Below are 110,958 nucleotides of genomic sequence, written 5' to 3' on the forward strand. Positions count from 1 at the left end.
AGGCCTTCGATATGCGGGGCGCGGTCGCGGTTTTGATCCAGTAGGTGCAGGTAGGCACTGGCGCTGCCATCGATGAACAGCGGCTCGAACTGCGGGCTCGGCTTATAGCCTTTCAGATGGCGGTCATATGTAAGATTTTCCGGCGCATGTTCGTTCAGGTAGGTGTTGATGTCCTTCGACGCTTGCTGCCGGCTGATGCCAAAACTCTGCATCAGGTGACCCGTAGTCAGGCGGCCTTCCCACCACGCAATCGTCTCGATCAGGCGGTACCGCAGTGCCAGATCCCAGCGAACCTGACTGATCGATTGCTTGCGTTTCATGCGCGCCCCATCTGTTGGAAATGTTTACGTGCGACTATCGGGTGACTCGACGTGTCGTGCGACGCTACATATATTCAGGGCGTACTTCAAGCAAGCAGATAAAGGAACGCCCCATGAGCCTGTTACTGAATGCGCTTATTTTTTCGTTGACTGCCTTTGCCGGAATGGGCGTTCTGGCGTGGCTGGCTTACGGTGCCAGCGAACGGAAGTGAAGGGTGTTTACAATTTCGTTGCCGATGAATAGTCGCCCGATGAGTGGTTGGAATCTCCGAGTGTAAAGCAGGGTCTTTGTTTCAGACCCAGCGCACGAGGCCCCCATGAAAACCCTGTCCCGTCACCTTGCCGAAAATTTTCCGGCTGATTACAAGACCCGCGTTGAACCGCAAGAAGACGGTTGTTTGGTGGTCCGTGTCGGGTATCCGCTCAACGGCACCGAAGCCACTCGGGTGATGTCGGGCCGGCATGTTCAGAACGGTCTGCTGGTTGAAACCATTCTGGAAGACATGCGCAACGAGTTGGCGCGCGTCCAGTAACTCCCTCGTGTCATCCGCTACGGTCTTTGGCTCTGCTTCGCAAGCCGGACGCGTACGCAGAGCCCTCCAAGCTCGCTCTCCTCAAGTAATAGCTCACCCCGCCAGGCAACCAGAATATCGCGTACGATACCAAGCCCCAGCCCGTGCCCTTCGGCATGTTCATCGAGGCGAGTACCGCGTTCCAGCACTGCGTCGCGACGCGCTTCAGGGATGCCCGGCCCATCATCATCGACTGAGATGAGGTAGCCGTCGGTGATCGGGGCGATTGTCAGCCGCACCTCAGATCGGGCGAACTTGCAGGCGTTGTCCAGCAGGTTGCCGAGCAGCTCAAGCATGTCCTCGCGGTCCCAAGGCAAGCGGCATCCTTCATGGCTGTGCCAATGTAGATGGAGATCCCGACGGTGGATCATCCGCAACGTTTCGAACAGCGGGGCGAGTTCTGCGGCGCAATCGAAATAGCTGCCGGGCAGCACTTCGCCAGCCAGGCGTGCGCGACCCAGTTCCCGCGTGACCCGTTGTTGAATCTGCTCGAGCTGTTCCGCAAGGCTGGCCTGCAACTCTGGATACGCGGCGAGTTCCTCGCGTCGGACCAGGCTGCCGAGCACCGCCAGCGGTGTTTTCAATGCGTGACCGAGATTGCCCAGCGCATGGCGTGAGCGTTTCAGGGTGTCGTCGGTGTGTGCCAGCAGATGGTTGATCTGTTCCACGAGTGGTTGCAGTTCGACCGGCGCCTGGACGTCCAATTGCTGACGCTGGCCCTGCTGCAGCTGCGCAATCTGCTGGCGTGCTCGCTCCAGCGGGCGCATGGCGAGTTTGACCGCGTAGCGCTGCAGCAGCAGCAACACCAGCAGCGCCAGACCGACCAGTCCCAAGCCACTGAGCCTGACCTGGGTAAAGCTTTTGAGGATGGGCGTGTAATCTTGCGCCACGTTGATGGTGATGGTTTGCCCGTCGCGCCGATAGGTGGCTCGATAAGCCAACAGACGCTGATCCTGCGGACCGTCCAGCAGATCCTCGGCCATGCCGTTGCCAGCCGGCCAGGTCGGTTCGGCGTCCCACAGAGAGCGGGATCGCCAGCTACGGGCCGGCAAGTCGATGCGGAAATAGTGGCCGGAAAACGCGCGTTGATAACGCGGATTCAACCGGCTCGAATCGAGCACAAACCCCTCCGGACCCTGAACCACGGCCGTCAACAGGCCTTCCGTTTCTTCCCTTAGATCGGTGGCCAGGTTGCGCCGCAGGCCTGACTCGAACAACCAGAGACTGCTTTGGACCAGCAACAGTCCGACCAGCAGCAGCACCGCGATCAGTCCGACGCTGAGGCTGCGCTGGATCGACTTCAAGCGGCGCCGCCGAAGCGGTAACCCTGGCCGCGGCGGGTTTCGATCAGCTCGCGACCGAGCTTGCCGCGCAACCGATTGACGTGCACCTCGATGACGTTGGAGTCACGCTCGGTTTCGCCGTCGTAAAGGTGTTCGGCCAGCTGGGTTTTCGACATGAGCTGGCCGGGATGCAGCATGAAATAGCGCAGCAGACGAAATTCGCCAGTGGTCAGTTCGATGTCCTGACCATCCTTGTGGCAGCGCTGGCGTGCTTCGTCCAGGGCTATTCCTCCTGCCTGCAGCAACGGCTGATTGGCTACGCCGTGGGCGCGCCGCAGCAGTGCCTGGATACGCAGTAGCAGCTCTTCGGGATGGAAGGGTTTGGTCAAGTAGTCGTCGGCCCCGGCTTTCAACCCTTCGATGCGCTCGGCCCAGGAGTCGCGGGCCGTCAGGATCAGCACCGGCGTCGCCAGGCCACGGCTACGCCAAGCGCGCAACACCTCGAGCCCCGGTTTGCCAGGCAGGCCGAGGTCCAGAACCATCAGGTCATAGGGTTCGCTGCTGCCCTGATAGTCGGCGTCGCGACCATCCGCCAGCCAGTCGGTGGCATAGCCTTGGCGCGTGAGGCTGGCGACCAGCTCATCGGCCAGCGGAATATTGTCTTCGACCAGTAAAAGGCGCATCAGTCTTCTTCATCCTTGAGCAGACGGCCGTCGCGCGCGTCCAGTTCCAGCTCGCGGGCGACGCCGTCGGCGGTCAGTAATTCGATTTCGTAAACGTAAACGCCATCCTCTTCTTCCAGCTCTGCCTCAAGCAATCGGGCGCCTGGGTGGCGAGCCATGGCCTGCTGCAACAGACTTTCCAAGGGCTGAATCAGCCCCTCACGCCGCAGCCGCAGGGCTTCGTCCTGATCGAGGTCGCGGCTCGCCACCGGAGTGGCGGCGAGCAGCAGGGCCAGCGGAAAGGTGAAAAGAATGGCGGGTCGCATTAGTCGTCCTGATGGTCCTTGAGTACTTCGCCGGTCTTGGCGTCAAGCTCTAGGTCCCATTGCACACCTTTGTCGTCGCGCAATTCAACCTGATAGATGTGGCGACCGTATTCTTCTTCCAATTCGGTCTCTTCGACGGTGGCCCCGGGGTGCTTGGCCAATGCAGCTTCGTTGAGCTTCTCGAACGATTGAATGGTGCCTGCATCGCGCAACTTCAAAGCCTCATCCGGTCCCAGATCGCGGGCCATGGCCAGGTTGGCGCCGAGGGCGAGGGCGGCGGCAGTGATCAGCGTAGTCAGTGTTTTCATGGTTTCGTTTTCCTGTGTGGGTTTCGACGATTCACAGGTTACGAGGTGCGGCTTACGCGAAACTGAACGCGACGATGTGCGGAAAAGCCGGCTGGCAGAGCAATAGGGGCGACCGCATTGTCCAATACGGCGTACGTCCACCTGATCCAGGAGGTCCGTCATGAAAGCGTTCTATTGCGTCACGCTCAGTCTTGTACTGCTCGCCCCGGCTGCGCTCGCTCAGGATCTACTCAAGCCTGCGGCCCCTTCAGATTCTCCGGATATCGATGCCGGCCCGGCCACCGAAATGGTCTCCGAACCCGTTATGCGCGCCACCGGCACGATCGAGGCAATCGATCGTGAACGAGGCGTGGTGACCATCGCCCATGGCCCGGTGCCGGCGTTGAAATGGCCCGCTTCGACCATGGAATTTCAGGCCCGTCGCGAGCAGCTGGAAGGGTTGGCCAAGGGCGATGCGGTGCAGATCGGTTTCCAAAGCGAAGGGGATGAGGCTGCGTTGGTCTCCATCGACAAGCGTTGATACAGACAGGTCGCCGGCGCGGACGGTTGCAGTGAACCAATCACCCGCCGTTGAGCTCGTATTTTCAAGGGCCACCGTGTGGCTCGTCCCGATAACACGAGGAATTCAATCATGTACCACAAGAAATTGACCGCTGCCCTTGCCGTTGCTGTTTTGGGAACTACTAGTGGCGTTGCACTGGCTGACCAGCCGGGCGCCGACTGGATCACCCTCGAGCAAGCCGTGGAAAAAGCCAAGGCTGCCGGCTACACCACGCTGCACTCCATCGATGCCGATGGTGACTCCTGGGAAGGCGAAGGCATGAAGGCTGACGGCAAGGTCTGGGAATTCAAGATTGACGGTAAATCCGGTGAAGTGACCCGCGATAAAGAAGACTGATCGTGTGCTGACCCCGCGCGGCAAAACCCTATTTGCCGCTTGGCGGGCCGGCTCATTCCTGATCCGGCCCGCCCGCCCAAGGTTCGCAGGTTTTGACTATTGCGAGTCCTTGTCCTTGTTACGATTCGGCATCACCTTGGCGAAAATCTGCTTGGCTGACTGCACCAGAATACCGGCCTGATCGGGGTCACCTTGCAGCAGTGTCGTGGCGTACTTCTTGATCTGATCGATCTTCAGATGCGGCGGCAAAGGCGGCACGTTGGGGTCGGTCTTGAATTCGATCAGGACCGGCCGGTCCGCGGCGAAGGCCTGCTCCCAGGCGGCAACGACCTGATCTTCACGGTCGACATAGATGCCAACCAGCCCAATGGATTCGGCAAAACGGTGGTAGGGCACGTTGGGTATGTTCTGCGACGCCTCGAACTTCGGATCGCCCTCCATGACCCGTTGCTCCCAGGTCACCTGATTCAGATCCTCATTGTTGAATACGCAGCAGATCCATTGCGGGTTCTCCCATTCCTGCCAGTACTTGGCCACGGTGATCAGTTCGGCCATGTTGTTCATCTGCATCGCACCGTCGCCCACCATCGCCACCACCGTGCGCTCCGGATGGCAGAACTTGGCTGCTATGGCGTAGGGCACTGCCGCGCCCATTGATGCCAGCCCACCGGACAGCGAGCCCATCATGCCGCGACGCAGGTGAATGTCGCGCGCATACCAGTTGGCGCAGGAGCCTGAATCGCTGGTGACGATGCTCATGTCCGGCAACCGTGGCGAGAGTTCGAGTGCAACGCGCTGCGGATTGATCGGTTCCGCCGAAACCATGGCGCGCTCGACCAGCGTGTCGTCCCAGTCGTCTCGCCAGTTCTCGATGCGATCCCGCCACTCGCGATCTGCCTTGTGCAGTAACAGTGGCAGGAGGGCGCGCAAGGTCTCCGCCGAGTCCCCTTGCAGGTTCACTTCCATCGGGTAACGGATGCTGAGCATGTCCGCCTTGAGGTCGATCTGTACGCCGCGGGCCTGGCCTTCCTCGGGCAGAAATTCGGAGTAAGGGAAGCCCGACCCAACCATCAGCAGCGTGTCGCATTCATTCATCATCTTGTAGCTCGGTTCGGTGCCGAGCAGGCCGATCGAACCGGTTACCCACGGCAGGTCATCCGGCACCGCGGCCTTGCCCAGCAGCGCCTTGGCCACGCCCGCCCCGAGTTTCTGCGCCACCGCGATGATTTCATCGGTGGCGTCCAGCGCGCCGGCACCCACCAGAATCGCGACCTTCTTGCCGGCGTTGAGCACCTCGGCCGCACGGATCAGGTCTGTGTTGTAGGGCACGATCTTCGGTCGGTTGTACCCGATGCCGGAAAACACCGCGCCGTGGCTACGCGGAGGGTCGCTGTATTCCATTTCCTGTAAATCGTTGGGCAGGATGATCGCAGTGACCGTGCGCTGTCCCAGCGCCGTGCGTATCGCTCGGTCCACCAGATGGCGTACTTGCCCCGGTGTGCTGGCTTGCTGGACGAACGCACCGGCGACATCCTTGAACATAGAGGCCAGGTCGACTTCCTGCTGATAGTGCGCGCCCATGGCGGTACGGGCCTGCTGGCCAGCGATCGCCAGCACCGGCATGTGGTCCATGCGGGCGTCGTACAACCCTGTTAGCAGATGCGTTGCGCCTGGGCCGGAGGTGGCGATGCACACGCCCAGCCCGCCGTTGAACTTGGCATCGGCCGAGGCCATGAACGCCGCCATTTCCTCATGCCGCGCCTGGATGAAGCGGATCTTCTCATTGGCGCGATTCAGCGCGCCGAACACGCCGTTGATGCCATCGCCCGGATAGCCGTAAATGCGCCGAACGCCCCATTGATAGAGGCGTTCGATCAGGAAGTCACCAACTGTTATCGCCATGAGATTTCGCCTGGTCTGGACTGGAAGCAGCCCAGGCGACGATTGCCGTACGCCTGGTGTATTAGTCTGGACCGGGCGTTGCCGCCAGGGTTCGCGGGTTTCAGCCGGATGACAGGGTCTCTGCCTGATGACAGCAGCCTTGGCTGGTAGCCGAATCATTGCGATTGGCGCGGCCGGTTGCATCTACGGTGTCCGCACTGCCGTAGCGATCATGGTGACGCACCCAGTCGGTCAGGTTGTACCGCGGCCCGTTTTCGTTGCGCCCGTTAGGGGTCATGTCCAGCAGTACATAGCTGCCCAGCAACTCCTCGGCGCCACGCCCATAGGCGGAAAAGGTGTGATAGATACGCCCGTCCTCGTCGCGATAGAACACGCTAAAGCCCGATAGCTCTTCGCAGACGAAAGGCTCCCAGGCGAAGTTGTGGAAGACCTTGCCATCGACGATGTCCTCGCGGTCGAAAGACACGTGGAAGTCACGGTTGAAATCGCTACCGGCCGAAGACACCCAGCGAATGCTCCAGCCCATGCGCTGGCGAAAAGCATCGATCGCCGCGAAGGGGCCGCGCGACACGGCAACGACACTGACATCGTGGTTGGCCAGATGCACCAGCGTTCCTTGCAGATGGTCCATCTCGAACGAGCAGCCGACACAGCCTTCCTCCCAGTCCGGGCCGAACATGAAGTGCTTGATGATCAGCTGGCTACGGCCGCCAAAGAGGTCGTCCAGGCTCACCGAGCCCTGTGCGTCCTGAAAGCGGTAATCCTTATCCACAAGGGTCCAGGGCAATTCGCGACGGGCGGCGGCCAGGGCCTCGCGTTGATGGGTGACCTGTTTTTCCTTGATCAAATGTTCGGCATGTGCGGCCAGCCATTGCTGGGGGGAAACGATCGAGTGGTTCTTCACTGTGGGCCTCCGGTAGCGCGGCGCGCATCGGGATTCCGATGCATTCAAGCAATGGTCGATTGGCTTTTGCGCAAATCGACAGCGAGGTGCGGGCCGTTCAGTCGGGTATCATCAACGGCCGTTTCCTCCAGTATCGCCGCCATGCCCGCTCCCGCCGCCCGCAGCACCCTGCATCTGCCCCAAGGTCACTGGGCCACTGTGCTTGACTGCCTATGTGCGCATTTTCAGGCAATCGACCGGGCGACCTGGCTCGATCGTTTCGCCCGCGGCCGCGTGCTGGGTGCGGACGGGCAGCCACTGGCGCTCGACCACCCTTATCAGGTGGGTTTAAAGGTTTATTACTTCCGTGAGGTGCCGGACGAGAAGCCGATCCCGTTCGAGGAAGCCGTGCTGCATCTGGACGACCACCTGCTGGTGGCCGACAAACCGCACTTTCTGCCGGTGATGCCGGCTGGCGAATACGTCAACGAGACGCTGCTGGCGCGCCTGAGCAAGCGTGTGGGCAATCCCGATCTGGTGCCGATCCATCGCATCGACCGACTGACGGCTGGGCTGGTGCTGTTCTCGACCAATCCCGAGAGTCGCGGTCGCTACCAGGCACTGTTCCGCGAGCGCCGTATCGACAAGCGTTATGAGGCGATCTGCCCGGCGCTACCTGACCTTGAATTTCCGCGTGTGGAGCGGCTGCACATGATCGACGGTGAGCCGTTCTTCCTGATGAAGCGCGGCGAAGGCGAACCCAATAGCGAGACGCGCATCAAGGTGCTCGAACGCCGCGGCGGGCTTTGGCGTTACGCGCTCTATCCGGTTACCGGACGCAAACATCAACTGCGCTTGCAGATGGCCACGCTGGGTGCCGGTATTTGCAATGACCCCTTCTACCCCGAGTTGATCGAGCGGGCGAGGCGTGACCAGGACGACTATGACCTGCCGCTCAAGCTGCTGGCGCGCGGGCTGCAATTCGACGACCCGTTGACTGGCGAGCGGCGGTGTTTCGAGAGTCGTTTACAGCTCGACTGGTAAGGCGTTGGCACGCCCTCGCGGTCAAGACCGCTCCCACAGGCGGCGTGTGCTTCATATCGTTTTATTCACTCACCTTGGCAGTCTCTCCTGCCGTTATCCCGACGCCACGACTGCTTGATGAAGCTCCAACTGTGACTGGAGCGGTTTTTCCCGCGAAATGATCAAGCACGGACTGTGGGGCGGTACTGGCCCGCGTACGAGGGTGGGAGCGGTCTTGACCGCGAATAACGCTTAGCCGCTCCGCGAGCGGCGGTGTATCGAAAGCTGTCCGCGGCTCGACTGGTAAGGCATTGACACGCCCTCGCGGTCAAGACCGCTCCCACAGGCGGCGTGTGCTTCATATCGTTTTTGTTCACGCACCTTGACAGTATCTTCTGCCGTTATCGCGACGCCACGACTGCTTTAGATGAAACTCCAACTGTGACTGGAGCGGGTTTTCCCCGCGAAATGATCAAGCGCGAACTGTGGGTCGGGTACTGGCCCGCGTACGAGGGTGGGAGCGGTCTTGACCGCGAATAACGCTTAGCCGCTCCGCGAGTGGCGGTGTTTCGAGAGGTGTTTACAGCTCGACTGGAACGGCGTTGGCATGCCCTCGCGGTCAAGGCTGCTCCCACAGGCGGCGTGTGCTTCATATCGTTTTATTCACTCACCTTGGCAGTCTCTCCTGCCGTTATCCCGACGCCACGACTGCTTTAGATGAAGCTCCAACTGTGACTGGAGCGGTTTTGCCCGCGAAATGATTGAGCATGGACTGAGGGGGCGGTCTTGACCCGCGTACGAGGGTGGGAGCGGTCTTGACCGCGAATAGCTCTCGGCCCTTGCCCCAATCGCACAAACCACTAGGGGCTCTGTCATCGATCCGCACCTTCTTAGCCGCTCTCAGTCGATATCGTTAACGCCCAAGCCGAAGCGCTATCGCCATGCCTGAAGGTCCATCCATCGTCATCCTTCGCGAAGAAGTTGCCGCATTTACAGGCAAGACCGTCGAGCGTGCGGAGGGCAATAGCAAGCTCGATACATCACGGTTGGTCGGCCAGACGGTGCGTTCGTTTCGCAGTTGGGGCAAACACTTCCTGATCGAGCTGGACGACGTATCCCTGCGTATCCATCTGCTGCTGTTCGGCAGCTATCGCATCAACGAGCGCAAGGAGTCCGCGCCGCGCCTGAGCCTGGGCTTTGCCAACGGCGAGCTGAATTTCTACGGCTGCTCGGTGCAATTCATCGAAGGCCCGTTGGATGAGGCCTACGACTGGAGCGCCGATGTGATGAGCGACGCTTGGGACAGCCGTGCCGCACTGAAGAAGCTGCGCGCACGGCCCCGGCTGCTGGCCTGCGATGCACTGTTGGACCAAACGCTGTTTTCCGGCTCCGGCAACATCATCAAGAACGAAGTGCTGTTTCGCACGCGCATCCATCCACTGTCACTGGTCGGCGAGCTGCCGGCGACCAAGTTGCGGGCGCTGGTTAACGAAGCACGGACCTACAGCTTCGATTTCCTTCAGTGGAAGCGCGAGGGCACGCTCAAGGCGCACTGGTTGGCGCATACCAAAACGACCTGCCCGCGCTGCAAGATTCCCTTCGTCAAAGCCAAGTCACTGGGCCGTAGCCAGCGCCGCAGTTTTTATTGCGAGCGTTGTCAGAAGCGCTACGGCGATAGCGATCAGGTGGCAGCTGAACAACCCGCCACCGATGCCTAGCAAGGCAGTCGATGTATGCTTCGTCGGCTGTGCAGCCGCCTGCATTCTCCGCTCCGAGGTCGACCGTTCCATGCGTACCGCTTTGCTGTCATCGCTCGTTGCCCTGGCCGGGTTCGCCACTGCTCACGCCAGTGAGCCGCTGCTCGACCTGCAGCTTGGCGCAACGCCACTCAAGGCTGAATACGCCCGCTCTCCCGACGAGCGCGCGCGCGGCCTGATGGAGCGCACCGAGCTCGCGGCGGATCGCGGCATGCTGTTTCGCTTCGGCGATTTCCGCCGTCACTGCCTGTGGATGAAAGACACGCCGCTGCCGCTCTCGGCGGCCTTCATGGACGAGCAGGGGCGCATCGTCGATATCCTCGATCTGCAGCCGCTGGACACCACGATCCGCTGTTCGCGCGAGCCCGCGCGTTACGCGTTGGAAGTGAACCAGGGCTGGTTTCGTCAACACCGACTCGAGGTTGGCGATCAGGTGACCGGCATCCCGGACTAGTCCCGATACGACGGGCCGACACCGGTCGGCGAGCGAGACGGCACGCGCCTGCTTGTCCGTTGCGCCTGTTTAGACAAGTCATCGAACGGTCACAGTCCTTTCACCGAAACGACATGGGTCGTGCCTAAGGTCATGCCTCATCAGACGGCCGCCAACGGTTGCCGTCGTTCTCGATGAGGGAGTCGGTCCATGAGTGCGGTGATCCGTGTCGACAGTCTGAACAAGACCTTCGCAGGCAAACGTGCCCTGCATGACCTGGCGCTGTCCGTTCAGCCAGGTGAGATGGTGGCGCTGATCGGCGCATCCGGTTCCGGCAAGTCCACGCTGCTGCGGCACATCGCGGGGCTGGCCTGCGGTGATCGCGCGGGTGGCCATATTCAGGTGCTGGGGCGCGAGGTGCAGTCGGCGGGACGTCTGAACGCGGACGTGCGGCGGTTGCGTGCCGACATCGGCTACATCTTCCAGCAGTTCAACCTGGTCAATCGCCTCAGCGTACTGGACAACGTGCTGCTGGGCTTTCTCGGGCGTATGCCGCGCTGGCGCGGTTCGCTGGGCATGTTCAGCGCCGAGCAGAAGCAACAGGCACTGGCGGCGCTGGACCGCGTGGGACTGGCGCATCGTGCCGAACAGCGTGCTTCGACGCTCTCCGGTGGCCAGCAGCAGCGCGTGGCCATCGCCCGGGCGCTGACGCAGCAGGCCGAAGTGATTCTCGCCGATGAGCCGATCGCCTCGCTCGACCCCGAGTCCGCACGCAAGGTCATGGACATCCTCGCGGACATCAATCGCCTCGACGGGAAGACCGTTGTCGTCACGCTGCATCAGGTTGACTACGCCTTGCGTTATTGCCAGCGAGCGGTGGCCTTGAAGGACGGCCGTATTCATTACGACGGTGCTTGTGCCGACCTCGATTCGCGGCTTCTCAACGATCTTTACGGCGCTGATCTCGACGCCAGCCTGCTGTTCTCCGATCAGACCCGCACACCTGCCGTTCCAGTGCCCGAGCAGGTGCGGACGCTGAGCCTGGCGCGGGCCTGATTTCTTGATTTTCTGATGCCACGCATGCCAACCCCACCGTCATCCAATGACAGGAGCTTTTCCATGTTCAATCGTATTGGCCGCGTACTGGCCGCCTCTGCCTTGTTGACCGGCTCGCTGCTGGGCAGCGCGTACGCGGAAGACAAGGAACTCAATTTCGGCATCATCTCCACCGAATCCTCGCAGAACCTGCGGGCCGTCTGGGATCCCTTCCTCGCGGCCATGAGCGAGCGCACCGGGATGAAGATCAACGCGTTCTTTGCGCCCGATTACGCCGGCATCATTCAGGGCATGCGCTTCGATAAGGTCGACCTGGCCTGGTATGGCAACAAGTCGGCGATGGAAGCCGTGGACCGCGCCGGCGGCGAAATCTTCGCCCAGACCGTCGCGTCCAACGGTGCGCAGGGTTACTACAGCCTGCTGGTGGCGCACAAGGACAGCCCCATCAACTCCGTCGAAGACATGCTCAAGGATGCCGGCAAGCTGACCTTCGCCAACGGTGATCCGAACTCCACCTCCGGCTATCTGGTGCCGGGCTACTACGTGTTCGCCAAAAACAAGGTAGACGCCAACAAGATCTTCAAGCGCTCGCTCAACGGCAGCCATGAAGTCAATGCCCTGTCGGTCGCCAACAAACAGGTCGATGTCGGCACGTTCAACAATGAGGGCATGGAGCGCCTGGAACTGACCGCACCGGAGAAGGCCGCGCAGCTCAAGGTCATCTGGACCTCGCCGCTGATCCCAGCCGATCCGATGGTCTGGCGCAAAAACCTGCCGGATGCGACCAAAGCCGACATTCGTGAGTTCTTCATGACCTACGGCGACAAGCCCGGCGAAATGGAGGTGCTGGCTGACCTGCAGTGGGGCAAGTTCCGCGCCTCGGATGATGACCAGCTGCTGCCGATCCGTCAGTTGGAGCTGTTCAAGAAGCGTAGTGAAGTCGCCAACAACGCCAAGCTGGACGACAGCGACAAGCAGGCTCAATTGAAGGAACTGGACGCCCAGCTCGCCGCCCTCGAGCAGCGCATGGCCGAGATCGAGCAGAAAACCGCCGCCGCCACGGCTGGCTGATCCGCTGGCCGCCGCGTAAGCGGCGGCCGACTTCTGTTTGCCGGAGCATCCGATGACTTCACTGACCGCGCATACCCCAGTTGCCGAGCCGCAGAAACACTCGTGGTTCAAGCTGGTTGGCTGGGGACTGTTTCTCGCACTGCTGGGCTGGTCCTGGCAGGGCGCCGAGATGAACCCGCTTACGCTGATCCGAGACGCCGGCAACATGGCGACCTTCGCCGCCGACTTCTTTCCCCCGGATTTCAGCAACTGGGAGCTGTATCTGACGGAGATGATCGTCACCGTGCAGATCGCCCTTTGGGGCACGGTACTGGCCATCCTCTGCGCGATTCCGCTGGGCATTCTCTGTGCCGATAACATCGTGCCCTGGTGGGTCTACCAACCGGTCCGGCGCTTGATGGACGCGTGCCGTTCGATCAACGAGATGGTGTTCGCCATGCTCTTCGTCGTCGCGGTCGGCCTCGGCCCTTTTGCCGGCGTACTGGCGCTGTTCGTGGGCACCACCGGCGTGCTCGCCAAACTCTTTGCTGAAGCGGTGGAGGCCATCGAACCGGGCCCGGTAGAAGGCGTGCGTGCCACCGGCGCCAGCGCACTGCAGGAAGTCATCTTCGGGGTCATTCCGCAAGTGCTGCCGCTATGGATTTCCTACGCGCTGTATCGCTTCGAATCCAACGTGCGCTCGGCGACGGTGGTGGGCATGGTCGGCGCCGGCGGTATCGGCGTGATCCTGTGGGAAGCCATTCGCGGTTTCCAGTTCGGCCAGACCTGCGCGCTGCTGATCGTCATCGTGGCGGTGGTCAGCGTGATCGACATCATCTCCCAGCGCTTGCGCAAACTCTTCATCTGACGGAGACGGGCGCCGTGTGCGTCCTTTTTTAGCCATGCACCTGTCTAGACAACCTCAACCGCGCTACCTGCAGCTGGCCGCTCAGTTGCGTGAGGAGTTGCGCCACTTGCAGCCCGGCGATCAGTTGCCCGGTGAGGTCCAATTGGCGACCCGGTTTGCGGTCAATCGGCACACGCTACGCCGCGCCATCGATGAGCTGGTCAGCGAGGGTCGGGTGTTGCGCCAACAGGGCCGCAGTACCCGCGTGCTGGCGCGTCCGCTGATCTATCCGCTGGCGGCCGGCAGTGCCTACAGCGAGTCACTCTCGGCCCAGGGGCACGGTGTCCAGGCGCGGCTGCTGCAGCGCCAGTTGCGTTCGGCCACTCCGGAAGAAGCCGATCACCTGAAGCTGGGCGAGGGTGCGACCCTGCTGGAGTTGCATACCTTGCGGCTGCTCGACCAGCAACCGGTCAGCCTGATCCGGCATCGCTTCTGTGCCAGCCGCCAGGTGTTGCTGGAGGACTACAACGGCGGGTCGCTGCGCCAGTACCTGGCCGAACGTCAACTGCCGCTGCACCGCGCCTTCAGCCTGATCGGCGCCCGGCTGCCCACGTCGGACGAGGCTGACCAGTTGCTGATGCCGCGCCACGCGCCACTGCTGACCGTACTCACCCTTTCACATGACCTGGCCGGGCGGCCGGTGGAGCTGTCGCTGTCGACCAGCCGCGCCGATCGCTTCCAGTACCAGGTCGCCACCTGATGGAGACGCGCATGACCCCAGAAATTGCCACTCGCCAACGCTGGATGGGCGTGCTCGCCCGTGCCGGCGATGAGCTGGCGCGCTACGAGGCCGAGCTGAAGGACATCAACTACCAGCTGGTCCGCGCCCCGGAAATCGGCATGACGTTGGTTCGCGGCCGCATGGGCGGTACGGGTGCGGCGTTCAACCTCGGCGAAATGACCGTTACCCGTTGCGTGGTGCGGCTTGGCGATGGGCGGACCGGCTACAGCTACGTTGCCGGGCGCGACAAGCGCCACGCTGAACTGGCCGCGCTGGCCGATGCGCACTTGCAAGGTCGCGATCAGGCGCATTGGCAGGCGCAAGTCATCTCGCCGCTTGCCTCCATCCAGGCGGCACGTCGGGCGGCGCAGGACGCCGAGACGGCCAGCAGCAAAGTGGAATTTTTCACCCTGGTCAGAGGAGAAGACTGATGAGCGCAGATCTTTTGCACCCGGCGTTCGACGATCAGGTGCTCGACAGCCAACGAGTATTCCGCGCAGCACTGAAAGCACTAGCCGAGCCTGGCCTGACGCAGCCGCTGATTCCCGTACAGGCGCTTGAACCTCTGGCCCCGGCGAGCTACGCGCTGTGCCTGAGCCTGCTCGACGGCGACACGCGGTTGTGGCTGGCACCTGCGTTCGATACGCCGATGGTGCGCGCCAACCTGGCGTTTCATTGCGGCTGCCCGATCGTAGCCGAACGCGAATCAGCCGATTTCGCGCTGCTCGGCGTTCAGGAGCTCGTCGACCTGTCCGGTTTCTGCACCGGCAGCGAACGCTTCCCTGATCAGTCCTGCACGCTGCTGGTCCAGCTCGATGCCCTCGAGGGTGGCGCAGCGTTGAGCTGGAGCGGCCCGGGCATCCTCGGCCAGCGCGAGGTGAGCCTGCCGGTACCGGCTGCGTTCTGGCAGCAGCGCGCCGCTCGCAACGATTTTCCGCGCGGGCTGGACCTGTTTTTTGCCGCTGATCTATCACTGATCGGCTTGCCCCGCAGCACCCGCATAGCCGCATCGATAGAGGAGGTCGCCTGATGTACGTAGCCGTCAAAGGTGGCGAACAGGCCATCGACAATGCTCACCGGCTGCTGGCAAAGAAGCGCCGCGGCGACACCGCCTTGCCCGAATTGAGCGTCAGCCAGATCCGTCAGCAACTGCCGCTGGCGGTGGCGCGGGTGATGGCCGAAGGGTCGCTGTTCGACGAAGAGCTGGCGGCGCTGGCGATCAAGCAGGCGGCCGGTGATTTGCTCGAAGCGATCTTCCTGCTGCGTGCCTATCGCACCACCCTGCCGCGTTTCGGCGCCAGCGTCCCGTTGGAAACCGCGCAGATGCGCCCGAACCGGCGCATCTCGGCCACCTTCAAGGATTTGCCCGGCGGCCAGCTGCTCGGCCCGACCTTCGATTACAGCCATCGCCTGCTGGACTTCAGCCTGCTGGCCGAAGGCGAGCATCCCGGTCCGGAGCTTGATCCTCAAGCCGAGCTTGCGGCCTGTCCGCGCGTGCTCGACCTGCTTGCCCAGGAAGGTCTGATGAAGCCCGAGCGCGGCGACGATCAGGCCGTGCCGGACATCACCCGCGAACCCTTGGAATTCCCCAGCGGCCGCGCGCAGCGGCTACAAGCGCTGGCCCGTGGCGATGAAGGTTTTCTGCTGGCGCTGGGTTATTCGACCCAGCGTGGCTATGGCCGCAATCACCCCTTTGCTGGGGAAATCCGCATTGGCGAGGTGGAGGTCTGGATGGAACCGCCAGAGCTGGGCTTTGCCGTACCGCTGGGCGATATCGAAGTTACCGAGTGCGAGATGGTCAACCAGTTCGTCGGCGGGCAGGGCATCGACCCGCAGTTCACCCGCGGCTACGGGCTGGCCTTCGGTTACGCCGAGCGCAAGGCCATGGGCATGGCCCTGGTCGATCGTGCGCTGCGCGGCGCCGAGTACGGCGAGACCGTACAGGGCCCGGCGCAGCAGGAAGAGTTCGTGCTGATGCACTGCGACAACGTCGAAGCCGGTGGCTTCGTCTCGCACCTCAAGCTGCCGCACTACGTCGACTTCCAGTCCGAGCTGGAGTTGATTCGCAAGCTGCGCCGCGCGCCGGTCGAGGAGACCACCACGGCCGAGTCCGAGCCCGATGCCAAGGAGCGCCGCGCATGAATATGACCGTTATTGACCGTCAGCCCGGCGCGACGGAGCAGGGTTACAACTTCGCCTACCTCGACGAACAGACCAAACGCATGATCCGCCGCGGGCTGCTCAAGGCTGTGGCAATTCCCGGTTATCAGGTGCCCTTCGGCGGGCGCGAAATGCCGCTGCCCTATGGCTGGGGCACCGGCGGCATGCAGCTGACCGCCGCCATTCTGGGCGCCGAGGACATGCTCAAGGTGATCGATCAGGGCGCCGATGACACCACCAACGCCGTGTCGATCCGCCGCTTCTTCGCCCGCACCGCGGGGGTCGCCACCACCACCCGCACGCCCGAGGCGACGGTGATCCAGACTCGCCATCGGATTCCCGAAACGCCGCTGCGCAACGACCAGATCATGGTCTATCAGGTGCCGATTCCCGAGCCGTTGCGCTTCATCGAACCCTCGGAAAGCGAGACCCGGACCATTCACGCGCTGGCCGATTATGGGGTCATGCACGTCAAGCTCTACGAAGACATCGCCACCTTCGGCCATATCGCCACCAGCTATGCCTACCCGGTGACGGTGGACGGCCGCTACGTGATGGATCCTTCGCCGATTCCCAAATTCGATAACCCGAAATTGAACATGAGCCCGGCGCTGATGCTGTTCGGCGCCGGCCGCGAAAAGCGCCTCTATGCCTTGCCGCCCTACACGGACGTGCGCAGCCTGGATTTTGAGGATCACCCTTTCGCCATCCAGGCGTGGGACCAGTGCTGCGCCTTCTGCGGCAGCGACAGCTCATACCTCGACGAACTCATCGTCGACGACGCCGGCACCAAGCGCTTCGTCTGCTCGGATACCGATTACTGCACCCAGCGCCGAGACGCCCAGGAGGCCGCCGAATGAACGCCGCGCTCGATTTGCAACAACCCGTCAGCCGCGTGGATCAGCCCTTGCTGTCGGTCCGCGGGCTGACGCGCCTGTACGGGCCGGATACTGGCTGCCAGGGCGTCGACTTTGATCTCTATCCCGGTGAGGTGCTGGGCATCGTCGGTGAGTCCGGCTCCGGCAAGTCCACGCTGCTCAGCCTGCTCTCCGGACGCTGCCCGCCCGACCGGGGCTCGGTGAGCTACCGCGGACGCGACGGTGCCTGGCTCGATCTCTACGCCGCCAGCGAGGCGGAGCGTCGCAACTTGCTGCGCACCGAGTGGGGGTTCGTCGAACAGAACCCGCGCGACGGGCTGCGCATGGGTGTATCCGCTGGCGCCAATATCGGCGAGCGGCTGATGGCTCAGGGGCAGCGCCATTACGGCCAGCTGCGCCAGGCCGGGTTGGATTGGCTGAGCCAGGTGGAGATCGACCCGGCGCGTATCGACGATCTGCCACGCACCTTCTCCGGTGGCATGCAACAGCGCCTGCAGATCGCCCGCAACCTGGTGTCCGGACCTCGCCTGGTGTTCATGGACGAGCCCACCGGCGGTCTCGATGTATCCGTGCAGGCGCGCCTGCTCGACCTGTTGCGTGGGTTGGTGCACGAGCTGGATCTGGCCGTGGTGATCGTCACCCACGACCTGGCCGTGGCACGGCTGCTGGCGGATCGGCTGATGGTCATGCGCCGCTCCCGCGTGGTGGAAACCGGCCTCACCGATCAGATTCTTGATGATCCGCAGCATCCGTATTCGCAGCTGTTGGTGTCCTCGGTGTTGCAGCCATGAGGAGGCTTACAAGCAAGCCGGGTATGGCGGTCGGTTCGTCGCGAAAAGCTTCGCCAGCAAGCTGGCTCCTACAGGAGGGCGATGTCGGCCGCGAGCGCTGGGAGGTTTCCGCTTTCGTAGGAGCGAGCTTGCTCGCGAACCAGGTACGCAGGCCCGACTTCAGGCCGTTTTCTATGTTGCGAGGTTACCCATGAGCAGCCCGATCGAGGTCCGCGACCTCCGCAAATCCTTCACCCTTCATCAGCAGCACGGGGTGACCCTCGATGTGCTGCGAGCGGTCAGCTTTACCGTCAACTCGGGCGAATGCCTGGTACTGCACGGCCGCTCTGGCGCGGGCAAGTCCACCCTGTTGCGCTGCCTGTACGGCAACTACCTGGCCACGGGCAGCATCCGCCTGTGCCATCGCGGCGAACCGCTGGAGCTGGTCGGCGCCGAGCCGCGACAGCTGCTGGCAGTGCGCCGCGAAAGCCTCGGCTATGTAAGCCAGTTTCTGCGGGTAATTCCGCGGGTGCCGTGTTTGGAGGTAGTCATGGCGCCGGCGCTGGCGCGTGGCTGGGATCGGGAGCAAGCGCGTCTGCGTGCCGAAAGCCTGTTGACCCGGCTGAACATTCCCGAGCGGCTCTGGCAGTTGGCGCCTGGCACCTTTTCCGGCGGCGAGCAACAGCGTGTGAACCTGGCGCGAGGCTTCATGGTGCAGTGGCCGGTGCTGCTGCTGGACGAGCCCACCGCCTCGCTGGATGAGGCCAACTGTCGGGTGGTACTGGAGCTGATCAGTGAGGCCAAGGCCGCCGGGGCCGCGCTGATCGGCATTTTCCATGACCGCGCGATCCGCGAAGCGGTCGCCGACCGCTACCTGGACATGACTGCCGAGGAGCACCGCCATGCCTGCTGAACTGATTCTGACCAACGCCCGCGTCGTTACCGCTGGGCGGGTGATCGACGGCACGCTGGTGATCCGTGACGGGCTGATTGCCGAACTCAACGAAGGCAACAGCCAGCTGCCCCAGGCACAGGATCTGGGTGGCGACTACCTGATGCCCGGTCTGGTCGAGTTGCACACCGACAATCTGGAAAAACACATGACGCCGCGCCCCGGCGTCGACTGGCCCTCGGCCTCGGCGGTGCTGACCCACGATGCGCAGATTGTCGCCGCAGGCATCACCACGGTGTTCGACGCCTTGTCTATCGGCGACATCAACCCGCGCGGCAAGCGCATGCAGCAGTTGCCGGCCATGCTTGACGCCATCGCGCATGCCGAAGCGGCGGGTGACACCCGTGCCGAGCACCGGCTGCATTTGCGCTGCGAGGTGTGCCATCCGGACGCGCTGAGCCTGTTCCGCGATCTGGTAGAGCAGCCACTGGTGCAACTGGTATCGGTGATGGACCATTCGCCAGGCCAGCGCCAGTTTGCCCACGCGCAGAAATACCGCGAGTACTACATGGGCAAGTACCACCTCAGCGAGGCGGAGATGGATGCGTTCAGTGACCAGCAGATCGCCAACTCCCGGCAGCACAGCGACCGCCAGCGCCGCGCCGTCGTCGACATTTGCCAGGCTCGTGGCTTGGCGCTGGCCAGTCACGATGACGCGACACTCGCGCATGTCGAGGAATCGGCCGGCTTCGGCATGGCCATCGCTGAATTTCCGACCACCTTCGAGGCGGCCGAGGCCAGCCATGCGCGCGGGCTCAAGGTGCTGATGGGCGCCCCGAACATCGTTCGCGGTGGCTCGCATTCGGGCAACATTGCTGCGGCGGATCTCGCCCGTCGCGGAGCGCTGGATATCCTTTCCAGCGATTACTACCCGGCGAGCTTGCTACAGGCTGCTTTCATGCTCTCGGCGCTGGGCAACGGCTATGACTTGCCCAAAGCCATCGCCACGGTCAGTCTGGCACCGGCTCGGGCCGCGGGGCTCGATGATCGCGGCGAGATCCGCCCCGGTCTGCGCGCCGATCTGCTGCAGGCGAGCGACAGGCATGGCCTGCCGGTGGTCAGACAGGTATGGAGACAAGGCAGAAGGGTGTTTTGATGAAGGGACGATTGATCTATCTGATGGGCCCCTCCGGCGCCGGCAAGGACAGCCTGCTGCTGGCTGCCCGCGAGCCGCTGCAGGCGCGCGGGTGTCGGATCGCGCGGCGCGTCATTACCCGCTCCGCCGAAGCCGCGGGGGAGGATGCCCTGGCGGTGACCGAGGCCGAATTCGAGCAGCTGCGCCGCAACGGTGCGTTCGCGCTGAACTGGCACGCCAACGGCCTGCACTACGGCATACCCCAGCAGATCGACGAGTGGCTGGCGGCGGGTGAGGATGTGCTGGTCAACGGGTCGCGCGGCTATCTGAGCGAGGCGCGTGCGCGGTACCCGCAGCTGCAGGCGGTACTGCTTACCGTGGCGCTCCCTGTGCTGCGTCAGCGCCTGCTGGCACGCGGGCGTGAGTCGATTGAAGAGATCGAGGCACGGCTTGCCCGCAACGAACAGTTTCGCTCGGCGGCGGAGCAGGGCGAGGCGCTGATACTGGACAATTCCGGTCCGCTGGAGCAGACCGTGCAGCGTTTGCTTCGGTTGATCGACCAGGCCCGCGCATGCGCCTGACCATCCTCGGCAGCGGCAACGCCCGCCAGGTGCCGGTATACAACTGTGACTGCGCGGCTTGCGGGCGCGCGCGGCTCGATCCGGCCTGGCGCCGCGGGCCATGCTGCGCCTTGATCGAATGCGGCTCGCAGCGCTGGCTGATCGACAGCGGCATTACCGATCTCACCGAGCGTTTCACGCCCGGCAGCCTCAGCGGGATCCTGCAGACTCATTACCACGCCGACCATGCGCAAGGGCTGTTGCACCTGCGCTGGGGATTGGGAATGCGTATTCCGGTGCATGGCCCGAGCGATCCTGAGGGCCTGGCCGATCTCTATAAGCATCCGGGCATTCTGGATTTCTCAGAGCCCTTCGGGGCGCTTGAGCATCGTGCACTGGGCGAGCTGGGTGTCACCGCATTACCGCTCAATCACTCCAAGCCGACCCTGGGCTATCTGTTCGAAGGAGAGGGACGCCGCATCGCCTATCTCACGGACACGCTGGGGGTGCCGGATGCCAGCGTGAGCGTACTGCATCAGCAGCCGCTGGACCTGCTGGTGCTGGACTGCTCGAGCCCGCCCCAAGCCGCACCGCAGAACCACAACGACCTGACCCAGGCGCTGGCGGTGATTGCCGAGCTGCAACCGAAACAGGCGCTGCTGACCCATATCGGCCACAATTTGGATACTTGGCTGCTGGACAACCCTGACGCGTTGCCGGCTGGCGTCAGCATGGCCTGCGACGGCCAGTCCCTGAGTTTCGCCGCGATGGTGGATGCCAAATGAGCCCTAACGAGGCTTCACCGCCTGATTCCAACGCAAGCCCCGCTGCTCGCCGCCTCACCCTGGTCATGTGCCTCGCCGAAACCCTGGGTATGGCCGGCTTTGCACTCTTTGCTGCTTTGCTGCCTGAGTTTCAGGTGCTCTGGCAGCTGGATAACACCGAAGCAGGCTGGATCGGTGGCGGATTCTTTCTGGGTTACATGCTCGCGGTGCCGGTGCTGACCGGGCTGACCGATCGCCACGATGCGCGGCTGATCTACCTCTGGGCGATGCTGTTGACCGCCTTCGCCAGCGCTGGCTTCGTGTTGGCTGATGACTTCTGGTCGGCGCTGCTCTGGCGCGTGCTGGCCGGCGTTGGCCTGGCCGGTACCTACATGCCCGGGCTCAAAGCCCTGTCCGAACGGATCGAGGGCCCGGCGCAGTCGCGTGCGATCGCGTTCTACACCGCGAGCTTCGGGCTGGGCACGGCGCTGTCCTTCCTGCTTGCCGGCGAACTGGCGAAGCTTGGCGGCTGGGAACTCCCCGCGCTGCTCAGCGGGGGCTGTGCGCTTCTTGCGTGGGTGATGGTGTGGCGCGGGTTGCCGCCCAAGCCGGTCGCCCTGCATGAGCCGCGGCACTGGCTGGATTTGGCCCCGTTGATGGAACGCCCTGTTATCGCCTATTGCCTGGCCTATGCCATGCACAACCTTGAGCTGTTCGCCTTTCGCGCCTGGCTGGTCGCCTTCATCGTGTTCGCCGGTGACTGGCAGGGCCAGCCGACCTGGCTGAGCGGAACCTGGGTGGCGATGCTGGCGACCCTGATCGGGATGCCGGCCAGCATTCTTGGCAACGAGATGGCGATTCGCTTCGGCCGGCAGCGCTGGCTGATGACCGTAATGCTGCTGTCCGCCGTGCTGGCTGGCCTCGTCGGGCTTGGCGCGGCGTTGCCATTCTGGGCGCTGTTGATCCTGATCCTCTGCTATAGCGTCACGGTGACCGCGGACTCGGCGGCGCTGACCTCCGGGCTGGTGGCGGTGGCGCCGGCCAGCCACCGGGGCGCGGCCATGGCGCTGTATTCCTGTACCGGCTTTACCGGTGCGTTCCTCGGGCCGCTGCTGTTCGGCATGGTGCTCGACGCGCTGGGCGACGATCAGCTGTCGGGTTGGTGGGCCGCCTTCGCCCTGATGGGGCTGCTGCTGTTGCTCGGTCCGCTGGCCCTGCGTTGGGCGAATCGCCGCGTCGACATACGACCGCAGCCCCAGCGAGTCTGACGCTCGCTGCGCTAATCCAACGGCAACTCGGTCGTCCGTTTCACTTCGCTCATGGCGATATGGGAATGCGCTTCCTGCACGTGCGGCCGCTGCAACAGCTGATCGCGCAGAAAACGCTCGTAGCTGTCGATGTCCTTGGCCACCACCTTGAGCAGGTAGTCCGACTCGCCGGCCATGGTGTGGCATTCCAGCACCTCGGGATAACCCACGACGGCGCGCTCGAACTCGTCGAGGTTGCTGCGGCCATGCGCTGACAGCTTGATGTTGACGAACACCGTCATGTTCAGCCCGAGCTTTTTAGGATTGAGCAGCGCGACCTTGCGTTCGATCAGCCCTTCTTCCTGCATGCGGTTGATGCGGCGCCAGCACGGCGATTGCGACAGCTCGACCTTTTCGGCGATCTCCGCAGCGGACAGGTCGGCGTTGTGTTGCAGCAGCAGCAAAATCTTGCGGTCGATGCTGCTGAGTGGGGTCTGCATGGTTGTGCTCTTTTTGTTGTTGTTAGTGGATGGATCATGCACGCGAGTGCGCTTACACAGCAAAAGTAGAAAGAAAATCGCTCGGCGTCACGGCCAAACTCTTATCCAACGCGCAACGGTGAGGTGATCCCTTGCTGTGTGCTGGCGTGGGAAAGCTTTCCGTGCAGCTCCCACAGCCTTGTTAGGCGGATGGCTTAAGAAGCCGTCCAGACTCCGATAAAAACAAACAGGAGCGCCACATGTCATTGGCCGAGATCCGCCTGGATGACAAGTACCGGCTCGCAACCGGACATCTGTACCTCACCGGCACCCAGGCGCTGACCCGCCTGCCCATGCTGCAGCATCAACGCGACCAAGCCCAAAACCTGAACACCGGTTGCTTTATCTCCGGCTACCGCGGCTCGCCGCTGGGCATGCTGGACAAAAGCCTCTGGGAAGCGCGCGATTACCTGAAGCAGCACGCCATCCATTTCCAGCCGGGCCTCAACGAGGAACTGGCGGCGACGGCGGTCTGGGGCAGTCAGCAGACCAACCTGTTTCCGGGCGCCAAGTACGACGGCGTGTTCGCCATGTGGTACGGCAAGGGGCCGGGTGTCGACCGCTCCGGTGACGTCTTCAAGCACGGCAACGCGGCTGGCGTCTCGCCCCATGGCGGCGTGCTGCTGCTGGCCGGCGACGACCACGGCTGCAAATCCTCGACATTGCCGCACCAGAGTGAACACGCATTCATTGCCGCCTCGATCCCGGTGCTCAACCCGTCCAACGTCCAGGAAATCCTCGACTACGGCATCATCGGCTGGGAGCTGTCGCGCTATTCCGGTTGCTGGGTGGCGCTCAAGACCATCGCCGAGAACGTCGACTCCTCCGCGGTTGTTGAAGTCGATCCGCTCCGCGTGAAAACGCGCATCCCTGATGACTTCGAACTGCCCGAAGACGGCGTACACATCCGCTGGCCGGACCCGCCGCTGGCGCAGGAAAAGCGCCTCAATCTGTACAAGATCTACGCCGCGCGCGCCTTTGCCCGGGCCAACAATCTCAACCAGGTGATGCTCGATTCGCCGAACCCGCGACTGGGCATCATCACTACTGGCAAGTCCTATCTCGATGTTCGCCAGGCACTGGACGACCTCGGGCTGGACGAAGCGCTGTGCGCCTCCGTCGGCCTGCGCGTATTGAAAGTCGGCATGAGCTGGCCGCTGGAGCCGGTTTCCGTGCATGAATTTGCCCAGGGTCTCGACGAGATTCTGGTGGTCGAGGAAAAGCGCAGCATCCTCGAAGACCAGCTCACCGGGCAGCTCTACAACTGGCCGCTGGACAAGCGCCCACGGGTGGTCGGCGAGTTCGATGAGCACGGTACGTCCTTGCTGCCGAACCTCTCCGAACTGACCCCGGCGATGATCGCCCGGGTGATCGCCAAGCGTCTCGCGCCGATCTACACCAGCGACAGCATCCAGGCGCGGCTCGCGTTTCTGTCAGCGAAGGAAAAGGCGCTGGCCGCTCGTAGCTATGACACTGTGCGCACGCCGCATTACTGCTCCGGCTGCCCGCACAACACCTCGACCAAGGTGCCGGAGGGCAGCCGCGCCTCGGCCGGCATTGGCTGTCACTACATGGTGCAGTGGATGGATCGGCGCACCGAGACCTTCACCCAGATGGGTGGCGAGGGCGTCAACTGGATCGGCCAGGCGCCGTTCACTGACACGCCGCACATGTTCCAGAACCTCGGCGACGGCACCTACTTCCACTCTGGCAGCCTGGCCGTGCGCGCCGCAGTGGCGGCCGGGGTGAACATCACCTTCAAGATTCTCTACAACGATGCAGTGGCCATGACCGGTGGCCAGCCCATCGACGGCGAACTGCGTGTCGATCAGCTCAGTCGGCAGATCGCTGATGAAGGCGTGAAACGCATCGCGCTGGTCAGTGACGAGCCGGACAAATACCCGACCCGCGAAACCTTTGCGCAGATCACCAGCTTCCATCACCGTCGCGATCTGGACGCCGTGCAGCGCGAGCTGCGCGAGTTCAAGGGTGTCTCGGTGATCATCTATGACCAGACGTGCGCCACCGAGAAGCGTCGTCGGCGCAAGCGCGGCAAGCTGGAAGATCCGGCCAAGCGTGCCTTCATCAACCCGGCCGTTTGCGAGGGCTGTGGCGACTGCGGCGAGAAGTCCAACTGCCTGGCGGTGATGCCGCTGGAAACCGAACTGGGGCGCAAGCGCGAGATCGACCAGAACGCCTGCAACAAGGACTTTTCCTGCGTCGAAGGCTTCTGCCCGAGCTTTGTCACCGTGCACGGTGGCGGGCTGCGCAAGCCTGAGGCCATGGCGGGCGGTATCGAGGCAGCGACATTGCCTGAGCCGCAGCACCCGATGCTGGACCGCCCTTGGAACGTGCTGATTCCAGGCGTTGGCGGCAGCGGTGTGACCACCCTCGGCGCGCTGCTGGGCATGGCTGCGCATCTGGAAGGCAAGGGCTGCACCGTGCTCGACCAGGCCGGTCTGGCGCAGAAGTTCGGCCCGGTGGTCACTCACGTGCGTATCGCCGCCAAGCAAGACGATATCTATGCCGTGCGCATCGCCGCAGGCGAAACCGATCTGCTGCTGGGCTGCGATCTGGTGGTGGCTGCCGGCGAGGATTCCCTGACCCGCCTCAACGATCAGATCAGTAACGCGGTGATCAATAGTCACGAGTCGGCAACCGCTGAGTTCACCCGTAACCCTGATGCTCAGGTGCCGGGCAAGGCCATGCGTGATGCGCTGGTCGATGCGGTGGGCGCAGAGAAAACCCACTTCATCGACGCGACCTACCTGGCCACTCGGCTGCTGGGCGATAGCATCGCCACCAACCTGTTCCTGTTGGGCTTTGCCTATCAGCAGGGGTTGTTGCCGCTGTCCGCTGAGGCCATCGAAAAGGCCATCAGCATCAACGGCGTCGCCGCACAGCTGAACCAGCAAGCGTTCCGCTGGGGCCGTCGTGCGGCACTGGAGCGCGAGGCGGTCGAGAAGCTGGCGCGTCCGGCTGAAATGGCCGAGCCTATTTGCCAGACCCTGGAAGAAATCGTCGACTGGCGCATGAACTTCCTCACCCGCTACCAGAATGCGGCCTATGCCAAGCGCTATCGCTCGATGGTCGAGCGCGTGCGTGCGGTGGATGCCGCGGATGACCTGGCGCTCTCGAAAGCCGTGGCGCGTTACTACTTCAAGCTGCTCGCCTACAAGGACGAGTACGAGGTGGCGCGGCTGTACAGCGAGCCGGAGTTTCGCCAGCAGCTCGAGGCGCAGTTCGAAGGCGACTACAAGCTGCAGTTCCACCTGGCACCGGCCTGGCTGGCCAAACGCGACAGCACCACTGGCGAGCCGCGCAAGCGTGAACTTGGGCCTTGGGTGCTGAACGCCTTCAACGTGCTGGCCAAGCTGAAATTCCTGCGCGGGACGCCGCTGGACGTGTTCGGCTACGGCCATGACCGCCGTGTGGAGCGCGAGTTGATCAGCGAGTACGAGCGCAACCTCGACGGACTGCTGGCGAAACTCAAGCCGACCAACTATCGCACCGCTGTGGCTATCGCCGCGCTACCCGAGCTGATCCGTGGTTATGGCCCGGTGAAGGAGCGCTCGATCGCCAAGGCTCGTCAGCAGGAGAAGCTACTCAAGGAGCAGCTGAACCGTGGCGACGAGGTGCAGGCCGTGCGGTTGTTTGAGCCCGCGGCGTGAACCCAGGGTGGGCTTCGGCCCACCGGCAGCGGTTGTGGGTTGTGAGGGCTAACGCCCGTCGTAGGGCGAGTCGGGAATCTGGTGGGCTGAAGCCCACCCTACGAGTGGCGATCGTGCCGGGCCCGGCTCACCTACCTCACAGCCGCTGAGGCTGGCTCGATGCGCCGAACGACACCAACCGTAGGGTGGGCTTCAGCCCACCGCATCCCAAGGACGTGTGTACCGGGAGCGCCGACAGGCCAGCCTACGAAAGGGCCCCTAGTAAGGCGCCCAGAACATATGAAGGCGCTTGGTAACAGCGCTCTCGAACAGAACAACAAAAGAGGAATCCGCAAATGTCCGTTTTCACCCATCCCGATTTCGATGGCCACGAACAGGTGGTGTTCTGCCATGACAAGGCATCGGGTCTGCGCGCCATCATCGCCATCCATGACACCACGCTCGGCCCGGCGTTGGGCGGCTGCCGCATGTTTCCCTACGCCAGCGACGACGATGCCGTGCGCGACGTGCTGCGTCTGTCTCGCGGCATGACGCTGAAGTCGTCCTTGGCCGGTCTCAAGCTCGGCGGCGGCAAAGCCGTGATCATCGGTAACCCGCATACCGGCAAGAGCCAGGCCCTGCTGCATGCCATGGGCGATTTCGTCGACAGCCTCGGTGGTCGCTACATCACGGCGGCCGATTCCGGCACTGGCGAGCCGGAAATGCAGGCCTTTGCCCAGCGCACCCGCCATGTCATCGGCGCTACACCTCGCACCACGCTGGACGGCAGCATCGCCAGCGGCGACCCGTCACCGTCCACCGCGCTCGGTGTATTCGTCGGCCTGCGTGAGGCCGTGCGCCAGCGCCTCGGTCGGGATGATCTGCAGGGGTTGAAAGTTGCGATCCAGGGTGTCGGCCATGTCGGGCTCGGTCTGGCCCGCCACCTCAAACAAGCCGGCGCCGAGCTGTGGGTCTGCGACATCTTCGATGCCAACGTGCGACAGGCCGTCGAAGAGCTGGGCGCGAACGCCGTGCGCCCGCACGACATCTACGGCTTGGATGTGGATGTGTTCGCGCCCTGCGCCATGGGCGGCATCCTCAACGCCGAAACCCTTCAGCACCTGCGTGCGCCGGTGATCGCCGGTGCCGCGAACAACCAGCTGGCGAGCCCGGAGATCGGCGTCGAGCTGCAGCGTCGCAATCATCTGTACGCGCCGGATTATGCGATCAACGCCGGCGGCATCATTGATGTGTATTACCAACGGGTGGGTGGCAACGCGGCGCAGATCGATGCGCACGTCAAAGGCATCGCCGACACGCTGCGTGAAATCTTCAACCGTGCTGCGGCCAGTGGCGAGCCGACCTCGATCATTGCGGACCGTCTAGCCCTGGAGCGGCTCCAGGACGGCGAGCGGGTCGGACAGCCTAGCGAGCAACGGCTGCACGCATAAGCGTTGGCGGCCTGTGCCGCCCGTTCTTTTTAGCATTGAAGCCGTACTGCCAAGCCCTTAGCGGAAACAGCGAACGGACCGCCCAGCCAATCTAGGCTCGGACGGCCCTTTAGCTCGTTTTCGCGGTACACCCAACGACATCAGCCTGACAAAAACAACAAGCAGGAATCCGCAATGACTGACAAAAGCAGCCTCGCCGCCGGTACGCTCGGTGGCGCCTCCGTCCGAACTCAGCAAAGCGCGGCGCGCGGCCTCTGGTCCTCGCGCTGGGTGTTCTTCCTGGCCGCCACCGGGTCGGCGGTCGGCCTGGGCAATATCTGGAAATTCCCCTACATCACCGGCGAAAACGGCGGTGGCGCCTTTGTGCTGGTCTATCTCGGCTGCATTCTGTTGATCGGTATTCCGTTGCTGATGGCTGAAGTGATGATCGGCCGCCGCGGTCGGCAGAACCCCGACGGCGCTGTTGCGCGCCTGGCTCGGGAAGCAGGGGCCAGTACGAAATGGCGCGTGGCGGGTTGGCTTGGCGGGCTGACCGGCTTTCTTATTCTCAGCTTTTATCTGGTGGTGGCCGGCTGGGCCCTGGCTTACGTGCCGACCACCCTCAGCGGCGGCTTCAACGGTGTGACCGGAGAGGCGAGCGGCGAACTGTTCGGCGCTTTGCTCGCCAACCCGCTGCGGCTGATCCTTTGCGGCAGCCTGGTGCTGGCAGCGACCATGTTGATCGTCGGGCTTGGGGTGCGCGGCGGGCTGGAGCGTTCGCTGCGTTTCCTGATGCCGGGCCTGTTCGTCCTCTTGCTGGCGCTGGTCGGCTATGCGGCGCTCAACGGTGAGTTCGCCCGCGGCGTGGAATTCCTGTTCGTGCCGGACTTCTCCAAGCTGACCGCCACCAGCGTTCTGATTGCACTGGGGCATGCCTTCTTCACGCTCAGCCTCGGCTGCGGCGCGATGATGGTGTATGGCTCCTACCTGCCGGAAGGCACTTCGATCGCCAAAACCTCGATTCTGGTTGCCCTCGCTGATACGGCCGTCGCCCTGCTGGCCGGCCTGGCGATCTTTCCGCTGGTATTCGGCAATGGTCTGGAGCCGGGTGCTGGGCCTGGGCTGATCTTCGTCACCCTGCCGATCGCCTTCGGGCAGATGCCGCTGGGCCAGCTTGTGGGTGGGTTGTTCTTCATCATGCTGGTGATCGCCGCGCTGACGTCGGCCATATCGCTGAGCGAGCCGAGCATCGCCTGGATGACCGAGCGCTTCGGTATGAGCCGCATGAAGGCGGTGCTGACCAGCGGCGCGTTGTTGTGGCTGCTGAGCTTGGGCAGCGTGTTCTCGTTCAACTATTGGTCCGAGTACATGCTGTTCGGTAAAACCTTCTTTGACAGTCTCGATTACCTGACCACCAATTGGCTGATGCCGTTGGGCGGGCTGTGTACGGTGCTGTTCACCGGCTGGGTGCTGAAGGAGCAAACGGTGCGCGAGGCCATCGGCATTGGTCAGGGCGGGCTGTTCCGCGCGTGGTGGTTGCTGCTGCGCTTCGGCACACCACTGGCGATCGTGCTGGTATTTCTCAATCTGAGCGGTTTGATTTAACCGGCATTGGCGATCTTAGTCGTATGACAGGGCAGCGGCCTGCACAGGCCTCGGTGGGCTAAAGCCCACCCTACGCAGCTGGGGATCAGGCGACCCTCGGTCGAAAAAAGTAGGGTGGGCTTCAGCCCACCAGCCCACGGGAGCGAACCAGAGAATGCGGTGTCTGGCAGCGCGCTTGTCAGCTTTTCGTTACGTAGGACGGCTTACAAGCTCCTCCTCCGGGCCTTCCATCGCGTTGTAAAGAAAAGCTTCCAGCTCAGCCTTCGCAACGCTGCGCATGGCACTGAATGTGGGCTTGTGGAGCTCCTCCGACTGGTTTGTGATGGGCGCGGCCAAGTCGACTCCGCATGCTTAGCGGGCTTATCCACAAACATGGCCACGGGGTGGTCATAGGGTTTGCCTTATTGAGAAACCTGCACTGGGAGCGTTATGAGCACTGACACAACCACAACGGCCGGTTCGGCAGCCATGCTGAAGCTCTACGGCTACTGGCGTTCCAGCGCGGCCTACCGGGTACGCATTGCGTTGAATCTGAAAGGCCTCGCCTACGAGAACCTGCCCGTGCATCTGGTCAAGGACGGCGGCCAGCAGCGTTCGGCGGAGTACAAGGCACTCAATCCGCAGGAGCTGGTGCCGCTGCTGGTCGACGGTGACGAGCGCATCAGTCAATCGCTGGCGATTCTTGAATACCTGGAGGAGATCTTTCCGCTGCCGGCGTTGCTGCCGGATGACCCCGCCGATCGTGCTCGGGTGCGCTCGTTGGCGCTGCACATTGCCTGCGACCTGCACCCGCTGAACAACCTGCGCGTGCTGCAGTACCTCAGTGGCCCGCTGGGCCTCCAGGATGAGGCGAAGCAGCAGTGGATCCAGCACTGGATCACCACAGGGCTCGCCGGGGTCGAGGAGGGGCTGGCTGCCTTCGACGGCAAACTGTCACTCGGCAGACGGCCGGGTTATCTGGAGGCATGCCTGATTCCTCAGGTATACAATGCGCGCCGTTTTGCCTGTGACCTCAGTGCGTACCCGCGCATTTTGCAGATGACCGAGCAGTGCGTAGCCCTCGAAGCCTTTGCCAAAGCAGCTCCGGAGGTGCAGCCCGACGCTCAATAATTTGCCTTGCCACTCCGTCGCGCCACGCGCGCGGCGGGTTCGATTATCGTCACAGATAAAAATAAACAGGTGACGCATGACCCGTGAAAAACCCAAGAATCTCTGGCTCTCCCGCTGGGGCTTCATTCTCGCCGCGACCGGCTCGGCCGTCGGCCTCGGCAATATCTGGAAGTTTCCTTACATCACCGGCGAATACGGCGGTGGCGCCTTCGTGCTGATGTACCTGGCGTGCATCCTCGCCATCGGCATCCCAGTGATGATGACCGAAATCGCCATCGGTCGCCGCGGCCGTGGCAGCCCCATTGATGCCATCGGCCGGGCTGTGCGCGAGAACGGTAGCAGCCCGGTGTGGAAGGGTGTCGGCGGCATGGCCATGGCGGCCGGCTTTCTGATTCTCTGCTTCTACGTGGTGGTGGCTGGCTGGGCGTTTGCTTACACCGTCAAAATGCTCGACGGCTCGCTTGCGGCCAGTTCCGTCGATAGCCTGGCACAGGTGTTCGAGGCGCATAACGCCAACGCGTGGCAGCTGGGTGGCTGGAGTGTGCTGGTAGCCCTCCTGACGTTGTGGATCGTGGCCAAAGGCGTACAGCAGGGCATCGAAAGCGCGGTGCGCTGGATGATGCCGGGCCTGGCGATCATGCTGCTGATCCTGGTCGGCTATGCCTTTACCAGTGGTGGCTTCGATCAGGGCTTCGCCTTCCTGTTCAGCTTTGACACGTCCAAGCTCACCGGTGAGGCGTTGCTGGCCGCGCTTGGGCATGCCTTCTTCACGCTAAGCCTGGCGTCCGGCGCCATTCTTACGTATGGCTCCTATATCCCCGACGGTCAGTCCATTGCGCGGACCACCTTCATGGTGGCCATCGCCGATACCTGCGTGGCGCTGCTGGCCGGTTTGGCCATCTTCCCGATCATCTTCGCCAACGGCATGGACCCTACCGCCGGCCCTGGTCTGATCTTCATGAGCCTGCCACTGGCCTTCCAACAGATGCCGTTCGGCACGCTGTTCGGCACCCTGTTCTTCGCTATGGTCTCCATTGCCGCGCTGACGTCTGCCATCTCGATGATCGAGGCGACCGTCGCCTACCTCAACGAGAAGCACGACATCAGCCGACTGAAGGCCGCCATGGGTGCCGGCGCGGTGCTGCTGGTCATCAGCCTGCTCGCAATGCTCTCGTTCAACCTCATGGCTGGCTGGACGCCGTTCGGCAAAAACTTCTTTGACTGGCTGGATTACCTGACATCGCGCTGGATGATGCCGCTGGGCGGCATCTTCATCGTGGTCTTTGCCGGCTACGTGCTGCGCAGCGAGATCATGCGCGACGAACTGGATTTGCCGCCGCTGGGGTATGCGCTGTGGCTGTTCATGGTCCGCTACGTCTGCCCGGTGCTGATCATGATGGTGTTCCTGCACGCGCTGGGTTGGCTGGGCTTCGACCCGCTGGCGCGCTGGTACTGGATCGTCGGCGCGATCGGTGCGCTGACCATCCTGGGTGAAGGGCTGCGCCCGCGGGTTCTGCCGGCATTGGTTGGGCGCAACGCCTGAACCGGCGCTAACCCCAGTGACCAGACGGCACTTCCGGCAACGGAAGTGCCGTTTTTGTTTGTGGCGAAAGCCGGTCGGCGGACTGATACAGGATGTGTGAGTGTCATGCAGAACCCGCTCAAGCGCGCGGCTGGCGGGCGTTCGAGCCTATTCCAACGAATCCTCTGGGCTAAAGGTCCATTGACCCAAGCCGATAGCACGGATGTAACGCATGAATGCTCAACCAGGCTAGCGATTGCCCATTCGATCCAGACCCGATCCGGACTTGCCCCATGCCTAGACGTCTCAAATTCAGCCACAAGATCCTCCTCGCCGCGTCACTTGTCGTGATCGCAACTTTCGCCCTGTTCACCCTGTTCAACGACTATCTGCAGCGCAATGCAATTCGCGACAATCTCGAAAGCTATCTGAATGAGATGGGCGAAGTGACCGCCCATAACATCCACAACTGGCTGTCCGGCCGCATCCTGCTGATCGAGAGCGCAGCGCAATCGATTGGCAACGACCGCTCCGACGACGCGGTGCCCAGCCTGCTCGAACAGAAAGCGCTGACTTCCACCTTCGGGTTCACCTATCTCGGTGAGCAGAACGGCCAATTCACCATGCGTCCCGAAGATGAAATGCCGGCCGGCTACGATCCGCGCACCCGCCCTTGGTACAAGGAAGCGGTTGCCGCTGACGGTTCGACGCTGACAGAGCCCTACATGGACGCGGCCACTGGTGCGCTGATCATCACCATTGCCACCCCTGCCCGAGAAGGCAGTCAGACCATTGGCGTGGTTGGGGGAGATCTGGGTTTGCAGGCGCTGGTGGATATCATCAACGCCCTCAGCTTCGATGGCATGGGCTATGCCTTTCTGGTCAGCGGCGACGGCAAGGTGCTGGTCCATCCGGACAAGACCAAGGTCATGAAGACCCTGGCTGAGATCTATCCACAGAACACCCCGTCCGTGACCGAAGGCCTGAGCGAAGCGGAGCTGGATGGCCAGGCACGCATCCTCAGCTTCAGCCCGGTGCCCGGCCTGCCTTCGGTGACCTGGTACGTCGGCATTTCCGTAGAAAAGGAAAAGGCTTACGCGGCGTTGTCGAGTTTCCGTACCTCGGCGCTCGTCGCCACTGTCATCGCTGTGGTGTTCATCATGGTATTGCTGGGCATGCTGATTCGCGTGCTGATGCGTCCGCTAACCGACATGGGCCGTGCGATGACCAATATCGCCGAAGGTGAGGGCGACCTGACGCGCCGCCTGAAGGTGGAGTCGCAAGATGAATTCGGCACCCTGGCGCTGGCGTTCAACCGCTTCGTCGAGCGTATCCATGGGTCGATTCGGGACGTGGCGTCGGCAACCGACCAGGTCAACGAGGTCGCACACCGCGTGCTGGCAACCTCAAACTCCTCGATGGCCAACTCCGACGAGCAGGCCAGCCGCACCAACAGCGTGGCGGCGGCGATCAACCAGCTTGGCGCCGCGGCTCAGGAAATTGCACGGAACGCCGCTGATGCCTCGCAGCAGGCCAGCGGTGCCAGCCATCAGGCCGAAGACGGACGCAAGGTCGTCGAGCAGAACATCGAGGCGATGAGGCAACTGTCGAACAACATCAGCGCGTCCTGTGCGCAGATCGAGGCGCTGAATACGCAGACCGTTGGCATCGGACAGATCCTCGACGTGATCAAGGGCATCTCCGAGCAGACCAACCTGCTAGCGCTCAACGCAGCCATCGAGGCGGCGCGCGCCGGTGAAGCCGGACGAGGCTTCGCGGTGGTGGCTGATGAGGTGCGGAGCCTGGCCCATCGCACCCAGACGTCGGCACAGGAAATTCACGGGATGATCGAGAAGCTGCAGGTCGGTGCGCGCGACTCGGTGAGCACCATGACCGAAAGCCAGCGCCAGAGCGAATCGAGCGTCGGCATCGCCAACCAGGCCGGCGAACGGCTCGGCAGCGTGACCCGCAGCATCGGTGAGATCGACGCGATGAACCAGTCGGTGGCCACCGCCACAGAAGAGCAGACCTCGGTGATCGAGTCGCTGAACATGGATATCACCGAGATCAACACCTTGAACCAGGAGGGTGTGGAGAACCTGCACTCGACCTTGCGGGCGTGTGGGGATCTGGAGCAGCAGGCTGCGAGGTTGAAGCAGTTGGTGGGGAGTTTCAGAATCTGATCTGGTGTTGGGTGAAAGGGCGCTTAGGCGCCCTTTTTTTGTGGGCAACAAATAGGCGTCGCGGTTGCGAAGCTCTTGGGCTTCATGAGGTCGGCCTAATTGCGGTGTCGGCCGAAGCATTGGTTTCGCCCTGCTGGGCGAGTCCCTTTTGGCAGTCGCCGGATGGCCGGCCCCGCCCAAAGGAACCAAAAAGTCTTGCCCCTGCATCCGGACTAGGTGTCCCCGGTTCGCTGCGCTCGACTGCCCTCATTCCATCGCTGCTCCGAGCGTCGCCGCGAAGGGCCCCTGGAACGTTACCGGAGCGAGGGGACCCCGGCGCAGCCGGGGCCGGATGCAGGGGCAAGCGTTTTTGCTTACTTTTTTGGCAATTGAAAAAAGTGAGTCGCCCAGGGCGAAACCAATGCCTCGGCAACTCGCCAATAGGGACCACTCAGCAAACCCAAAGCTAAGAGCTTCGCAAGCAATACAAATCGTCCCCCTCGTTCCTGCGGAAAGCAGTGGTGGCGTGAACCATATGTCGTGGCGGCGATTACCGCGGGCCACGTAATTGACCCATTCCCCACCCTCATGGTCGAGATGAACCATGGCCCGCATTCGGGCCCCGTTCAAAGGAGACCCCATGAAAGTTCTCATCGTGCTCACGTCCCACGACCAGCTCGGCGATACCGGCGAACCCACCGGCTTCTGGCTCGAAGAATTTGCCGCGCCTTATTACGTCTTCAAGGACGCCGGCGCCGAGATCGTCCTGGCCTCGCCGAAAGGCGGACAGCCCCCGCTGGACCCGAAAAGTGATGCGCCAGACGCCCAGACGGAGCTGACCCAGCGCTTCAAGAATGATGCCGAGGCGAAGGCCCTCCTCGCCAACACGCACAAGCTGGACGATATCTCGGCGGAAGACTTCGACACGGTGTTCTACCCCGGTGGCCATGGCCCGCTGTGGGACCTGACAAGCAACGCGACCTCCATCGCGCTGATTGAATCCTTCATCAAGGCAAGAAAACCAGTGGGCGCGGTCTGCCACGCACCGGCGGCGTTGGTTCAGGTGCGCGGGGTGGATGGCGAGTATCTGGTCAAGGGCAAGCGCGTGACCGGCTTTACCAACACCGAAGAGGAAGGCGTCGAACTCACCGAGGTGGTCCCCTTCCTGCTCGAAGACAAGCTCAAGGAAATCGGCGGCGACTACAGCAAGGGACCGGACTGGTCCTCCTACGTGCTGGTCGATGGCCTTTTGGTGACAGGCCAGAACCCGGCGTCATCCGAAGAAGCCGCGCGAGAATTGCTCAAACTGCTGAAGACCCGCTGAAGTCCTTCAGCCCGGCCAGATCAGGGACTCGGTCTGGCTGCAGGTTTCGAACAGCGGTTTGCTGAACAGATAGCCCTGCAGCAGGCTGATACCCAGGTCCTGCAGGGCGCTGCACTCGTCGGCGGTTTCCACGCCTTCGGCGATCACCTTGATTCCCAACTCGGCGCAGATGCCTACGGTGCCCCGGACGATGGCCTGGCGGGCGCGACTCTGGTCGATCCCCCGGATCAGGTCCATGTCCAGCTTGATGATGTCTGGCTGGAAATCAGCCAGTAGGTTGAGCCCGGCATAGCCCGCACCGAAATCGTCTATCGCGGTGAGAAAGCCGATGCGCTGGTATTCGCGGAAGACCTCGGTCAGCCACTTGGCATCGCTGATGCGCTCGCCTTCGACGGTTTCGAAGATGATCCGCTCGACGGGGAAATTGTGGGCGCGAGCTGCTTCGAGCGTCGAGCGGATGCACAGCTCGGGACGGTAAATGGCATTGGGCAGGAAATTGATCGACAGCTTGGTCTGCATGTCCAGCTTGGCGGCTGTCTTAATCGCCTTGACCCGGCAGGCCTGATCGAAACGGAAGCGATTGTCCTCCGTTACCTGCGACAGCACGCTGGGTGCCGGTTCGCCATTGACGCCGCGGATCAGAGCTTCGTGGGCGAAGATCTCGCGCTTGGCAATGTCGACGATCGGTTGGTAGGCATAACTGAAGCGAAAGCCCAGGCGCTCGCCGCTGGCGCAGCTGGGGCAGGCGCCATGTTCGCTTGCCGAGTGACAGGCGTATTCGGTTGGGGCTGGATTGCCTTCGGTGTTGCTTCGACTCATGTGCGAACCCACTTTGGACCTGTTGCGGAAGATAGCGACCAGCGCTGCCAAGGCTGGAGTCCGTTCGTCGCCAGCCCGCGCTATTTCGTAAGCATGACAAGGTGTCTTGTAGCCCATAAAACGTTATCGATGATGGCTTAATGCTATGACGAAGGTAAAGTCGGGTTCCGCTTTTCGGACTACCGACCGGATAGGGCGAGCAGGGGCGACACTGACCTGCAAGCAGGGGTTGGTCATCGACGCTGGCTTTGTCGCGATAGGGGCGCGGCCCAGTTGGCGATGTGGGCGCCCCGTGTGGTTTGTTATTGGAACGGAGTGACGGGCATTGTTCGCGGTCAAGACCGTTCCCACGTCGTGCTTTCAGCCGTGGCGTCGAGAGGGGCAGAACAGTGCTCGCCAGGGGATAGCGCCGGGGGGGATTGTGACAGTGCGCTGTGGTTGGCCTCGGCCGTCTGGCTGGCACTTACGGGTAGCGCGCTGTGGTGCGTGCGTGCGGGCCACCCGAGCGGGCACGATTAGCCTGCTGAATAGCTAATTCAAACCGCCGGCAAGCGCCGCGAATTGCACAGCACGAAGGATCGGCTTCCTGGCTGTAACGCGGTTCACGCGATACTCTCGCCCGGCCCACAAGCTGGAAGCACGGCAAACGTAGGAGCGGGCCGCGCCCGCGATTCGCATGCATGGCGCGCTCCTGAGCGTTAATTTGATCGCCCTGCCGTATCGTCGCTCGCCTTTTTCGCTTGTTGTGACTGGCCTGACGTCACGTCAGGCCACGACACGGGCAATAGCCGCCCCCAGTTGATCGAGCCGCTCGGCATCCAACCCGGCAATGTTGGCGCGCCCGCTTTCTACCAGGTACACCGCATCCTCGCGGCGAAGGCGCAGCACCTGTTCAGCGGTCAGACCGGTGTAGGAGAACATCCCGCGCTGCTGCGCGATGTGCGCAAAGCGTTCAGCCAGACCGTGCGGTACGAGGGCGTCTACCAAGCCTTTGCGCAAACCGGCGATGCGTTCGCGTTTGGCGGCGACTTCCTGTTGCCAGAGCTGACGCAGCTCAGGGTTGGAAAGAATCGTCGCGACCACAGCGGCGCCATGGGACGGTGGGGTTGACCAGAGGTTGCGCGCCACCGAGGCGAATTGGCTGCGAACATCAATCAGCGACTCTCCGTCGGCGGCGACCACGATCAACGCACCGGTGCGCTCGCGGTAGAGGCCGAAATTCTTCGAGCAGGAGCTGGTGATCAGCACCTCTGGCAGCGCGTCGACGAACAGCCGCACCGCCCAGGCGTCTTCATCCAGCCCATCGCCGAAGCCTTGATAGGCAAAGTCGAACAGCGGCAGCAGCTCGCGTTTACGAACGATCTCCAGCACCTGACGCCAGTCGTCCCGGGACAGGTCATAACCCGTGGGGTTATGGCAGCAGGCGTGCAGCAGCACCACGTCACCGCTGGGGATCTGCTCCAGCGCGGCGAGCATAGCCGGTACGTCCAATCGGTTGTGTGTATTCACGTAGGGGTAGTGCTCGACCTTCAACCGCGCCGCGGCGAACAGCGTCTCGTGGATCGGCCAGGTCGGGTCGCTGAGCCAAAGGCTGCGGCCCGGCAGGCACTTGGCAATGAAGTCACCCACTAGACGCAGCGCGCCGGTGCCACCGGGTGTCTGGGTACAGCCGGCGCGGTTCTCGACCAGTGCCGGCGAGCCTTCACCCAGGACAAGCTTGAGCAACTGCTCGCCGAACAGCGGATCACCGTGGCCCCCGATGTAGCTTTTGGTTTTCTCGCTTTCGATCAGCCGCTGTTCGGCCAGCTTCACGGCCTTGGGGATTGGCGTCAGGCCCAGCGCATCCTTGTAGACGCCGACGCCCAGATCTAGCTTGGCCGGATTCGGGTCGGCGCGATAGGCATCGAGCAGACCGAGAATCGGGTCACCGGGGACCCGTGCCACGTCGCTGAAATGCTTCACTTGCGGCCCTCAGCGGTTTTCGCGACCTCGTCGGTGCGGGCGGCCATGATGAAGTCGTTGCGGTGCAGGCCCTTGATCGAGTGGCTCCACCAGGTGACGGTGACTTTGCCCCATTCGGTCAGCAGGCCCGGGTGATGGCCTTCGGCTTCGGCGATCTCGCCGACGGCGTTAGTAAAGGCCAGAGCGTGCTTGAAGTTCTTGAACAGGAAGACCTTCTCGAGCTCCATGTGGCCGTCACGGGTCTCGATGTTCCAGTCGGGAATTTGCTTGATCAGCTCGGCCAGTTCGTCATCGGACACCTTCGGTGCATCGGCGCGGCAGGCTTCACAGTGGGCTTGGGTGAGAGCAGTCATGGTGGGGTCCTTGTGATGAGGTTGATAAGAGTTAAGCAACGTAGGGTGGACAACGCCGGAGGCTTGTCCACGCGTCGGGTTCGGTCCGGCACATTGCCTGGGCAACGTAGGGTGGGCTTCAACCCACCGTCCAGCCCGCTAAGGAATGCCTAGGCAACATCGGTGGGCTGAAGCCCACCCTACAAAACTGCCAGACGCCGCGGTGTAAGAAACCAACGCGTGGAAAATGCTTCGCAGTTTTCCACCCTACGCCGCTTTTGGCGGAAATTTCGGCTGGTGCAGGCCCAGCTGCATGGCGGTGCGTACGTGGGCCATGATGTCTTCATGGGCCACCTCGAACAGCCGCTTGAGCTCGGGGAGCACGAAATACACTGGCTGCAGGATGTCGATGCGATACGGCGTACGCATGGCTTCGACCACATCGAATGTTTGGTGCTCGGGCTCATCGGACAGGCTGTAGAGCGTTTCCTTTGGCGAGGAGAGGATGCCGCCGCCGTAGATGCGCCGACCGGCTGAAGTTTCCACCAGACCGAACTCGATGGTCATCCAGTACAGGCGCGCCAGGTAGACGCGCTCTTCCTTGGTCGCCTTCAGGCCTAGCTGGCCGTAGGTGTGGGTAAATTCCGCGAACCAGGGGTTGGTCAGCAGCGGGCAGTGGCCGAAGATCTCATGGAAGATGTCCGGCTCCTGCAGGTAATCCAGTTCTTGCGGGGTGCGGATAAAAGTGGCGACTGGAAAGCGTTTGCTCGCCAGCAGCTCGAAAAAGGTCTGGAAGGGAATCAGCGCCGGCACACGGGCAACCTGCCAGCCGGTGGTCGCATCCAGCACGCGGTTGACTTCGCCCAGCTGGGGGATGCGGTCGTGGGGCAGCGCGAGCTGTTCGATGCCGTCCAGGTATTCCTGGCAGGCACGGCCGTCGAGCAACTTCAGCTGGCGTTCGATCAGCGTCTGCCAAACCGCATGCTCAGTGTCCGGGTAGTGGATGTGACCGTGCGCATCCGGTTCGCGGGCTACGTATTTAGTGGCTTTCATCTGACCTCCTGAGCGGGGCGGCCGCTTGAGTCTTTGTTGTTATGGGATGCCCCATCTGATCGCGCTGCCAGCGCTGTGGCGAGTCCGTTGACGCCGCGAGACGCGTGAGTGCGAACTGTGCGTTGTAACGAAATGATTACAGTTGGGTGCGATCGTTGAGATATCGCCTTGCTTGATGGAGTCTCTGTCAAATAATCTTGACGAAAATCAAAGGCGATCCGCAGAAAGTGGACGCCGCTTATAACAACAAGCCCAAAGGCACCTTGCATGCGTATCAAGATTCACTGCCAGAACCGCATTGGCATTCTCCGTGACATGCTCGAACTGCTGGTCGATTACGGGATCAACGTGGCGCGCGGCGAAGTCGGCGGCGAGCATGGAAATGCGGTCTACCTGCATTGCCCCAACCTGATGAACCTTCAGCTGCAAGCCCTGCGACCGAAGATCGAGGCGCTGCAGGGCGTGTTCGACGTGCGCAAGGTTGGGCTGATGCCCAGCGAACGGCATTCGCTGGAACTCAATGCGCTGCTCGGCGCGCTGGAATTTCCCGTGCTGTCCGTCGATATGGCTGGCGCGATCGTCGCGGCCAACCGTTCCGCGGCGCAGTTGCTCGGCGTTCGCGTGGATGAGGTGCCTGGCATGAGCCTGTCCCGCTACGCCGAGGATTTCGACTTGCCGGAGTTGGTGCGTGCGAACAAGGCGCGCATCAACGGCCTGCGCGTAACCATCAAGGGCGACGTCTTCCTCGCCGACATCGCACCGCTGCAGTCGGAGCACGATGACAGCGAAGCCCTGGCTGGCGCGGTGCTGACGCTGCATCGCGCCGACCGTGTCGGTGAGCGCATCTACAACGTGCGCAAACAGGAGCTTCGCGGCTTCGACAGCATCTTCCAGAGCTCGAAAGTGATGGCCGCCGTGGTTCGCGAGGCACGGCGGATGGCGCCGCTGGATGCACCGCTGCTCATCGAGGGCGAGACTGGCACCGGCAAGGAACTGCTGGCGCGCGCCTGTCACCTGTCCAGCCCGCGCGGGCAATCGCCGTTCATGGCCCTCAACTGCGCCGGCCTGCCGGAATCCATGGCCGAGACCGAGTTGTTCGGCTATGGCCCCGGCGCTTTCGAAGGCGCACGGCCAGAGGGCAAGCTCGGCCTGCTCGAGCTGACCACCGGCGGCACCCTGTTTCTCGATGGGGTTGGCGAGATGAGTAACCGCTTGCAAGCCAAGCTCGTACGTTTCCTGCAGGACGGCTGCTTTCGCAGGGTGGGCAGTGACGAGGAGGTCTTCCTGGATGTGCGGGTGATCTGCGCGACGCAGCTGGACCTGTCGGAACTCTGCGCCAAGGGTGAATTTCGCCAGGACCTGTATCACCGGCTCAATGTGCTGTCGCTGCACATTCCGCCGCTGCGTGAATGCCTGGACGGGCTGGAGCCTCTGGCGCTGCATTTTCTCGATCAGGCCAGCCGGCAGATCGGTTGTGCCTTGCCGAGCCTGTCGCCCGAAGCACTGGAACGGCTGGCCGGCTATCACTGGCCAGGCAACGTGCGGCAGCTGGAAAACACGCTGTTTCAGGCGGCTTCGTTGTGCGAGGGCGGGGTGATCAAGCCCGAACACATCCGCCTGCCCGACTACGGCTCACCGCAGCCGTTGGGTGACTTCTCGCTGGACGGCGATCTGGACAGCATCGTCGGCCGCTTCGAAAAGGCAGTGTTGCAGGAGTTGTATCAACGCCATCCGAGCAGCCGGCTGCTGGGCAAACGCCTCGGCGTTTCGCACACCACCGTGGCCAACAAGCTGCGGGGGTACGGGATCGGCAAGGACGGCTGATCGCCGTCGCGGTACTGCACCTGTCTGTAGGCGCCAGCATGCTGGCGAAGCGGAGTGGGCCTAAGTATCGGCGTCGCGCTCGTCGCCGCGGTTCACGAGCAAGGACTCGGCGTCCCCCTCGCTCCACGGAAAGCAATTCTTGCGCAGTTGAGGCCCTGTGTTGCGCGGGCCCACTGCTGCGAAGAGCAGCGAGCCATCGCGCGCCCGGCTAGTGCACCGCTTGGGTCACTGCGTCGATCAGGGCTTGCAGATCGATCGGTTTGCGCAGGTGAAGGGTAAAGCCGGCGGCCTTGGCCTTTTCCACGTCGCGCAGGGTGCCGTAACCGGTCAGGGCGATGCCGGGCGTGTCGGCATTGGTTTTGCCGCCGCGGATCGCCGCCATCATCTTGTGGCCGTCGATCTCCGGCATGCCTATGTCGGAGACGATCACATCGTAGGCGCTCTGCTCAGCGAGTTCGATGCCCTGGGCGCCGCCGTCGGCGGTGGTGACCTTGGCGCCTTCGCTTTCCAGCAGTTCGCACATGGTTTCAAGGATGTCCGGCGAGTCGTCTACCAGCAGGATGCGAATGTCGGCCAAGCCTCCCATATCCCCGTCGTGCTCCAACTCGCTGAGCTCCAGCTCGGTCTGCAGGTGGATCGGCAGCCAGACGCTGAAACGGGCACCGCGCCCGATGCCTTCGGAAAAGGCTTCGATACGGCCGCCATGGGCTTCTACCAGTTGCTTGACCAGCGCCAGGCCGATCCCTAGGCCATGCTTGGAGCGCTGCGCATGTTGCATTTCCGCCTGGCCGAACATGTCGAACACCTTGGGTAGGAAGTCTGCTGATATGCCTTCGCCGCTGTCGATGACATCCAGCCGCGCCTGCTCACCGTCGCGCTCGAGTTGCATGCAGATGCGCTCGCCACCCTTGGTGAATTTCCAGGCGTTGTTCAACAGGTTCCAGATGATCTGATCGAGGCGCGTCGGGTCGGCAAGCACATAGATCGGCTGCTCCGGTTTGAACGCCTCGAAGGTGACGTTCTCGGCTTGCGCCAGCGGGGCGAACACCGCTTCGATGCCGCGCAGAACCTCCTGGTACTGCAGCGTCGAAAATTGCAGTTTCAGTTTGCCGGTACGGATGCGGGACACGTCCATCAGGTCATCGATGATCCGTGACTGGCTGCGAACCGCGTTCTGGATCGACTGGGTTGCCTTGCGCAAGCTTGGGAAATTTTTCGCGGCCTGGGACCGTGCGACCAAATCGGTGTTGAGCTGGATCAGGTTCAGCGGGTGCTTGAGCTCGTGCGAAAGCACGGCGAAGAACTGATCCTTCTGCATGTTGGCAGCCTGGATGTTTTCCAGCTCGTTGCGCTGATGGGCGTCGTGCTCTCGCGCCTCGGTGAGGTCGCGGGCGATCTTGGCAAAGCCGATGACGGTTCCATCGTTGTCCACCAGCGGGTTGACCAGGCCGCTGAAGAAGCATTGGCTGCCATCCTGACGCACGTGCCAGCGCTCATCGGTGGCCTGACCTTGCTCAAGGGCACGCTGGCGTTCGGCGTTGGGCACACCCTGGTTGCGGTCCTCTTCGGTATAGAGCATGTCGATGCTTTGGCCGATCACCTCCTGCTCGCCGTAGCCGAAGACCTTTTCCGCGCCACGGTTCCAGGTGGTGATGAGGCCCTCGCAGTCCAGCGTGATGATGGCGTAGCCCTTGGTGCTCTGTGCAAGGAGCTTCATATGGGCTTCACCGGCGCGCAGGCTTTCTTCGGCACGGCGCCGGTCGGTGATGTCGATGAAGGTCAGCACGGCGCCTTGAATGCGGTCATCCAGCGTGCGGTAGGGCACGAAACGCGCGAGGTACCAGCGGTTGTCATCCCTGGACCTGACTTCCCGCTCGACCAGATGAAGCTCCTCGAAGGCTTTGGCGGCATCCGTGTGCAGCTGCTGATAATCGAGGCGATGGGTGATGTCCGAAAGCGAGCGGCCGGCATCGTTGCCAATCACATTGAAGATGTCGCGCGCGCGGGGCGTGAACCACTTGATGCGCAGCTTGCGGTCGACGAACACCGTGGCGATGTCGGTGGAGGAGATCAGGTTCTGCAGGTCATCGTTGATCTTGCTGGTTTCGTCGACCTTGGCCTTGAGTTCGAAGTTGACCGTGGTCAGTTCTTCGTTGATCGACTGCAGCTCTTCCTTGCTGGTCTCCAGTTCCTCGGTGGCCGAGCGCAGCTCTTCGTTGATCGCCTGCAGTTCTTCGTTGGACGCCCGCAACTCCTCGGTTGAGGTTTCCGAGTGCTCCATAGTGATCTGCAACTGCTCTTTGGTCTGGTGTAACTCGGCCTCGAGCTGGGTCAGCACGCTGTCCTTGGTGTCGGAATGCTCCAGCGCACTGCTGTCCATGCAGGCTTCGACCTCGTCGAAGATCACCAGCATGTAGTCGCTGCCGGCCTCGCTGTCGCGGAATGGGCGGACCACCATGTTGACGTAGAAGCTACGGTTATCGCGTTCCAGACGGACCCGTCGGGCCTCGACGCTCTTGCCGGTGTGAGTTGCCTGGTACAGCGCGGTGCGCAACTCGAGCCGCAGTTGCGGGTGCACCAGCGTCGTCAGGTTCAGCGAAGGCTCGCCGCCGACATAGCGCAGGAAGTTCCCGACGCGATCGGACATGTGCACGATCTCGGCGTCATGGTTAACGATGACGCTGGGCGGCGCGTATTGCTCAAGCGCACGCTGGTGGACTTCGGCGTAGGAAAACTTGCGGTGGCGTCTGGAAGGCTCACTGAAGGGCGGGCGGCTCGGTGCGCTCAGCGTAAAGCCATGGTACGGGCCGGTGGGCGCGCGACGCAGCGCGGATGACACTTCCTTGGCGCGATAGATACGGTTCTTCTTATCCACCGGAGCGAACAGCTGGCTACAGGCATCGGCGGTTTCCGAGCTGCCGAGGAACAGGTAGCCGCCGGGGTTGAGGGCGAAGTGAAACATGCGCAGCACTTCGAGCTGGATGTCCCTGTCCAGGTAGATCATCAGGTTGCGGCAGGAGATCAGATCGAGCCTGGAAAACGGCGGGTCACGCAGGATGTTGTGGCGGGCAAACAGGATCCGTTCGCGCAGCTCTTTCTGCATGCGGTAATGATCCTGTTCCTTGATGAAGTACTGTCGCAGCCGGGTGGGGGGCACGTCGGTCACGATGGCTTCCGGATAAATGCCGGCTCGAGCGGTTTCCAACGCCCGGTCATCGATATCGGTGGCGAACACCTGGGAGTGGATTTCTCCATGAGCGTTGCTGATTTCCGCCCGGTCGTTCAGCAGCATGGCCAGGGAATACGCCTCTTCGCCGGTCGAGCAGGCGGCTGCCCATACGCGAATCGATTTGCCGTCACTGTGCTGTTTGCGCTCGATCAACGACGGAATGATGTCGCGCTCCAGCGCTTCGAACGCCTCGCGGTCGCGGAAGAAGTTGGTTACACCGATCAGCATGTCAGCCAGCAAAGCCGGCGTTTCTTCCGGGTGGCTTTGCAGGTGCTTGGCGTAGCTGGGCATGTCGCGCACGGCATTGACCTGCATGCGACGCTCGATGCGGCGCAGCACCGTGGCCTGTTTGTAATGGCGGAAGTCGTGTCCGGTGCGGGCCCGGAGTGCCGCGAGAATCTCTCGCAGGGCCAGTTCGTTCGGTTTGGATTGTGCATGGGCCTGGGCGGACTCCAGTTCGCCCTGGTCTTCGTTGGCCTGTTCGGTGTCGCCCGGCGGCGCGATCGGGTCCTGCCGGTTCAGCAGAACTTCCTGGTTGCGGCGCAGTTCGACCAGCCGCTGGGGCATATCGGCAACCGGCAGCACGATATCGACCATCCCGGTTTCGATGGCGTTGCGGGGCATCGAATCGTATTCGGCATCTTCCGGTGTCTGCGCCAGGGTGACGCCGCCTTGCTCCTTGATGCGGGCCAGCCCGACCGAGCCGTCCGCGCCGGTGCCGGACAACACAATGCCCATGGAGTGGGTGTGATGCACATCGGCCAGGGTGCGGAAGAACAGGTCGATGGCCACCTGAGCACCACGCTCGCGCTCGGGCTTCACCAGGCGCAAATAGCCGTCGTTCATCGACAGGTCCATGGCCGGGGGAATCACGTAGATGTGATTTTGCTCGATAGGCACCGGCTGGGTGACCTGCAACACCGGCATCCGGGTGACCTTTTGCAGGATCTTGTCGACGTTGCTTTCATGCTTGGGTGAGAGGTGCATGATCACCACGAACGCCATGCCGCAGTCGCTGGGCATGTGTTCGAACAGGGTCAGCAACGCCTTGAGGCCGCCTGCCGAAGCCCCGATCCCGACTACCGGGAACTTCAGGGTACTGCGGGTGAGCTGGCTATTTTTCGGCGTGGACGCCTCAGGGCTGGTGGTCATCAAATCCTCGGCATTATTTCCGGTTGTTTCCGGGGCGGGCGACGCATCTAGGGAAGACAGCGAGACCTCAGGCGGATTCCTTTTGCCGCCACTGACACTGCCGAACGGATGATAAAGCTTCGTGATGCGGATTACTGCCAGTGAAACGGACCGTGATGAGCCGCAAGCGGAGTCAGCACTCGATGATATTTACCGCCAGCCCGCCGCGCGCGGTTTCCTTGTATTTGCTCTTCATGTCCGCACCCGTCTGGCGCATGGTGCGGATCACCTTATCCAGTGAAATGAAGTGGCTGCCATCGCCGCGCAGTGCCATGCGCGCCGCATTGATGGCCTTCACCGAACCCATGGCGTTGCGCTCGATACACGGCACCTGCACCAGCCCGCCAACCGGGTCGCAGGTCAGTCCGAGGTTGTGCTCCATGCCGATTTCAGCGGCATTCTCGACCTGTCTCGCCGTACCGCCGAGCACTTCGCACAGCGCGCCGGCTCCCATCGAGCAGGCCACGCCGACCTCGCCCTGACAACCGACCTCCGCTCCGGAGATGGACGCGTTTTCCTTGTACAGGATGCCGATCGCCGCCGCGGTGAGCAGAAAGCGCACCACGCCGTCTTCGTTGGCGCCACGGATGAAACGGGAGTAGTAATGCAGCAGTGCCGGGATGATTCCCGCTGCGCCATTGGTTGGCGCGGTCACCACTCGGCCGCCGGCGGCGTTTTCCTCGTTGACGGCCAATGCGTACAGGTTGACCCAGTCCAGCACGTTGAGCGAGTCGCTCAGATTGGCTTCCGGATGTCCGCTGAGTTGCCGGTAAAGTCCGGCAGCGCGGCGCTGGACCTTCAGCCCGCCGGGCATGATCCCTTCAGTGTTGCACCCTGCTTTTACACAGTCCTGCATCACCTGCCAGATCTTCAGCAGGCCCGCTCGTGTTTCAGCCTCCGGACGCCAAGCGGCCTCGTTGGCCAGCATCAGCTGGCTGATGGACAAACCCTGCGTGTCGCACAGCGCGAGCAGTTCGTTGGCGCTGTGAAAGGGGAAGGGCAGGGGCGTGGTGTCCTCGACGATGCGGTCATCGCCTGCAGCTTGCTCGTCGACGACGAAGCCGCCGCCTACCGAGTAGTACTCGCGACTGCGCAACTGCAGGCCGGCGCCATCGAAGGCGCGGAAGATCATGCCGTTGGGGTGGAAGGACAAAGGTTTACGGACGAATTGCAGGTCATTGCTGGTTTCGAAGCGAATGGGTTTTTCGCCCAGCAGGCGCAGCTCGTGGGATTCACGCATTGCCGCCATGCGCGAGGGGATGCCGTGCGTATCGACGTCCTCGGGCCGCTCGCCTTCGAGACCCAGTAACACGGCCTTGTCACTGCCATGGCCTTTGCCGGTGGCGCCGAGCGAGCCGTACAGCTCGACCCTCAGGTGTTCAGTGGTGGCAAGCAGGTCGTCACGCCTGAGCCCCTCGGCAAAACGCAACGCGGCGCGCATCGGCCCCACCGTATGGGAGCTGGAGGGGCCGATACCGATCTTGAACAGGTCGAACACGCTGAGTGACATGAATGGCTCCAAAGCGAACAGGCTTGCAGACAGCCTAGCTGTTTCACCACCGGCGGAGACGGATAAAACCGACAACGCGGTGCGCCGGCCGGGGCCGTATCTGCAAACAAGCAAAACGATGTCGCCGCGCTTTGCGGCGAGGTGTGCGCAACGGCTCGTTGCGCAGGTCTAGCGTGCTATCGCCCAGTGCTGCCAGCCACCGCGCTGCCTGCGGTATCCAGTCCCGAGCCTCCCCAGGGGTTGGCTTCGAGGCTGTTGTGCACAGCCGTCGCCGCTTGCGCCGCCTGGCCGATGGCAACGCTCATCTGCTTCAGGCCCAGGGTCACATCGCCGATCGCGTAAAGGCCGCGCATGGTGGTTTGCAGGTGGTCATCTACCCAGATGCCGCCGCACTCGTCACAGTCGACGCCCAGCTGCAGCGCCAGGTCGGAGCGAAAACGCGCACCGAGGCTGGGGTAAATGATGTCGAAGTGATGCCTCTCGCCACGGCAGGTCAGCAGCTCAATACCGGTGTCGCAAGGGTTAAGGGACTCGACTCGGTCACCGATTACTCGGATGTCATAGTGCTCGGCTAGCGCGATGGCCTGGTCGCAGGCGTTGGGCTCGCCGTGCACCACCACGGTCACCCGATCGGTAAAGGTGCGCAGGAACACCGCATGGCTGATCGCGTTTTCCGCCTCGCCGTATACGGCGACATTGTCCCCGTCGACCTCATAGCCATCGCAGATCGCACACAGCCGCACCTTGCCCTCAGCGATGGCCTGCTCGACATCCGGCATGTCCGGCAGGGTGTCCTCGATCCCGGTGGCGAGGATGATCCGCCGGGTCACGCAGGTGGCGTCGCCGTAGCGCACGCTGAATCCGTCGGCGTGAGGCTCGATGTGCTCGACCCGGCCGTGCTCGAGCCGTGCGCCATAGCCCCTGGCCTGTTCCCGCAGGCGAGCCAGCAGATCATTGCCGTTGATCCCCGGCGGGAAGCCTGGATAGTTGTGCGACTTCGGTATCCATGACGCGCGGCTGGAACCGGCGTCCACGACCATGCAGCTACGCCGGAAGCGTGCGAGATAGAGGGCCGCCGTCAGTCCGCCCGGTCCGCCGCCAACAATCAGGCAGTCGATCACGGCGGGGTTTTGCGAGGAGGAGGTCGAAAGCTCGTTCATGGCTGATCGGATGGCTAAGGATGTCGCCTGTAGAAAGGGGCCGCGGCTCGAAAGTTCGGCCGTTCCGATGAGCGAGATGTGCTGTTTTGAGAGCTGGTTGGACTTTCTGGTGCTTGTGCCATCACGGACGATGGCCAAGACTTTCCGCCTCGGTTGGCACGGTCGTTCCGCACTCGGTTCGACGTCATCCGCATTCCAATAAAGGCCAGGCGCCGACCGCCGCAGTCGAGATGATCTGGCCAGCTCAAACCAAAGAATGGACCGACCACGCCACTGTGTGAGTCAGGTCCCGTCGTTGTTCGATAAACCGCTCGGACGGTGCTCACAAGGCATCGATTCGGGCTATTCCCGTTGGGGGTCAGATGTTCAAGTCTTGTGTTGCTGCGTTGGTTGCGGTCCTGTGTGGGGTGAGTGCCTCGGTCATGGCGGCCGAAGGGGAGCCTTTCGTTATCAAGTTCGCTCACGTGGTGGCGGACGACACGCCCAAGGGCAAGGGCGCATTGCTGTTCCAGAAGCTGGTGCACGAGCGCCTGGCGGGCAAGGTCAAGGTCGAGGTGTACCCGAACTCGACACTGGTTGGTGATGCCGAGGAGATGCAGGCGCTGCTGAACAACGAGGTGCAGATCCTCGCGCCGTCCCTGTCGAAGTTCGGCAAGTACACCAAGAAGCTGCAGGTGTTCGATCTGCCGTTTCTGTTCGATGACGAAGCGGCGGTTCAGCGCTTCCAAAAGCGCGAAATGAGTCGTGAATTGCTGCGCTCGATGGCCGACTCCGGCATCTATGGCCTGGCGTACTGGAACAACGGTCTTAAGCAACTCTCTGCTACAACGGCGCTGCGTTTGCCTGCAGATGCCGCCGGATTGGCGTTCCGCGTGCAGCCCTCCTCGGTACTGGAGGCGCAGTTCAATGCGGTAGGGGCAAAGCCGGTAGTGCTGCCCTTCGCCGAGGTCTACAAGTCGCTGCAGGCGGGTGTGGTCCAGGGCGCGGAAAACCCCTGGTCGAACATCGCCAGCCAGAACATGCACAAGGTTCAGCCGTTTATCACCGAGAGCAACCACGGGGTGCTTAACTACATGCTGGTGACCAGCTCGGAGTTCTGGATGAGCATGCCCTTCGCTGTGCGCTCCGAGCTCGAAGGCATCATTCTCGAGGTCACCCAGGCGGTGAATCGGGAAGCCGCAGCGCTGAACCAGCGCGACCGCGAGCGAATCCTCGCCAGTGGCAGCAGCAAGCTGATCGCCCTTACGCCTGAGCAGCGTCAAGCCTGGCGCGAAAAAATGATGCCGGTCTGGCAGTCCTACGAAAGCGAGATCGGTGCCGACGTGATCCGCGCCGCACTTACGGTCAATCGCAAGCGCTGACCGTCACATCCGCTCGCCGGCATAGCAGGTCGGCGAGCTTGGTTCATCGCGCCGCTCCAACTCCTCTTCCAGCCATTCGGCCAGCACCTGCGCGTTGTTCTGCTGCTCGTCGCGCGCGGCGTAGACGAGCGTTAGCTGACCGCTTGCCGCGATACCCAGCAGTGGCCACCAGTGCTCGGGATGGCCCGCCAGTTCCCGCCGATAATCGTCTCGAAAAGTCTCGAACGTCAGCTTGCCGGCCTTGAAGGCGCGCCGCAGTTCGCTCGACGGCGCCAGCGCCCTGCACCAGTCATGCAGCGCCAGCGATTCCCTGGTCCGGTTGCGCGGCCATAGGCGATCGACCAACACCCGATGGCCGTCATCGGGTGCTGGCGGCTCGTAGGCACGTTTGCAGCGGATCATCGGGAATGGTCTCCTTGCTGAGAGGCGGTATGGGTGAAAAATACTCTTCAATGGGTATAAATGACCTGATCGCTCAAGGTAAAAATAACGCAGGTGAATACAAGTTATTGATTTATAAAGTAATTAAAAGCGGCACGCTTCATGACTGTAGACCGGTGACGACACAATACACAACGGAGCATCGTATGAAGAATCTAGTCGCTTTAGTTACCTGCGCAACCCTGCTGGCCAGTTCGCTGGCTAGCGCCGACGAGGTGGTATCGGCACGTGAGGATCGCGTCGTAGGTGGCGGTTTCGGTGGGCTGAGCGGGTTCATGCTGGGAGCGGCTGCCGGTGGCCCTATCGGTGCGCTGGTCGGCGGCGGTCTGGGTTACCTCGCCGGGCAGCAATTGCAGGAGGCGGCCGGTCTGGAGCAAACCCTCTACGTGATCGAGAAAGACGACGGCAGCCGGTCGCGTTTGCGCACGTCGAACAACAGCCTGGTCGCCGGACAACAGGTGCAACGCTGAGGGTGACAACCTGTGAGCTGAATCGCTGAGAGCTGTTCTGCGACGCTGGTGGCTTTGCTAGGCTGGGCGGCATCACAACCGAAGGAGCCGTGATGAGCTATTCCCTGTTGCATGTCATCCATCTGCTGGCGGCGATCTTCTTCATCGGCACATTGTTCGTCGAGGTCGCGGTGCTCAGCCGCGTGCGCCAGCAAATCGAGCCGGAGCTGATGCAAAGGGTCGACAAGGCGGTCGGCGCGCGCTTGCGGGTGGTGCTGCACTGGGTCGTGCTGTTCGTCTACGGTGCGGGTATCGGACTGGCCTGGTATCACCGCCAGGCGTTGGCCGACCCATTCGCCAGCAGCTTTGCGACCTTGCTGTCACTGAAGATTCTGCTGGCGATCGGGGTCTTTTTCACCTTTGGGATGGTCGCCATGCTGCTGCGCAGTGGGCGCATGACGCCGACCCGCTATCGGCGCGTCCACTGGGCGATCTTCGCGCAGATGGTGGGCATCGTGCTGCTGGCCAAGGGGATGTTCTACCTGCACTGGTAAGGGTGGCGCTAGTGCATTGGCGCCTTGCGGGCGATGACCTCGGTCAAGCCCGTCGTGCTATCAGCAAGCGTGATTGGCGACTGATTCAGCTGCATTAGACTTGTTCTTTTTCTCCCGCGCCGCGCCTATGGTGATGCGTCTCCGACCCGTCTGACCTTCGAGGTGTCCGATGCATTTCGCTTATAGCCCGCGTGTCGAAACGCTGCGTCAGCAGCTGCTCACGTTCATGGATCAATACATCGTTCCGCGTATTGGCGCCTGGCATATGGAGGTTGCGGCCGGGGCCTATCCCGTTTCGTTCATGGAGGACCTGAAAGCCCTGGCGCGTTCGGAGGGGCTGTGGAATCTGTTCCTGCCCTCACTCGGCGATGACGAACCCGGGATGGGCCTGAGCAATCTGGAATACGCGCCGCTTGCCGAGATCATGGGGCGTGTGCATTGGGCATCCGAGGTATTCAACTGCAACGCGCCAGATACCGGGAACATGGAGCTGCTGCACATGTTCGCCACGCCAGACCAGCACCAGCGCTGGCTGAATCCCTTGCTCGATGGCGAGATCCGCTCGGCGTTCGCCATGACCGAACCGGACGTGCCGTCCTCCGATGCCACCAATATCCAGACGCTGATTCGTCGTGAGGGCGACAATTACGTGATCAACGGGCGCAAGTGGTTTATCACCAACGCCTCGCATCCCAACTGCAAGCTGCTGATCGTCATGGGCAAGACCGACCCGGCTGCGGAGACCCACCAGCAGCAGAGCATGATTCTGGTGCCTTTCGACACACTCGGTGTCGAGCTGGTACGCAATATTCCGGTGATGAATCACCTGGCGCCGGAAGGCCACAGCGAGCTGATTCTGCGTAATGTGCGGGTACCGGTGAGCAATCTGCTGGGCAAGGAAGGCGAGGGCTTCATTATGGCCCAAGCCCGTCTCGGGCCGGGGCGAATCCACCACTGCATGCGCTCGATCGGGATGGCCGAGCTGGCGCTGGAACTGATGGTCGAGCGCTGCCAGGAGCGCAAGGCGTTCGGCAAGTATCTGCAGCAGTACTCGAACATCGGCGACTGGATCGCCGAGTCGCGCATCGAGATCGAGCAGGCGCGGCTGCTGGTCCTGAAAACCGCCTGGATGATCGACGAGGTCGGCGCCAAGGCGGCGCGCAAGGAAATCTCGATGATCAAGGCGCTGGTGCCCCGAATGCTGACCAACGTCGCTGATCGCGCCATGCAGGTCTACGGCGCAATGGGCCTGACGCCTGATACGCCGCTGGCAGACATGTGGACTGGCGGGCGCGCCCTGCGCTTCGCCGACGGTCCCGATCAGGTGCATCTGCGCAGCATCGCGCGGATGGAAATCAAGGCCAGCGAAGCCAATCGTGGCGCAACGGCCGCCTACCTGACACCGCCTGGGCGCAACGCCTAGCGCGGTTGCCGCCTTCTGCCCGCGAGGGCCTGTTTGGTGGATTAGTGCAGCGCAATCCACGCTACGCATCAGCGCACCGAACGTCTCAAGATCGATCGTGTATGAGCCCGCGGAGCCGGTTGGCGCGGCACGCCGCTGGGCTCATCCGGCAGGTAAATCGACCAGCGGCACATTTGCCGCTTCGGTCTGTTATAGGCTTTGTGGCAAGTGGATTAACCTGGTGGCGGCCGTCCGATTCTTGTCGCTGCCAACCATCGCGTTGACGTGGCTCAATGCAATCAGGGTTACCCGGTAGATCTTGATAAACATCAAGTGACGCGATGGTCGCGCGCGCCTACTATCGGCCCATATTCGCAACATTAAGTAGGTAGCTTATGAAGTTCTTTCTCTCTTTCGCAGCTGGCACTAGAGGCGCATGGGGGCTCGGCTTCGTCCTGCTGCTGGCGCTGATGCTCAGCACGTTCACCCACGCCAAGGAATACGACGTCGCGCAACAGCGCATCGAACAGTTCTTCCCGGACGCCAGCGTTTCAGCGGCCGAAGGCGAGTACCAAGTGCGCACGCTCACCCAGGGCGATGAAGTACTGGGCTACGCCTTCCAGTCCATCAATGTGGTGGATATTCCGGCTTACTCCGGCAAGCCGATCAACATGCAGGTGCTGCTCGACCCGCAGGGTGTGATCGTCGATGCCTACGTGCTCGAGCACCATGAGCCGATCCTGCTTATCGGCATCCCTGAAGAAGAGCTGCACGCCTTCAACGCCAAGTACCGCGGCATCAAGGTCGATCAGCGGGTCGTGGTCGGCCGGTCCAGGGACAAGAATGCGGTCACTGTCGACGCGGTTACCGGTGCGACTGTCACCGTCATGGTGGTCAACGAGATCGTCATGCGCGCCGCGCACGACGTCGCGGTGTCACTGGGCCTGGTGGAAGACAACGCCGGGCTGGCACAGAAGCCGGCCACCGTTCGCGAGGATTTCTACGAGTCAGCGACCTGGAGCGAGCTGACCGGCAACGGGGCGATCCGTCGCCTGCACCTGACCAAGGGCGACATCGATCAGGCATTCAAAGGCACCGAAGCCGAAGGCATCGACGAGGCTGCGCCGGATGAAGTCGACGAGACCTTCATCGATCTCTACGCCACTCACCTGAACCCTCCAACCATCGGGCGGGCGCTGCTCGGCGATTCGCACTTCGCCGATCTGATGAAGGAGCTCAAGCCAGGCGAGCACGCCGTCGCGGTCATGGGCAGTGGCGAGTACTCGTTCAAGGGCTCGGGCTATGTGCGCGGTGGCATCTTCGATCGGGTGCAGCTGCGCCAGTTCGGCAACGTGATCAGCTTCCGCGACATGGACTTCCAGCGGCTCGACGACGTATACGCCGAAGGCATGCCGGATTTCAGCGAAATGGCGGTGTTCATCATCCGTGAGCATTCGGCGTTTGATCCCGGCTCGCCCTGGACGCTGGAGCTGCTGGTGCGCCGCCAGACCGGCCCGGTCAGCGGCATGTTCACCAGCTTCGAACTGCCTTATCAGATGCCCGAGCAATACATCGAGCGCCCGCAACCGACCGCTGACGAGCTAGCCGCCATCGAGGAAGCCAACCGTCCGATGTGGGTGAACATCTGGTATCAGCAGAGCTTTCAGATTGGCGTGATCCTGGCTGCGCTGCTTCTGCTGACCGTCATTCTGTTCATGCAGGACAAGCTCACCCAGCACCCCAACTTCCTGAAAAAGCTGCGCCACGGCTACCTGATTTTCACCGTGGTGTTCATCGGCTGGTATGCCTTGGGGCAGCTGTCGGTGGTCAACGTGCTGACCTTCGTGCATGCGCTGGTGCAGGACTTCCGCTGGGAGCTGTTCCTCACCGATCCGGTTATCTTCATCCTCTGGGTGTTCACCGCGGCCAGCATTCTGCTATGGGGCCGTGGCGTCTTCTGCGGTTGGCTATGCCCCTTCGGTGCGCTGCAGGAGCTGATCAACGAGGCCGCGCGCAAGTTCAAGATTCCTCAATACGATGTGCCGTTCGCCATCCATGAGCGGCTCTGGGCGATCAAGTACATCGTGCTGCTGGTGCTGTTCGGTATCTCGCTGGAGTCGATGACGGTAGCCGAGCAGGCCGCCGAAGTGGAGCCGTTCAAGACGGCGATTACCCTCAAGTTCGATCGTCAGTGGTGGTTCGTGGTGTACGCGGTGGCGTTGCTCGCGATCAACATCTTTACCCGCAAGGTCTACTGCCGCTACGTCTGCCCCCTGGGCGCGGGACTGGCGATCACAGGGCGCTTCCGTCTGTTCGACTGGCTCAAGCGGCGCAAGGAGTGCGGCAATCCTTGTCAGGTTTGTGCCAACGAATGCGAAGTCCAGGCGATTCACCCGGACGGGCACATCAATCACAACGAGTGCCACTACTGCCTCGATTGCCAGATGACCTATCACAACGAAAACAAGTGCCCGCCGCTGATCGTGAAGAACAAGCGCAGCAAACGCGGCAAGAAAGCCCCGGCTGGCCCAACGCTGATCCCTGTAGTGCAAGTGGTAGACCCGCAGAGCGACACGCCTGATCGCGAGCGCTCTCAACCGATCGTTTGACCTGTCTGTACACGATAAGGAGCAATACCCCATGAGCGACAAGAGCAAGAACACCCCCGAAACGCTGGAAAAGAATGGCTTGAGCCGTCGCGGCTTCCTGGGCGCCAGCGCCCTGACTGGCGCCGCCGTTGCAGCGACTGCCTTCGGCGGTGCGGTAATGAGCCGTGAGACCTGGGCCGCAGCGGTCAAGGACGCACAGTCGAAAATTCACGTCGCGCCGGGCGAGCTGGACGACTACTACGGCTTCTGGTCGGGCGGTCACCAGGGCGAAGTGCGCGTGGTAGGCGTGCCATCGATGCGCGAGCTGATGCGCATCCCGGTATTCAACATCGACTCGGCGACCGGTTGGGGCCTGACCAACGAAAGCAAGCACATCATGGGTGAGAGTGCCAAGTTCCTGAACGGCGACTGTCACCACCCGCACATCTCGATGACCGACGGCAAGTACGACGGCAAGTACCTGTTCATCAACGACAAGGCCAACAGCCGCGTCGCGCGTATCCGTCTGGACATCATGAAGTGCGACAAGATGATCACCGTGCCAAACGTCCAGGCGATTCACGGCCTGCGTCTGCAGAAGGTGCCGCACACCAAGTACGTGTTCGCCAACGCCGAGTTCGTTATCCCGCACCCGAACGACGGCAGCTCGTTCGATCTGCAGGCCGAGAACAGCTACACCATGTTCAACGTCATCGATGCCGAGAAGATGGAAATGGCCTTCCAGGTCATCGTCGACGGTAACCTCGACAACACTGATGCCGACTACACCGGCAAGTACGCCGCCTCCACCTGCTACAACTCGGAGAAGGCCTACGACCTGGGCGGCATGATGCGTAACGAGCGCGACTGGGTGGTGGTCTACAACATCCCGCGTATCGAAGCCGCGATCAAGGCAGGCAAGTTCACCACGCTGGGCGACTCCAAGGTGCCTGTGGTCGATGGCCGTGCCGGATCAGAACTGACTCGCTACATTCCCGTGCCGAAGAACCCGCACGGCTGCAACACCTCGTCTGACGGCAAATACTTCATCGCCGCCGGCAAGCTGTCGCCGACCGTCACCATGATCGAGATCGCCAAACTCGATGATCTGTTCGACGACAAGCTGAAGGACCCGCGCGACGTGGTCGCCGCCGAGCCGGAGCTGGGCCTCGGCCCGCTGCACACCACCTTCGACGGTCGCGGCAATGCCTACACCACGCTGTTCATCGACAGCCAGGTGGTGAAGTGGAACATGGCCGATGCGGTGCGCGCCTACAAGGGCGAGAAGGTCAACTACATCAAGCAGAAGCTCGACGTGCAGTACCAGCCGGGCCACATCCACGCCTCGCTGACCGAAACCAGCGAAGCCGATGGCAAGTGGCTGGTCGCGCTGTGCAAATTCTCCAAGGACCGCTTCCTGCCGACCGGCCCGCTGCACCCGGAGAACGACCAGCTGATCGATATTTCTGGCGACGAAATGAAGCTGGTGCATGACGGCCCGACTTATGCCGAACCGCACGACTGCATCCTGGCTCGTCGTGACCAGATCAAGCCGAAGAAGATCTGGGACCGTAACGATCCGTTCTTTGCGCCGACCGTTGAGATGGCGAAGAAAGACGGCGTCAAGCTGGAGACCGACAACAAGGTCATCCGCGATGGCAAGAAGGTGCGGGTGTACATGACCTCCATGGCTCCGACCTATGGCATGACCGAGTTCACCGTCAAGCAGGGCGATGAGGTCACCGTGACCATCACCAACATCGATCAGATCGAGGACGTGTCCCACGGTTTCGTCATGACCAACCACGGCGCGAGCATGGAAATCAGCCCGCAGCAGACCTCATCCATTACCTTTACGGCCGACAAGCCCGGCCTGCATTGGTATTACTGCAGCTGGTTCTGCCACGCGTTGCATATGGAAATGGTCGGTCGCATGCTGGTCGAGCCGGCGTAACGCGACCGGGCGGGAGCAGAGGTTCGGCTCCCGCCCTTTTCATCTGCCTGGAAGCTGAAGAGGAACAACGCAGTGCTCAGATCTCAGGCGACATCCAAGCTTCAACCGCTGGCAGCCTTGCTGCTGGCCCTATTCTGCGGGGTGGCTCAGGCGGCCCCGCAACCCATTTCTACCTTGCCGCTCAAGCCGGAAGGCGCCAACCGTTGGCGTCTGCCCGCAGGCGAGTACACCGGCCAGTTCAGCATCGACCAGTCCATGGAGCTGTACTGCGAACCCGGTGCGGTATTGCAGGCAGGCGGCGAGGGCAACGGGCTGCTGATCGAGGCGCCGGATGTAACCGTTGACGGCTGCACCTTGCTCGATTGGGGACGCGATCTCACGGCGATGAACTCGGCTATCTTCATTCAGCCGAAGGCGCAGCGCGTGGTTATCCGCAACAACCGACTGCGTGGCGCCGGCTTTGGTGTCTGGGTCGATGGTTCGAAAGATGTGAGCCTGATCGGCAACCAGATCGACGGCGACAAGAGTGTTCGCTCCCAGGATCGCGGTAATGGCATCCATCTCTACGCGGTAAGCGGTGCGCGGATCATCGATAATCAGGTGCGCAACACCCGGGACGGCATCTACATCGATACCTCCAACGGCAACCATATCGAAGGTAACGTGCTGGAGGATCTGCGCTACGGCGTGCACTACATGTTTGCCAACGACAACAGCGTGATCGGCAACATCACCCGTCGCACCCGTACGGGCTACGCGCTGATGCAAAGCCGCAAGCTGACCGTGATCGGCAACCGCTCCGAGCAGGATGAGAACTACGGCGTCCTGATGAACTACATCACCTATTCGACCATCCGCGACAATGTCGTCAGCGACGTGCGCAGCGGCTCGACCGGCGACAGCATGATCTCCGGTGCCGAGGGCAAGGCACTGTTCATCTACAACTCGTTGTTCAACACCATCGAAGGCAACCGCTTCGAGAAGAGCGCGTTGGGCATTCACCTGACTGCTGGCTCGGAAGACAACCGCATCTCCGGCAATGCCTTCATCGGCAACCAGCAGCAGGTCAAGTACGTGGCCACCCGTACGCAGGAATGGTCCATCGACGGCCGTGGCAACTACTGGAGCGACTACCTCGGCTGGGACCGCAACAGCGACGGGTTGGGTGACGTGGCTTACGAGCCCAACGACAACGTCGACCGCCTGTTGTGGCTTTACCCGCAGGTGCGACTGCTGATGAACAGCCCGAGTATCGAAGTGTTGCGCTGGGTCCAGCGCGCCTTCCCGGTGATCAAGTCGCCCGGCGTCCAGGACAGCCACCCGCTGATGGAGCCGCCAACCGAACCATTGATAAGTAAAACGCAGGAGCCAACGCCATGAGCGCAGTAGACATCCAGGGCGTGAACCAGCGTTACGGCAGCATGACCGTGCTGCATGATCTGAATCTGACCCTTGGCGAGGGCGAGGTGCTGGGTCTGTTCGGCCACAACGGCGCCGGCAAGACCACCAGCATGAAGTTGATCCTCGGTCTGCTTTCGCCTAGCGAAGGGCAGGTGCGTGTGCTCGGCCGGGCACCCCAGGATCCCGAGGTCCGTCGCCAGCTGGGATACCTGCCGGAAAACGTAACGTTCTATCCGCAGCTCAGTGGCCGCGAGACGTTGCGCCATTTTGCCCGACTGAAAGGCGCGTCACTGTCGCAAGTGGACGAATTGCTGGAGCAGGTCGGTCTGTCCCACGCCGCTGAGCGCCGAGTGAAGACCTATTCCAAAGGGATGCGCCAGCGCCTCGGCTTGGCTCAAGCACTGCTAGGCGAGCCACGCCTGCTGCTGCTGGATGAGCCCACCGTGGGGCTGGATCCCATCGCCACCGGCGACCTCTATCAACTGATCGATCGGATGCGCCAGCGCGGCACCAGCGTCATCCTCTGCTCGCATGTGCTGCCTGGCGTCGAGGCCCATATCAATCGGGCGGCGATTCTGGCCAAGGGCCAACTGCAGGCGGTCGGCAGTCTGGCGCAGCTGCGCGTCGAGGCCGGGCTGCCGGTGCGCATCCGGGCCAGTGGTATCGGCGACAGCGCCGGCTGGTTGCAGCGCTGGGACGCCGCCGGCCATAGCGCACGCGCGTTGGGCGAGCGCAGCGTCGAGGTGTCGGCCATCAATGGCCACAAGCTGCCGCTGCTACGCGAATTGCTTGGCGAAAGCGAGCCGGATGACATCGAGATCCACCAGCCGTCACTGGAGGACTTGTATCGCTACTACATGCAGCGCGCTGGCGATGTGCGTACGGCGGAGGGCACGCTATGAACCAGATCTGGAACATTGCCCGCAAGGAGTTCAGCGATGGTCTACGCAACCGTTGGTTGCTGGCCATCAGCCTGTTATTCGCGGTACTGGCGGTGGGCATTGCCTGGCTCGGCGCAGCGGCGTCCGGACAGCTGGGCTTTACCTCGATTCCGGCGACCATCGCCAGCCTGGCGAGCCTAGCGACCTTTCTGATGCCGCTGATCGCACTGTTGCTGGCCTACGACGCCATTGTTGGCGAGGACGAGGGCGGCACGCTGATGCTGTTGCTCACCTATCCGCTGGGGCGCGGCCAGATCCTGCTGGGTAAGTTTGTCGGCCATGGGTTGATCCTGGCACTGGCGGTGCTGATCGGCTTCGGCTGCGCCATGCTGGCCATCGCCGCGCTGGTGGAAAACATTGAAATCGGTCTGCTGCTCTGGGCCTTTGGCCGCTTCATGATCTCCTCGACGCTGCTCGGTTGGGTGTTCCTCGCCCTGGCCTATGTGCTGAGCAGTAAGGTCAGCGAGAAATCCAGTGCGGCAGGCCTGGCGCTCGGGGTCTGGTTCCTCTTCGTGCTGGTGTTCGATCTGGTGTTGCTGGCGCTGTTGGTGCTCAGCGAAGGCAAGTTCAACCCCGAGCTGTTGCCCTGGCTGTTGCTGCTGAACCCGGCCGACATCTACCGTTTGATCAACCTGTCCGGCTTTGAGGGCGGCAACGCCATGGGCGTGATGGCGCTGGGTAGCGATCTACCGCTGCCGGCCGCTGCGCTCTGGTTGTGCCTGTTGCTCTGGGTAGGTGTTTCACTGCTGCTGGCCTATGGTGTGTTCCGCCGTCGTCCCGCATGACCATGGAAAAGGAAACTGTAATGATGCATACGCTATACAGAGCGTCACGCGTGCTGGTTACCGCTGCACTGATGCTAGGCCTGGCCGCTTGTAACGAGGCCGAGCAGAGCGAGCAGTTGCTCGAGCCCGTCGCTTTTCACAGCAGCGATGAATGCCATGTCTGCGGCATGGTGATCAGCGACTTCCCGGGGCCCAAGGGGCAGGCGGTGGAAAAAGGCGGGGTACGTAAATTCTGTTCCACCGCAGAGATGCTCGGCTGGTGGCTGCAACCGGAAAACCGCATGCTCGATGCCAAGCTCTACGTGCACGACATGGGCCGTTCCACCTGGGAGAACCCGGATGACCAATACCTGATTGATGCCACCAGCGCCTACTATGTCGCGGGTACGTCGCTCAAGGGCGCGATGGGTGTGGTGCTGGCCACCTTCGCTGACGAGTCCGCGGCCAAGTCGCTGGCAGCCATGCACGGCGGCCGGGTGCTGCGCTTCGAGGACATTGATCAATCGGTGCTCCAACAATCGTCCGGCATGGCTCACGACATGCCCGGCCATCAACAGGCTCACGCCGGCCACTAGGCCGCAACCAACAACTCGATGAGGTATTTGAAATGATGGGCATCAGCATCTGGCAACTCATGATCGTACTGCTGATTGTGGTCATGCTGTTCGGCACCAAGCGCCTGCGCGGCCTGGGCTCCGATCTCGGCGGCGCCATCAGTGGCTTCCGCAGATCCATGAGCGATGGTGATAACGCCGCGTCGGCCGAAACGGTCAAGCACGAGGCTAAATAGCGATCCACCTCCCTCGCACCACCGCGCCGTAGGGTGGACGTCGCTTTACATCCACCAGGCTCCGGTAGGGTGGTTCGGTAAAGCGTGATCCACCCTACCGGCCGCCGGGCGGTGCACGATCCAACCTCGCCATTGGCCGTTCGCACCGGTTCGCGCTGCCTCACTCCTGAGTTCACCCACACCCGCCGGTGATCGCAGCCGCACTCCCTCGAAAAAAAGATGATTGCAATCAAGTCTGCCAGAGCCCTCTAACCTGTAAAAAGTAGGCATGGCTCCGTGATTCCGGAGCGATCACTGTTCTGACCGGAGGGATCTTCCTCCCGGCAGATACGAAAAAGCTCAGGAGGCCTTTGTGCAAGTTATCGATCGGCGAAAAGCCTTGAGTATTCCGCCCATGTGGCGGCTCGCCTTTCGCCCGTTTTTCCTCGGTGGCAGTCTCTTCGCGATGCTGGCGATTCCTTTGTGGATCGCCGCGTGGACAGGCTTGTGGCCGGGTTTCCAGCCAACCGGCGGCTGGCTGTCCTGGCACCGTCACGAGATGCTGTTCGGCTTTGCCATGGCGATCGTTGCCGGTTTCTTGCTGACAGCGGGGCAGACCTGGACCGGCCAGCCTGGCGTTTCGGGTAACAAGTTGATAGCGCTGGCCGTGGTCTGGCTGCTGGCCCGTCTCGGCTGGCTGTTCGGGTTGCCGGTGGCTTTGCTGATTCCACTGGATCTGCTGTTCATGCTGGGTGTGGCCGGGCTGATGGGGCGCATGCTCTGGGTGGTCAGGCAGAAGCGCAACTACCCGATCATCGCCGTGCTTAGCCTCATGATTGGCGCTGATGTACTGGTACTTTGCGGAGTGGCGCTGGGCGACGATGGCTTGCAGCGCCAGGGCGTACTCGCTGGGCTATGGCTGGTGGCGGCGCTGATGGCCATTATCGGCGGACGGGTGATTCCCTTCTTTACCCAGCGTGGTCTCGGCCACACCGAAGCGGTCAAACCATGGCTGTGGTTGGACGTGGCACTGCTGGTGGGAACCGGTCTGATTGCCGCGCTCTACGCCGTCAGCGTTGCGTTGCAGCAACATGTCGCGCTTGGCGTGCTGTTTCTCGCCATCGCCGTGGGGCACCTGTTGCGGCTGGCACGCTGGTACGACGCCGGCATCTGGCGCGTGCCGCTGCTGTGGTCGCTGCACCTGGCCATGCTCTGGCTAGTGGTCGCGGCAACCGGTCTGGCCCTGTGGAATTTCGGCGTGCTGGAAAGCTCCAGTTCAGCGTTGCACGCACTGTCGGTCGGCTCCATGAGCGGCTTGATCCTGGCGATGATCGCTCGCGTCACGCTCGGCCATACCGGGCGACCGTTGCAGTTGCCGCCTGGCATCGTCGGTGCCTTCGTGCTGTTCAACCTGGGCGCCGCTTCACGGGTGTTTCTAATCACCGAATGGCCATTGCTCGGGCTGTGGCTCGCGGCGATCTGCTGGGCTCTGGCTTTCGCCTTATATGTCTGGCGCTATGCGCCGATGCTGGTAGCTGCGCGGGTCGATGGCCACCCGGGCTAGTCGCTGAGCAAACCACTTATCCCGTTTCACCCTAACGAAAATGCTGCCTGCCTATTCCGGGACGGGCAGCCTGCGGCTCGGCGAGCGCCGGCATCGGAGATGATGATGAAAAATGAATTCAATGAACGCCTGGCCGTCGTTACCGGTGCCAGTTCCGGGATCGGGCTGGCGCTGTGCACTGCATTGCTGCAGCGCGGCGCGCGCGTGTTGGCGATGTCGCGTAGTCTGGGCGGTTTGGCACAGCTGGTCGAAATCTACCCGGAGCACCTGCACTGGATCGCTGGCGATGTGACCTCAGCCGATGACCTGCAGCTGCTGGCGCGTCGAGCCGCGGAGCTGGGCCCGGTGGACTATCTGGTGCCGAACGCCGGCATCGCTGAGCTGGGTGACAGTCTTGACGTGGCCTGCTTCGATCGCCAATGGACCGTAAACGGAGCCGGCGCGCTGAATACGCTTGGGGTGCTGCGCGGCGAACTGGCCAAGCCGGCGTCGGTGGTGTTCGTCGGCACCTTCCTCACGCGCAGTACCTTTCCGGGGCTGGCTGCCTATATCGCCAGCAAAGCCGCACTGGTCGCCCATGCTCGCACCCTGGCGGTGGAGTTTGCACCGTTGAACCTGCGCATCAATGTGGTCTCGCCAGGGCCGACCGCTACCGCGATCTGGGGTACGCTGGGGCTGGCCAATGAACAGCTGGAGCAGGTAGCCGAAGGTGTCACCCAGCGTTTGCTGCCCGGACATTTTCTTGAGTCCGCCGCGGTGGCCAACGTCATCCTGTTCCAGCTCTCGCAGGGAGCACGTGGCGTATACGGCCAGGATTGGGTGGTCGACAACGGTTACACGCTTACTTAACTGAACCCGCGAGGCAGACCATGTTTTTCAGATGGAAACGAGCCGCCCTTGAGCTGCAGCAGGAGCGTGATCAGTTGCAGCGAACCTGCGCGGAGCAAGCCGCGCGTATCGCTGTGCTGGAGGCGCAGGCAGCCGCGGCCAGCGCCGCCGGCGCCAACGGACAACGTCAGCTGGACTATTACCGAGGCGTTGCCGGCAATCTGGTGCGCTTCAGCCATTCGGTCGGGCATCTAGGCGACTCGTTCGAATACCTCACCGGCCAGCTCGGCGAAAACCGCACACAGGCCGAGCAGGTCGCCAACGCAGCGCTGAGCAACCAGCAGCATTTCGGCGAGCTGCAGAGCAAGGCGGTCGATATGGAAAGCGGGCTTAATCAGGCTTCGCAGCAGGTCGACGCCCTTGCCGCCCACTCGCAACAGATCAACGGCATCGTCGATCTCATCAGCGGCATCGCCAGCCAGACAAACCTGCTCGCCCTCAATGCCGCCATCGAAGCGGCGCGGGCTGGTGACGCAGGTCGCGGTTTCGCCGTGGTCGCAGGGGAAATCCGCACGCTTGCGGAAAAGACCGCACTGGCCACTGCCGACATCGTCAAGAAAATCTCCGAAGTGCAGACCGAGATCGCCAGTGTTCACGCTTATATCCAGGTTCAAGGCAGTCTGGCGCAGGGGTTCAGCCATACCACCGAACTGGCCATGGCGGCCATGCAGCACCTGCACAAGTTGTCGGGCGACATGCGTCACGGCATCGAGCGTTCCTCGTTCCGTGCCGGAATTGAACTGGCCAACCTCGATGAGCTGTCGCTGAAGTTCGTCGTCTACAACCAGGTGCTTGGCTCGGACAGCCAGAATGCGGCGGTTCTGCCCAGCGAGCGTGAGTGTCGCTTCGGTCGCTGGTACTACGGGGAGGCCAATCGCGGCATGCACCGGCTGGAGCATTTTCAGCAGATCGAGCGTCCGCATACGGCCGTGCATGATCAGGGGCAGCAGGCCATCGAGGCGTTTCGCCGACAGGCGCTGGAAGACGCGCTTGCCCATATGAGCGAGATGGAAGAGGCGAATCTTGAAGTGATGCGCATCGTGGCGGCGTTAATCGGCGAGCATGAGAAAGAGGCGAAATTTACCGTTAGCGAAGCATGCTAGCACTGTTCAGTAAGCCGTTTTTCTCTGGTTATACCGTCAAAGTGAGCCGCGTTAGCCTGTGTGCTATGGGTGACACAGGCTCATCCGCCGTCTTGCTAGCAAAAATACTGCAGCAAAGCATCAATACTATTCATTAGCGTTGAGCCCCGGGCGCGCCGACAATGTGCGCCCGATTCGATCTGGGTCTCTATTTGAGGCCTTAGACCTCCTCTGATCGGCTGACACCGCCCGCCATGTCCAAACGCTTGGATGTGGGCGGGGCCGACCGACTCAACGCAAGCAGGAACCATGCAGGAACGCCTTTTAGAGTGGTGTCGATCCTTTGCGCCCACGCCTTTTTCAGCGCGTCCCGTTGAGTGGTTGCGCGCCGCAACGGGCATTGGCCTGGCTTTGCTGCTGGTCATTCCGCTCAGCGCCTGGGTCTTCGGAATGTCTGTCGCTCTGCCGCTGGCCGCGCCGGCGGCTGCGTCCGCAGTGCTGCTGTTCGTGGCCCCGTCGAGCCCCTTTGCCCAGCCATGGTCGGTGATCGTCGGCAGCCTTTTGGCAACTGCCATCGGTATCGCGATGGGTGCCAGCCCATTGTCTATGGCGCTAGCGGCCGGCCTGGCCGGCGCGCTGGCGATCATCTGCCTGTTCGGCTTGCGCTGTCTGCATCCGCCGGGTGCAGCGCTGGCACTGGTGGCGGTTGTTGGTGGTCCGGAGCTGCATGTGTACGGATTCCAGCTGCTCTACCCGGTGGCATTCAACTCGTTGCTGCTGGTGACGGTTGCGCTGATCTACAACAACCTCAGTGGTCACCCCTATCCGAAACCGCGCCTGCCCAAGGGTAACCTTCATCACACCCAGGACCCCTTGCCCAGCGAGCGCATGAGCTTCAGCGAAGACGACGTCGAGCGGGCCCTGGTGGATTTCGGCGAGTACGTGGACATCACGCGCGATGACCTCGCTCAACTGATCAAGCAGACTGAGAAGCACGCATTGCGGCGCAGCATGGGCGAAATCACTGCGGCCGACATCATGTCCCGCGACCTCTACTGGAGCACGCCGGATTGCACCATCCAGCGCGCCTGGCAGAGCTTGCGCGAGCACCGTCTGCATTCCTTGCCGGTACTGCAGCCAGACAGCCACGAGCTGGTCGGCATCGTGACCCTGGTCGATCTGCTCAAGCACTTTCGGCCGGCGTCGGCGCGGATTAATTTCGGCCAGCTGAAATTCCTGCGCGGCGTCCATCTGCGCACGATCATGAGCACGCCGGTCGTCTCGGTGACCGAAGACACCCACATGGTCGACCTGGTATTCATGCTCTCCGATCGCGGCCTGCATTGCCTTCCCGTGGTGGACGACCAGCAGCGCCTGGTGGGCATGATCACCCAGACCGATCTGATCGCCGCGCTTTATCGGAACTGGTTGAAGCACTTACCCGACTGAAGCGCTGCACATCGTCGCGCCAGCCGGCGCCTCGGCGTTGATCCTCTTCAGTGCTGCGTCGAGTCCCTTCGCCCAACCCCGGTCGGTGCTCGGTGGCAACCTCATTGCCGTGACCATCGGCATCGCCCTGGGTGCGAGCGCCTGCCGCCCGTTGCGGCGGCGGTGCTGGCGGTGTGCTTGGCTATCGCCTGTCTGTTCCTGCTGCGCTACATGCATCCGCCGAGCGGTGCGCTGGTGATGGTCGCTGCTATCGGTGGGCCAGGGATTAGCGAATTGGGGTATGGCCTGCTGCTCCCGGTGGCCTGCAACTCGCTGCTGCCGATCGCCGCTGCGCTGGTTTACAACAACCGTGGTTGTCCCAACGTCTTGCTAGCTTCGTCTGGCTCAGATCTCGTAGTTCCAGCGCGACCAGTCGTAGTCGTCTTGGGCCACTTCGCGTAGCAGTTCGAGCGCTTTGAACAGAGCCGGGGACTGTGCCGCACGTGAATAGACCAGATAGATTGGGTAGCTGAATTCCGGCGCACGCTCGACGCGCATGAGCAAGCCTTCATCCAGATAACGCTGCACTACCCGCGTGCGGAAGTAGCCACGGCCACCGCATTGCACCAGATATTGCAGTGCCAGCGGGCCCAGGCTGAACGACAACGCGGCGCGCATGTGCGCCGGCAGGGAAAGATCGTGCTGCTGCCGAAACGCGGGGCCCCAGTCGACATAGAGATAGGGGTCCGGATTGGTCGCATGCACCACCTGGATGAGCTTTTCCTCGAGCAGTTGCTCTACCTGCAGTCCCGGCCAGTACTCGGGTTGGTGCACCAGTGCCGCATCCAGCGCACCCAGGTCGAGTTGCTTTTGCAGCTCATCGTCGCTGGCCACCTCGTTGCGTAGCGCGTGATCAGGCATCGCCTGGCGTAGCCGCTGGACCCAGGCGAGCATCAGTGGATTGCACAGGCTCACCTCGGCGCCGAGCGACAGCACCTTGTCGTAACCACGCGGCAGCGGCAGATCGCGCCGGGCTGTCTCCCACGTCTGCACCAGCTGCGTGGCGTAGGCGACGAAGCGCTCGCCGTCAGTGGTCAGCCGTGCGCCAGCACGGTTGCGCACGAAGAGCCGGCAGCTGAGTTGCGTTTCCAGGCTGCGAATCCGGGCGGTCACGGCTGTTTGGGTGATATGCAGTCGCTCGGCGGTGGCGATGAAGCTGCCGCTGCGAATGATCTCGAGAAAGGTGCGGGCGAGATCGATGTCCATGGCAATAGACCACTCATATCAAAGGGGGTGATATGAAAGCAGGTTGGAATCAATGTTGAAAGCGAATCAGCTGTGCGATAGCCCCGGCGCTGACAGTCGCGGGGGGCTTAAGCTCGCCGCTTCCGTTCGGATGTTCATACAAGCGCTTGTCAGCGCCTGGTGTCCCGAGCTGTGTTGTGGTGGGCTGAAGCCTACCCTCCGAGGCTGCCGATGGCCGGCAGCTCGGAGGACGTGGTCAGTGTGAGGTGCCTTCGGCAAACTCGATCTTGTTGCCGACGTTGTACTTGCCGGATGGCTTGTTCATCGGGATGCGTTTGACCTCCTCCAGGGTGCTGGCGTCGTAGACGATCAGCGCGCCATCGGTGTCCCAGACGCTGAGCAGCGCGTAACGACCGTCGTTGGTGAACTCGACGTGTGCAGCGTTCTTGCCCGGCATCGGGCGCAGCGTGTGGGCGACCTCCAGGGTCTGCTTGTCGATCAGATGCACCGCCTCGTTGTTGGGGCCGAAGAACACGTCGGTCCAGGCATAGGGCGAGTTCAGGTGACTGCGCATGAAGAACCCCGGCCCTTCGGTGGGGATTTCCTTGATCAGTTTCCAGCTCTGCAGATCGAGTACGGAAATCAACCCCTTGCTCACGTTGGGGGTGGCGAATACCCAATCACCGTTGCGTTTCCAGTAGATGCCGGAGCCCAGGTGCGGCATGCCCGGCAACGGAATGTCGGTGACCGCCTTGCCGGTGTCCAGATCGATGACCTGCCCACCGAGCGCCTTGCGCGAGGTGGCCAGGAGATAACGGTAATCCGGGGTGAAGGAAAAGTCGTCGAGGAAGTCAGCGGCTTCGATGCGACGTGGCTGGAAGTCCGGCTCGCCGGCGTAGGACAGTTCCCAGGCTTCCTTCACATCCTTCAGTGCCACCACGAAACTGTCACGCGGCGGGGCCGTGTAAACGGCACTGACCCGCGATTGGCTGCCGTCTGCACCCAGGGTCGGGATGTGTTTGACCAACGACAGGTCGCGTGCATCCAGCAAGACCAGATTACCCGGCAGGTAATTGCCCACCAGTACCCAGCGACCGTCGTTGCTGACGGCCAGGTTGCGGGTGTTCAGCCCGGCGCGGACCTCGGCAATCATGGTCAGGTTGTGCAGGTCGTAGACACTGATCCAGCCATCACGCGAGGCGAAATAGACGAAGCGGCCATCCGGGGAAAATTTCGGCCCGCCATGCAGGGCGAAATGCGAGGGAAAGTTGGCCAGCTCCTCGAAGCGATCCCCGTCCAGCACGCGCACATGATGGTTGCCGGCCTCGACCACGACGAACAAGTTGAGCGGATCGGCGCCGTGCTGTGGTGTGCTCGGCAGCGCGTCGACGTCAGTAAGAATGCGGTGGCTGGCGCGGATGTCGGCATCGCTCCAGGTTGGTGGTCTGACGGCCGGCTGGTACAGATAGCTGACCAGCCCGTCGATCTGGGCGCTGCTCAGGCGGTCGCCGAAAGCCGCCATCTGGCTGGCCGGACGACCGTTGTGAATCACCGCGCGCGCCTCATCCGGTTTGATTCGGCTGAGGCTCTCGGGTAGCAATGCAGGCCCGGCGCCACCGAGACGGTTAACCCCGTGGCAGCTTTGACAATGTTGTTCGTAGAGTGCACCGGCTTGCTCCAGCGACACGGCGTCGGGTGCGGCCTGAACGGCACCGCAGAGCAATAGCAGAGCAAAAGGGCTCAGACGCATAGGGCCTCCGTGACGGCTGGCTGCGGCTGTGACTCCGCACAGAGGCGGGCGGGAAATTCCAGCTGGGTGCCGGCGAAGAGCCCCACCACTTGGCCGATCACCGTGAGCGTCGGGGGCTTCAACTGCTGTTGCTGCGCCATCGTCGGCAGTTGTTTCAGGGTACAGCGCACCACTTGCTGATCCGGCCGGGTGCCGTTGCCGATCAGCGCGGCGGGGGTGTCGACTGGCAGGCCAGCGGCAATCAGGTTGCGCGAGATTTCACCGAGGCTGGCCAGGCCCATGTAGAACACCAGGGTCTGCTTGCCCTCGACCAGGCTGCTCCAGGGCAGCTGCAGCGCACCGTCTTCCTGCAAGTGGCCGGTGATGAACTGGCAGGAGTGCGCCAGATCGCGGTGGGTCAGCGGAATCCCGGCATAGGCGCTGCAGCCAGCAGCGGCGGTTACACCCGGAACCACCTGGCCATTAATGCCGTGGGCGAGCAGGTATTCGAGTTCTTCCGCGCCGCGGCCGAAGATGAACGGATCGCCGCCCTTGAGGCGTACCACGCGCAGGTTCTGCTGCGCCAGGTCCACCAGTAGCTGGTTGATCTGCGGCTGCGGCAGGCTGTGGTAGCCGCTGGTCTTGCCGACGTAGTGACGGGCGCAGCGGGCGGGCAAAAGCTTCATCAGCTCGTCGCTGACCAGGCGGTCGTAGACCACCGCGTCGGCCTGCTGCAACAGGCTCCACGCCCGCAGCGTGAGCAGCCCGGGGTCGCCTGGGCCGGCGCCGATCAAGGCAACTTCACCTGGGGCTAGCGTGGCGCCGAGCGAAGCGGGAAGGGTGATTGGCTGATCCATGCGAACTCCTGAAAATCTCATCAGACGGCGTTAGGTCTCGGGCGGCCTCGGGGCCGCGCTCGGTATCAAATAGAGAGACTGGGGATGTGCTGGGGTTGCGGCAGGCCGATTTCCTGATCGCTGAGGTAGCAGCCGGGGTCTTCGCCCCAGAGGTTGCCCTCGGCCCAGGCGCGGGTGCGCGTGTTGCCGTTGCAGATCGGCAGCCAGCGACATTCGGCACAACGACCGCCCACGGCGCGCGGGTGCTGACGCAGTTCCTTGAGCAGGGGTTCGGGCTGGTCCAGCCACAGTTCGCGAAACGACTGCCGGCGGACGTTACCGACCGTGTGCTGCCACCAGTAGGTGTCGGGGTGCACATCGCCGATGTTGTCGATATTGGCAATGCCGGCGCCCGATGCATTCCCGCCCCAGGCACGCAACATGCCTTCCAGACGCTCACGATGTTGCGGCAATCGGGCTTCCACCCACTGCAACAGGAGCACAGCATCGGCGTCGTTGTTGCCGCTGACGAAATCGGTCTCGCGGCCGTTCTGCACGTCGTCCCAGGCCTGCTCGAACAGCTGGTTCATGGCATCGCGGGTCATCTGGTGATGCGCGTCGGCCTTGCGGCTGCGCTTGCCGCGTCCGCTGTAGTTGAGGTGCGAGAGGTAGAATTTCTGTACATCGTGTTCGCGCATCAGCGTCAGCAGGGCCGGCAGCTGCGGGTAATTGTTCTGCGTCAGGGTGGTGCGCAGGCCGACGCGGATGCCGTGCCCGCGGCACAGGTCGATGGCGTGCATGGAGGCGGCGAAGCTGCCCTTGAGCTGGCGCCAGTCGTCGTGCACCGCTTCCAGGCCGTCGATGCTGATGCCCACATAATCGTATTTCGCCGCGGCGATCCGCTCGATGTTCTGCTCGTCGATCAGCGTGCCGTTGGTCGACAGCGCGACAAAGAAGCCACGCAGACGCGCGTACTCGGACAGTTCGAAGATGTCGTCGCGCAGCAGCGGCTCACCGCCGGAAAGGATCAGTACGCGCACGCCGGCGTCGTGCAGGTCATCGATGACCTTCAGCGCTTCGCTCGTATCGAGTTCGTCGCGAAAGACACTGTCCGCAGAGGTGGCATAGCAATGTTTGCAGGTCAGGTTGCAGCGCCGGAGCAGGTTCCAGATCACCACGGGCGGTCGGCTCGCACCTGAACTGCGCGCGCCCAGCACCGGCATGGCGGGCCGGGCGAGGGCACGCAGGTAATGGCTGATTCTCAACATGAGCGTTTCTCCTGCCGCATCACGCATGGTTGCGCGGTTTGTTAGGCGCAGCATCTCCGAGCGACACGGGCCGATCCTTGACTGGAAACAACAAAAGCCTTGGTCCTCGTAAGGACATGCACTCCTTGATCAAAAGCGCGCGCGATCTGGGCTTTGTCACAAACGAAACGTCTGCTCGTGGACTGCGCCAGACGCGTTAGATCCGCCCCGATAATGTCGCGAACGCCCGCTTAGGAGGCATCTGGGCCGGGTTACAGGCTCCTTCGCAACGACTCCTGAGAACGCGCTGATGACCACCCCCGAATTCGTTGCGCTTACCTTCTCAACAACTTGTTCTGGAAGTAGGTCATCAGTTGGGGCGGAGCCCTGTGGATTGAAGGGGCGGACTGGTTCGCCTGGTACTGGAGTGCCGGGCAGATCCACCTGTACGCACTGGTAATGCAGAGATTCTTCACGCTTTTCTTCGTACTCGACCTGTTCAACCCCGAATGGCGGCTCTGACGATTCGGGCGATGCGTCGGGCGGGCTGAGGCCCACCCTGCGGATTTTTACGGCGGCGTTAGCGACGGCTGGCCACACGAAGACCGGTCTTCTTGAGAATGCGGCTGCTGACCAGCATGTCATCGGCGCTGCAGGCGTTGCCGAGCAATGCGCGGATCTGCGCGCGGTAGTCGTCAATCTCTTCGGCGCTGCGGCCGTGGACCATGGCGAACAGGTTGTAGTGCCAGCCCTCCTGGCGAGGGCGGCGATAGCAATGACTGACGAAGGTTTGCGCGCCGATCAGCGGGCCAAGGCGAGCAATTTCGGCATCGTCCACGTTCCAGACGGTCATCCCATTGTGGCGATAGCCCAGGCGGTAATGGTTGGGCACTGCGGCGATGCGGCGAATGGCGCCTTCGGACTGAAGCTGCTGTAGCAGGGTGAGGGTGTCGTCGACGCTGATTTCCAGCCGTTCGGCGAGCCAGCCCCAGGGGTCCTCGACCAGCGGCAACCCGCCCTCCGTGAGCGCTACCAGACGTTTGGCCAGCTCGGCCAACTGGGAGGGATCAAACCGCGAAATGCAGGCCGACATGGTAGGTCTCCTCCTTGGGAAGGTTGAGCACCGGCAGGCCGGTTTGCACCTCGATACGACTAATGGTTTCGGCGATGCCGTGCGGTGTTGCGCAGCCGAGCACGAACCACATGTTCCAGGCATGTTCGCGGCGGTAGTTGTGGGCCACTTCAGGCATGGCAGCCAGTATTTCGGCGACCGTATCGAAGCGCTCTTCCGGCACCGAGAGCGCGGCGAGGGTGAAGGCGCCGCCGAGGCGTTCGATGTCGAACATCGGGCCGAAGCGGGTGAGGGTGCCATCTTCGAGCAGGGCCTGGACGCGATCGCGAAGCGCCTGCGGCTCAGCGTCCAATTCATCGGCCAGAGCCTGCCAGGGATGACGGACCAGCGGCAGGCCATGTTGCAGGCGGTTGATCAGGCGGCGGTCGAACTCATCCATTGGCGCGCTCCAGCTCAGCGGGCGGTGCGTAACGACCGCCGCACTGCTTGAAGGCGCGGGTGCTGAACAGCAGCTGATGCGGTACATCGCTCAGACCGTGTTCGGCGAGCATGTCGTCGATCAGGCGGCACACCTGCTCGCGTTCACGGCCGTGAACCATGCAGAACAGGTTGTAAGGCCAGTCCGGCAGCCGCCGAGGGCGCTGATAGCAAAGGTTGACGCCAGCGACCTGGCCAAGCGTGTGCCCGACTTCATCGACTCGCTCGTCGGGGATGTCCATCACTAGCATCGCGTTGGCGCGAAAGCCCAGCGCGCGGTGTTTGATAACCAGCCCCATGCGACGAAACAGCCCGCTCTCGCTCCAGCGGCGGACCTGTTCGAGCACCGCCTCTTCGCTGGCACCGACGCGCTCGGCCAGCACCTGGTAGGGGCGCGCGACCAGCGGCAGCCCTGCTTCGAGCAGACGACGCAGCTGCATTGCCTGGAAGTCGTTCAGGCGTAACGTCATGGCGCTTCTCCAATGGGAAAACCGAGGTCGATGCGGTAGGCCGTCTGCATGGGCAAATCGAGCGGAATCAGGCCGGTTTGTGCTTCGATCGCAACCAAAAGCGCATCGATGTGCGCTCGATCCGGCCCGGTGAGCACGAACCAGAGGTTGTAATGATGCTCGCGCAGGTAGTTGTGGTTCACCTCGGCGTAGCAGTTGATCAGTTCGGCGACCCGTTCCAGCTGCACTTCGGGTACGGCGAGGGCCACCAGGGTGCTGGCGCCGGCGCGGCTGTGTTCAAACACAGGGCCGATGCGTGACAGACCGCCGCTGCTTTCCAGGCGTTCGAGGCAAGCCAGTACGTCGTCCTCGCTGCATTCAAGGGCGTCCGCCATGGCGCGATAGGGCTCGGCGCACAGCGGCATGCCGTGCTGGAAGCGGTCGATCAGGCGGCGGCTGAGGGTGTCGATTTGCATGTCACAACCCCGTCTCGTGCGCGCGGCTGCTGAAGAAAATGCCGCTTGGACTGTCGGCCGGCAGGCGCTTTAGGAGCTTGAGCGAGTACGGGTCCCAGACCTGTACTTCGTTACCGTCGCGTACTGACAGCCAGAGCTGGTCGCCGCGGGCGGTGAATTCCATGTGCAACACGGCGGGGCCGGGTTCCAGTTGGGCAATGATCTCGTGGGTTTCAGTGTCGATGACTTGCACCTTGCCATTGTCCGGGTGGGCGAAGTTCACCCAGATCTGCCGGGCATCCGGCCGCGCCATGACGAAGATCGGCTGGCCTGCGACGTCGATGGCGTCGGTCTGCTTCCAGCTCTGCGAATCCATCACCAGCACGCGGTGCTGGCCGACTGCGGGTACGAAAGTCTGATTACCGGCCACGGTCCAGCCTTCCAGATGCGGCATCTTGTAGACCGGAAGCTTTTCCTCGCCGCGGCCGTAGCCGTCGATGATCCGCTCGACCCCGCGGGCGGTATGCCAAAGGTCGATCTTGGCCATGCCGTCCTCGCCGAACAGGCCGGCAATGTAATAGCGGCCGTCCGGCGTGAGCAGTGCATCGTAGGGCTGCTTGCCGATGTCTTTGAAGCGGGTGATGGCTGGGGTGTTGCCCTGACTGAAGTCCAGCAGCCAGGTTTCATGGGTGTCGAACAGGCTGTAGATGAAGCGGCGGCCGGGCGCGTCGAGCACGCCGACCACGCGCGAATTGCGGCTGCCGTCGGCCAGCGGCGTGGCGGGAATATCGGCGACCAGCTCCAGCGTTTCGGCGTCGAACACCTTGACGCCGCCGGGCTCGTAGTTACCCACCGCGATCAGCTTGCCGTCCTGGCTGATGGCGCCGCCGATGCTGTTGCCACCTTGCACCACACGCCGGTCGATACGCTGACGCAGCAGGTCGACCTTGGTCAGGCCGCCGTCACGGCCGAATACATAGGCGAAGCGCTCGTCGCGGGAAAACACCACCGAGGCGTGGGACAGATCGCCCAGGCCCTCGACACGCGCCAGCCGCGACTGGCCGCTGGTTTCGATGATTTGCAGAGCACCGGTGGCGCGTTCCACCACGACGCCCAGGTCACCGGTGCCGCGCAGCGGTTGCTGGGCACAGGCGCCGAGCAGCAGGCTGGCAACGGCGAGCAACAGGGATGGACGCTTCATGGCCTTGGGTATCCTTCGAGGAGTAGATCGACCAGCCAGGCGATGTCCTGCTCATCGAGCAGGGCATTCCAGCCGGGCATAGCAGTGCCGGGCCGACCGTGGGTTACGGTGGCGATCAGGCTTTCACGGGATTTGCCGGCGATGGCATCGAGGGTCAGTGCCGGGCCAAGGCCGCCGGTCATACGCAGACCGTGGCAGGAGCCGCAGTCCTGCACCAGCAGGTGTTCGAGCTGTACCTGGCGAGCGACTGTAGGCATGTCGGCCAGGGCTGCGGAAAAGGGGAGGAGGGACATCAGGCTGAGCCCCAAACCGAATACTGCATGTCGGGACTGAAACATGATGTCCTCCTTGGGTGTTACTTGAGGCTCAAAACCCACTCAGCGAGGGTTTTGGCTTCTTCGTCGGTGACTGCGTTTGGCGGCATCGGGATCGGACCCCAGGTACCTTGGGTGCCGTTCTTGATGCGACCGGCGAGCAGGTCAGCAGCGCCTTCCTGGCCAGCGTACTTGGCAGCGACTTCCTTCAAGGCCGGGCCGACCATCTTGGCGTCGAGGCTGTGGCAGGCCGCGCAGGGCTTGCTCTTGAACAGCGCTTCACCGTCCTGAGCCACGGCGGGTTGCAGAACCATCGCGCCGCCAAGGGCGAGCAGTGGAATAAGAATTTTCTTCATGAGTTACTTCCTCAAGGCTAGAGGGGGATCTTGATGTCCCCCTCGGTTTTACTCAGTACACGTCGTGCTGAGTGTTATGGACGTTAAATTTACCGGTTGGGGTAATCAACCTCTTGTCTTTGATCACCTTTTTCAGCTTTAACGTCTTGTCATCGACCACAACGATGGCCGATTGCTCGTCCTGGCCGCTCCAGACGGAGAACCAGACCTCGTCACCCGCTTCGTTGTACTCCGGTTGCACGACACGTTTAGCACCGTCTGTCACTCCGGCCCACTCGGCGATTGGCAACACGGTGAAGCCAGCGCCCAGGTCGTCAATCTTGAATACAGCAGCGGACTGGCTAATCTTAGCGTCCGGGTTGAAGGTGGTGTCCAAATAGATGTGGTTGGACTTCGGGTGGGTCTTGATGAACAGCGAACCACCACCTTGGCCCTTGAGTGTTTCGACCACTTTCCAGGCCTGGTCGGGATGCTTGTCCGGATCGGTGCCGATCAGCGAAATGGTTTCATCACCCAGGTGGCTGGTCGCCCAGACCGGACCGAACTCTGGATGCACGAAGTTGGCGCCGCGACCCGGATGCGGGATCTTGCCGACGTCGACCAGTGCCGCGAGCTTGCGGGCCTTGGAATCGATCACTGCGACTTTGTTGGAGTTGTTCGCCGCCGTCATGAAGTAGCGATGGCTGACGTCCCAACCGCCGTCATGCAGGAACGGTGCGGTGCCAATAATGGTGGTCGACAGGTTGTCGATGTCTTCGTAGTTGACCAGCATGACCTTGCCGGTTTCCTTGACGTTGACGATGAACTCCGGGTGTTCGTGGGAGGCGATGATCGCGGCGACGCGAGGCTCCGGATGGTATTCCTGGGTGCCGACAGTCATGCCGCGGGTGGAGACGATCTGCAGCGGCTCGAGCGTCTCGCCGTCCATGATCGTGAACTGTGGCGGCCAGTAGTCGCCAGCAATCACGTACTTGTCCTCGTAGCCCTCGAACTTGGAGGTTTCCACCGAGCGGGCCTCGATGCCGACCTTGATTTCGGCGACCTTCAGCGGCTCCTTGGCCCAGAGATCGATCATGTCGATCTTCGCGTCGCGACCGATCACAAACAAGTAGCGACCGGAAGCGGACATGCGTGAAATATGCACGGCGTAGCCGGTGTCGATGGTCTGGACGATTTCCTTGGTTTTGCCGTCGATCAGGGCGATCTTGCCGTCGTCACGCAGAGTGACGGAAAACAGGTTGGGCAGATCCAGCTTGTTCATTTGCTTCGTCGGCCGGTCTTCGGGCTTGACCAGCACATGCCAGGTGTCCTTCATCTGCGCCATGCCCCACTCCGGTGGGGTCGGCGGGGTGTGCTGGATGAATTTCGCCATCAAGGTGATTTCATCCTTGGTCAGCGCATTGGACGTGCCCCAGTTCGGCATGCCGGCGGGCGAGCCGTAAGTGATCAGTGCCTCGAGAAACGCCTGGCCACGCTCCTGAGTGATTTCGGGCGTCAGCGGCTTGCCGGTGGCACCCTTGCGCAGCACACCGTGGCAGCCGGCGCAGCGTTGGAAGTAGATTTCCTTGGCTTTCTCGAATTCGGCGGCGCTCAAATCCGGCGCGCCGGGCGAGTGGACCACCTGGGCGCTGGCCGGATCGATGGCCGACGCTCGACCCTTGTAGGCCGCGTCCGCGCTTTCCGGATTCGCTGCAGCCTGGGCAACTGCCAGGCCGAGCAGTGAAAAGCCGGCGATGATGCCCGCCAGTAATGGTTTGCTCATACTGTTTCTCCTCTGACCGCTTCGAGCGGTTCCTGCTATTGGCAACGGTGTGGCAGTTCCAGGGTCGTGCTGTGTGCGGCTGCATCCTATGGCGGGCTATGGGTGGAAGCGCTTGATGGCAATCAAGAGTCGATCCGCTATAGCCCAGGCGTGACGCCGTGTCGCGGGGGCGGAGAGAACAGGCGAAAACGGGGAAAAGTGTGCGTCAAGCCGAGTGGCTGCGCAGAGGTATTAGCCCATTTGCAGTCGGGCTTGACCGTAATCAAGCTTCGCTGGCGTACGGCTTGAGGTGCGACGGGGCGACGATTAGTTTGGCGTTAGTCAATTCCACCGCTGCAGTGAGGTATCGCCAATGAATGCGCCCGAGAACCTTGTCAGCTTGACTGGTGCTCCGTTCTACCAGTCGCTGGGCAATGAGGAGGTGCTCTTTGAACAGGCCTGGAAGCACGGCATGCCGGTGCTGATCAAGGGCCCAACCGGCTGCGGCAAGACCCGCTTCGTGCAGCATATGGCACACCAGCTGAACCTGCCGCTGTACACCGTGGCCTGTCATGACGACCTGAGCGCTGCTGACCTGGTGGGTCGTCATCTGATCGGTTCCCAGGGCACCTGGTGGCAGGATGGCCCGCTGACTCGCGCCGTCCGTGAAGGCGGCATCTGCTACCTGGACGAAGTGGTCGAGGCCCGGCAAGACACCGCTGTGGTACTGCATCCGCTGGCCGACGATCGTCGCGAGCTGTTCATCGAGCGCACCGGCGAAGCCTTGAAAGCGCCGCCGGGTTTCATGCTGGTGGTCAGCTACAACCCCGGCTACCAGAACCTGCTCAAGGGTATGAAACCGAGTACGCGGCAGCGTTTCGTCGCCATGCGTTTCGACTACCCGGCGGAGGCCGAGGAGCAGCGCATCGTTGCCAAGGAGGCGCAGGTAGATGCCGCTCTGGCGGCGCAAGTGGTCAAGCTGGGGCAGGCGCTACGCCGGCTCGAACAGCATGACCTCGAAGAAGTCGCCTCGACCCGCTTGCTGATTTTCACCGCACGGATGATTCGCTCCGGCATGAGCCCGCGCGAGGCCTGCATGGCTTGTCTCGCTGAGCCACTGTCGGACGATCCGCAAACCGTTGCAGCTCTGATGGATGTAGTCGATGTCTATTTCGGTTGATAGCACCAGCCTGTCTCGCCGTCTGCCAGGCGATCTGGCGATGTGGTTCTTCATTCTTGCCGAGCTGACAGTTTTCGCCATTCTGATCCTGGCGTTCGCGGTTACCCAACTGCTCAATCCCGAACTGTTTCGTGAAAGCCGCGCGGCTCTGGATAGCTCGATCGGGTTGGTGCTGACGCTCAGCCTGCTGACCTCCGGTCTGTTGGCTGCCCTGGCGGTGGAGCAGGTACGTCTGGCGCGGCCGCAACGGGGAGCGATGCTATTGCTCGGTGCGCTGTTGAGTTCCTGCGTCTACGTGGTGCTCAAACTGAACGAATACAGCCACCTTTCCGGACTTGGCTTGGGGCTTGAGCACAATACGTTCTTCACTCTCTATTGGATTCTCACCGGCTTCCACTTTCTGCACGTGTTGCTGGGCCTGGTTATCCTCGGCTGGATGGCCGAACGCTGCCGTCGGCGCGCCTACAGCGTGCATGAATGCGCGGGGCTGGAATCTGGGGTGCTCTACTGGCACATGGTGGACATGGTCTGGGTGCTGCTTTTCCCCCTGGTCTACGTCATCAACTGAGGAGGTTGTGATGTCCGCTTCAAAAGTGCTGATCGGCTGTTGGCTAGCGCTTGCCATCCTGTCCACGGCCACCGTATTGCTTGGTAATGCCGGTTCGACACTGCTGCTCGCAGGCGCCGTACTGGCCGTCGCGCTGGTTAAGGCCTGGGTGATCACCGAAGGCTTCATGGAGCTGCGCCATGCGCCGCCTCTCTGGCGCTTGCTTCTGCTCGGCTGGCCTCTGGCGATGGCCGGCGGCATCCTGCTGGCGATGAGCCTGTAACGGCTGCATGGCGAGCCGGTAGAAACCTGCTCGCACGCACCGTCAGCTTGTCTGGCCTGCGTCTCGCAGGCCACGCATCCACCGCTGAAACCCCCTCCGCTCGACCCGATTCTCTCTCGCCTTTTCGCCAAAGCCCCGCAACCAGCTAGCCGGATACACGGCCAGCTGCCGGTGCCCGTGATTCCGTAAAGACCCAGTGCCACGTTCAGGTTTTTCTTGATCGGCATCAAGCAGGTTTCGATAGCTCCCTTCTTAAAATGGCCCCGCCAACGCCATGAGGAGGCGACCATGTCCGAGACCTTTACCAAGGGAATGGCCAGAAATATCTACTTCGGGGGAAGCGTTTTCTTCTTCCTGGTGTTTCTGGGCCTGACCTATCACACAGAACAAACCTTTCCAGAGCGATCCAACGAGTCGGAACTGACCGAAGCGGTGGTGCGAGGCAAAGAGGTTTGGGAAAACAACAACTGCATCGGCTGCCACAGCCTGCTCGGTGAGGGTGCCTACTTCGCGCCGGAGCTGGGGAATGTTTTCGTTCGTCGCGGTGAGGATGCGGCCTTCAAGCCCTTCTTGCAGGCCTGGATGAAAGCTCAGCCGCTGGGTGTACCGGGACGTAGATCGATGCCGCAGTTCAATCTGACCGAGCAGGAAGTCGACGATATGGCCGAATTCCTCAAGTGGACGTCGAAGATTGATACCAATAACTGGCCGCCAAACAAGGAGGGCTGAGAGATGAGCATCATGAATCCGCATCTCAAATTCCAATCGCAGGCCGTCGCCAAACCCTACTTCGTGTTTGCGCTGATGCTGTTCGTCGGACAGATCCTGTTCGGCCTGATCATGGGCCTGCAGTACGTCATCGGTGACTTCCTGTTTCCACTGCTGCCGTTCAACGTAGCGCGGATGGTTCACACCAACCTGCTGATTGTCTGGCTGCTGTTCGGCTTCATGGGCGCGGCCTACTACCTCATTCCCGAGGAAGCGGACCGTGAGCTGCACAGCCCGAAACTGGCCATCATCCTGTTCTGGGTGTTCGCTGCAGCGGGTGTGCTGACAATCCTCGGCTATCTGTTCGTGCCCTATGCGGGCCTGGCGGAAATGACCGGCAACCACCTGTTGCCGACCATGGGTCGGGAGTTCCTTGAGCAGCCTACGATTACCAAGATCGGCATTGTAGTGGTCGCCCTGGGCTTCCTCTATAACGTTGGCATGACGCTGCTGAAGGGCCGTAAGACAGCCATCAGCATGGTCATGATGACCGGCCTGATCGGCCTCGCCGTATTCTTCCTGTTCTCCTTCTACAACCCGGAAAACCTGGCGCGCGACAAGTACTACTGGTGGTTCGTGGTGCACCTGTGGGTTGAAGGCGTGTGGGAACTGATCATGGGTTCGATGCTGGCCTTCGTCCTGATCAAGATCACTGGCGTCGACCGTGAAGTGATCGAGAAGTGGCTGTACGTGATCATTGCCATGGCGCTGATCTCCGGCATCATCGGTACCGGTCACCACTTCTTCTGGATTGGTGCGCCTGAAGTCTGGCTGTGGCTCGGCTCGATCTTCTCCGCCCTGGAACCGCTGCCGTTCTTCGCCATGGTGCTGTTCTCGCTGAACATGGTGAGCCGTCGTCGTCGTCAGCATCCGAACAAGGCCGCTGCGCTCTGGGCTATCGGTACTACCGTGACTGCGTTCTTCGGTGCTGGCGTGTGGGGCTTCCTGCATACCCTGGCTCCGGTGAACTACTACACCCACGGTTCGCAGCTGACCGCCGCGCATGGCCACCTGGCCTTCTACGGTGCCTACGCAATGATCGTGATGACCATGATCAGCTACGCCATGCCGCGCCTGCGTGGTCTGGGTGAAGCACCGGATGCCCGTGCTCAGCGCATCGAGATCTGGGGCTTCTGGCTGATGACCGTGTCGATGGTTGCCATCACCCTGTTCCTAACGGCCGCTGGCCTGGTGCAGGTCTGGTTGCAGCGGATTCCCGCCGATGGGGCAGCGATGTCCTTCATGAATACCACTGACCAACTGGCTGTGTTCTTCTGGTTGCGACTGATCGCTGGGGTGTTCTTCTTCATCGGACTGGTCTGCTACCTCTACAGCTTCAGACAGCGTGGCCGGGTAACGGTTGACGCGTCTGCAGCCGTCGCAGCAGCCTGAGTTTTATCGCGACATGAGCAACGGCCCGGCTGACATGAGCGGGCCGTTGTTGTTTTTGAACAACGCTACGGAGTGATTGCAATGGCCTTTACCATCGAAGTCGAAGAGTGGGTCGGCAGCGTCTGGCACCGTTTCATCACCCGTCGCGCCAGTCCGGACTTTCCGGAAGCCAGCGTCTCGTTGGAAAGCATGCATCGACCGCTGTCGGTCCTGTTCCGCGCCATGGGTGGCGCCAGTGGAATAGGCGTCGAGGCGGCCAACGCACGTGATCTGATGCTGCGCCGTACTCTGTTGCAGCAAGTCGCCGGCACCTGCAAGCAATTGCCGGTCGCCTGGTGCGATGCAAGTAACCTGCGCCTGCCGCAGAATCTTGCCGTATACCCCGAAGTTTCACTCAACCAGGATCTTTATCGTTGGCTGGCGCTGCTCGCAGCGCAGGCGGGCGAGATGCGCCATTGGGCGCGCGACAATCAACGCTGGACGCAGGTCATCCTCGAGCGTTTCCCCGCCATGCGTCCGCGCTACGAGCGGTTGGTCGAAGCCCATCTGCAACTGCGGCCGGACCCGGACACACTGCCCCGCGCCGAGGCCGCGCTGGAACGTGCGATCTGCCGGGCCCTGCGTGAGCCAGGCAGCGTCGAGCAGTTTCCGCGCAGCGAAGTGGCCCCCTGGCCGCTTCCAATGTGGCTGTACCCGGCGGAAAACCTCGGCGTGCCGCAAGCCACCGAGCTCACCGAAGAGGACCAGGACAACAACCTGCAGGCGCCGCCGACCGAGCAGAAGGGCATGCGCAAGCGCGCCAAGCGTGTCGAGGACAGCACCAGCAAGGGCGGGCTGATGTTGTTCCGCCTGGAAAACCTGTTCAGCTGGTCCGAGCATGTCGAGCTGGACCGCCAGGGAGACGACAGCGAAAACGAGGACGCCTCGCGTGTTGCCGAAGACCTCGACGAAATCGCCATGTCGCGTCAGCGTATGCGCAAGGGTGGCGGTCTCAAGCTGCATCTCGACCTGCCGCCAGCCGACGTGGATGACATTCCGCTCGGCGAGGGCGTCAAGCTGCCGGAGTGGGACTACCGCAAGCAGCGCATGCAGGCTGATTTCGTCAGCCTGCAGATGATGCTGCCGCGAGGTTCCGAACCCATGGGCCTGCCGCTGCGATTAAGCCCGCTGGCGCGCAAGCTGCGCCGGCAGTTCGAGCACCTGCGCAACGACCGCCAATGGCTGCGGGGGCAACCCCAGGGTTCCGAACTGGATATGCAGGCCTGGCTCGACTTTCACGTCGAGCGCCAGCACGGTCAGTGCGCCGAGCGCGGTTTGTTCATGGAACAGCGGCAGAACCGTCGCGACCTGGCCTGCCTGTTGCTGGCCGACCTGTCGATGTCCACCGACGCGCACCTGGATGACGAACACAAGGTCATCGATGTGATCACCGACAGTCTGTTGCTATTCGGTGAGGCGCTGTCGGCGGTGGGGGATGATTTCGCCCTGTATGGCTTTTCCTCGCTGCGTCGGCAGCAGGTCAGAATGCAGGAACTCAAGAGCTTCAAGCAGCGCTATGGCGATGACACCCGTGGTCGCATCCAGGCGCTCAAGCCTGGCTATTACACCCGTATGGGCGCAGCCATCCGCCAGGCCACCGAGCTGCTCGGTAAGTGCAAGCAGCGGCGCAAGCTGCTGTTGCTGGTCACTGACGGCAAGCCCAACGACCTGGACCTGTACGAAGGCCGCTACGGTGTCGAAGACACCCGCGAAGCGGTGCTCGAGGCGCGGCGTCAGGGACTGCTGCCGTTCTGCATCACCATCGATCAGGAAGCCGGCGACTACCTGCCCTACATGTTCGGCGCCAATGGCTATACCTTGATCAAGGAACCGCAACAGCTGCCATTCCGCCTACCGCAGCTCTACAAGCAGCTGACCCAGCCGTAAGGCGGACGTCGCTTTTCACCTCCACCGCGGCAGCGCTCGGTGGATGGCCACCCTTGGATCGGTGGGGCGTGATCCGTCCTACGGTTGATGTATAGAGAGGCGCGTGGTGAAGGGTGCTGCATTCGTAGGGAGATGGCCGTTTAGATCCACTGCGGCAGCGCTCGGCGGATCGGTGGAGCGTGATCCATCCTGCGGTCGATTTATAGAGAAGCGAGCGGTGAGGCACTGCATTCGTAGGGCGGATCTCGCTTTTGACACCCCCATGCATCGGTAGGTGGATCGGTCACGCGTGATCCACCTACGGCCCGCGCATGCCTAGCCGTTCGCCTAAAAGAGATGGCGCGGCAACCAGACAATCATCACCGCGCAGAAAACGGTGAGACCGATGCAGAACCAAAAGAATCTTTTCTGGCGTCGTTCCCCTGCGGTGTCTGCCAGGGCGGGGAGGGGCATGCCGCAGTTGCTGCATTCGGCTTCCTGCGGCGGGTTGGGTTGCTGGCAGTACAGGCATGTGGGCATGGCAGCGTCCTCTTTAGGTCGGTTCCAGCTTGCCATGCACAGCTGCTGTTCGCGGTTGACAGTAATCAACGAGTTGCAAGAGCTTCTCGCTTCGGTACAGGTTGCCCCGAGGGGGCGGGGTGCCGGGCACGGTGGTCATTCGAAGGATTCGAGGCGCTGGCGATCGAGAACAGTGATCTGCCGGCCTTCCTGGGTGATGATCGCTTCGTCGATCAAGCGCCTGATAATCCGTGAAAACGTCTCTGGCTGAATTGACAGGTGGCCTGCGATCAGCTGCTTGGCCATGGGCAGCTCGAAGCTGTTGCCTTCCTCCTTCAACCGCGCCAGCTGCGTCATCAGATAGCGCACCACGCGGTGGGTGGCGTTCTTTAGCGAGAGGGTTTCGATTTCGTTGATGCGCTGGTGCAAGCGCACGCTGAGCTTGCCCAGCAGGGCGAAGGAGAGCTTCTGGTTCGCCTCCAGTAGACGCATGTACGCCGCGTTGGAGAATCGATAAACCTGGGTCGGACAGACGGCCTGGGCCGAAGCGACGTAGTTGGGCGTGTCCATGAGCATCATCGCTTCGGCAAAAGTCTGGCGATTGCCGATCACCTCGAAGACTTTCTCCTGCCCGTCCGGAGTCAGTCGGTAAATCTTGACCGCACCGGAAATCACGAAATAGAAGGAATGGGCCGGCTCGCCCTGGTGAAAGAGATTGTCGCCCTTGTCCAGGTTAAGCAGCTGACTCGCGCTCATCAGCTCGTCCATCTGTTCGTCGTTGAGCGGTTCGAACAGGTGGTGGCTGCGAAGAATCTGATTATGTACGCGGTGAAGCACCATGCAAGGCATCCTTATTTCTAATAATGAGTCGTCCGCAGTCGAGCTAGCGAGCGGAACGGTAACTGCGCTCATGCAGACCGGCCGAGGCAAGCGCTAGAGCGCTGTTAAGCGTCTATCAGAGCCTAGCCCAGATGCCATGTCCAACTATTGATGCAGGCCGGACCGGATGAGCGCGAAGATGAAGCTGCATCCAGCGCGGCATTGCTTGTTGCTCATCTCACTGTGCGGTTTCGTTCCAGTGAGGCGGGGCGAACAGGGTCGGATAGCGCTGAAGCACGGTGACAAGCTGTTGAGCGCCTTCGCCTCGTTGCGCTGGCTCGGCCAATGCGTTGGCGCCGCCGAGCAGGTCGGCGAGCAACCCGTGCAGCGCGGCGTCAGCCTGTGCCTCCAGCTCACAATTGGCAATCAGGTAGGAAACGCCGTCCTCAATGTTGGCTTGCAGCGCCAAGGCCTGGCGCTCGCTGATCGATTGCGCCGGGTTGGCTGGCAATGCGGCGTCGACCGCCTGGCGAAGGCGCGTCATGCCTTCGCGCAGAGCGGCATCGGTGGCCCATTGCTGCTCACCGCCAACGGGTGACGCTGCGGGTGCTCCATGCCCGTCGTGAGTAACCGTTGCCTGCGCGGTATCGACCACCACGTCGAGTGCTACGCCGCTGGCCAGCGCCAGCATCGAGGCCATTGCCAGGCCCCAGGCGAGGGGTTGGATGATTGCTTTCATATGCATCTCCGGTACTGCAGGGAGGCGGGCCGGCTGGCCCGTAGCATTAATGTCGCTTCAGTGCGCAGATGCCTGGGCGAAGAGGATGTTGTTTTCCAGATGGATGTGCTGCATCAGATCGCCGCGCAACTCTTCGAGTCCGCGATACAGCGCGCGCCAGGTATTGCAGGCGTTCTCTGGCGGGGTGATGTCGTTGGTCAGCTCAGCCAAACGCTGCAGGGCGGCGCCGTGCTGTTCGTGTTCGTAGCGCATCACCGAAATAGGACCCTGTGTCTGTGGCAATTGCATATCGCGGCGCAGCAGGGGAAAGAGGATCTGCTCTTCTTTTAGCATGTGGCTTTCCAGCTCCTGCTGCATGCTCCAGAGGTGTTCGGCGAGTCCGTTGGGGCAATCATGTTTGTTGCCGTGCACTTGTTCGACTCGAGTGGCCAGGCGAATGAGTTCGGGCAACTGGTCCCGGTGACGCTCGTGGAAGCGTTCCAGAATGAATTCGATCAAGACCCCGGCGGGCTCGTTGCGCCAGTCTGTCTCCGTCCCCGATTCGCTTGCCAGTGCGGCCAGCTCGCTTGCAATGACCTCGGCATCAAGGTTGCGTTGCAGGGCGGCGTCGCGCAGCGGGGTGTTGCCACCGCAGCAGAAGTCCAGCTTGTATTGGCGAAACACGCGGGTGGCGCCAGGGATCAGGCAGGCCAGGTTGCCCAGGGTTTGTTCGGTGAGCGCAGTCGTCATGGCAGGGTTCCATGGAGGGGAGTTAGGCCTTACAACGCAAACCCTATGCCATATCCAACATCTTGATTGTTAAGAAGAAAATAATATCAGTGGTGAAATTTACCTAAGCGGTATAGGGTTCCAAAAACCTTGAGGGTAGTAAAGACCATGATGGAAGAAGGGCTGCTGGCTGACCTTGTCACCGAACTGCCTAATGCGGTTCGCTTGCAACGCCTGGTGCATACGCTGCATCAGCGATTTCGCTGTGGGGCGGTGGTGTTGCTACGTCTCGATGAGGACACGCTGCGCCCCCTGGCTGCGGTGGGGCTGGTGCAGGAGGCCCTGGGCCGACGCTTCGTGGTAGCTCAGCATCCGCGCCTGGCGGCCATCCTTTCGCAGCGTGAACCTACCTGGTTCGAGCCTGACAGTCGGCTGCCGGATCCGTACGACGGGCTGCTGGACGAGCACGTCGGTGAACCTCTGCCGGTGCACGATTGCATGGGTGTGAGCCTGTTCGTCGAGGGTAAGCTATGGGGCGCGCTGACTCTCGATGCGCTGCACGCCGGCACGTTCGATGACGACGCGCGGCGGGACCTGCAGCGCTACACGCTGGTGATCGAGGCAGCTATCCGCATCACCCGGCTGGAACATGAAAACCGTGGCCTGCGCCTCGCTCGAACTGATGTGCTGGAGACCTCTCAAGTGCCGAGCGATGGTGAAATTCTTGGGCAAAGTGCGGTGGTTCGCGAACTGTTGCGTGAGCTGGAAGTGGTGGCCGACTCGGAGCTGCCAGTGCTGCTTCTGGGCGAAACCGGCGTCGGCAAGGAACTGTTCGCGCGCTGGCTGCATCGTCACTCGCGGCGCCGCAACAAGCCGATGGTGCTGGTCAATTGCGCCGCATTGCCGGAGTCGCTGGCCGAAAGCGAACTGTTCGGTCATGTGAAGGGTGCCTTTTCCGGCGCAACGACCGACCGCCCCGGTCGTTTCGATGCGGCCAACGGTGGCACGCTGGTGCTCGATGAAGTTGGCGAGCTGCCGCTGGTGGTGCAGGCCAAACTGCTACGGACCCTGCAAAATGGCGAGATCCAGCGGCTTGGCGCCGACAAGCCGCGTCAGGTCGATGTGCGGATCATTGCCGCGACCAACCGCAATTTGCGTGAGAGCGTACGTGACGGACATTTCCGCGCCGATCTTTATCACCGGCTTTCAGTCTATCCGGCACCGATTCCGCCGTTGCGCGAGCGCGGCAACGATGTGTTGATTCTGGCCGGCTACTTTCTTGAGCTGAACCGCGCCCGGCTGGGTCTGCGCAGCATGCGGCTGTCGCCGGCCGCCGAGCGTGCATTGCTCGGCTATGCCTGGCCGGGCAACGTTCGTGAGCTTGAACATGTGATCAGTCGCGCGGCGCTGCGCTTGCTCAGTCGTGGTGCCTCGCGCAGCGAAATTCTCACCTTGGAGCCAGATCTGCTGGATCTGGACAGCGAGCACGCGACCGCTTTCGCACCGGTTGCCGAAGTCGAGCCCGTGGCTGCGGAAACTGAAATCGTCTCGTTGCGCGAAACCGTCGATGGCGCCCAGCGCCAGGCGATCGTCCGTGCGCTGGAGGCTTGCGGTGAAAACTGGGCGCAGGCGGCGCGGCTGCTGGATGTCGACTCGAGCAACCTGCACAAACTCGCACGGCGTTTGAAGTTGAAATGAGTGGCGGCCAGGGCGGCACGCTGCAGCGATCTGTTCCGTCAGTCGGCGGGAGTCGTCTTTGTCGGATGGCGGTCTAAGCTTTCACCATCACGATAAGGAGAATTCCATGGCTCTGGACCATGACCAGTTCAACCAGCTGCTGACCGAGGCCCAGGCCCACGCCGACCGTGCCGCCAGCGAGAACAATGCGCAGCATTATCAGCAGGCCTTCGAGTCGAGCCTCAAAGCGATGCGTCTACTCGCTGAAGAGTCCGGTGCGTGGCGGCAGATGGTGGCTCGTGCCACTGAAGAGTTCGAAGGTGACGAAGGGATATAACGCAGCCGAAGGCAGGGGCAGCGCAACGATTGCATGCGCCTGTATTTCTGCACCTCGCCTGTTGGGTGAGTCTGTTGGGTGAGCTGGCTCGCGATCCGAAACCTTTGGGGGTTTCGCGAGCCAGGCCTGCCGCCTCGCTGCCCGTGGTTGCTGAACCCCGTAACCGTTGCCTTGAGAGTTCAACGCCAGCTTCGTCCCCTTGACGCTTATCAATGCCTCCCAGCGGACGCCTACCTAGACTGCCGGCTTTCCGTCCGACCCGGACGGCCACCTTCGCCACTGGCAGGGTGCGCATGATTCTGCATGTCTAGGAGTTACCATGCACTTGGTCTGTCCAGCAGGTAGCCTGCCCGCGCTCAAGGCTGCCGTCCAGCAGGGTGCCGACGCCGTTTATGTCGGTTTTCGGGACGACACCAACGCCCGTCATTTCGCTGGCCTCAATATGGATGCAAAGCAGCTCGATAAGGGACTGCAACTGATCCGCGAGAAGCGTCGCCAGCTTTACATCGCCGTCAATACCTATGCTCAGCCGGAAGGCTGGTCCCGCTGGCAGCGTGCGGTGGACCAGGCCGCCGATCTGGGCGTGGACGCGCTGATCGCCGCCGACCCCGGCGTGCTGGGGTATGCCGCCAAACGCCACCCGCAACTTAATTTGCACTTGTCGGTTCAGGGCTCGGCGACCAATGCCGCCGCCCTGGTCTTCTATCAGCAGCGGTACAACATCAAGCGCGCCGTGCTGCCACGCGTGCTGTCGCTCAAGCAGGTCAAACAGGTCGCCGCTGGCAGTCCGGTGCCGATCGAAGTGTTCGCTTTCGGCAGCCTGTGCATCATGGCCGAGGGGCGCTGTCACCTGTCTTCCTACCTCACCGGCGAATCACCGAATCTGTGCGGTGTCTGCTCGCCAGCCAAAGCGGTGCGCTGGAGCGAGGAGCCCGAAGGGCTGACCTCGCGGCTGAATAACGTGCTCATTGACCGTTACGCCGAGGGCGAATCAGCCGGCTACCCAACGCTGTGCAAGGGCCGCTTCATGGTCAACGGCGAGCGCTTCCATGCGCTGGAGGAGCCCACTAGCCTGAATACGCTGGACCTTATTCCCGAACTGGCCAGCATTGGCGTGACGGCGATGAAGATCGAGGGGCGGCAACGCAGCCCCGCTTATGTCGAACAAGTCACTCGCGTCTGGCGCTCGGCGCTGGATGCGTATTTGCAGGCGCCGCAGCGTTATGTCGTGCAGCCGGGCTGGCGTGAGGTCCTCGACGGCCTGTCGGAGGGTTCGCAAACGACCCTCGGCGCTTACCACCGGGCGTGGCAGTGAATCTCTTCAGCAAGGAGCAGTTATGAAACTCAGCCTAGGCCCCGTGCTGTTCTATTGGGATCGCCAGCAAACCCTGAATTTTTACGCCGACATGGCAGGCATGCCGCTGGATGTGATCTATCTCGGCGAAACCGTCTGTTCCAAGCGCCGCGACATGGGGCTGGACGACTGGATGGGATTGGCCCGTGAGCTGAAGCAGCAATCGTCAGCGCAGCTGGTGCTGTCCGGTCTGACGCTGGTCGAAGCCGCTTCGGAACTGGCCAGCCTGCGTCGGCTCTGCGATAACGACGAGCTACTGGTCGAAGCCAATGACATGGGGGCGGTGCAGTATTTATCCGAGAAGGGCGTGCCCTTCGTCGGTGGCCCGGCGCTCAACCTTTATAACGGACATGCACTGGCCGAACTGGTCAGCAGCGGCATGCAGCGTTGGGTGCCGCCAGTGGAAATCTCCGGGGCGATGATCCGTGACGCCCGCGCGCAGTTGGCGCAGCTCGGCGTTGGCATGCCGGAAATCGAGATATTCGCCTACGGCCACCTGCCGCTTGCGTACTCGGCGCGTTGCTTCACGGCCCGCGCGGAAAACCGGCCGAAGGATGATTGCCAGTTCTGCTGCCAGAACTATCCCGAAGGCATACCGCTGCTGAGCCAGGAAGGCGAGGCGCTGTTTACCATCAATGGCATCCAGACCATGTCCGCCTCGGTCAGCAATCTGCTGGCCGACTATCCGGCGCTGGTCGACAGCGGCGCTGAGCTGCTCCGGCTGAGCCCGCGCGCGTCGGGCATGATCGAGGTTGTCGAGGCATTCGACGCGGTGCGAAACGGCGGGCTGCCACCGCTCGCCGTCGATGGCTGCAACGGTTACTGGCACGGCCAGCCGGGCATGCTGCGCGCCGAGGAGGCCGGATTATGCTGAAGCCTCGAGCGCATCTGCTGAAACTGGGCGAGCGCCTGCTGCCGCTGGCGGCGCGAACCCCATTTACACTGCAACGTATCGCGCTGGAGCGCAGCCTGAATCAGGTCTTCGCTGAGCCTTTGGCCGACCACGCTTTCGAAGCGCTGGAAGGACACTGGATGCGGCTGGAAGTCGTCGACCTCAAGCTGGCCTGGTGCCTGAGTTGCGACCGGCAGAAGTTGCGCATCGCCGAGCAGGCGCCGGTTCAGGTCACCATTCGGGGCAACTGGCGGGAGTTCCTGTTGCTAGCCAGCCGTCAGGAGGATCCGGATACGCTGTTCTTCCGCCGCCGCCTAGTGATCGAAGGTGATACCGAGCTGGGTCTGGCAATCAAGAACCTGATCGACAGCCTGGACCCGGACCTGCTGCCGTCGTGGCTGTGGAAACTTCTGCAGGGCGCGGGACAGGAAGTTGCGCTGACGGGCCGTGCGCAGCCTGTGGGTGCCTGAACCCGCACTGCTCAGTTGCACCGACAGCCCGCGTTCTGTGGCGCCTTGGCAAGGCGCTACACCGAGCGAAGCCGGTGCCGCGGTTTCATGCGGTCGCTGGCGATGATGTTGCACATGTCTTCGAACAGCGCATCGGCTTCGGCTTCTGAGCAGTCTTCGCGGTAACGCTTGCGCAGGCCATAGCTGCTGAGGGTGATATGAACGTTGGCGACAACGTCGTGCTGCGCCAGACAGGCGCGCGCGCAATGCAGCGGACAGCCATCAATGGCGAGGATCGGTCGGCCGGAGTTGGCCTTGTTGACCAGCGAGCTGACCCGACCGCCGACACCGGCGATGCAAGACATTTCTGCCAGGCCAGCGCGGTCCAGACGTACTGCGATGGTATTGGCCAGTTGCGCCACGTTGGAGCAGCCAGAGCAGGCGTACACCAGGGGCAGGCGGGGTGTGGACATGCTGTTCTCCCGTTCTGATAGAGCCAACACCAGTATCCGCGGCAATCCCGGCTCGGCCCATGACGACCATCAAGAAGCTGGGGCAATCTGCCGCAGCTCAATCCTGATAGGCGGCCAAGCCCCGACTGTCGAGTATCTCGATACGCCTGCGCTGGACGCTGATCATTCCCGACTCAATGAGCCGGTGCAGGATGCGCGAAAAGGTCTCCGGCTGAATGCCCAGCTTGGAGGCAATCAGACGCTTGGGCACATCGAGGGTGACCACGCCGCTGTCGTCCTCCTGCGACTGGTAGAGAAAGCGCACCACGCGATGACTGGCGTTGGCCAGCGTCAGGGTATCGATCTCGTTCAGGCGCTGATGCAGGCGGATGCTCAAGGTGCCGAGAATATCCAGACAGATGCTCGGGTGTTGCTCGAGCATGCGCCGGTAGTGGCTGCCGTGCAGGCTGGCCACCAGGCTGGCCTTAAGAGCCGTGGCGCTGACTGGGTAGTTCGGTGCGCCAGTGAACAGCAAGGCTTCGGCAAAGGACTCGCCAGCGCGGATGACCTCGACCAGTTTCTCCTGGCCGTCGCAGACCACGCGGTGCAGCTTTACCTGACCAGTGAACAGAAAATAGAACCGCTCGGCCTTGTCACCCTGATGAAACAGCGAGGCGCCTGCGGGCAAGCGCTTGAGGTTGGCCGAGGCGCATACCTCCTGCAGCGCCGCTTCGGGCAACCGGCTGAACAGGTGGTGTCGGCGGAGGTCCGCAACGAGGGTTGTTTCGGTCAGCATGGTTCCTCCACCGGTACCTGTCCGGGATTATTCGACGTGGCATCCTAGGAGCACGCGTCCCCGACCTTCCTTGATCGCAGACAAGATCCGCGACCGTGGTTGCCTTGGGCTGTTTTGAAAATGCGGCCAAGGTGAATTGACGATGGTCAATTCGCTCCGCAGCGTAATTGCCTACATTTCACACCATCTAGTGTTTGAAGCGTTTTTTACAACTACATATGGTGATGGAGGCGTGATGCTGGGGCGTGAGGAAGTGAATCGGCCGGTTTCGCTGCGCAAGCGGGATGCGCGGCTGGTGAAGTTCGAACTGGACAAGATTGGTGCTGCAATTGAGGCTGCGGGCCAGGCGACCGGTGAATTCGAACAGGCCACTGCCCAGGCGCTGGCTGCTCAGGTCCTGGCACGTCTGCCGCAGCGGGTGGTGGAGGTCGAGCAGGCTCAGGATGCCGTCGAGCGCGTATTGATGGAGGCGGGCTACTACGACACGGCCCGCGCCTACATCGTCTATCGCGAGCGTCATGGACGGCTACGGCGGGATCGCAAGTCGCTGGTTGACGTCGCCTCGTCGATGAACGAATACCTCTCGCGCGAGGACTGGCGGGTGCGCGCCAACGCCAACCAGGGCTATTCGCTGGGCGGGCTGATTCTCAACGTGTCGGGCAAGGTCACAGCCAACTACTGGCTGGATGAGGTCTACAGCCGGGAAGTCGGCATCGCCCATCGCGAGGGCGATCTGCATATCCATGACCTGGACATGCTCGCTGGCTACTGCGCGGGCTGGTCGCTACGCACGCTGCTCAACGAAGGCTTCAATGGCATTCCCGGTCGGGTCGAGGCCGGGCCGCCGAAGCACCTGTCCAGCGCGCTGGGGCAGATGGTCAACTTCCTCGGCACCCTGCAGAACGAGTGGGCCGGTGCCCAGGCGTTCAGCAGCTTCGATACCTACCTGGCGCCCTTCGTGCGCAAGGACGGCCTGGGATTCGCCGAAATCCGTCAGGTCATCCAAGAGTTCATCTACAACCTCAACGTGCCGTCGCGCTGGGGCACCCAGACGCCCTTTACCAACCTGACGTTCGACTGGGTCTGCCCCGAAGACTTGCGCGAGCAGATTCCCTACATCGGTGGCGAGGAGATGCCCTTCGCCTACGGCGATCTGCAGGCCGAGATGGAGCTGATCAACCGCGCCTATATCGAGGTCATGCAGGCGGGCGATGGTCTGGGGCGGGTATTTACCTTCCCTATCCCCACCTACAACATCACTCATGATTTCCCCTGGGACAGCGAAAACGCCGAGCGGCTGTTCGAGATGACCGCGCGATACGGCTTGCCGTACTTCCAGAACTTCCTCAATTCGGACATGCAGCCCAACCAGGTGCGTTCGATGTGCTGCCGCTTGCAGCTGGACGTGCGCGAGCTACTCAAGCGCGGCGGCGGGCTATTCGGCTCAGCAGAGCAAACCGGTTCGCTCGGCGTGGTGACGATCAACTGCGCGCGGCTGGGCTACTTGCACGCTGGCGACTGGCCCGGGCTAATCGAGCACCTCGATGCGCTGCTGGAGCTGGCGCGGCAGAGCCTGGAGGTCAAGCGCAAGGTGATCCAGCACCACATGGATGCCGGACTGTACCCCTATACCAAGCGATACCTGGGCACGCTGCGCAATCATTTCTCCACCATTGGCGTGAACGGACTGCACGAGATGGTGCGCAACTACACCGAGGACAGCGAGGGTCTGCATACCGAAGCTGGTCGGCGTTTGACCATCAAGCTGCTCGACCATGTGAGAGCGCAGCTGGTGCGCTTTCAGGAAGAAACCGGCCATCTCTACAACCTCGAGGCGACTCCGGCCGAAGGCACCACCTACCGATTCGCCAAGGAAGACAAGAAGCGCTTCCCGGAAATCTTGCAGGCGGGCTCTGCCGAGGCGCCTTACTACACCAACTCCTCGCAGCTGCCGGTGGGCTTCACCGACGACCCGTTCGAAGCACTGATGCTGCAGGACGAGCTGCAGACCAAATACACCGGCGGCACCGTGCTGCACCTGTACATGGCCGAGCAGATCTCCTCGGCGCAGGCGTGCAAGAACCTGGTGCGTAAGGCACTCGGGCGGTTTCGCCTGCCGTACTTGACCATCACCCCAACGTTCTCGATCTGCCCGGTGCACGGCTACCTCAGCGGCGAACACGAGTTCTGCCCGAAATGCGACGAGGCGCTGATTGCCAAACAACAGAGCTGCTGCGTCTGAACCTCCAGTGGCTGGGGCGCGGTCTTGCGCGCTCCGCGCAAATGCACACCGGACCAGCGAGTAAGCGCCAGCTTGCTGGCGATCACCATTATTGATGCGTCAGCCGGCGCATCGACCTGAGTTGTAAGGGGCGAGCTTACTCGCGAGAAAGGTTCGCCTTGCATTCGCGAGCAAGCTCGCTCCCACAACCAACCACAACCTGAAGGAGCGACACATGACCCAAGCTACTCAACTTCCCGAAGCCCAACGTCAGCGCTGCGAAGTCTGGACCCGTGTGATGGGTTATCACCGCCCGGTGGCGGCGTTCAATCCCGGCAAGCAGTCCGAGCACCGTGAGCGGACCCATTTCACTGAACAAGCGGCCGGTCTGGCGCGGTAGTCGTGGGCGCTGCGCTACGGGTCGGGGGCATGGTGCCCCTGACCACGCTGGACTTTCCCGATCATCTGGCCTGCGTGCTGTTCTGCCAGGGTTGTGGCTGGCGCTGTCGCTATTGCCACAACCCGCAACTGATCCCGACCTGTGGTGCGGAGGAGCGCAGCTGGGAGGAGATCCTCGACTTCCTCGATCAGCGTGTCGGCTTGCTTGAAGCGGTGGTGTTCAGCGGCGGTGAGCCAACCCTTCAGCTGGCCCTGCCGGACGCCATCAAGCAGGTCCGCGCCAAGGGATTCAAGATCGGTCTACACAGCGCCGGCATCAAGCCGAAACTGTTTCGCCAAGTGCTACCGCTGGTGGATTGGGTGGGCTTCGACGTCAAGGCGTTGCCCGAACATAGCTGGCTGATCACCGGTGTCGAAGGCAGTGGTGAGGCCAACTGGAAAAGTTTGCATGCGCTTGTTGCGAGCGGAGTGGATTATGAGTGCCGCACCACCGTGCACTGGCAGTTGTTCGATGCCGAACGCCTGTGGGACATGGCGCAGCGCCTGCGCAAACTGGGTGTCGAACGGTTCGCCGTGCAATGCGTGCGCACCGCCCGGATGCTCGATGATTCTCTTGCTGAGAGCCGTGCACCCTACGATCAGCAAAAACTCTGGGATCGTATGGACCGGCTGTTTCCGTCGTTCGTTTTACGAGGTTGATCGTCGATCTCTACCGGTGGGCTGAAGCGGAACGTCGCCGGGGCTCACCCGACGGAAACACTGCGTGCCAGCCGCCGCTGGTAGGGTGGGCTGAAGCCCACCGGTTCGTTTCTCCAAACGGAGCAAGCCGACTCAGCCGGAGAGGGTGGGCTTTAGCCCACCGTTCATCGAGCGCGAACGATCAGCTCCAGCCCCAGAACTGCAAATACCAACCATAACCAACCACCGCCGTGGCCAAGCCCACGCAGCCGAAGGCGGACGCCCGACGCAGGCCGTTAGTGCCGTAGCGGCTGATTACCTTCCAGGCGAGGTACAGGCTCCAGCCTATTGCGCCGGCCAGCAGCAGCGCGCGGGTCGGCTGCGCCCAGGCGAGGATGAAACCTTCATACCGCAACAGCTTGATGGTGGTCGCTGACAGGCCGAGAAACAGCCCGGCGCCGCCAAGTGGCGTCAACGTCAGCGCCAGATGATGAAACACCCTATCGCCGCGTTTCATCAATCGCACCGCACCCTGCAACAGCAGCCAGAGCGCGCCGCCGATCAGCAGCGAGCTGGCGCCGATGTAGGTAAGGATTGCCGCACCATCCAGCCAAGTGAAGGCGTCATTGTTCTGCGGGTAATGGGTCAGCAGCCACCAGGGCGCGTTGGCCTCCAACGGCCAGAAGATGTCGCGGTCAACTAGCCATTCGGCCGCCGTCTGTTTGAGGCTGATGAACCAAGGACTGACCGTCCACTGAAACGCGCCCATGGCCAAACCGATCATTCCGAACAGCAGCAAGGTGCTGTCCCAATGGCCCTGCTGCGGCTGGTTGCCGACGATCAGGATCTCCTCGTTCGGTGAGCGGGCGGCGAGGGCGACGGCACCGCGCTGGCCGCTGCAACGACCACAGGCGTGACACTCGCTGTTGCCCTGCATGCGGCGGATGTCGATCAGCGGGGCGCAGTTGGGCGTCGCCAGCTTCGGCCCTTGATTAGCCCGCCACAGCTCCTCGTCGACTTTGTACTGCATCGGCGCCAGGCGCGCGAGCAGGCCGAACACGCCGCTGACCGGGCACAGATGCCGGCACCAGATGCGTTTGCCTCGGCCGTAGAGAAAGCCGACAAGCATCGCCGCGACCGTCGAGCCGCCAAGAATCAGCGCGGCAGCCTGACCGTAGTCGTAGACGCTGATCAGCTGGCCGTACACGGTGGTCAGTACGAACGCAATGGTCGGCCAACCGCTCCAGCGGATCCATTGTGGGGTGCGCTTGTTCAGCCCGCGCCAGCTGATCCACTCGCTGAGCGAGCCTTCCGGGCAGAGCACGCCGCACCAGAGGCGGCCAAACAGCACCATCGACAGCAAAACAAACGGCCACCAGAGTCCCCAGAACAGAAACTGGGCGAACACCGTGATGTTATCGAGCATGCGTGCTTCGGACGGCGGCAGCGAAAGCACCGCTGGCACCAGCAACAGGACCAGATAGAAACCGACCACCAGCCATTGGATCAGGCGGATGGTGTTGGCGTGCTGACGCAGCAGGTCGCCTGTGCGCGCCAGCCAGGGGGCGTTGGAGATCATGCTGTGCGGGCCTCCAGACGAGCCTCCGGCTTCGGTCGCAGCCAGGCCCAGACGGCCAGCCAGTACAGCGCCATGACAATCACGGCGGCCAGCGAAGGCATGGCGCGATAACCGGTCAGCCCCGCAATAGTGCTGCCCAGAGTGCCGCCGTCATCGAGCAGGGCCGAGGTGTCCCAGACCGGATCACCGAAAACGGTGTACAGCACTTCAGGCACCTCCATGCCCATCAGCTGGCCGCTGAAGCGGTCGAGGCCAGCCATCAGCAGGGCGGCGCCGAGCAACAGCAGCAGCGCCTCGCTGACCTTGAAGAAGTGCTTCCAGGAAAACAGCCGGCTGCCGGCCTGCAGCGCTGCGTAGCTAAGCAGTGCGAGCGCAAAGCCGAGCAACCCGCCGATCGCGAAACCGGTCAGGTCCGAACCATCCTGCTGATGTCCAATGCCGTAGAGAAACACCACCGTTTCGCTGCCCTCGCGCGCGACGGCGAGCATCGCCAGCACCAGCAGGCCGATGCCGCTGCCCTGGCTGAGGTGCGTTGCGGCGTTGTCCACCAGGTTGCGCTTGAGGTCCCGGCCGTGGTGGTGCATCCAGCCGACCATCTGCAGGATCAGCAACGCGGCAACCAACAGCATGGCGCACTGGAACCACTCGCCAGCCGGCCCGGCCAACCAGTCGCCAGCGCTGAGAATGCCCCAGGCCAGCAGCGAGGCCAGACCGAGACCGGCAACCACGCCGCCCCATAGCATGCGCAGCGCATGACGGTTGTCCGGTTGCTGGCTCAACCAGGCATGCAGAATGCCGATGACCAGTAATGCCTCGACGCTTTCGCGCCAGACAATGAACATCGATTGGCCCATGTCGCTTCTCCTGTTAAGAAACTACTTGGCGATAATTTCGCCTTCCGGGAGATCCATGTGGAACTCGTCGAAGAAGGGATAGCGGCCGGGTTTGAGCGGATGGATCACGACAAATGAGGTGACACCGGGCGAAAGCACCTTTTCCACCCGCAGGGGCGTGCTTTCGAATTCGGTCGGGCCATTGCCAGCGTTGATGACGACGATCTTGAAGCGCTGGCGAGCCGGAACTTCGATGGTCGCCGGCTCGAAATGGCCGTCGCGGATGGTCAGCTCATACGTCGGCAACCCGGCCTGGGCGCCGCCGGCAAAGCCGGCAACGAGCAGGGCGAGGGCAGGAAGCAGGGCGCGTTGCATGCGGACCTCCGGCTCAGTAGCCGCCTTTTTTGCCGATGCCGGCGTAGGTGAACTCGTAGTTCAACGTGCACTGCTCGAACCAGGGCGCAACGCCGGTTTCCTTGTCGACGTGACGGCCGAACATGGTGTGCTTGCCATCCGGCGGCGAGACGATGAAGGTCAGCTGGTACTTGCCTGGCCCCATCAGCTTGACGTTGTCGCCATAGTGCGGGCCGTCATTGGCGACCATTGCGTGGAAATCGCCTTCGATCTTCTCGTCTGAGCCCTTCTTGCTCAGCGCATAGCGGATGTTCAGGTAGGAGACGAAGCTGCCTTCCTGCCAGCCGTTGCGGTTGCCTTCGGTGGCAGCGATGTCGGCCTCCAGGTGCACGTCGGACTTGGCAGCGTCCAGCATCATGCCTGCTGGCTCCATCTCGACCGGCTGCAGGTAAACGGCACCAACCTCCATGCCACCGCACTGCTGCGGTTCGCCAATGGGGTATTCCTTGGCCTGAGCGAGGGGCGCGAGCAGCAACGAAGCGATGGTGAGGGTAGCGGGAATGCGCATGAAGCCTCCAAAGAGAAAAGATGACTGACGCGGAGAGGTTCGCATCTGTGATGCTTAACGATAATGATTCGCGTCAATTCTGATTGAAATACTTTGTAACGTACACACCCGATTGCCGCTTATCGTTGCGCCTGATTAAGCGCCGGGCGGCGTCTTTAGGGACTCAGGAGCCCTTTCTGCGTTGCGTTGTCACACCCTGTTCGGACCTTCAGTAAACGCCGATCCGTTCGCTGCAACCTCGACAAGCGGGTAACCCTGCAGGCGATTTAAAGCTGCGGGGCAGATCGATAGCGGCCTACCATATGCACTTTCGGAGCCGGGGAAATTCATGAATCAAGCTGTACTGGATGCCAGAACCGCCCGCGTACTGCCCTGGCTGGTCGCTATCGCGTTCTTCATGCAGACCCTTGATGGCACCATCCTCAACACCGCGTTGCCGGCCATGGCACGGGACCTTGCCGAAGATCCACTGCGGATGCAGGGTGTGGTCATCGCCTACATGCTCACCGTGGCGTTGTTGATTCCAGCGTCTGGCTGGGTCGCGGATCGCTTTGGTAGTCGGCGGATTTTCTTTTCCGCCATCCTGTTGTTCACGCTCGGGTCGCTGCTGTGCGCAATGAGCACCAGCTTCAACCAACTGGTGATGTCACGCGTGGTGCAGGCAATCGGGGGCGCGCTGATGCTGCCGGTCGGGCGGCTGGTGATACTGCGGGCCTACCCGCGCAGCGAGTTTGTCCGGGTGATGACCTTCATCGCGCTACCGGGCATGGTCGGACCGCTGATTGGCCCGACGCTCGGCGGCTGGCTGGTGGAATACGCGTCCTGGCATTGGATCTTCCTGATCAATCTGCCGGTCGGCCTGATCGGCTGCATCGCTGCCTTTCGTTTCATGCCCGACCTGAAGAGTGCTGAGCGCATGCGCTTCGATACCGTTGGCTTTCTGCTATTCGGTGGCGCCATGGTACTGATCACCATTGCGCTTGAAGGCCTTGGCGAGATGCAAATGCCCCACGCCCGCGTGCTATTGCTGGTGGCCGTTGGCAGTGCCTGCCTCGCGGCCTACTGGTTGCGCGCCGGTCACATCGACAGCCCGCTGTTCAGCCCGACGCTGTTCCACACCCGCAGCTTTGCCGTTGGCATCTTCGGCAACCTGTTCGCACGATTGGGTAGCGGAGCATTGCCGTTCCTGCTGCCATTGCTGCTGCAGATCGCGCTGGGCTATTCCCCGGCGCAGGCGGGCATGTCCATGATTCCGTTGGCGCTGGGTGCAATGTTCATCAAGCCCTTGGCCAAGCCGCTGATCGACCGCCTCGGCTATCGGCGCATCCTGATCGGCAACACACTGCTGCTGGGCACGCTGATCGCGAGTTTGGCGACGATCGACGGGCAGACTCCGACGGTACTGTTGCTCGCGCAACTGAGCCTGATCGGAATGGTCAATTCCATGCAGTTCACGGCGATGAATACCGTGACGCTGGTGGGGCTGAGCAACCAGAACGCCAGCAGCGGCAACAGTCTGCTATCGGTGGTGGTGCAACTGTCGATGAGCCTGGGTGTCGCCTCGGCCGGTGCCCTGCTGGGCGGCTTTACCGTACCGGGTGCGAATGGCGCGGCGGTGCTGGAGGCGTTTCACCTGACTTTCCTGTGCATCGGGGCGATGTCGATGCTAGCCGCATCGTTGTTCTTTCAGCTGGACAGTAAGCAAGCCATGGTCGCCCGACACATAGACACTGAGTGATTGATCGTAGGATCAGCCGATACAAAGCTCGGCTTCTTCCTCGTCTTCGGGAATCTCATCGGTGACGATCACTCGCGCATGGTGGCTGGTTTCCTCCTCCATGCGCAGGCCGAAGTAGCGGTTGTCATAGGCATCCCAGAAGGCTTCGACCTGCTCCATTGTGGCGGCCTCAAGGAGTACCTCCAGGCTGTGCTCAAGGACAATGGTGTAGAGTTTTTCGGCAGACATGATTAGCAGGCTCGTGCTCGATTCAAGAGGCGGCCGCTCCTCTGCAGCCGTGATGTCATTCTGACAGCTGAAGAGGCTTTGCAAGCTTCCGCTCATCGCCTGAAAAGAGATTCCCGCTGAACGGTTAGCCTCAATTTGGAACTGTTTGACTCGAACAGGTCCGGCCAGTGTTGTGTTCAGCCAACCCACGACGCCCGTATCGACGTGTCGCTATTTGCGACATAGCGGTTCGCTTGCAGGCCAATTCCGAAGGCTCCTCTTTCTTCGCGTTCTGGGGCGCAGCACCGGGTTTGCGCCGCTGAGAACACCCTTGGGCCTCTCATTGGCTTCGCCCAGAACCCGCTTCCTTTGTTTACCTGTACGAGTAAACATTATCGACCTGTCGTTTATAACGACATAAGGTTTGGCCATCGCCGGATATCCCGGCGGCAACAGAAGGATTTGATCTATGGGGACAATGGGATCGTTCTGGCTGGTGACGGGGAGTTCGCTCTCCGCAGCGCTGGTGTTGACCATCGTTCTATGGCTGCAGTGGTTGCAGCTCAGACAACACAAAGTGGAACTCGCCGTGCTGCGCGACCTGCTACAGGGGCTCGGTGGAATCATTCAGCGTCTGGAGCATGAAAAGGCCGAACTGAGCGCAGGCCTGCGAGCGGAAACGGGGCAGGTCGAGTTGCTCAAGCGGCAACTGAGTCAGCTACGCGGATGACTCAGTGTGCTCGCTTCTTTCGGTCTAGCCCTGAGGGCTGTGTTCCGCCTGCTCGCAGTACTGCCGGTAGCTTTCCGACAAGTCGGACGGGCACACGCCGCACTGGCGATTTCCGGGTACGGCGTGATCGATGAACTTCGGATACGGCAGATCCAGTTCTGCCATGATCGTTCTGAATTGCTCCAGCGATACGGCTTCACCCAGTCGCGGGTTACGTCGCTTTTCCTGGGCGATGGTCGATACGCGGCGGTCATGGTAGTCGTGGCCGGGATAAACCAGGCTGTCGTCCGGCAAGCTGAACAGTTTGCCTCGGACGCTGTGGAACAGATCGTCCACACTGCCGTTCTGGAAATCGGTCCTGCCGCAGCCGTCTATCAATAGCGCATCGCCACTGAACAGTCGATCGCCGAGCCGGTAGGCGAAATGACCGTCCGTATGGCCCGGCGTGTGCAGCGGCGTCAGCTGCAGGCCGCCGACCTCAAACGGTGTGCCTTCCTCGATGCCTAGGTCGGTGCAGGCCAGCTTGTCGATGGCCGGGCTGGCGATACGGCAGCCGGTCTTGCGCTTCAGCTCCAGCGCGGCGGTGATGTGATCGGCATGTATGTGGGTGTCGAGGGTGAACGCCAGCTTCAAGCCCAGGCCGGCCAGCTCGTCCAGATCGCGATCCATCGTCGAAACGACCGGGTCGATCAGCACTGCTTGGCCCGTGTCCTCGCAGCCCAGCAGATAGGTGTAGGTGGAGGAAACGGGCTCGAATAGCTGGCGAAAGATCATCGTCCTCTCCGTTCAGTGGTGGGATGGCTGCGGCGCTTGGTTCAGCGATTCCAGCAGTGCAAACTTCTCGCGATCGATCTCGCCGCGCGTGCGAATACCCAGGCGACGCATGACCGGCAGCGGCGGGCACCAGCCTTGGAGGCCGTGTTGCAGCAGAAGCGGCAGCACAATGCCGGGGAGCAGGAACCATTTACGGTTCACCGTCAGCCCGAGCAACAGGCCGGACAGCGCCAGCGAAGAAGCGTTGACCTCCAGCGCGCGCTCGACATCCCACTCGCGATCGAGTGCTTCGATGCGCTGCATGATCGAGTGCCTATCCAGCCCGCTGAAGTGGCGGATGTTTTCTTCAGTTTGTTGATCAATGGCGTGGTTGATCGAGGCGGATGTCGAGCGGCGAACTCGATCCGTCTGGTCACTTGTGGCAAGGTCCTGATGGATTGTGGTCATGGCAGTCTCCTGATGCACGCCCTGCCCAATGGGGCTGACGTGGTGAGAAAATGACTACTGGAACAAATGCGAGGCTGTACGACGCCCATAGTTCCGATGAAAACCGCTCCGACGAGCAGGAACACTTTATTGAGATATATATCGGTAAAATGTTCCGTCAACCTGTCCTGATTAACGGTGGAAAATGGACGCTGCGTCAGAAATCGATGTGGAAATGCTTCGTAGCAGTGCAGCTCAAGCCTGCGGTCTGCTCAAGGTTTTGGGTAACCCCGACCGGTTGCTGCTGTTGTGCCAACTGACTCAGGGCGAGTATTGCGTGGGCGATCTGGCGACCCAGACGGGCATTACTCAGCCGACCCTGTCTCAGCAACTGACCGTGCTGCGGCACAACGGCATGGTCAGCACTCGTCGCGAAGGCAAGCAGGTCTACTACGGCATCGCCAGCCCCCAAGCGATGGAGGTCATGCAGGTGTTGTACAAGCTGTACTGTCAGGCGCCTCACGTCGAGGAACAGTCAGTTGAGCCTTGAGTAGGGCGCACGACGGCGCGCCTCGCATGCGGCATTCGCAGATCAAGCGTTACCGGTCAAATGGTTTACCTGGCTGATCGCTATGTCGCGGCGTCTTCTCGATAACGTCCTCTTGTAGACCGACGATCAGCTCGACCTGCAGTCCATCGCCGTGGGCGACGAACCTGAGTTCGCAACCGCAGCGCTCGGCGATGGCCTTGACGATGGAGAGCCCAAGTCCGCTGCCGTCACCCTCGCTGTTTCGCCAGAAGCGTTCGGTAAATCGTTCGACCTGTTGTGCGGCGACGACCGGTCCGTGATCGACCACCGTGAAGCAGACCTTGTCTTCAGCATGCTGCTGCAGTGACAGCCGAACGCGGGTCCCCGGGCGCGTATGCCGGCGTGCGTTGTCCAGCAGATTGCGCAGTGCCGCGATGGCCAGGGCGGGCGGCATGGCCAGGGCACGCAGGGACACGTCTGCCGCCGCGTTCAAATCGATAGGTGGACCTGGCTGCTGGCTGGCGTCAGCGATGGCCAGTTGCGCCACCTCGATGGCCGTGCACCGTTGGCCGTCATCGAAGGACACCCGTCCCTCCACGCGGGCCAGCATCAGCAATTGCTCCAGCGTTCGGTGCAAGCGATCAGTGCCGACCTCGGCCTGGGCCAACGCCCGTCTGGCGGTATCGCCCTCGGTCATGGCCGCGACCTGCAGATGGGTCTTGATCGCCGTCAGCGGACTGCGCAGCTCGTGGGCGGCGTCATCGGTGAGCCGGCGTTCACGTTCGAGCGCCTGCGCGATCCGTGCGAACAGCTGATTCTGTGTTTCTACCAAAGGCGCCAGTTCAGGCGGCAACCGTTCGATGAACAGGGGATCGACCGAGTCGGCACTGCGCTGCGCCAGGGCGGTGCGGATTCGCCTGAGGGGCGACAGGCCTTTGCCAAGGCCAATCCAAAGCACGACCAGACTGCCGAGCAGGGCGACCAGTACCGGCAGTGCCGCAGCCAGCAGCACCGAGCGCTTGAGCGTCGCGCGTTCATCGAGTCGATCAGCCGTGGTGATGCGCATCCCGTCGCGGATCATGGTAAAGGTTCGCCAGGCGGTGTCGCCGATCAGCTGGTTATGAAAACCGGTGCGCTGGGCGTCGAGCACGCTGTCCGGCGCCGCATGGCTACGTGCCAGGACCTCACCGCGCAACGAGCTGACCTGGCAGGCCAATCCGTTTTCGATGCCGAGCTGCTCTGCGCTCAGGCGCGTGATACCGCCTTCTCCCAGCTGCGGCTGCGGCAGTTGCACCAGCAGGCCTGAGACCATTCGAGCCGATGCTGCCAGACGCTGATCGAGCGACAGCATCAGCTGGTTCCGCACATCGAACAGCATCCAGGTGGCGGCCATCGACCAGAGCAGCACGAAAGCAGCGCCGAGGGTGAGCGTCAGCCGCAGGCGCATACTCATGTGTCGCTGGCTCTGGACGGTTCGGTTACGGGCCCGGCGGGTCCCAGTCGATAGCCGAGGCCCCTTACGGTTTCGACGATGCCATTACCCAGCTTGCGACGCAGATGATGGATGTGGACGTTGAGCGCGTTGCTTTCGACCTCGTCGTCCAGTCCATACACCGCGTCTTTGAGTTGCTCGGCCGAAAGCACCCGGCCAGGGTTCTGCAAGAGCGCCTGCAGCAGTGCCTGTTCACGCCGGGACAGGTCAACCGGTTCGCCCGCCAGGGTCGCGGAGCAGGCGGCCGGGTCATAACTCAGCGGGCCGTGTTCGATCAGGTGCGTCGTTCGTCCGGCGGCCCGGCGCAGCAGGGCATGCAGCCGCGCCGCCAGTTCGCGCAGATCGAAGGGTTTGACCAGATAGTCGTCGGCGCCGGCCTGGAGCCCCGAGACCCGTTCGGCCACCGCATCCCGAGCGGTCAGAACGAGCACGGGCAATTCGAGCCCGCGACGCCGCAGTCGCTGGAGAAAGTGCAGGCCATCTTCGTCGGGCAGCCCCAGGTCGAGAATCATCAGATCGAAGTGGGCAGTGCGCAGCAGCGCGTCGGCCTGAGCGGCGGTCGCGGCATGGGTCACGCCGAAGCCCTGGGCTTGGAGCCCGGCAACGATGCCGCTCGCAATGAGCGCATTGTCTTCTGTCAGCAGTACCTGCATGGGGAACTCGTCTTCAATTCACCGGCCAGTATCACGCTTCTCGATTAACGGAGCGTTATCAAAGGGTACGCTGAGTTGCTCGCGCAGCGTCGCTTGTCGGCCTTTCTTCCTCGGTCATTGGTCAGCGCCAAATCAATTCGTTAACGGCCACTTAATCTCCAGTCCCCATGCTCGCATTGAATTTGCTGACGGGGGTGTGTTGTTCATGCGAGCGGTTCTGTTATCTCTGGCCTGCTGCTTCTGGCTTGTGCAGCTGGCGAGCGCCGCGCCGTTTGCGCTTGATCAGAAGCAGGAGACTTTTTTACCGGTAGACCAGGCGTTCAGCCTGCAGGTAGAACGCCCGGCCAGCGGCGGTGTCGTGCTGCGCTGGGACATCGCGCCGGGTTATTACCTGTATCAGAAGCGGCTGCAGTTTGGTGGATTGGGGGAGGGTGGCAAACCGCAGTTGCCAGCTGGAGAGCCCTATCACGACGAGTATTTTGGCGATTCGCAGGTCTATCGCAACAGCCTGGAAATCACCATCGCAGAGACGAACCTCGCGACGCTGGAACTGGGATGGCAAGGCTGCGCCGACGCCGGTTTGTGCTATCCGCCGCAGACTCGCACGGTCGATCTGGGTGGCACCGATGCGGGGCCCTCTGAACCAGTGCAGGCCGATGATCAGGCACTGGCAAGCAGACTGGCGCAACAGCCGCTTGGCTGGAGCCTGTTGATCTTCTTTGGGCTCGGCTTGCTGCTCGCCTTTGCGCCGTGCTCGCTGCCGATGCTGCCAATCCTTGCCGGTATCGTGGTCGGCAGCCGGGCCAGCCCTCGCCGTGGCATGTTGCTCGCCGTGTCCTATGTGGTCAGCATGGCGTTGGTCTACGCAGCGCTGGGTGTCGTGGCTGCGCTTCTCGGTGCGAATCTGCAGGGGTGGCTGATGCAGCCCTGGCTGATCGCCAGTTTTGCCGGCCTGTTCGTTCTGCTTTCCTTACCGATGTTCGGTTTCTTCGAGCTGCAGTTGCCGGCTGGTCTGCGTGATCGGTTGGAACAGGCCGGACGCAAGCGCCAGGGCGGTAGTCTGGCTGGGGCCAGCGCACTCGGGGTGTTGTCCGGCTTGCTGGTCGGGCCCTGCATGACCGCTCCGCTGGCTGCGGCATTGCTGTATATCGCCCAGAGCGGCAGTGCCGTCAACGGAGGGCTGGTGCTGTTTACCCTGGGCCTGGGCATCGGAACGCCATTGGTATTGCTGGTGACGGTTGGCAATCGCTTCCTGCCGAAACCGGGGCCCTGGATGGATCGCGTCAAAACCACGTTTGGTTTCATCTTTCTGGTCGCGGCCCTCTATGTGCTCCGCCCGTTGTTGTCCGATTCGTGGTGGGTGGGGGTGTGGGGCGCGTTCTGGCTGCTGGTTGCCAGCGGGCTCCTGCAGTTGTCGCGTCAGCTCAAGCAGCATCAGGCGTTGCTCAGCTCCGTTGCTGCGTTATCCGGTGTATGGGGGGTGGCGCTGGTGCTGGGTGCGGCGGGTGGCGCGGAGGATCCGAACCGGCCGCTTGCTGTGTTTACCAGCAGCGTCGCTTCGGCAACGAAGGTCGAGGGCCTGCAGGGTTTCGTGGGTTTCACCGATCCGGCTGTTCTTGATCGTGAACTCGCTGCCGCCAAAGCAGCCGGGCAATGGGTATTGATCGACTACTACGCGGACTGGTGCGTGTCGTGCAAGGTCATGGAGAAGGAAGTGTTTGGCAACGGGCAGGTGCAAGCTGCGCTCAAGGGCGTCCGCATGCTGCGACCGGATGTGACGCAGACCAATTCCGCCACCCGCGAACTGCTGGGTCGCTACCAGGTCATGGGGCCGCCGACGCTACTGCTGATAGGCCCGGACGGGGCCGAGCGCCGTTCGCACCGCATAACCGGTGAGGTCGACGCCGCTCAATTCCTTAGCACATGGAACGAAACGATGGAGCAAGGCTGATGATGACGATGAACGTGGGGCCGTTGGCCCTGGCCGTTCCCCATGTATTGCTGCTGGTGAGCCTGTTCTTGGCGATGCTGACCGGTTGGTGGGTCGGGCGGCGCAGCGAGCGCAACCCCGAACAGCAATTGTTCAGACTGCTGCTGGTGGCGCTGATCGTCGCGCGGTTGGCGTTCGTGGTGGTCTACGTCGAGCATTTCCGTGATGAGCCCTGGCGCGTGATCGACATTCGTGACGGCGGGTTCATTGCCTGGCCGGGCGTGCTGGTGGCCGTGCTGCTTGGCGTATGGCTCGCCTGGCGCGAAGGCGGATTGCGTAAGCCGCTGGGTGCTGCGGTCGCTGTCGGTGTGCTGAGTTGGGGGGTCGGGAGCTTCGCATTGCATGCCTTCGAGCAGGGCACGCGCCTTCCCGAGATGGGGCTGCGCGACAGCCAGGGCAAGCCGGTTGCCTTGCAGGATTTCGTCGGCAAACCGCTCGTCGTCAATCTGTGGGCCACCTGGTGTCCGCCCTGCCGCCGGGAGATGCCGGTGCTGGCCGAAGCACAGCGCAACCAGCCCGAGGTGACCTTCCTGTTCGTCAACCAGGGCGAAGGCGAGCGGGTCATCGCGGACTTCCTCAGCGCTGAAGAACTCGGCTTGGACAACGTGCTGCTCGACACCGGCGGCCGCCTCGGCCAGCACATAGGCTCTTCGGCGCTCCCGACAACGCTTTTCTACGACGCCGACGGACGCCAGATCGGCAGCCATCTCGGTGAACTGTCTCGCGCCAGTCTGGCACGCGTTCTTGAACAACTTGAGGTAACCCGTCAGCCATGAAAACTCTGCGATCGCTTTCTTTGTTCTGTTCAACGCTGGCCTTGCTGCCCGCATCCGTGGCCCTCGCCCAGGACCTGCCTCCTGCGGTTAAGGCCGTTGAGGCTCGCGGCGCCGAAGTGGTCGGTAGCTTCGACGCGCCGGGCGGATTGAAGGGCTACGCAGCACGCTATAACGGACAGGGCATCGCGCTGTATCTGACGCCCGACGGTGACCACGTGCTGATCGGCAGCTTGCTCGATGCCAATGGCGAAGACCTGACGCGTGCGCCCCTCGAAAAACTGGTCTACGAACCCCTCAGTAAAGAAATGTGGCAACGGCTCGAGAGCAGCACCTGGATTCAGGACGGTGCTGTTGATGCGCCGCGAGTCGTCTACCTGTTCTCCGATCCGAACTGCCCGTACTGCAACATGTTCTGGAAGCAGGCCCGGCCATGGGTCGAGTCTGGCGATGTCCAGCTGCGCCATGTCATGGTTGGCATGCTACGCCCGGACAGCGCGGGCAAATCGGCCGCATTGCTGCAGGCTGAGAATCCAGCGGCCGCCTTGAACAGACACGAGGCAGCAGGAAAGGCGAGCAAACTGGAGCCGCTTGAGGAGGTATCGCCTAAGCTGACTGAGAAGCTTGAGGCAAACCTGACGCTGATGGGAGCGATGGGTGCCTCGGCAACGCCGGCCATCTACTACCTGGACGACAATGGACGTCTGCAACAGCAACAAGGTGCGCCTCGTCCCGATACTCTGGCCAAGATCATGGGGCCGCTGTCAACGAAACGGTAGAAAGGTCACACAGCACTGCCTGCTGCCAAAACTATAAAAACGATCTGGAGGCTTTATGAAAATCGCTCACTGGCCGTTGACGGGAGCGCTAATGGCGGCCTTTCTGCCCGCCCATGCCGCCGATTCGACGGCTGTCTACACCAAGGGCGGGGCCAACCCCGCCGCCATGGCCTGCATTACCTGTCACGGGGCTGAGGGCGAAGGGATGGCGGCGGCTGGCTTCCCCAGGCTTGCCGGTCTCCCGGCGGGTTACATGAGAAAGCAATTGGGCGATTTCGCTTCTGGAGCGCGCGCCAATCCCACTATGCAGCCGATCGCCGCCGCCCTGAGTGCCGAAGGAAGCGGACGCAGTCACGGCGATGCTGGCTGACAAGCCGGGACCACAGGTGGAGCGGGTCGGTCGTACTTCGGCGGTCGAAGGTCCAGGTGAAACGCTGGCCCTGCGTGGTGCCTGGGAGCGCAACATTCCCGAATGTGTCGCCTGCCACGGCCCCAGCGGAGTGGGTGTCGGTGACGCCTTTCCGCCGCTGGCAGGGCAGTCCGCGCAGTACCTGGCTTCGCAGCTGACCGCCTGGCGTCAAGGCACACGCAAAAACGATCCCAACGACCTGATGGGGCACATCGCCCGTAGCCTGACCGATGACGAGGTCAAGGCCGTCTCGGCGTACTTCGCCGGTTTGACCGACCAAGGAGCAGCAAGATGAACACCCAAACCAGCGTCTTGCTGTTGATCGCCCTAGCTGTACCTGCCTATGCCTATGCAGATGACATCGCGGTGGACGACCAGTCGCAGATCCTTACCGGGGCGGGCGAGCCGGCCAGCAGCCGGTACTTTCAGCCGCCGCAGGAAAGCGAACTTCCCGACAATGCTTACGGAAAACTGGTCCAGGAAGGCCGCGCCATCTTCGTCGACACCAAAAACCGGGCCCCGGAATATGTAGGCAACGGCCTCGCCTGCGCGAACTGTCACCTCGAGCAAGGTCGCAAAGCCAACTCCGCTCCGCTGTGGGCGGCATACACCATGTACCGGCGTACCGGAAGAAAAACAACAAGGTCAACAGCTACGCCGAGCGGCTACAGGGCTGTTTTCAGTTCAGCATGAACGGCAAGGCCCCCGAAGCGGACGGGCCGGTGATCGCGGCTTTGTCGGCCTATTCCTATTGGCTGGCAACTGGCGCCCCGACCGGCCAGGAGCTACCCGGTCGTGCCTATCCGGAAGTGCCGAAACCGGAAGGCGGCTACGACCTGGCTAAAGGCGAAAAGGTTTATGCGGCCCAGTGCGCCGTATGTCACGGGCAGAACGGGGAAGGGCAGAAGTCCGGTGACGATTATGTGTTTCCACCTCTCTGGGGGGCGGACTCGTTCAACTGGGGGGCAGGCATGCATCGGATAAATACCGCCGCTGCGTTCATCAAGGAGAACATGCCGTTGGGCAAGGGCGGCAGCCTGTCGGATGAAGACGCCTGGCACGTGGCCGCGTTCATGAACAGCCATGAACGGCCCCAGGATCCGCGATTGATCGACGGCTCGGTCGAAAAAACCCGCGACAAGTACCACGCCAACGACGGCGTAAACCTCTACGGTGAAATCGTCAACGGCACGATGCTGGGCAAGGGCCTCTAGTCGATAGGTGCCATCTCGCAGCGGGCAGGACCGCCCGCTGACGAAAGAATGAGCGCTGACGCTTCCCGGAAGAGATGGAATTGCAGCGATTGGCAGCCTTCTCGGACCGAGTGAAATGAAGCCAAGAGTCAGGATGC

106 protein-coding genes and 3 pseudogenes (1 of these 109 only partly in view) are annotated in these 110,958 nt (G+C 62.2%); 66 read left to right on the forward strand and 43 right to left on the reverse strand.

Annotated features, from left to right (window positions below):
* Positions 1-320, reverse strand: the 5' portion of a protein-coding gene (locus BUE09_RS12040; RefSeq protein ID WP_046163868.1) for a helix-turn-helix transcriptional regulator. The gene continues 553 nt to the left of window position 1, outside the view; 320 of the gene's 873 nt are visible here — the first part of the coding sequence; the start codon lies at positions 318-320; its stop codon lies beyond the left edge, outside the window.
* A gap of 317 nt (positions 321-637) precedes the next feature.
* Between BUE09_RS12040 and BUE09_RS12045 the strand changes: the two genes are divergently transcribed.
* Entirely contained in the window at positions 638-853 is a 216-nt protein-coding gene (locus BUE09_RS12045) for a hypothetical protein (RefSeq protein ID WP_073301184.1), read from the forward strand.
* A gap of 17 nt (positions 854-870) precedes the next feature.
* On the opposite strand, the gene BUE09_RS12050 is transcribed toward BUE09_RS12045, so the two are convergent.
* From BUE09_RS12050 to BUE09_RS12065, 4 genes are read right to left on the reverse strand one after another with little or no spacing between them, the layout of a single operon-like run.
* Entirely contained in the window at positions 871-2,196 is a 1,326-nt protein-coding gene (locus tag BUE09_RS12050) for a sensor histidine kinase (protein ID WP_073301185.1), read from the reverse strand.
* Complete coding sequence (locus tag BUE09_RS12055; protein WP_073301186.1) at positions 2,193-2,858, reverse strand: response regulator transcription factor; 666 nt, start codon at positions 2,856-2,858, stop codon at positions 2,193-2,195. The genes BUE09_RS12050 and BUE09_RS12055 overlap by 4 nt, the downstream gene beginning before the upstream one ends.
* The gene (locus BUE09_RS12060) at positions 2,858-3,163 is read right to left on the reverse strand and encodes a PepSY domain-containing protein (RefSeq protein WP_073301187.1); all 306 of its coding nucleotides are present in this window, start codon (positions 3,161-3,163) and stop codon (positions 2,858-2,860) included. The genes BUE09_RS12055 and BUE09_RS12060 overlap by 1 nt, the downstream gene beginning before the upstream one ends.
* The gene (locus BUE09_RS12065) at positions 3,163-3,471 is read right to left on the reverse strand and encodes a PepSY domain-containing protein (RefSeq protein WP_073301188.1); all 309 of its coding nucleotides are present in this window, start codon (positions 3,469-3,471) and stop codon (positions 3,163-3,165) included. Before BUE09_RS12065 ends, BUE09_RS12060 begins: the two co-directional genes overlap by 1 nt.
* Before the next feature lie 160 nt (positions 3,472-3,631).
* Here BUE09_RS12065 and BUE09_RS12070 point away from each other — a divergent pair, with 160 nt between their 5' ends.
* Both BUE09_RS12070 and BUE09_RS12075 read left to right on the forward strand, forming a co-directional pair.
* The gene (locus BUE09_RS12070; RefSeq protein ID WP_073301189.1) at positions 3,632-3,991 is read left to right on the forward strand and encodes a copper-binding protein; all 360 of its coding nucleotides are present in this window, start codon (positions 3,632-3,634) and stop codon (positions 3,989-3,991) included.
* Positions 3,992-4,102: 111 nt separating this feature from the next.
* Positions 4,103-4,369: a PepSY domain-containing protein gene (locus BUE09_RS12075; RefSeq protein ID WP_073301190.1), complete on the forward strand. Its 267-nt coding sequence runs from the start codon at positions 4,103-4,105 to the stop codon at positions 4,367-4,369.
* A gap of 96 nt (positions 4,370-4,465) precedes the next feature.
* Here BUE09_RS12075 and BUE09_RS12080 read toward each other — a convergent pair whose 3' ends face one another.
* Together BUE09_RS12080 and BUE09_RS12085 are read right to left on the reverse strand one after the other, a co-directional pair.
* On the reverse strand, positions 4,466-6,271 hold the full coding sequence (locus BUE09_RS12080; RefSeq protein WP_073301191.1) for a thiamine pyrophosphate-requiring protein: 1,806 nt from the start codon (positions 6,269-6,271) through the stop codon (positions 4,466-4,468).
* Positions 6,272-6,371: 100 nt separating this feature from the next.
* Complete coding sequence (locus tag BUE09_RS12085) at positions 6,372-7,175, reverse strand: DUF899 domain-containing protein (protein WP_073301192.1); 804 nt, start codon at positions 7,173-7,175, stop codon at positions 6,372-6,374.
* Between the two features lie 141 nt (positions 7,176-7,316).
* Between BUE09_RS12085 and BUE09_RS12090 the strand changes: the two genes are divergently transcribed.
* From BUE09_RS12090 to BUE09_RS12170, 17 genes are all read left to right on the forward strand, one after another.
* Entirely contained in the window at positions 7,317-8,198 is an 882-nt protein-coding gene (locus tag BUE09_RS12090; RefSeq protein WP_167369786.1) for a pseudouridine synthase, read from the forward strand.
* 920 nt (positions 8,199-9,118) lie between these two features.
* A complete protein-coding gene (locus BUE09_RS12095; RefSeq protein WP_073301193.1) occupies positions 9,119-9,895 on the forward strand; it encodes a DNA-formamidopyrimidine glycosylase family protein in 777 nt (258 codons plus the stop codon).
* Positions 9,896-9,965: 70 nt separating this feature from the next.
* Positions 9,966-10,388: a DUF192 domain-containing protein gene (locus BUE09_RS12100; protein ID WP_073301439.1), complete on the forward strand. Its 423-nt coding sequence runs from the start codon at positions 9,966-9,968 to the stop codon at positions 10,386-10,388.
* 189 nt (positions 10,389-10,577) lie between these two features.
* The gene (phnC, locus tag BUE09_RS12105) at positions 10,578-11,423 is read left to right on the forward strand and encodes a phosphonate ABC transporter ATP-binding protein (RefSeq protein ID WP_073301194.1); all 846 of its coding nucleotides are present in this window, start codon (positions 10,578-10,580) and stop codon (positions 11,421-11,423) included.
* Positions 11,424-11,486: 63 nt separating this feature from the next.
* Positions 11,487-12,494, forward strand: coding sequence for a phosphonate ABC transporter substrate-binding protein (phnD, locus tag BUE09_RS12110; RefSeq protein WP_073301195.1), 1,008 nt, complete (start codon positions 11,487-11,489; stop codon positions 12,492-12,494).
* Between the two features lie 52 nt (positions 12,495-12,546).
* Positions 12,547-13,341, forward strand: a complete 795-nt coding sequence (gene phnE / locus BUE09_RS12115) for a phosphonate ABC transporter, permease protein PhnE (RefSeq protein ID WP_073301196.1) — start codon at positions 12,547-12,549, stop codon at positions 13,339-13,341.
* Positions 13,342-13,357: 16 nt separating this feature from the next.
* Positions 13,358-14,080: a phosphonate metabolism transcriptional regulator PhnF gene (gene phnF, locus BUE09_RS12120; protein ID WP_231975563.1), complete on the forward strand. Its 723-nt coding sequence runs from the start codon at positions 13,358-13,360 to the stop codon at positions 14,078-14,080.
* A complete protein-coding gene (gene phnG, locus BUE09_RS12125; RefSeq protein ID WP_073301198.1) occupies positions 14,080-14,532 on the forward strand; it encodes a phosphonate C-P lyase system protein PhnG in 453 nt (150 codons plus the stop codon). The genes phnF and phnG overlap by 1 nt, the downstream gene beginning before the upstream one ends.
* Positions 14,532-15,131 carry a phosphonate C-P lyase system protein PhnH gene (phnH, locus tag BUE09_RS12130; RefSeq protein ID WP_073301199.1) on the forward strand — a complete coding sequence of 200 codons (600 nt, stop codon included), beginning with the start codon at positions 14,532-14,534 and terminating at the stop codon, positions 15,129-15,131. The genes phnG and phnH overlap by 1 nt, the downstream gene beginning before the upstream one ends.
* Complete coding sequence (locus tag BUE09_RS12135) at positions 15,131-16,243, forward strand: carbon-phosphorus lyase complex subunit (protein WP_073301200.1); 1,113 nt, start codon at positions 15,131-15,133, stop codon at positions 16,241-16,243. The genes phnH and BUE09_RS12135 overlap by 1 nt, the downstream gene beginning before the upstream one ends.
* Positions 16,244-16,245: 2 nt before the next feature.
* Positions 16,246-17,121, forward strand: coding sequence for an alpha-D-ribose 1-methylphosphonate 5-phosphate C-P-lyase PhnJ (locus tag BUE09_RS12140; RefSeq protein WP_143164661.1), 876 nt, complete (start codon positions 16,246-16,248; stop codon positions 17,119-17,121).
* Positions 17,118-17,930 carry a phosphonate C-P lyase system protein PhnK gene (phnK, locus tag BUE09_RS12145; protein ID WP_073301202.1) on the forward strand — a complete coding sequence of 271 codons (813 nt, stop codon included), beginning with the start codon at positions 17,118-17,120 and terminating at the stop codon, positions 17,928-17,930. Before BUE09_RS12140 ends, phnK begins: the two co-directional genes overlap by 4 nt.
* A 190-nt stretch (positions 17,931-18,120) precedes the next feature.
* Positions 18,121-18,822 carry a phosphonate C-P lyase system protein PhnL gene (phnL, locus tag BUE09_RS12150; protein ID WP_073301203.1) on the forward strand — a complete coding sequence of 234 codons (702 nt, stop codon included), beginning with the start codon at positions 18,121-18,123 and terminating at the stop codon, positions 18,820-18,822.
* Entirely contained in the window at positions 18,812-19,957 is a 1,146-nt protein-coding gene (locus BUE09_RS12155) for an alpha-D-ribose 1-methylphosphonate 5-triphosphate diphosphatase (protein WP_073301204.1), read from the forward strand. Before phnL ends, BUE09_RS12155 begins: the two co-directional genes overlap by 11 nt.
* A complete protein-coding gene (gene phnN / locus BUE09_RS12160; RefSeq protein WP_073301205.1) occupies positions 19,957-20,517 on the forward strand; it encodes a phosphonate metabolism protein/1,5-bisphosphokinase (PRPP-forming) PhnN in 561 nt (186 codons plus the stop codon). The genes BUE09_RS12155 and phnN overlap by 1 nt, the downstream gene beginning before the upstream one ends.
* A complete protein-coding gene (gene phnP, locus BUE09_RS12165; protein WP_073301206.1) occupies positions 20,508-21,281 on the forward strand; it encodes a phosphonate metabolism protein PhnP in 774 nt (257 codons plus the stop codon). Before phnN ends, phnP begins: the two co-directional genes overlap by 10 nt.
* A complete protein-coding gene (locus BUE09_RS12170) occupies positions 21,278-22,528 on the forward strand; it encodes an MFS transporter (protein WP_083380659.1) in 1,251 nt (416 codons plus the stop codon). Before phnP ends, BUE09_RS12170 begins: the two co-directional genes overlap by 4 nt.
* Before the next feature lie 11 nt (positions 22,529-22,539).
* On the opposite strand, the gene BUE09_RS12175 is transcribed toward BUE09_RS12170, so the two are convergent.
* On the reverse strand, positions 22,540-23,007 hold the full coding sequence (locus tag BUE09_RS12175) for an Lrp/AsnC family transcriptional regulator (RefSeq protein WP_019340442.1): 468 nt from the start codon (positions 23,005-23,007) through the stop codon (positions 22,540-22,542).
* A gap of 239 nt (positions 23,008-23,246) precedes the next feature.
* Between BUE09_RS12175 and BUE09_RS12180 the strand changes: the two genes are divergently transcribed.
* From BUE09_RS12180 to BUE09_RS12210, 7 genes are all read left to right on the forward strand, one after another.
* On the forward strand, positions 23,247-26,717 hold the full coding sequence (locus BUE09_RS12180; protein ID WP_073301207.1) for an indolepyruvate ferredoxin oxidoreductase family protein: 3,471 nt from the start codon (positions 23,247-23,249) through the stop codon (positions 26,715-26,717).
* A gap of 335 nt (positions 26,718-27,052) precedes the next feature.
* Positions 27,053-28,147 carry a Glu/Leu/Phe/Val dehydrogenase dimerization domain-containing protein gene (locus BUE09_RS12185; RefSeq protein ID WP_073301208.1) on the forward strand — a complete coding sequence of 365 codons (1,095 nt, stop codon included), beginning with the start codon at positions 27,053-27,055 and terminating at the stop codon, positions 28,145-28,147.
* A 174-nt stretch (positions 28,148-28,321) separates the two neighbouring features.
* On the forward strand, positions 28,322-29,731 hold the full coding sequence (locus BUE09_RS12190; protein ID WP_073301209.1) for a sodium-dependent transporter: 1,410 nt from the start codon (positions 28,322-28,324) through the stop codon (positions 29,729-29,731).
* Positions 29,732-30,199: 468 nt separating this feature from the next.
* Positions 30,200-30,841 carry a maleylacetoacetate isomerase gene (gene maiA, locus BUE09_RS12195; RefSeq protein WP_073301441.1) on the forward strand — a complete coding sequence of 214 codons (642 nt, stop codon included), beginning with the start codon at positions 30,200-30,202 and terminating at the stop codon, positions 30,839-30,841.
* 76 nt (positions 30,842-30,917) lie between these two features.
* The gene (locus BUE09_RS12200; protein WP_073301210.1) at positions 30,918-32,384 is read left to right on the forward strand and encodes a sodium-dependent transporter; all 1,467 of its coding nucleotides are present in this window, start codon (positions 30,918-30,920) and stop codon (positions 32,382-32,384) included.
* 272 nt (positions 32,385-32,656) lie between these two features.
* Entirely contained in the window at positions 32,657-34,546 is a 1,890-nt protein-coding gene (locus BUE09_RS12205) for a methyl-accepting chemotaxis protein (RefSeq protein ID WP_073301211.1), read from the forward strand.
* Positions 34,547-35,165: 619 nt separating this feature from the next.
* Positions 35,166-35,849 (forward strand): type 1 glutamine amidotransferase domain-containing protein, encoded by a 684-nt coding sequence (locus BUE09_RS12210; RefSeq protein ID WP_073301212.1) that lies wholly within the window; start codon positions 35,166-35,168, stop codon positions 35,847-35,849.
* Between the two features lie 6 nt (positions 35,850-35,855).
* Here BUE09_RS12210 and rimA read toward each other — a convergent pair whose 3' ends face one another.
* From rimA to phhA, 4 genes are all read right to left on the reverse strand, one after another.
* Complete coding sequence (rimA, locus tag BUE09_RS12215; protein ID WP_073301442.1) at positions 35,856-36,668, reverse strand: S6 modification regulatory phosphodiesterase RimA; 813 nt, start codon at positions 36,666-36,668, stop codon at positions 35,856-35,858.
* 765 nt (positions 36,669-37,433) lie between these two features.
* Entirely contained in the window at positions 37,434-38,630 is a 1,197-nt protein-coding gene (locus tag BUE09_RS12220) for an amino acid aminotransferase (RefSeq protein WP_073301213.1), read from the reverse strand.
* Complete coding sequence (locus BUE09_RS12225; RefSeq protein ID WP_021207507.1) at positions 38,627-38,983, reverse strand: 4a-hydroxytetrahydrobiopterin dehydratase; 357 nt, start codon at positions 38,981-38,983, stop codon at positions 38,627-38,629. Before BUE09_RS12225 ends, BUE09_RS12220 begins: the two co-directional genes overlap by 4 nt.
* A 246-nt stretch (positions 38,984-39,229) precedes the next feature.
* Positions 39,230-40,015, reverse strand: a complete 786-nt coding sequence (gene phhA, locus BUE09_RS12230; RefSeq protein WP_073301214.1) for a phenylalanine 4-monooxygenase — start codon at positions 40,013-40,015, stop codon at positions 39,230-39,232.
* Positions 40,016-40,282: 267 nt separating this feature from the next.
* On the opposite strand from phhA, the gene BUE09_RS12235 reads away from it, so the two are divergent.
* On the forward strand, positions 40,283-41,839 hold the full coding sequence (locus BUE09_RS12235; protein WP_073301215.1) for a sigma-54-dependent transcriptional regulator: 1,557 nt from the start codon (positions 40,283-40,285) through the stop codon (positions 41,837-41,839).
* Positions 41,840-42,047: 208 nt separating this feature from the next.
* Here BUE09_RS12235 and BUE09_RS12240 read toward each other — a convergent pair whose 3' ends face one another.
* From BUE09_RS12240 to BUE09_RS12250, 3 genes are all read right to left on the reverse strand, one after another.
* Complete coding sequence (locus tag BUE09_RS12240; RefSeq protein WP_073301216.1) at positions 42,048-46,220, reverse strand: CheR family methyltransferase; 4,173 nt, start codon at positions 46,218-46,220, stop codon at positions 42,048-42,050.
* A 172-nt stretch (positions 46,221-46,392) separates the two neighbouring features.
* Entirely contained in the window at positions 46,393-47,769 is a 1,377-nt protein-coding gene (locus BUE09_RS12245; RefSeq protein ID WP_073301217.1) for an L-serine ammonia-lyase, read from the reverse strand.
* A gap of 176 nt (positions 47,770-47,945) precedes the next feature.
* Entirely contained in the window at positions 47,946-48,929 is a 984-nt protein-coding gene (locus tag BUE09_RS12250; protein WP_172830715.1) for an NAD(P)/FAD-dependent oxidoreductase, read from the reverse strand.
* 362 nt (positions 48,930-49,291) lie between these two features.
* Here BUE09_RS12250 and BUE09_RS12255 point away from each other — a divergent pair, with 362 nt between their 5' ends.
* Complete coding sequence (locus BUE09_RS12255) at positions 49,292-50,290, forward strand: TRAP transporter substrate-binding protein (RefSeq protein WP_073301218.1); 999 nt, start codon at positions 49,292-49,294, stop codon at positions 50,288-50,290.
* Between the two features lie 3 nt (positions 50,291-50,293).
* Here BUE09_RS12255 and BUE09_RS12260 read toward each other — a convergent pair whose 3' ends face one another.
* A complete protein-coding gene (locus BUE09_RS12260; RefSeq protein WP_073301219.1) occupies positions 50,294-50,692 on the reverse strand; it encodes a DUF488 domain-containing protein in 399 nt (132 codons plus the stop codon).
* 185 nt (positions 50,693-50,877) lie between these two features.
* Here BUE09_RS12260 and BUE09_RS12265 point away from each other — a divergent pair, with 185 nt between their 5' ends.
* The 15 genes and pseudogenes from BUE09_RS12265 to BUE09_RS20500 all read left to right on the forward strand — a co-directional run bounded on the left by BUE09_RS12265 (position 50,878) and on the right by BUE09_RS20500 (position 66,998).
* Positions 50,878-51,201 (forward strand): hypothetical protein, encoded by a 324-nt coding sequence (locus BUE09_RS12265; protein WP_073301220.1) that lies wholly within the window; start codon positions 50,878-50,880, stop codon positions 51,199-51,201.
* 92 nt (positions 51,202-51,293) lie between these two features.
* The gene (locus tag BUE09_RS12270; RefSeq protein ID WP_073301221.1) at positions 51,294-51,734 is read left to right on the forward strand and encodes a CopD family copper resistance protein; all 441 of its coding nucleotides are present in this window, start codon (positions 51,294-51,296) and stop codon (positions 51,732-51,734) included.
* A 169-nt stretch (positions 51,735-51,903) separates the two neighbouring features.
* The gene (locus tag BUE09_RS12275; protein WP_073301222.1) at positions 51,904-53,157 is read left to right on the forward strand and encodes an acyl-CoA dehydrogenase family protein; all 1,254 of its coding nucleotides are present in this window, start codon (positions 51,904-51,906) and stop codon (positions 53,155-53,157) included.
* Positions 53,158-53,531: 374 nt separating this feature from the next.
* Positions 53,532-55,745, forward strand: coding sequence for a transcriptional regulator NosR (gene nosR / locus BUE09_RS12280; RefSeq protein WP_073301223.1), 2,214 nt, complete (start codon positions 53,532-53,534; stop codon positions 55,743-55,745).
* Between the two features lie 31 nt (positions 55,746-55,776).
* Positions 55,777-57,678: a TAT-dependent nitrous-oxide reductase gene (gene nosZ / locus BUE09_RS12285; protein ID WP_073301224.1), complete on the forward strand. Its 1,902-nt coding sequence runs from the start codon at positions 55,777-55,779 to the stop codon at positions 57,676-57,678.
* Between the two features lie 72 nt (positions 57,679-57,750).
* A complete protein-coding gene (locus BUE09_RS12290; protein WP_073301225.1) occupies positions 57,751-59,058 on the forward strand; it encodes a nitrous oxide reductase family maturation protein NosD in 1,308 nt (435 codons plus the stop codon).
* On the forward strand, positions 59,055-59,981 hold the full coding sequence (locus BUE09_RS12295) for an ABC transporter ATP-binding protein (protein ID WP_073301226.1): 927 nt from the start codon (positions 59,055-59,057) through the stop codon (positions 59,979-59,981). The genes BUE09_RS12290 and BUE09_RS12295 overlap by 4 nt, the downstream gene beginning before the upstream one ends.
* Positions 59,978-60,805: an ABC transporter permease gene (locus BUE09_RS12300; protein ID WP_073301227.1), complete on the forward strand. Its 828-nt coding sequence runs from the start codon at positions 59,978-59,980 to the stop codon at positions 60,803-60,805. Before BUE09_RS12295 ends, BUE09_RS12300 begins: the two co-directional genes overlap by 4 nt.
* Positions 60,806-60,828: 23 nt before the next feature.
* A complete protein-coding gene (locus BUE09_RS12305; RefSeq protein WP_073301444.1) occupies positions 60,829-61,380 on the forward strand; it encodes a nitrous oxide reductase accessory protein NosL in 552 nt (183 codons plus the stop codon).
* Positions 61,381-61,412: 32 nt separating this feature from the next.
* Positions 61,413-61,595, forward strand: a complete 183-nt coding sequence (gene tatA, locus BUE09_RS12310) for a twin-arginine translocase TatA/TatE family subunit (RefSeq protein WP_083380663.1) — start codon at positions 61,413-61,415, stop codon at positions 61,593-61,595.
* A 352-nt stretch (positions 61,596-61,947) separates the two neighbouring features.
* A complete protein-coding gene (locus BUE09_RS12315) occupies positions 61,948-63,138 on the forward strand; it encodes an NnrS family protein (protein ID WP_073301228.1) in 1,191 nt (396 codons plus the stop codon).
* A 105-nt stretch (positions 63,139-63,243) separates the two neighbouring features.
* On the forward strand, positions 63,244-63,987 hold the full coding sequence (locus tag BUE09_RS12320; RefSeq protein ID WP_073301229.1) for an SDR family NAD(P)-dependent oxidoreductase: 744 nt from the start codon (positions 63,244-63,246) through the stop codon (positions 63,985-63,987).
* Between the two features lie 20 nt (positions 63,988-64,007).
* On the forward strand, positions 64,008-65,129 hold the full coding sequence (locus BUE09_RS12325) for a methyl-accepting chemotaxis protein (RefSeq protein ID WP_073301230.1): 1,122 nt from the start codon (positions 64,008-64,010) through the stop codon (positions 65,127-65,129).
* A 288-nt stretch (positions 65,130-65,417) separates the two neighbouring features.
* The gene (locus BUE09_RS12330; RefSeq protein ID WP_073301231.1) at positions 65,418-66,557 is read left to right on the forward strand and encodes an HPP family protein; all 1,140 of its coding nucleotides are present in this window, start codon (positions 65,418-65,420) and stop codon (positions 66,555-66,557) included.
* 37 nt (positions 66,558-66,594) lie between these two features.
* Positions 66,595-66,998: pseudogene (locus BUE09_RS20500) on the forward strand (HPP family protein).
* On the opposite strand, the gene BUE09_RS12345 reads toward BUE09_RS20500, so the two are convergent.
* The 12 genes from BUE09_RS12345 to BUE09_RS12400 all read right to left on the reverse strand — a co-directional run bounded on the left by BUE09_RS12345 (position 66,942) and on the right by BUE09_RS12400 (position 77,679).
* Entirely contained in the window at positions 66,942-67,802 is an 861-nt protein-coding gene (locus BUE09_RS12345; protein ID WP_073301234.1) for a LysR family transcriptional regulator, read from the reverse strand. The pseudogene BUE09_RS20500 and the gene BUE09_RS12345 overlap by 57 nt on opposite strands.
* A gap of 235 nt (positions 67,803-68,037) precedes the next feature.
* Entirely contained in the window at positions 68,038-69,531 is a 1,494-nt protein-coding gene (locus BUE09_RS12350) for a nitrite reductase (RefSeq protein WP_073301235.1), read from the reverse strand.
* A complete protein-coding gene (gene cobA / locus BUE09_RS12355; RefSeq protein ID WP_073301236.1) occupies positions 69,522-70,367 on the reverse strand; it encodes a uroporphyrinogen-III C-methyltransferase in 846 nt (281 codons plus the stop codon). The genes BUE09_RS12350 and cobA overlap by 10 nt, the downstream gene beginning before the upstream one ends.
* A gap of 65 nt (positions 70,368-70,432) precedes the next feature.
* Positions 70,433-71,614 (reverse strand): heme d1 biosynthesis radical SAM protein NirJ, encoded by a 1,182-nt coding sequence (gene nirJ / locus BUE09_RS12360; protein ID WP_073301237.1) that lies wholly within the window; start codon positions 71,612-71,614, stop codon positions 70,433-70,435.
* A gap of 559 nt (positions 71,615-72,173) precedes the next feature.
* On the reverse strand, positions 72,174-72,686 hold the full coding sequence (gene ahbB, locus BUE09_RS12365; protein WP_073301238.1) for a siroheme decarboxylase subunit beta: 513 nt from the start codon (positions 72,684-72,686) through the stop codon (positions 72,174-72,176).
* Positions 72,661-73,104 carry an Lrp/AsnC family transcriptional regulator gene (locus tag BUE09_RS12370; protein WP_073301239.1) on the reverse strand — a complete coding sequence of 148 codons (444 nt, stop codon included), beginning with the start codon at positions 73,102-73,104 and terminating at the stop codon, positions 72,661-72,663. Before BUE09_RS12370 ends, ahbB (BUE09_RS12365) begins: the two co-directional genes overlap by 26 nt.
* Entirely contained in the window at positions 73,097-73,612 is a 516-nt protein-coding gene (gene ahbB / locus BUE09_RS12375) for a siroheme decarboxylase subunit beta (RefSeq protein ID WP_073301240.1), read from the reverse strand. Before ahbB (BUE09_RS12375) ends, BUE09_RS12370 begins: the two co-directional genes overlap by 8 nt.
* Entirely contained in the window at positions 73,609-74,067 is a 459-nt protein-coding gene (locus BUE09_RS12380; protein WP_073301241.1) for an Lrp/AsnC family transcriptional regulator, read from the reverse strand. Before BUE09_RS12380 ends, ahbB (BUE09_RS12375) begins: the two co-directional genes overlap by 4 nt.
* Position 74,068: 1 nt before the next feature.
* Positions 74,069-75,247: a cytochrome D1 domain-containing protein gene (locus BUE09_RS12385; RefSeq protein WP_073301242.1), complete on the reverse strand. Its 1,179-nt coding sequence runs from the start codon at positions 75,245-75,247 to the stop codon at positions 74,069-74,071.
* On the reverse strand, positions 75,244-75,585 hold the full coding sequence (locus BUE09_RS12390; protein WP_073301243.1) for a c-type cytochrome: 342 nt from the start codon (positions 75,583-75,585) through the stop codon (positions 75,244-75,246). The genes BUE09_RS12385 and BUE09_RS12390 overlap by 4 nt, the downstream gene beginning before the upstream one ends.
* A gap of 17 nt (positions 75,586-75,602) precedes the next feature.
* Positions 75,603-75,917, reverse strand: a complete 315-nt coding sequence (locus BUE09_RS12395; RefSeq protein ID WP_073301244.1) for a c-type cytochrome — start codon at positions 75,915-75,917, stop codon at positions 75,603-75,605.
* Between the two features lie 52 nt (positions 75,918-75,969).
* Positions 75,970-77,679 carry a nitrite reductase gene (locus BUE09_RS12400; RefSeq protein ID WP_073301245.1) on the reverse strand — a complete coding sequence of 570 codons (1,710 nt, stop codon included), beginning with the start codon at positions 77,677-77,679 and terminating at the stop codon, positions 75,970-75,972.
* Between the two features lie 352 nt (positions 77,680-78,031).
* Here BUE09_RS12400 and BUE09_RS12405 point away from each other — a divergent pair, with 352 nt between their 5' ends.
* From BUE09_RS12405 to BUE09_RS12430, 6 genes are all read left to right on the forward strand, one after another.
* Positions 78,032-78,838, forward strand: a complete 807-nt coding sequence (locus BUE09_RS12405; protein WP_073301246.1) for a CbbQ/NirQ/NorQ/GpvN family protein — start codon at positions 78,032-78,034, stop codon at positions 78,836-78,838.
* The gene (locus BUE09_RS12410; protein WP_073301247.1) at positions 78,822-79,406 is read left to right on the forward strand and encodes a cytochrome c oxidase subunit 3; all 585 of its coding nucleotides are present in this window, start codon (positions 78,822-78,824) and stop codon (positions 79,404-79,406) included. The genes BUE09_RS12405 and BUE09_RS12410 overlap by 17 nt, the downstream gene beginning before the upstream one ends.
* A gap of 10 nt (positions 79,407-79,416) precedes the next feature.
* Positions 79,417-79,668, forward strand: a complete 252-nt coding sequence (locus BUE09_RS12415; RefSeq protein WP_019340394.1) for a cytochrome C oxidase subunit IV family protein — start codon at positions 79,417-79,419, stop codon at positions 79,666-79,668.
* A 288-nt stretch (positions 79,669-79,956) separates the two neighbouring features.
* Entirely contained in the window at positions 79,957-80,397 is a 441-nt protein-coding gene (locus BUE09_RS12420) for a c-type cytochrome (protein WP_073301248.1), read from the forward strand.
* Positions 80,398-80,400: 3 nt separating this feature from the next.
* The gene (locus tag BUE09_RS12425) at positions 80,401-81,828 is read left to right on the forward strand and encodes a cbb3-type cytochrome c oxidase subunit I (protein WP_019340392.1); all 1,428 of its coding nucleotides are present in this window, start codon (positions 80,401-80,403) and stop codon (positions 81,826-81,828) included.
* An 81-nt stretch (positions 81,829-81,909) separates the two neighbouring features.
* Complete coding sequence (locus BUE09_RS12430) at positions 81,910-83,754, forward strand: nitric oxide reductase activation protein NorD (RefSeq protein ID WP_073301249.1); 1,845 nt, start codon at positions 81,910-81,912, stop codon at positions 83,752-83,754.
* Between the two features lie 327 nt (positions 83,755-84,081).
* Here the strand turns inward: BUE09_RS12430 and BUE09_RS20655 are convergent, their stop codons facing one another.
* The 4 genes from BUE09_RS20655 to ytfE form a co-directional block, all read right to left on the reverse strand.
* On the reverse strand, positions 84,082-84,273 hold the full coding sequence (locus BUE09_RS20655; protein ID WP_019340390.1) for a hypothetical protein: 192 nt from the start codon (positions 84,271-84,273) through the stop codon (positions 84,082-84,084).
* Positions 84,274-84,408: 135 nt separating this feature from the next.
* Positions 84,409-85,092, reverse strand: a complete 684-nt coding sequence (locus tag BUE09_RS12440) for a Crp/Fnr family transcriptional regulator (RefSeq protein WP_019340389.1) — start codon at positions 85,090-85,092, stop codon at positions 84,409-84,411.
* A 217-nt stretch (positions 85,093-85,309) separates the two neighbouring features.
* A complete protein-coding gene (locus BUE09_RS12445) occupies positions 85,310-85,810 on the reverse strand; it encodes a DnrO protein (protein WP_073301250.1) in 501 nt (166 codons plus the stop codon).
* A 57-nt stretch (positions 85,811-85,867) separates the two neighbouring features.
* Positions 85,868-86,539 carry an iron-sulfur cluster repair protein YtfE gene (gene ytfE / locus BUE09_RS12450; RefSeq protein WP_073301251.1) on the reverse strand — a complete coding sequence of 224 codons (672 nt, stop codon included), beginning with the start codon at positions 86,537-86,539 and terminating at the stop codon, positions 85,868-85,870.
* A 147-nt stretch (positions 86,540-86,686) separates the two neighbouring features.
* Here ytfE and norR point away from each other — a divergent pair, with 147 nt between their 5' ends.
* The 5 genes from norR to ubiT all read left to right on the forward strand — a co-directional run bounded on the left by norR (position 86,687) and on the right by ubiT (position 91,248).
* The gene (norR, locus tag BUE09_RS12455) at positions 86,687-88,216 is read left to right on the forward strand and encodes a nitric oxide reductase transcriptional regulator NorR (protein WP_073301252.1); all 1,530 of its coding nucleotides are present in this window, start codon (positions 86,687-86,689) and stop codon (positions 88,214-88,216) included.
* Between the two features lie 106 nt (positions 88,217-88,322).
* The gene (locus BUE09_RS12460) at positions 88,323-88,532 is read left to right on the forward strand and encodes a hypothetical protein (protein ID WP_073301253.1); all 210 of its coding nucleotides are present in this window, start codon (positions 88,323-88,325) and stop codon (positions 88,530-88,532) included.
* A gap of 319 nt (positions 88,533-88,851) precedes the next feature.
* On the forward strand, positions 88,852-89,847 hold the full coding sequence (ubiU, locus tag BUE09_RS12465; RefSeq protein WP_073301254.1) for a ubiquinone anaerobic biosynthesis protein UbiU: 996 nt from the start codon (positions 88,852-88,854) through the stop codon (positions 89,845-89,847).
* 22 nt (positions 89,848-89,869) lie between these two features.
* Positions 89,870-90,760, forward strand: a complete 891-nt coding sequence (locus BUE09_RS12470) for a U32 family peptidase (protein ID WP_073301255.1) — start codon at positions 89,870-89,872, stop codon at positions 90,758-90,760.
* A complete protein-coding gene (gene ubiT, locus BUE09_RS12475; protein ID WP_073301256.1) occupies positions 90,754-91,248 on the forward strand; it encodes a ubiquinone anaerobic biosynthesis accessory factor UbiT in 495 nt (164 codons plus the stop codon). Before BUE09_RS12470 ends, ubiT begins: the two co-directional genes overlap by 7 nt.
* Before the next feature lie 56 nt (positions 91,249-91,304).
* Here the strand turns inward: ubiT and BUE09_RS12480 are convergent, their stop codons facing one another.
* Positions 91,305-91,700, reverse strand: a complete 396-nt coding sequence (locus BUE09_RS12480; protein WP_019340381.1) for a putative zinc-binding protein — start codon at positions 91,698-91,700, stop codon at positions 91,305-91,307.
* Positions 91,701-91,797: 97 nt separating this feature from the next.
* Positions 91,798-92,475 (reverse strand): Crp/Fnr family transcriptional regulator, encoded by a 678-nt coding sequence (locus BUE09_RS12485; RefSeq protein ID WP_073301257.1) that lies wholly within the window; start codon positions 92,473-92,475, stop codon positions 91,798-91,800.
* Between the two features lie 235 nt (positions 92,476-92,710).
* On the opposite strand from BUE09_RS12485, the gene BUE09_RS12490 reads away from it, so the two are divergent.
* The 3 genes from BUE09_RS12490 (at position 92,711) to BUE09_RS12500 (ending at position 95,794) form a co-directional block, all read left to right on the forward strand.
* On the forward strand, positions 92,711-94,717 hold the full coding sequence (locus BUE09_RS12490; protein ID WP_073301258.1) for a ribonucleoside triphosphate reductase: 2,007 nt from the start codon (positions 92,711-92,713) through the stop codon (positions 94,715-94,717).
* A 214-nt stretch (positions 94,718-94,931) separates the two neighbouring features.
* Complete coding sequence (nrdD, locus tag BUE09_RS12495) at positions 94,932-95,096, forward strand: anaerobic ribonucleoside-triphosphate reductase (RefSeq protein WP_073301259.1); 165 nt, start codon at positions 94,932-94,934, stop codon at positions 95,094-95,096.
* A 2-nt stretch (positions 95,097-95,098) separates the two neighbouring features.
* The gene (locus tag BUE09_RS12500; RefSeq protein ID WP_073301260.1) at positions 95,099-95,794 is read left to right on the forward strand and encodes an anaerobic ribonucleoside-triphosphate reductase activating protein; all 696 of its coding nucleotides are present in this window, start codon (positions 95,099-95,101) and stop codon (positions 95,792-95,794) included.
* 181 nt (positions 95,795-95,975) lie between these two features.
* On the opposite strand, the gene BUE09_RS12505 is transcribed toward BUE09_RS12500, so the two are convergent.
* The 4 genes from BUE09_RS12505 to BUE09_RS12520 are packed head-to-tail and all read right to left on the reverse strand — an operon-like array spanning position 95,976 to position 99,107.
* Complete coding sequence (locus BUE09_RS12505) at positions 95,976-97,352, reverse strand: 4Fe-4S binding protein (RefSeq protein WP_073301261.1); 1,377 nt, start codon at positions 97,350-97,352, stop codon at positions 95,976-95,978.
* Positions 97,349-98,206, reverse strand: a complete 858-nt coding sequence (locus tag BUE09_RS12510; RefSeq protein ID WP_073301262.1) for an FTR1 family iron permease — start codon at positions 98,204-98,206, stop codon at positions 97,349-97,351. The genes BUE09_RS12505 and BUE09_RS12510 overlap by 4 nt, the downstream gene beginning before the upstream one ends.
* Positions 98,207-98,227: 21 nt before the next feature.
* A complete protein-coding gene (locus tag BUE09_RS12515) occupies positions 98,228-98,560 on the reverse strand; it encodes a cupredoxin domain-containing protein (protein ID WP_073301263.1) in 333 nt (110 codons plus the stop codon).
* Between the two features lie 13 nt (positions 98,561-98,573).
* A complete protein-coding gene (locus tag BUE09_RS12520; RefSeq protein WP_073301264.1) occupies positions 98,574-99,107 on the reverse strand; it encodes an iron transporter in 534 nt (177 codons plus the stop codon).
* Positions 99,108-99,435: 328 nt separating this feature from the next.
* Here BUE09_RS12520 and mdtD point away from each other — a divergent pair, with 328 nt between their 5' ends.
* The gene (gene mdtD, locus BUE09_RS12525) at positions 99,436-100,845 is read left to right on the forward strand and encodes a multidrug transporter subunit MdtD (protein ID WP_073301265.1); all 1,410 of its coding nucleotides are present in this window, start codon (positions 99,436-99,438) and stop codon (positions 100,843-100,845) included.
* 12 nt (positions 100,846-100,857) lie between these two features.
* On the opposite strand, the gene BUE09_RS12530 is transcribed toward mdtD, so the two are convergent.
* Positions 100,858-101,073 carry a hypothetical protein gene (locus tag BUE09_RS12530; RefSeq protein ID WP_029404662.1) on the reverse strand — a complete coding sequence of 72 codons (216 nt, stop codon included), beginning with the start codon at positions 101,071-101,073 and terminating at the stop codon, positions 100,858-100,860.
* A gap of 448 nt (positions 101,074-101,521) precedes the next feature.
* On the opposite strand from BUE09_RS12530, the gene BUE09_RS12535 reads away from it, so the two are divergent.
* On the forward strand, positions 101,522-101,782 hold the full coding sequence (locus tag BUE09_RS12535; RefSeq protein WP_073301266.1) for a hypothetical protein: 261 nt from the start codon (positions 101,522-101,524) through the stop codon (positions 101,780-101,782).
* Positions 101,783-101,806: 24 nt separating this feature from the next.
* Here BUE09_RS12535 and BUE09_RS12540 read toward each other — a convergent pair whose 3' ends face one another.
* Together BUE09_RS12540 and BUE09_RS12545 are read right to left on the reverse strand one after the other, a co-directional pair.
* On the reverse strand, positions 101,807-102,556 hold the full coding sequence (locus tag BUE09_RS12540) for an MBL fold metallo-hydrolase (RefSeq protein ID WP_073301267.1): 750 nt from the start codon (positions 102,554-102,556) through the stop codon (positions 101,807-101,809).
* A gap of 12 nt (positions 102,557-102,568) precedes the next feature.
* Positions 102,569-103,003, reverse strand: a complete 435-nt coding sequence (locus tag BUE09_RS12545; protein WP_073301268.1) for a hypothetical protein — start codon at positions 103,001-103,003, stop codon at positions 102,569-102,571.
* A 214-nt stretch (positions 103,004-103,217) separates the two neighbouring features.
* Here BUE09_RS12545 and BUE09_RS12550 point away from each other — a divergent pair, with 214 nt between their 5' ends.
* Positions 103,218-103,532 carry an ArsR/SmtB family transcription factor gene (locus tag BUE09_RS12550; RefSeq protein ID WP_417791489.1) on the forward strand — a complete coding sequence of 105 codons (315 nt, stop codon included), beginning with the start codon at positions 103,218-103,220 and terminating at the stop codon, positions 103,530-103,532.
* Positions 103,533-103,581: 49 nt separating this feature from the next.
* Here BUE09_RS12550 and BUE09_RS12555 read toward each other — a convergent pair whose 3' ends face one another.
* Both BUE09_RS12555 and BUE09_RS12560 read right to left on the reverse strand, forming a co-directional pair.
* Positions 103,582-104,964, reverse strand: a complete 1,383-nt coding sequence (locus tag BUE09_RS12555) for an ATP-binding protein (RefSeq protein ID WP_073301270.1) — start codon at positions 104,962-104,964, stop codon at positions 103,582-103,584.
* A complete protein-coding gene (locus BUE09_RS12560) occupies positions 104,961-105,656 on the reverse strand; it encodes a response regulator (protein WP_073301271.1) in 696 nt (231 codons plus the stop codon). The genes BUE09_RS12555 and BUE09_RS12560 overlap by 4 nt, the downstream gene beginning before the upstream one ends.
* A gap of 205 nt (positions 105,657-105,861) precedes the next feature.
* On the opposite strand from BUE09_RS12560, the gene dsbD reads away from it, so the two are divergent.
* The 5 genes and pseudogenes from dsbD (at position 105,862) to BUE09_RS12585 (ending at position 110,821) form a co-directional block, all read left to right on the forward strand.
* Positions 105,862-107,607: a protein-disulfide reductase DsbD gene (dsbD, locus tag BUE09_RS12565; RefSeq protein ID WP_172830716.1), complete on the forward strand. Its 1,746-nt coding sequence runs from the start codon at positions 105,862-105,864 to the stop codon at positions 107,605-107,607.
* On the forward strand, positions 107,607-108,422 hold the full coding sequence (locus tag BUE09_RS12570; RefSeq protein ID WP_073301272.1) for a TlpA disulfide reductase family protein: 816 nt from the start codon (positions 107,607-107,609) through the stop codon (positions 108,420-108,422). The genes dsbD and BUE09_RS12570 overlap by 1 nt, the downstream gene beginning before the upstream one ends.
* Complete coding sequence (gene dsbG, locus BUE09_RS12575) at positions 108,419-109,198, forward strand: thiol:disulfide interchange protein DsbG (protein WP_073301273.1); 780 nt, start codon at positions 108,419-108,421, stop codon at positions 109,196-109,198. Before BUE09_RS12570 ends, dsbG begins: the two co-directional genes overlap by 4 nt.
* Before the next feature lie 55 nt (positions 109,199-109,253).
* Positions 109,254-109,902: pseudogene (locus BUE09_RS12580) on the forward strand (c-type cytochrome).
* A pseudogene (locus tag BUE09_RS12585) lies at positions 109,899-110,821 on the forward strand (c-type cytochrome). Before BUE09_RS12580 ends, BUE09_RS12585 begins: the two co-directional pseudogenes overlap by 4 nt.
* The last annotated feature ends 137 nt before the right edge of the window (positions 110,822-110,958 follow it).

Source organism: Stutzerimonas xanthomarina DSM 18231 (assembly GCF_900129835.1).
Taxonomy (GTDB): Bacteria; Pseudomonadota; Gammaproteobacteria; order Pseudomonadales; family Pseudomonadaceae; genus Stutzerimonas; species Stutzerimonas xanthomarina.

What these genes read in the sequence shown, in the direction of transcription:
- phnP (WP_073301206.1), top strand. Translation starts at nt 20,508, where the DNA reads ATGCGCCTGACCATCCTCGGCAGCGGCAACGCCCGCCAGGTGCCGGTA.
- nrdD (WP_073301259.1), top strand. Translation starts at nt 94,932, where the DNA reads ATGACCCAAGCTACTCAACTTCCCGAAGCCCAACGTCAGCGCTGCGAA.
- BUE09_RS12505 (WP_073301261.1), bottom strand. Translation starts at nt 97,352, where the DNA reads ATGATCTCCAACGCCCCCTGGCTGGCGCGCACAGGCGACCTGCTGCGT.
- phhA (WP_073301214.1), bottom strand. Translation starts at nt 40,015, where the DNA reads ATGAAAGCCACTAAATACGTAGCCCGCGAACCGGATGCGCACGGTCAC.
- BUE09_RS12370 (WP_073301239.1), bottom strand. Translation starts at nt 73,104, where the DNA reads ATGGATGAGTTCGACCGCCGCCTGATCAACCGCCTGCAACATGGCCTG.
- maiA (WP_073301441.1), top strand. Translation starts at nt 30,200, where the DNA reads ATGCTGAAGCTCTACGGCTACTGGCGTTCCAGCGCGGCCTACCGGGTA.
- ahbB (WP_073301240.1), bottom strand. Translation starts at nt 73,612, where the DNA reads ATGACGTTACGCCTGAACGACTTCCAGGCAATGCAGCTGCGTCGTCTG.
- phnL (WP_073301203.1), top strand. Translation starts at nt 18,121, where the DNA reads ATGAGCAGCCCGATCGAGGTCCGCGACCTCCGCAAATCCTTCACCCTT.
- BUE09_RS12305 (WP_073301444.1), top strand. Translation starts at nt 60,829, where the DNA reads ATGCATACGCTATACAGAGCGTCACGCGTGCTGGTTACCGCTGCACTG.
- BUE09_RS12260 (WP_073301219.1), bottom strand. Translation starts at nt 50,692, where the DNA reads ATGATCCGCTGCAAACGTGCCTACGAGCCGCCAGCACCCGATGACGGC.
- BUE09_RS12400 (WP_073301245.1), bottom strand. Translation starts at nt 77,679, where the DNA reads ATGAGCAAACCATTACTGGCGGGCATCATCGCCGGCTTTTCACTGCTC.
- norR (WP_073301252.1), top strand. Translation starts at nt 86,687, where the DNA reads ATGATGGAAGAAGGGCTGCTGGCTGACCTTGTCACCGAACTGCCTAAT.
- BUE09_RS12420 (WP_073301248.1), top strand. Translation starts at nt 79,957, where the DNA reads ATGTCCGAGACCTTTACCAAGGGAATGGCCAGAAATATCTACTTCGGG.
- phnH (WP_073301199.1), top strand. Translation starts at nt 14,532, where the DNA reads ATGAGCGCAGATCTTTTGCACCCGGCGTTCGACGATCAGGTGCTCGAC.
- BUE09_RS12410 (WP_073301247.1), top strand. Translation starts at nt 78,822, where the DNA reads ATGTCTATTTCGGTTGATAGCACCAGCCTGTCTCGCCGTCTGCCAGGC.
- cobA (WP_073301236.1), bottom strand. Translation starts at nt 70,367, where the DNA reads ATGGATCAGCCAATCACCCTTCCCGCTTCGCTCGGCGCCACGCTAGCC.
- phnD (WP_073301195.1), top strand. Translation starts at nt 11,487, where the DNA reads ATGTTCAATCGTATTGGCCGCGTACTGGCCGCCTCTGCCTTGTTGACC.
- rimA (WP_073301442.1), bottom strand. Translation starts at nt 36,668, where the DNA reads ATGAGTCGAAGCAACACCGAAGGCAATCCAGCCCCAACCGAATACGCC.
- BUE09_RS12415 (WP_019340394.1), top strand. Translation starts at nt 79,417, where the DNA reads ATGTCCGCTTCAAAAGTGCTGATCGGCTGTTGGCTAGCGCTTGCCATC.
- BUE09_RS12240 (WP_073301216.1), bottom strand. Translation starts at nt 46,220, where the DNA reads ATGACCACCAGCCCTGAGGCGTCCACGCCGAAAAATAGCCAGCTCACC.
- BUE09_RS12480 (WP_019340381.1), bottom strand. Translation starts at nt 91,700, where the DNA reads ATGTCCACACCCCGCCTGCCCCTGGTGTACGCCTGCTCTGGCTGCTCC.
- BUE09_RS12070 (WP_073301189.1), top strand. Translation starts at nt 3,632, where the DNA reads ATGAAAGCGTTCTATTGCGTCACGCTCAGTCTTGTACTGCTCGCCCCG.
- BUE09_RS12380 (WP_073301241.1), bottom strand. Translation starts at nt 74,067, where the DNA reads ATGCAAATCGACACCCTCAGCCGCCGCCTGATCGACCGCTTCCAGCAC.
- BUE09_RS12265 (WP_073301220.1), top strand. Translation starts at nt 50,878, where the DNA reads ATGAAGAATCTAGTCGCTTTAGTTACCTGCGCAACCCTGCTGGCCAGT.
- BUE09_RS12045 (WP_073301184.1), top strand. Translation starts at nt 638, where the DNA reads ATGAAAACCCTGTCCCGTCACCTTGCCGAAAATTTTCCGGCTGATTAC.
- phnN (WP_073301205.1), top strand. Translation starts at nt 19,957, where the DNA reads ATGAAGGGACGATTGATCTATCTGATGGGCCCCTCCGGCGCCGGCAAG.
- phnK (WP_073301202.1), top strand. Translation starts at nt 17,118, where the DNA reads ATGAACGCCGCGCTCGATTTGCAACAACCCGTCAGCCGCGTGGATCAG.
- BUE09_RS12425 (WP_019340392.1), top strand. Translation starts at nt 80,401, where the DNA reads ATGAGCATCATGAATCCGCATCTCAAATTCCAATCGCAGGCCGTCGCC.
- tatA (WP_083380663.1), top strand. Translation starts at nt 61,413, where the DNA reads ATGATGGGCATCAGCATCTGGCAACTCATGATCGTACTGCTGATTGTG.
- mdtD (WP_073301265.1), top strand. Translation starts at nt 99,436, where the DNA reads ATGAATCAAGCTGTACTGGATGCCAGAACCGCCCGCGTACTGCCCTGG.
- BUE09_RS12385 (WP_073301242.1), bottom strand. Translation starts at nt 75,247, where the DNA reads ATGAAGCGTCCATCCCTGTTGCTCGCCGTTGCCAGCCTGCTGCTCGGC.
- ubiU (WP_073301254.1), top strand. Translation starts at nt 88,852, where the DNA reads ATGCACTTGGTCTGTCCAGCAGGTAGCCTGCCCGCGCTCAAGGCTGCC.
- BUE09_RS12350 (WP_073301235.1), bottom strand. Translation starts at nt 69,531, where the DNA reads ATGCGTCTGAGCCCTTTTGCTCTGCTATTGCTCTGCGGTGCCGTTCAG.
- BUE09_RS12075 (WP_073301190.1), top strand. Translation starts at nt 4,103, where the DNA reads ATGTACCACAAGAAATTGACCGCTGCCCTTGCCGTTGCTGTTTTGGGA.
- BUE09_RS12175 (WP_019340442.1), bottom strand. Translation starts at nt 23,007, where the DNA reads ATGCAGACCCCACTCAGCAGCATCGACCGCAAGATTTTGCTGCTGCTG.
- nirJ (WP_073301237.1), bottom strand. Translation starts at nt 71,614, where the DNA reads ATGTTGAGAATCAGCCATTACCTGCGTGCCCTCGCCCGGCCCGCCATG.
- BUE09_RS12550 (WP_417791489.1), top strand. Translation starts at nt 103,218, where the DNA reads ATGCTTCGTAGCAGTGCAGCTCAAGCCTGCGGTCTGCTCAAGGTTTTG.
- BUE09_RS12275 (WP_073301222.1), top strand. Translation starts at nt 51,904, where the DNA reads ATGCATTTCGCTTATAGCCCGCGTGTCGAAACGCTGCGTCAGCAGCTG.
- BUE09_RS12540 (WP_073301267.1), bottom strand. Translation starts at nt 102,556, where the DNA reads ATGATCTTTCGCCAGCTATTCGAGCCCGTTTCCTCCACCTACACCTAT.
- BUE09_RS12060 (WP_073301187.1), bottom strand. Translation starts at nt 3,163, where the DNA reads ATGCGACCCGCCATTCTTTTCACCTTTCCGCTGGCCCTGCTGCTCGCC.
- BUE09_RS12185 (WP_073301208.1), top strand. Translation starts at nt 27,053, where the DNA reads ATGTCCGTTTTCACCCATCCCGATTTCGATGGCCACGAACAGGTGGTG.
- BUE09_RS12390 (WP_073301243.1), bottom strand. Translation starts at nt 75,585, where the DNA reads ATGTTTCAGTCCCGACATGCAGTATTCGGTTTGGGGCTCAGCCTGATG.
- BUE09_RS12095 (WP_073301193.1), top strand. Translation starts at nt 9,119, where the DNA reads ATGCCTGAAGGTCCATCCATCGTCATCCTTCGCGAAGAAGTTGCCGCA.
- BUE09_RS12445 (WP_073301250.1), bottom strand. Translation starts at nt 85,810, where the DNA reads ATGAAAGCAATCATCCAACCCCTCGCCTGGGGCCTGGCAATGGCCTCG.
- BUE09_RS12470 (WP_073301255.1), top strand. Translation starts at nt 89,870, where the DNA reads ATGAAACTCAGCCTAGGCCCCGTGCTGTTCTATTGGGATCGCCAGCAA.
- BUE09_RS12190 (WP_073301209.1), top strand. Translation starts at nt 28,322, where the DNA reads ATGACTGACAAAAGCAGCCTCGCCGCCGGTACGCTCGGTGGCGCCTCC.
- BUE09_RS12520 (WP_073301264.1), bottom strand. Translation starts at nt 99,107, where the DNA reads ATGCGCATTCCCGCTACCCTCACCATCGCTTCGTTGCTGCTCGCGCCC.
- BUE09_RS12570 (WP_073301272.1), top strand. Translation starts at nt 107,607, where the DNA reads ATGATGACGATGAACGTGGGGCCGTTGGCCCTGGCCGTTCCCCATGTA.
- BUE09_RS12295 (WP_073301226.1), top strand. Translation starts at nt 59,055, where the DNA reads ATGAGCGCAGTAGACATCCAGGGCGTGAACCAGCGTTACGGCAGCATG.
- phnC (WP_073301194.1), top strand. Translation starts at nt 10,578, where the DNA reads ATGAGTGCGGTGATCCGTGTCGACAGTCTGAACAAGACCTTCGCAGGC.
- BUE09_RS12100 (WP_073301439.1), top strand. Translation starts at nt 9,966, where the DNA reads ATGCGTACCGCTTTGCTGTCATCGCTCGTTGCCCTGGCCGGGTTCGCC.
- BUE09_RS12200 (WP_073301210.1), top strand. Translation starts at nt 30,918, where the DNA reads ATGACCCGTGAAAAACCCAAGAATCTCTGGCTCTCCCGCTGGGGCTTC.
- BUE09_RS12530 (WP_029404662.1), bottom strand. Translation starts at nt 101,073, where the DNA reads ATGTCTGCCGAAAAACTCTACACCATTGTCCTTGAGCACAGCCTGGAG.
- BUE09_RS12080 (WP_073301191.1), bottom strand. Translation starts at nt 6,271, where the DNA reads ATGGCGATAACAGTTGGTGACTTCCTGATCGAACGCCTCTATCAATGG.
- BUE09_RS12170 (WP_083380659.1), top strand. Translation starts at nt 21,278, where the DNA reads ATGAGCCCTAACGAGGCTTCACCGCCTGATTCCAACGCAAGCCCCGCT.
- BUE09_RS12320 (WP_073301229.1), top strand. Translation starts at nt 63,244, where the DNA reads ATGAAAAATGAATTCAATGAACGCCTGGCCGTCGTTACCGGTGCCAGT.
- BUE09_RS12460 (WP_073301253.1), top strand. Translation starts at nt 88,323, where the DNA reads ATGGCTCTGGACCATGACCAGTTCAACCAGCTGCTGACCGAGGCCCAG.
- BUE09_RS12235 (WP_073301215.1), top strand. Translation starts at nt 40,283, where the DNA reads ATGCGTATCAAGATTCACTGCCAGAACCGCATTGGCATTCTCCGTGAC.
- BUE09_RS12345 (WP_073301234.1), bottom strand. Translation starts at nt 67,802, where the DNA reads ATGGACATCGATCTCGCCCGCACCTTTCTCGAGATCATTCGCAGCGGC.
- nosR (WP_073301223.1), top strand. Translation starts at nt 53,532, where the DNA reads ATGAAGTTCTTTCTCTCTTTCGCAGCTGGCACTAGAGGCGCATGGGGG.
- BUE09_RS12555 (WP_073301270.1), bottom strand. Translation starts at nt 104,964, where the DNA reads ATGAGTATGCGCCTGCGGCTGACGCTCACCCTCGGCGCTGCTTTCGTG.
- dsbD (WP_172830716.1), top strand. Translation starts at nt 105,862, where the DNA reads ATGCGAGCGGTTCTGTTATCTCTGGCCTGCTGCTTCTGGCTTGTGCAG.
- BUE09_RS12490 (WP_073301258.1), top strand. Translation starts at nt 92,711, where the DNA reads ATGCTGGGGCGTGAGGAAGTGAATCGGCCGGTTTCGCTGCGCAAGCGG.
- BUE09_RS12065 (WP_073301188.1), bottom strand. Translation starts at nt 3,471, where the DNA reads ATGAAAACACTGACTACGCTGATCACTGCCGCCGCCCTCGCCCTCGGC.
- ytfE (WP_073301251.1), bottom strand. Translation starts at nt 86,539, where the DNA reads ATGACGACTGCGCTCACCGAACAAACCCTGGGCAACCTGGCCTGCCTG.
- BUE09_RS12055 (WP_073301186.1), bottom strand. Translation starts at nt 2,858, where the DNA reads ATGCGCCTTTTACTGGTCGAAGACAATATTCCGCTGGCCGATGAGCTG.
- BUE09_RS12155 (WP_073301204.1), top strand. Translation starts at nt 18,812, where the DNA reads ATGCCTGCTGAACTGATTCTGACCAACGCCCGCGTCGTTACCGCTGGG.
- ahbB (WP_073301238.1), bottom strand. Translation starts at nt 72,686, where the DNA reads ATGTCGGCCTGCATTTCGCGGTTTGATCCCTCCCAGTTGGCCGAGCTG.
- BUE09_RS12510 (WP_073301262.1), bottom strand. Translation starts at nt 98,206, where the DNA reads ATGGGCCAATCGATGTTCATTGTCTGGCGCGAAAGCGTCGAGGCATTA.
- BUE09_RS12140 (WP_143164661.1), top strand. Translation starts at nt 16,246, where the DNA reads ATGACCGTTATTGACCGTCAGCCCGGCGCGACGGAGCAGGGTTACAAC.
- BUE09_RS12300 (WP_073301227.1), top strand. Translation starts at nt 59,978, where the DNA reads ATGAACCAGATCTGGAACATTGCCCGCAAGGAGTTCAGCGATGGTCTA.
- BUE09_RS12560 (WP_073301271.1), bottom strand. Translation starts at nt 105,656, where the DNA reads ATGCAGGTACTGCTGACAGAAGACAATGCGCTCATTGCGAGCGGCATC.
- BUE09_RS12180 (WP_073301207.1), top strand. Translation starts at nt 23,247, where the DNA reads ATGTCATTGGCCGAGATCCGCCTGGATGACAAGTACCGGCTCGCAACC.
- BUE09_RS12325 (WP_073301230.1), top strand. Translation starts at nt 64,008, where the DNA reads ATGTTTTTCAGATGGAAACGAGCCGCCCTTGAGCTGCAGCAGGAGCGT.
- BUE09_RS12250 (WP_172830715.1), bottom strand. Translation starts at nt 48,929, where the DNA reads ATGAACGAGCTTTCGACCTCCTCCTCGCAAAACCCCGCCGTGATCGAC.
- BUE09_RS12225 (WP_021207507.1), bottom strand. Translation starts at nt 38,983, where the DNA reads ATGACTGCTCTCACCCAAGCCCACTGTGAAGCCTGCCGCGCCGATGCA.
- BUE09_RS12255 (WP_073301218.1), top strand. Translation starts at nt 49,292, where the DNA reads ATGTTCAAGTCTTGTGTTGCTGCGTTGGTTGCGGTCCTGTGTGGGGTG.
- BUE09_RS12405 (WP_073301246.1), top strand. Translation starts at nt 78,032, where the DNA reads ATGAATGCGCCCGAGAACCTTGTCAGCTTGACTGGTGCTCCGTTCTAC.
- BUE09_RS12205 (WP_073301211.1), top strand. Translation starts at nt 32,657, where the DNA reads ATGCCTAGACGTCTCAAATTCAGCCACAAGATCCTCCTCGCCGCGTCA.
- dsbG (WP_073301273.1), top strand. Translation starts at nt 108,419, where the DNA reads ATGAAAACTCTGCGATCGCTTTCTTTGTTCTGTTCAACGCTGGCCTTG.
- BUE09_RS12440 (WP_019340389.1), bottom strand. Translation starts at nt 85,092, where the DNA reads ATGGTGCTTCACCGCGTACATAATCAGATTCTTCGCAGCCACCACCTG.
- phnG (WP_073301198.1), top strand. Translation starts at nt 14,080, where the DNA reads ATGGAGACGCGCATGACCCCAGAAATTGCCACTCGCCAACGCTGGATG.
- BUE09_RS12515 (WP_073301263.1), bottom strand. Translation starts at nt 98,560, where the DNA reads ATGCAACGCGCCCTGCTTCCTGCCCTCGCCCTGCTCGTTGCCGGCTTT.
- BUE09_RS12535 (WP_073301266.1), top strand. Translation starts at nt 101,522, where the DNA reads ATGGGGACAATGGGATCGTTCTGGCTGGTGACGGGGAGTTCGCTCTCC.
- BUE09_RS12395 (WP_073301244.1), bottom strand. Translation starts at nt 75,917, where the DNA reads ATGAAGAAAATTCTTATTCCACTGCTCGCCCTTGGCGGCGCGATGGTT.
- phnE (WP_073301196.1), top strand. Translation starts at nt 12,547, where the DNA reads ATGACTTCACTGACCGCGCATACCCCAGTTGCCGAGCCGCAGAAACAC.
- BUE09_RS12430 (WP_073301249.1), top strand. Translation starts at nt 81,910, where the DNA reads ATGGCCTTTACCATCGAAGTCGAAGAGTGGGTCGGCAGCGTCTGGCAC.
- BUE09_RS12485 (WP_073301257.1), bottom strand. Translation starts at nt 92,475, where the DNA reads ATGCTGACCGAAACAACCCTCGTTGCGGACCTCCGCCGACACCACCTG.
- BUE09_RS20655 (WP_019340390.1), bottom strand. Translation starts at nt 84,273, where the DNA reads ATGCCCACATGCCTGTACTGCCAGCAACCCAACCCGCCGCAGGAAGCC.
- BUE09_RS12545 (WP_073301268.1), bottom strand. Translation starts at nt 103,003, where the DNA reads ATGACCACAATCCATCAGGACCTTGCCACAAGTGACCAGACGGATCGA.
- BUE09_RS12330 (WP_073301231.1), top strand. Translation starts at nt 65,418, where the DNA reads ATGCAGGAACGCCTTTTAGAGTGGTGTCGATCCTTTGCGCCCACGCCT.
- nosZ (WP_073301224.1), top strand. Translation starts at nt 55,777, where the DNA reads ATGAGCGACAAGAGCAAGAACACCCCCGAAACGCTGGAAAAGAATGGC.
- BUE09_RS12090 (WP_167369786.1), top strand. Translation starts at nt 7,317, where the DNA reads ATGCCCGCTCCCGCCGCCCGCAGCACCCTGCATCTGCCCCAAGGTCAC.
- BUE09_RS12245 (WP_073301217.1), bottom strand. Translation starts at nt 47,769, where the DNA reads ATGTCACTCAGCGTGTTCGACCTGTTCAAGATCGGTATCGGCCCCTCC.
- BUE09_RS12270 (WP_073301221.1), top strand. Translation starts at nt 51,294, where the DNA reads ATGAGCTATTCCCTGTTGCATGTCATCCATCTGCTGGCGGCGATCTTC.
- BUE09_RS12135 (WP_073301200.1), top strand. Translation starts at nt 15,131, where the DNA reads ATGTACGTAGCCGTCAAAGGTGGCGAACAGGCCATCGACAATGCTCAC.
- BUE09_RS12210 (WP_073301212.1), top strand. Translation starts at nt 35,166, where the DNA reads ATGAAAGTTCTCATCGTGCTCACGTCCCACGACCAGCTCGGCGATACC.
- ubiT (WP_073301256.1), top strand. Translation starts at nt 90,754, where the DNA reads ATGCTGAAGCCTCGAGCGCATCTGCTGAAACTGGGCGAGCGCCTGCTG.